Genomic DNA, 113,035 nt, shown 5'->3' with positions numbered 1-113,035 from the left:
CCGGCAGCCGTCCCCGCAGGCCTCGTTCGACCCGCCCGGACAGGGCCAGGGCGTACGCGCCGATGTCGGAGCGGCCGCCCGCCCTGTCGGCGTGCAGGAGCCCGATGAAGGCCGCGGACTCCGTGAGGTGCCAGGTCATCACGCCGAGAACACCGGCGAACGTCGTGTCCTCGGCCGCTGCCGCCTGCTCGACCTGCCGTACGTTCTCCTCCAGGACCGCGGTCGCCACCGCGACCCGGTCGGGGAAGTGCCGGTACAGAACCCCCTGCCCGACCCCGGCCCGACGCGCGATCGCGGAGAGCGGCGCGTCCAGGCCGTCCGTCGCGTAGATCTCCCGCGCGGCGCTGACCAGAGCCGCCCGATTACGTGCGGCAGCCTTCGGCCCGTCGTTCGCGGGCCGCCGCTCGTCCGGCAGGGAGTGCTGCTTCACCCCGGCAGCGTACCGGCCGGATCGGGTCCGCTCACGCCGAGGCGGGGGCGGACCCGGCGGCTTCGCGGTCGCGGTGTGCCGCAGCCCGTCCCACCCCCGCGCGGGAGGGTTTCAGCTGCCGCGCCGGGCGGTCCGGCGCAACTGGGCACGGTGGGTGAGCACGTCGAGGACGCGTTGCCATGCCGGTGACACCTCGGAGATGTTGGAGATCACCAGCTTCTGGTACTTCGGCGGGCTGCCGTCCCGTTCGTACGCGATCTCCCAGGCGTCCAGTTCGTCGATGAGCCGGTCCAGGCGTGGATCCTGCGGATCCCAGTCGACGGACCGGTCACAGGCGAGGATCAGACGCGTCGTCTCCGGGTCGTCGAGGGCGGCGTTCTTGTCCCGGATCCGCTGTGCCACGGCACCCGGTTCGAGCGCCCGCATCAGGATCCATGAGTCCCGCTCGAGTCGCACCCTCCGTTCGCTGATGCCGAGACCGCGCATCCGGTCCAGGATCGCGACCACACCCAGGGGCAGGACCAGCCTTTCGCCGCCCGTCAGTTCGGCGATCCGGCGGCGGTAGTCGCTCAACTGGTCGATCTTGCGCCGGAGTTCGGCGTCGATGTCGGTGACGGCCGAGGCGAACTCGGCGGGCTGTGCATGCAGCAGCGCGTCGATACGGGCCAGCGGGACACCCGCGTCGGCAAGCGTCCTGATCCGGATGAGGTCCACCGCCGCCTGCGCGCTGTAGCGGCGGTAGCCGGACGCGTCACGCTCGGGCTCGGGCAGCAGGCCGACGTGGTGGTAGTGGCGAACGGTGCGCACGGTCACGTCGGCGGTCGCCGCGAGTTGACTGATCGTGAGCACCGTCCCCCTCGGCTCCTCGTACATCGTGAACGGCCGATCCTAGGAGATCCTGGGGCGAGCGGCCCGGTCGACCACGTCGCGGACCGCTCGGACCACCGCATCGGGGCGGTCGAAGCAGAGCCTGTGGTGGAGGGTGTCGGTGAGGACGCGTTGCTCCCCGTACGAGACCGAGCCGGCCACCGCCGCGTCCATCCTCCTCCTGCCGTCACGCATCTCCCGCAACGTCCGCTCCGGCGTCCGCGCCTGCTGGGCGGAGTCGGTGCCGAGCACGGTGAGAGCGACCACCGGAACATCGGGAAGGTCCGGTCCGTCGCGCAGCTCGGCGGCGAGGGCGGCGAGCATGCCACGCTCGGCGATTCCGAAGTGGATCCACGCGTCGCTCTCATGGGCGTCGATCAGCGGTTTCCGCACGGACTCCGGATAGTGCGCGAGCAGTTCGTCGCGCATCGCGCGCAGGGCCGGGCGCCGCCGTTTCAGCTGTTCCGGGCCGGGGGCAGTCCTCTCGGTCACGGCCAGACCCGCCTCGGGAGGCATGAAGTCGTCCCAGTCGCGGTGGAGGGCGTCCAGCCAGACCAGTCCGGCCACGTCCTGCGGGTACAGCTGCGCGAACCGGTGCGCGTAGAGGCCGCCGAGGGAGTGCGGCGCGAGTACGTACGGGCCGTCGATGTCCTGGGCGCGCAGCAGCCCGCGCAGTTCCGTGGCGACCGCCGTGGCGGTACGCGGCAGTGGGAGGGGGTCGCTGTATCCCGTGCCGCCGCGGTCGTACACCACGACGGTGGTGAACTGCGAAACCCCTTGCTGGACACCGAAGTAGTCCAGGCCGACCGCGCCGGCACCCGACAGGAACACGACTGCGGGTCCGCCGCTGCCCGACCGGTGCGTGAAGACACGGCGGCCGTCGATCTCCTGGAACCCTCCGACCGGTGGAGCGGGTCGGGCCGGGGAAGTGATGTCGTCCGTCATGCGACAAGCCTCCAACCCTGACGCAGGGTCAAGGTCAACCCCATCCCGACCGCCGCCGCGACTCGGTGCTGCGGGCGACCCGACGCACCGGCTCGGTGCTGCGGGCGACCCGAGTCAATGCAGGCCGGCCGGCGTCCTGCCCGCCGGGGTCGTCCGCCCGCCTCCCCCGGTCTACGGGATGGCGTCGATCCCGGCGCGCAGGAAGGCCATGGCCGTGTCGATGTCTTCCTCACGCATGCCGTGGCAGACCTCGCTGACGACGGCCGCCGCCGCGACCGCCACCATGCGGGGGACGAATCCGTCCGGGGCCTCTCCCCGCTCCTCCGCGAGGATACGGGCGCCCTCCTGGATGGCCTCCGCGAGAGAGGCACTGGTGACTGCCCTGATCTGCGGGTTGAGGTCCAGCATCCGGTCGTAGAGGGCGTCCACGTCGCTGCGCTCGGCCACCTTGTCCCGCAGCCAGTGCTGCAGCGCGTCCAGGGTCGTCTGCCCCTGCGGCCTGTCGCGCAGCACCTCCCCCAGCCCGTTCGCGAACTCGTCGAAGCGGGACGTCGCCAGCTCCAGCTTCGACGGGAAGTACAGCGTGACCGTACGCGGCGACACGTCCGCGGCGGCCGCGATGTCGGCGATCGTCGTCGCCTCGAAGCCGCGGTCGGCGAACAGTTCGTACGCCGACCGGAGGATCGCCTCCCTTCGGCGGGCCTTGGAGCGTTCTCGCAGACCGTCACTCATCATGACCACCACTTTACCAGCGATGGCAAGTTTACAGCCCACTGCAAAAATGCCTTACGGTGTAACCAACTGGCCGTGACGGCCACGCACGGGCAGCGCGGCCCGCGCGAACGTCGCGGCCTGCTTGAACGCGGCAAGGAGAGGGAGACGGACATGGCGTCACGCCTGTACACCTGGGGGCGATGGGCGGTCCGCCGCCGTGGCCGGGTCATCGCTGTCTGGTTGGTACTGCTCGGAGTCGTCGGGGGGCTCGGGATCGCCCTCCACGGCAAGGTGACCACCGAGTTCTCGGTGCCGGGAATCGAATCGCAGCACGCGCAGGACCTGCTGAAGGAGAAGTTCCCGGCGGCTGCGGGCGGCACGGCGCGCATCGTCTTCGCGGCGCCCGAAGGCAGTACGCTCACCGAGCCCGACGTGAAGGAAGCGATCGAGGCCGGCCTGAAGAAGGCCGCACAGGTGCCTGGCGTCGTGAACGTCGCGGACCCGTTCACGAACAGAACAGTTTCCCCTGACGTGCGGATCGGCTACGCGGACGTCACCTTCGGCGAGCAGGCGGCCAGTGTGCCGCAGGAGTCCAAGGACGCCCTGTCCCGCGCCGTGACCCCGGTGGAGAAGGCGGGCCTCCAGGTCGAACTCGGCGGTTCGGTCATGCAGCCGCTGACCGAGGTCGGCGGGCCTGCCGAGATCATCGGCGTCGCACTGGCCTTCGTCATCCTCGCCCTCGCACTCGGCTCGCTGGTCGCGGCCGGCCTCCCATTGCTGACCGCCGCGGTCGGTGTGGCCATCGGCGTCCTGGGTGTCCAGTTCGTCTCCCGCTTCACCGAGATGACCAGCACCGCCACCGTGCTCGCCCTGATGATCGGCCTCGCGGTGGGCATCGACTACGCCCTGTTCATCATCGCCCGCCACCGCGAACAGCTCGCCGACCCGGACACGGACGTCGAGGACTCCATCGCCCGGGCCGTCGCGACCGCCGGCAGCGCCGTGGTCTTCGCCGGTGCCACCGTCGTCATCGCGCTCGCCGCCCTCGCAGTCACCGGCATCCCGTTCCTCACCGTGATGGGCCTCGCCGCCGCCGCGACCGTACTCGTCGCCGTACTCATCGCCGTCAGCCTCGTACCGGCCGCGCTCGGCCTGCTCGGCGAGCGGCTCCGCCCCCGCCGACGGTCCCCGCGCCCCGGGCGCAAGGAGCGCACCCCCGGCACGTGGGGCCTGGCCTGGGGCCGATTCGTCACCCGCAAGCCCCTGATCGTTCTCCTCGTGGGCGTCATCGGCCTGCTGGCCCTCGCACTGCCCGCCCGGGACCTGAGGCTGGGGCTGCCGAGCAACGCCTCGCAGCCCACCGAAAGCACCCAGCACAAGAGTTACCACCTGCTGACCGAGGGCTTCGGCCCCGGATTCAACGCCGCCCTCGTCGCCGTCGTAGACACCGGCGGCACCCCGGCCGCCGACCGTGCGGGCGTCGTCAGCGGCCTCCACTCGACCCTGGCCGACGACCCCGGCGTGGCAGCTGTCGCCGCACCGGCCACCAATGCCGACTCGACGCTCAGTGTCATCGCACTGGTGCCCACCACAGGACCCGACGACCAGGCCACCACCGACCTGGTCCACCGGCTGCGGGAACAGGCCCCGAGCATCGACGAGGCGGGCGGCACCCTCTACATCGCGGGGGCCACCGCCGCCGCCATCGACATCTCGGGCAAGCTCTCCGACGCGCTACCGCTGTTCATCGGTGTGATCGTCCTCCTGGCAATGATCCTGCTGACCGTCGCCTTCCGGTCCCTGCTCGTCCCGCTGAAGGCCGTCCTCGGATTCCTGCTCTCCATCGCCGCCGGCCTCGGCGTCACGGTATGGGTCTTCCAGAACGGCCACCTCAACGGCGTCCTCGGCATCCCGTCGGCGGGCCCGGTCACGGCGTTCCTGCCCGTCCTGCTGATCGGAGTCCTCTTCGGACTCGCCATGGACTACGAGGTCTTCCTCGTCAGCAGGATGCGCGAACACTTCGAGCACACCGGGAACGCGAGCGAGGCGATCACCCACGGCATGGCCCGCAGCGGGCGCGTCGTCAGCGCGGCGGCCCTGATCATGGTCGCGGTCTTCGGAGGCTTCGTCTTCAACCACGACCCCATCATCAAATCGATCGGCTTCGCCCTGTCCTTCGGCGTCCTCGTCGATGCCTTCGTCGTCCGCATGACGCTCGTCCCCGCGGCCATGGCTCTGCTCGGACGGCGCGCCTGGGGCCTGCCGGCATGGCTCGACCGCATCACCCCGGACGTCGACATCGAGGGGGCGAAGCTCCCGCCGCGTCCGGCGCCCGAGGCCGGGACCGCGCAGGAGACCGAGCACGAGGTGACCGTGCGCTGAGCCCGTACACGCCATGGACATCGGCTCCGTGCCGGAGGACTCCGTGCCGGAGGTCACCGTGCCGGAGGTCACCGAGATGCCCACCTGGGCCTCGGTGACCTCCGGCGCACGGCCGTCCGTCGCCCTGGCGGGGTCGCGGCGACCCGCGCGTCAGGCGGATCACGGCCCACACGCGCGGGTCGCGGCAACAGCGGCGACGACTACGCGCCCGCTACGGGACCCGCCCGGTCGCCCAGGTCATCCGTCGAGCCAGGCCGCGAGAGCCGTGAGCGCGTCGGGGGCGATGCCGTGGCCGACCGGGTCGAGACGCGCGTCGGTGGATGCCCCCGACTCGTCGGTCAGGTAGCGCCAGGTCCTGTCGAGCAGCTCACGGGGGATGACGCGGTCGTGTTCGCCGTGAGCGACGAAGACCGGCACCCCGGCCAGCCGCGCGGCGTCGGCCGGCACCCCGGCCTCGAACGGCAGGGTTCCGTAGAGGATGGCGGCGCCCGCGTACCGCGCGGGATCGTCGAGCAGCAGACCGCCGGCGAAGGCGGCTCCGCCACTGAATCCGACGAGGAACACCGGGCGGCCGGGCGGAGCCACCTCGTCCAGCCATCGCGTGAACCAGTCCATGGTGGCCCGGAGCGACTCCGGAACCGGACGCCCGATTCCCCGGTTGGCGAACCAGGCGAACCCGCCGTTCTCGGCGATCGGCGCCCGTACTGCCGCGTAGAAGAGCGAGCCGGGCAGGGCGTCCGCCAGCCCGATGATCTCGCCCTCGTTCGAACCGCGACCGTGCAGCAGCACGACCAGCGGACCTTCCGTGTCTCCACAGGTCGCCACGACGGGGGCTTCGAAGGTGCTCACGCGGCCCCTCCTGCGGTGAAGCCCGGGACGGATATCGGGAGGGTGCTGTTCATGGTTCCGCTTCTTTCAGGAGGTCGGGCCGAGCAGCGCCCAGCCCGTCTGCCAGGCCCAGCCGTTGCCGGCGTTGAGCGAGATGTTGAGGAAGGCCATCTCCTCCAGTGCCCTGGCCATGCGCAGGCCACCGGCATCGACCGGCTGGAAACCGAGGGACGCGAGGAGCTCGGCGACGACCTTCTTGGCCTCGGCGTCGTCACCCGCGTAGAAGCCGGTGAGAGGCCGGCCCCCTTCGACCGGGGTGCCGAGACGGCCGGCGAAGATCGTGTTGAAGGCCTTGACCACGGGTACGCCGGGGAGGCTGCGCTGCAGGCTCTGCACCGCGGCCGTCTCTTCGATGTCGAGGTCGGTGTAGGTGGTGTTCAGCGGGTTGGTGGCGTCGACGACGATCTTGCCGGCCAGCGTGGGCGCCAGCCCCTCCGCCAGGGCACCGACGACGCCGCCCGGTACCGCCAGGACCACGACCTTCGCGTCGGCGACGGCACCGGCGTTGTCCCGCGCCGCCTGCGCGCCGGTCGCCGCGGCGACTTCCGACGCCTTTTCGGGACTGGTCGCGCTGATGGACACGGTGTGCCCCGAGCGGACGGCGGCGGCACTCAGGGCGGATCCGACGTTTCCGGCTCCGATGATCGCGATGCGCATGACTTCCACCTCGACAGTTGACGTGTCAGATACTTCAACCGTACCAAAATTATCTGATCCATCAGACTTTTAGGTTTATCATGAGGTCATGCCCTCCTCCTCTCCCATCGACGACCCGCTGATAACGACGTTCGGCCGCCTCCTGGAGGCGGCCGGCAAGCTGGAGCGGCGGCTCGGCGCGGCCCTGCAGACCGAGACCGGGCTGCCGCACGTCTGGTTCGAGGTGCTGGTCCGCCTCGCCCGGTCCGAAGGGGGCCGGCTGACCATGGGCGCCCTGGCCGAGGACATCGCCCTCACCACCGGCGGCATCACCCGGCTGATCGACCGCATACGAGCCGCCGGCTACGTCGAGCGCCGCCCGTGCCCCACCGACCGGCGCGTGGCTCACGCGGTCATCACCGACCGGGGGCGGGAGATCCTGGACCGGGCGGTGGCCGTTCACACCGCCAACCTGCGCGAGGTGTTCGCCGGCTTCGACGAGCCGGCCCTGTCGTCCCTGGACGCGCTCCTCGACCGGCTGCGCGAGGCCGCCGTCCGGCCGGACTGAAGCGGAGGACACCCGCGGTCAGGAATCGGCATCGCCGAGAGTCCGCCACCCGCCAGCACCATCCGTCCGAAGGGCGCGGCGTGGCGCAGTCCCCAGGCGGTGACCACGTGACAGGCGCCCAGGGCGAGCAGGGCCGAGGTCATCACCCAGTACCCGGCGGCCCCGTCGGCGGCGAGGATGCGGAAGAACGCGGCGAACGCCTTGTCCAGGCGGCGCAGCGTGGCCTGCTGCGAGGAGAACGACCACCGGCCCTGACGCTCCGGGTCGAACGCCCGGATGTCCTTGAGCTGCGCTGACTGCACACCGTACTTCACGCTGGTTTTGGATCGCCTTGTCGAAGCTGATCAACTCGCTCAAGGGAGTCAGCTCGCGCTACCTGCGGGCGGAGTACACCGGCCGGATCAACCAGATCGGCATGGGCTCCGTCTTCTGGTCCCGCTCCTACTTCGCCGGATCCTGCGGCGGAGCGCCGCTCAGCACCATCCGGCAGTACATCGAGGGCCAGCAGCGTCCTGTCTGACCGTCAACACGGAGGCGCACAGAACTCCGGCGCTTCACGCCTCCGTGCCAAGGATGCGTTTCCCTCCCCGGCTGAAGCCGGGGATACCCACGCAAGATCAGGGATGGAACGACCGTACCGGGAAGGCCGGCTTCACCGACCGCGTAGCCGGTCATGTCCAGCGAGAGGGCGCCCTGCGGGAGACCCCACCGGCCCGATCGGCGGATCACCCGCTACGTTCAGGCCCTGGACGCCGTCCCCCGGCCCGCCAACGCCACCGCCATCGTCACCGCTCGCCCGCGAGGTCGACTTCCTCCCGCTGCACCGGTGCCGCGTCCGCCACCTCGGAGTGACGCCACGGGTGCGCGACGGGCTCCGACACAGCTCGCCACCAAGGCTCCGAGGGAACCTTCCCCGCCGGCTCGAACGGCTCACCCGGCCGGGGGAACGCCACCGGCTGCCCCACCTCCTCGGCGGCATCGTTCATCCACTCCCCCGGCTCCGACCACGCGTGCGGGGCAAGGTTGAAGGTGCCCCAGTGGATCGGCATCAGCACGCCGTGCGGCCGGTTCCCCTGCAGGTCGAGGTGCGCCCGGACGCCCTCGGCGGGCGTCATGTGGATGTCCGGCCAGTACTCCGAATAGGCGCCGACCTGGATCATGGTCGCGTCGAAGGGGCCGTGCTCGGCGCCGATGTCCTTGAAGCCGGAGAAATAGCCGGTGTCGCCGCTGTGGTAGATGCGGTGCTCGGGGCCCGAGACCACCCATGACGCCCAGAGCGTGTGCTGCTGGTTACGCAGGCCGCGACCGCAGAAATGCCGCGCGGGGGTGGCGGTGAGGCTGATCCCGGCGATCCGTACGCTCTCGTTCCAGTCGAGCTCATGGATCCGGTCGAGGGGCACCCCCCATCGCTCCAGATGGGCTCCGACCCCGAGCGGCACGGCGAAGACCGTGTCCGTCCCGGCCAGGGCCTTGATGGTCTGCAGGTCGAGGTGGTCGTAGTGGTCGTGCGAGATCACGATCACGTCGACGGCTCCGAGCGCGGCCAGGGGCAGCGGCACGGGGTGCAGCCGCTTGGGTCCGGCGAAGACGAAGGGCGAGCAGCGCTCGCCCCAGACGGGGTCGAAGAGCACCCGCCTGCCGTCGATCTCGGCGAGCACGCTGGAGTGGCCCATCCAGGTCAGCCGCAGGCCCGTCGCGGGCGGGCGGGAGAGGTCGGCCACGGTGGTGGCGTGGACGGGCACCGTACCGGTCGGCGACCTACGGGCCCGCTGCTCCTTGTGGAAGTACACCTTGGCGAATTCCAGCATGGAACCGGACGGCCTGGTCCGTGCCCCCTCCGGGTTCTGGAACACCCCGTCGGCGAAATTCGGCGAACGGCGGATGCGTTCCATACGTGCCCCGGCCGGATCCGCGCCGAAGGCGTCGGGGCGCAGCGAGCGGAGTCTCGTACGGAGGGAAGGCTGCTTGTCTGCGCCGGTCACAACATCTCCTGAGGGAGTCGGTGTCGTCTCATTATGGTCGGGAGGTACGAGGGGGCGAGAGCTCGGTGGTGAACGGAGCAACACCGACCGCTCCCCGCACCGGCCGGAACCGTGTCAGGCACGCGGCTGCCCGTACACGTGCCCGATCCGCAGGGTCAGGACGGCCCTGCGGTCCTCGACCATCGCCCGCCGGTAGTCGTCCCAGTCGGGGTGCTCGCCCTGGACGTCCCGATAGAGCGTGATCAGCTGCTCCACGGTCGCGTCGTCGCGCTCGGCGGCGGGCGGGGTCAGCTCGGCCGTGGCGTCGACGACGGTCCAGGCCCACCGGTCGTCGCTGGTCACGTGGTAGCTCGCCCGTGGGTCGCGGCGGAGATTACGCGTCTTGGCCCGGCCCTCGGTGACGGAGACCCTGATCACCCCTTCTTCGGGGTAGTACGCGTGGTTCACGTTGGACAGCTGGGGCCTGCCGTCGCGCTTGAGGGTGACGAGCACCCCGCCGTCGTGCTCGCCGAGGAGTCGGAGCAGTGCGTCGCGCCCGCGTTCGATGTCCGTCATGCCGAATCCAACGTCCGTACGCACCGCAGGATTCCGCATCCGGCACCCGTTGATGTCACATCCGGCGGGGTTCCGTACGTCGGCACGGATAAGGCCGCCGGGCCGCGGCGGCACCGAGGAGCGCTCCATGACCGTACGTGACACCTCGGATGCCCTGTCCTCCGACCACCCACCTGGCGGAAAGCCCTTTGACGGGCGTGCGACCCAGTCCTGATACTGACTGTCTGTTCAGTAGTACCGATCGAGGAGCCGCGTGATGACGCCCCCGCCCCCCGCCCCCCACATCTCCCTGACCTGGACGGACCACATCACCGGCACCCGCGGGTTCCTGGTCGTGGACCGGCTCGTGCGCGGCGTGTCCAGCGGCGGGCTGCGGATGCGACAGGGGTGCACGCTCGACGAGGTGGCGGGCCTGGCTCGTGGCATGACCATGAAGGAGGCCCTGCATTTCGACGCGGAGGACTCCGGGGCGCGCTACATCCCGCTGGGCGGCGCGAAGGGCGGCATCGACTTCGATCCGCGCGCCCCCGGGGCGTACGGGGTGCTGGTCCGCTACCTGCGGGCGATGCGTCCGTACGTCGAGAGCGTCTGGACGACCGGCGAGGATCTCGGGCTGACCCAGGACCTCGTCGACCGGGCGGCCGCCGAGGCGGGGCTGGTCTCCACGATCCAGGCGGTCTATCCGCTGCTGGACGACGAGGCGGCGGCCCGACGACGGCTCGCGGACGCTTTCGCCGTCACGGTGGACGGGATCGGGCTGGACGAGCTGGTCGGGGGGTGCGGGGTCGCGGAATCCGCGCTCGCCGCGCTGGACCGTGCGGGATTCGCGTACGGCGACGCCCGGGTGTCCGTGCAGGGACTGGGCACCATGGGAGGCGCGACGGCGCGCTTCCTGTCCCGGGCCGGCCTCACGGTCGTCGCGGTCGCCGACGTCAAGGGGACGATCGCCAACCCGGCGGGCCTGGACGTCGAGGCTCTGCTCGCCGCACGCGACGCGTACGGGACGGTGGACCGCGGCGCGCTGCGGGACGGGGACCGCGAGCTGCCCGCCGGCGCCTGGCTGGCGGCGGACGCGGAGGTGCTCGTCCCGGCGGCCGTCTCATACGCCATCGATGCGGTGAACCAGGCCTCGGTCAGGGCACGTTGGGTGGTCGAGGCGGCGAACATGCCGGTGCTGCAGGAGGCGGAGGCGCTGCTCCGGGAGCGCGGGATCACGGTGCTGCCCGACGTGGTCGTCAACTCCGGTACGAACGCCTGGTGGTGGTGGACCCTGTTCGGGGACATCGGAGCGGACGCGGAGGAGGCTTTCGCCCACACCCGCCACGCGATGCGCGCGCTGATCGACCGGATGCTGGCCCGGGCGGAGGCGGACGGTTGCACGCCGCGGGCGGCCGCGCACGCGATCGTCGCGGACCGGCTGCCGGTCATGGCCGAACGGTTCGGCTGGTACCGGTAGGCCGGGGGTGCGGGCGGCCCGGCGCCGGTTCGGGGCATTGGTTAGGGTGATTGCGTGGCAAGGGTGCGGCTGAGTGTGGCGGAGCGGCGTGAGGAGCTCCTCCGCGCTGCGGTCGAACAGATCGAGGTCCGGGGCGTCTCCGCGGTACGGATCGCCGACGTCGCCTCCGTCCTCGGCGTGAGCAACGCACTGGTGCTCTACCACTTCTCCACCAAGGAGAAACTGGTGGCGGCCGCTTTCGCGTACGCGGCGGAAGCCGATCTGGCCCATCTGCGCAGGCTGTTGACCCGCCGCACCAGCGCGGTGCGACGACTGCGGGCGGCCGTCCGCTGGTACGCGCCGACGGGCCAGGCCAAGGGCTGGCGCCTGTGGATCGAGGGCTGGGCCGCCTCCCTGCGCGACCCCGCGCTGCGCGAGGTGGCCGGCGATCTCGACCAGCAGTGGAAGGCGGAGCTGGCCGAGGTGATCGAGGAGGGTGCCGCCGCCGGTGAGTTCCACTGCGACGACCCGATGTCCGTGGCCTGGCGGCTGACCGCGCTCCTGGACGGCCTGGCCGTCCAGATGACGTCGTACGCGGGTCCGCTCTCCCGGGCCACGATGCTGCAGTGGACCGAGGAGGCGCTCGCCCGCGAACTCGGCATCGAGCACGCGGTACTGACGGCCTGACCGGTTCAGCCGTAGCCGGTCAGCCGCAGAAGCCGCGAAGCCTTGGGAACGGTTGCGGGCCGCCGCAGCAGCCCGCTCAGGTCTGGCGCACCGGGGCGTAGGCCGCCCCTTCGAGGCCGAAGGTCCAGGCGACCCCCTCCTTGGCCGTCCTGGTCCGGGGCGGCACCCGCAGCCAGTACGTGCGGCTGGTCCCGTCCGGCTCCGGGGTCGAGTTGACGACTTCGACCATCACGACGTCCTCGTCGCCGTCCATCGCGATCCGCCAGAGGATGCCGGTCTCGTCGCGGTGCACGGGCTCGGCGCCCGACTCGGTGAGATAGCGGTCGTATCCGTAGTACTCCAGCATCACGCGGCGCAGCTCCGCGTTCTCCTCGGCCCGTATCCGGCCGGGGGTCAGGGTCGCCAGCCCGTCGAGGAATTCGGCGGGCACGGGCATGCCGCGCCAGGCGTACAGCGCGAAGCCGTCACGGTAGGCGAGCGCGGGCCCGTCGCCCCGGTCGAGCCGTCCCGCCTCGTCGCGGTGGAGTGCCACAGGCCGTTCACTGATCACGACGGCCCGCTCGTAGGGCCACCACCAGGCGGCGTTCCTGGCGACCTCGGCCAGCCCTGTCAGCCGGTCGCCCCGGCCGTCGAAGGCCGCGAGCCAGGCCGCGTCGTGCTGACCGAGGACGGCGTCGAGCAGGAGCAGGCGCACGGCGGACTCGTCCTCGGGCCGCGGGGCGAGCTCCGCGACGACCCCCGTGCGTATCCGCTCGGCCAGCGCGGCCGTGGTCTCCCACAGCTGTGCCCCGGTGGCGGACCACAGGGCGGACCAGCCCGCCGGGCCCAACTCGTCGTACATCCGCCGGCGTTCCTCCGCCCAGGGGCGGGTGCGGACCTCCTCACGCACCGAGCGCCCCGCGTCCGTGAGCTTCTCCACCGCCTCGACCGCCGCCCGTGGCGAGTCCGCCCAGATGATGCGCTCCGGCTCGGCGAGCCCCGCGCTGCGGTAGGCGAGCCGCACCCCGTCCTCGGCGGCGCCCCGGTCCGCCTCGCCCGTCGCCGCCGCCACGGCCCGCCATGCGTTCACGTACTGCATCGGATTTCCCGTCCCCTGTCCTGGTCTGCCTGTCGGCCGCGCATCACCGCGTCCATCACGTCGATCTCGTTCACCGCGGCGATCCCGCTCACCGCACCCGTCACGCCGTCACACCTGGCGCGCCGTCACATCAGCCACCCCGTCACATCCGGCGCCGCGAAGGTCAGTCGGCGACCATGCGGACGGCGCCCGGCGCGTACTCCCGCTGGCGCACCACGCGGAACCAGCCCTTGGGCAGGGCTATCGTCGCGTGCTCCTCGTGCACCACCCGTCCGCCGTCGGGGAGATGGAGCAGCATCGGGCCGAACGGTCCGGCCTCCCGCATCAGCCTGCCCGGCCCCTGGACCGCGTGGGCGTGTCCGGTGACCTCCCCCAGGGCGAGCACCAGCCGCCCCCGCCCGTCCCGCAGTTCACCCGATGCGTCGAGGAAGTGCGCGGGCACCTCCGACTCGTCCAGCGCCACGATCAGTACATCGCCCTGCCGGTACACAGACGTCTCCCCTCGGTAGCGGCACCCGCTGTGCCGGCCACGAACGAAACGCTACGGCGGGGGTCTGACAACGGGCCGCGGGACGGGCCCGGTCCGACCGTTGTCAGTGGGGCTTGATACACCTTGCGGAAACAACAATCGTCCTCAGTATCAGGAGCTCAGTGCCATGTCCGGTGTGGACCACCTGCACGAGTTGCTCGGCCTTCCGGCCGTCGATTTCCAGCCCGAGACCGGTGGGGCCGCCCGTCCGGCGGCCGATGCCGTGGCCTGGCGCGTCAGCGTCGATCCGTTCGACCCGGACACGGAGGACCGGACGTGGGAGCAGGAGTTCACGTCGTTCCTCGAAGCCGTCGACCCGGCCGGCGTCCAGGCTCTGATCATCGGGCAGTGGGGAGAGACGTACGAGGAGACGTCGTCGTACCCCATCGGTCTCGTCATCGCCGCGGCCGACAGACTGACGTCGCTGCGCGCGGTCTTCGTCGGGGACCTGGAGATGGAGGAGGCCGAGATCTCCTGGATCCAGCAGTCCGACGTCACGGCACTCCTGACCGCGTTCCCCGACCTTGAGGGTCTCGGTGTGCGCGGCGGCAGCGAGCTGGTGTTTCCGCCGGTCAAGCACGATTCCCTGCGGGCGCTCACCATCGAGACGGGCGGCCTGCCCGCCGAGGTGGTGCGCGGTGTGCTGGACAGTGAGCTGCCCGCGCTGGAGGTCCTCGATCTCTGGCTGGGCGTCTCGGCGTACGGCGGCGACACGGGTCTCCCGGCCCTCGCGCCGCTGCTCTCCGGCACCCGGTTCCCGCGGCTGCACCACCTGGGCCTGCGCAACAGCGAGATCGAGAACGAGATCGCGGCCGCGGTCGCCTCGGCCCCCGTGGTCGCCCGGCTCCGCACGCTTGACCTGTCCTGCGGCACTCTCGGGGACGAGGGGGCGGCCGCACTGCTCGAAGGCCAGCCGCTCACCCATCTCACCACGCTCGATCTGCATCATCACTTCCTCACCGAGCCGATGGAACGCAGGATCACCGAGGCCCTGGAGCCGCACGGTGTGCGGGTCGACCTGTCCGAGCGGTGCGAGCCGTGGGGCGACCGCGGCGCCGCCGGCCGCTACACCACGGTTGCGGAGTGACGGCACGATGACGATCGAACACCCCGACGCCTTCCACGGCCTGACGGTCCTCACGCTGCCCGTGCCCGGCGAGGATCCGGTGCCGGGAGGCCTGCCCGCGGCGGACTCCGTGGCCTGGCGGCTGGAGTGCGGCTGGAAGGAACTGACGTTCCCGGAGCTCTGGCAGCACTTCCTCGGCTCGGTCGACCCCACCCGGGTCCGGGCCCTGATGATCGGCCCCTGGTGGCAGGAGGACTACACCCCGTTCGCCCCCGTGGTGGAGCGGATCGTCGCGGACGCCCACCGGTTCCCGGCCCTCCGCGCGCTGTTCCTCGCCGATGTGGTGGGCGAGGAGTGCGAGGTGTCCTGGCTGGAGATGTGCGACATCACTCCGCTGATCGACGCCTTCCCCCTCCTGGAGGAGCTGACGGTGCGTGGCTGCGGCGACTCCGGCTCCGAGGAGGAGAAGCTGCGGTTGCGGCCGGTGCGGCATGGGAGCCTGAAGTCGCTGCGCTTCGAGTCCGGCGGCCTGCCGGGCCATGTCGTGCGTGCGGTCGGCGCGTCCGAGCTGCCCGCCCTGGAGCGGCTGGAGCTCTGGCTGGGTGTCGACTGGTACGGCGGCGACACCACGGTCGACGACATGCGTCCGGTGCTGTCGGGCGCCGCGTTCCCCCGGCTGCGCCACCTGGGCCTGCAGAACAGCGATATCCAGGACGAGATCGCGACGGCTGTCGCCTCCGCCCCGGTCGTCGCCCAGCTGGAGTCGCTCTCGCTCGCGATGGGCACCCTCGGTGACGAAGGGGCGCAGGCCCTCCTCGACGGTCAGCCGCTCACCCATCTGACCTCGCTGGATCTGCACCACCACTACCTCACCGGCCCGCTGGTCTCGCGTATCCAGGATCTGTGCGACCGTGCCGGCGTCAAGGTCGGTCTGGAGGAGGCCGACGACTGGGATCCTACGGACGACGAGCCCCGTTATGTCGCGGTCAGCGAATAGCGTGCTGCCACGCCTCGCGGTCGTCGGTAATCCCGGCAACCGCAGGGTGGCCCTCTTCCAGGACGCCGTGCGCGCCGCCGGGCTGCCGGACGCGCGCGTGGTGTCCTGGCTGGAGGTGCTGAGGGGCGAGGCGGCCTTCCTGCCGGGCGAGCGGGTGCGCATCGACTCGCCGGGCGAGGACGCCGAGGTCGAACGGCTGCTGCGCGGGGTCGACGACCCGACCAGGGTGGAGGGTTCGGCCCGCTGGTACGCCCGCTTCACCTCGGCGGTACGGGACGTGGCGCGGGCGGCGAAGGCGGCCGGGGCGGTGCTGCTGAACGATCCGGACGACATCGCCGTCCTGTTCGACAAGCGGCTCTGCCACGGTGTGCTGGACGCCGCCGGCGTGCCCGTGCCGGACTCGCCCACGTCGGGGCCCTCGGCTGCCCCGGTGCGGGGGTGGGCGGACGTGCGGGAGCTGATGGCCGGCCACCGCATGCCGCGGGTGTTCGTGAAGCCCGCGCACGGTTCGTCCGCCGCCGGGGTGCTGGCCGTGGAGACGGCCGGCCCCGGCCGGGTGCGGGCGACCACGTCCGTCGAGCGGGACGGGGCTGGGCGGCTCTTCAACTCCCTCCGGGTCCGCCGCTGCACGACGGAGCAGGAGGTGGCGGCGGTCGTGGACGCGCTCGCGCCGGACGGGCTGCACATCGAGCGGTGGCTGCCCAAGGCGTCGCAGCGGGGACGGGTGGCCGACCTCCGGGTCGTCGTGGTCGCCGGCCGGGCGACGCACGCCGTCGTGCGGACCAGCCGGTCCCCCATGACCAATCTGCATCTGGGCGGGGCCCGCGGCGACCTGGACGAGGTGCGGTCGGCCGTCGAGGCGGCGGGCGGCAGCTGGGACGCGGCCCTGGCCGTGTGCGAGCGGGCCGCGGCCTGCTTCCCGGACACGCTGTGCGTGGGTGTCGACCTGCTGCCCGCCACCGGCTGGCGGCGCTTCGCCGTCGGGGAGGTCAATGCCTTCGGTGACCTCCTGCCGCGGCTCACGGGGCTGCCGGAGAGCGGTGCGGAAGGTCTGGACACGTATGCGGCCCAGGTGGCCGCCGTGCTGAGGAACAACGAGGAACGGCCGAGGAACGAACGTGCAAGGAACGACAGTGCCAGGAACGACCGTGCCGTCACAGCCCCCTGACTTCCCGTCCGGCGTCGCGGACACCACGGACACCCGGAAACCCGACATGAACAAGGTCGTGGGCAGTCACGACCTGCTGCTCGTCACCCTGGACACACTGCGGTACGACGTCGCCGTGGAGCTGGCGGATGCCGGGCGCCTGCCGAATCTGGCCCGGCATCTGCCGGGCGGTGCCTGGGAGAAGAGACATGCGCCGGGCAGCTTCACCTACGCCTCCCACCAGGCGATCTTCGCCGGATTCCTGCCGACGCCCGCAGCGCCCGGCCCGCACCCGCGACTGTTCGCGGCACGCTTCGCGGGCAGTGAGTCCACCGCGGACGGCACTTTCGTCCATGACACCCCCGATCTGCTCTCCGGCCTCGCCGGGGTGGGCTATCGCACGGTGTGTGTCGGCGGCGTCGGCTTCTTCAACCGCCGCCCCCCGCTCGGCTCGGTGCTGCCCGGAATGTTCCAGGAGAGCCACTGGGAGCCGGAATTCGGCGTCGCCTCGCCGACGTCCTTCGAGGCACAGGTGACCCGCGCCGAACAGGTCGTCGCGGAACTGCCCGGGGACCAGCGGCTGTTCCTCTTCGTCAACGTGTCGGCCCTGCACCAGCCCAACTGGTTCCACCTGCCCGGCGCCACAGCGGAGGCGGGCGACTCCCGGGAGACCCACGCCGCCGCCCTGGAGTACGTGGACCGGCACATCGGGCGTCTCTTCGCCGCGGCGAGCAGCCGGCGCAGGTGTTTCGCCATCGTCTGCTCCGACCACGGCACGGCCTACGGCGACGACGGGTACACCGGCCACCGGCTCGGCCACGAAGCGGTCTGGACCGTGCCGTACGCCCACTTCTTCCTCGATCAGGGGGCATCTCGATGACCGGCACCACCAGGCCCTACCAGAGCTATGTCTACGCCTACCCGCACAAGACGGCGTACCGCCCGCTCGACGGCCGCACCACCGGCCGGCCCCTGCTGGGCGACCTGTGGGCCGGGGAGCGCAAGGACGCGCTCTCCCTCTACCTCCACATACCGTTCTGCGAGGTCCGCTGCGGATTCTGCAACCTGTTCACCCGGATCGGCGCACCCGACGAGCTGACCACGCGCTATCTCGACGCGCTGGACCGGCAGGCGTCCGCCGTGCGGGACGCGCTGGGTGACGACGGGCCGGTGCGGTTCGCGGCCGCCGCCTTCGGTGGCGGCACCCCCACGTTCCTGACCGCCGGTGAGCTGGAGCGGCTCTGCGACATCGCGGAGAAGCGGATGGGTGCCGATCTGCGGTCCGTACCCCTGTCGGTGGAGACCTCCCCGTCGACCGCGACGGCGGACCGGCTGGCCGTGCTCGCCGACCGGGGCACCACCCGGATCAGCATCGGTGTGCAGAGTTTCGTCGACGCCGAGGCCCGGGCGGCTGTCCGCCCGCAGCACCGGTCCGAGGTCGAGGCGGCCCTCGGCCGGATCCGTGACGCCCGCATCCCGGTCCTCAACATCGACCTGATCTACGGCATCGACGGTCAGACGGAGGAGACCTGGCGCACCTCCCTGGACGCTGCCCTGTCCTGGCGTCCGGAGGAGCTGTACCTCTACCCGCTGTACGTGCGCCCGCTGACCGGCCTCGGCCGCCAGGGCACCTCGACCGGCTCGGCCCGTCAACAGGACGCGGCCTGGGACGAACAGCGGCTGCGCCTCTACCGCGCGGGCCGGGACCATCTGCTGGACCAGGGGTACGAGCAGGTGTCGATGCGGATGTTCCGCCGCGCCGGCGCCCCGCACGCGGGTCCCGACGACTACGCCTGCCAGACCGACGGCATGATCGGGCTCGGCTGCGGCGCGCGCTCGTACACCTCCTCGCTGCACTACTCCTTCGACTACGCGGTGGAGATGCGGGAGATCAGGGGCATCATCGACGGGTTCATGGCCACCGAGGACTTCTCGCGCGCCGAGGTCGGCAGGTACGTCGACGGCGACGAGGCGCGCAGGCGCCATCTGCTGCAGTCGCTGCTCCAGGCCGAGGGCCTGCGGCCCGAGGACTACCGCGAGCGGTTCGGGTCGGATCCCCGGGCCGACTTCGCCTCGGAGCTGGACCTCTTCGCCGGGCGCGGCTGGCTGGACGTGTCCGCGGCCCCCGGACTGCTCCGGCTCTCGCCCGAGGGCCTGGCGCACTCCGACGCGCTGGGCCCGGAGCTCTTCTCCCCAGGTGTACGGGCCGCGATGGCCGCGTACGAGCTGAAGTGAGCCGCCCGATGAGCACGTCCGTCCTGACCGTGGACCCGACCGACAGGGGCCGATGAGCGTGGATCTGACGATCCTCTACCGGGGCCCGCTGGCCTCGTGCGACTACGACTGCCCCTACTGCCCCTTCGCCAAACGGCGCGACAGCGGCGAGCAGCTGCGCACGGACCGGGCGGCGCTGGAGCGGTTCACGGACTGGGCCGCCACGCAGACCGACGACCGGCTTTCGGTGCTGTTCACCCCGTGGGGCGAGGGGCTCGTCCGGTCCTGGTACCGGCGGGCGATCGTGGAACTGTCGAGGCTGCCGCACGTCGGGCGGGTCGCCATCCAGACCAATCTGAGTGCCCGTACCGGCTGGCTGACCGGCGCCGAGCGCGACAAGGTCGCCCTGTGGTGCACGTATCACCCGGGCCAGACACCGTACGACCGGTTCCTCGGCAGGTGCCGGGAGCTGTCGGACCTCGGGGTGCGGTACAGCGTGGGCGTCGTGGGGCTGGACGACCATCTGGCGGAGGCCCGACGGCTGCGGGCCGCGCTGCCCGACGAGGTGTACCTCTGGATCAACGCCGCCGAGGGGCACACCTACACGGACGAGGAGGCCGACCGGTGGACGGCCCTGGACCCGCTGTTCCCGTACAGCAGGCACCCGCACCGTTCGGCGGGGCTGCCGTGCCGGACGGGCGAGTCGGTCATCTCGGTGGACGGCGAGGGGACGGTGCGGCGCTGCCACTTCGTCCGGGCCGAACTGGGCAACCTCTACGACGGCAGCTACCGGCGCTCCCTCGGGCCACGCGGCTGCCCGGCCGAGGTGTGCGACTGCCACATCGGCTACGTGCACCTGGAGACACTGCCCCTGTACGACATCTTCGCGGGCGGTGTCCTGGAGCGGATACCTGCCCGCCCGCAGACCGTACCCGCCCGCGGGCAGGCCCTCACGCTGTCACCGGTCAGGCTCGCGGAGGGGCGCCCGGACCTGCCGGACGTCGCACCATGAAGACGTCGACCGGGTCCTGGGCCTCCACGACGAATCCGTGACGCTCGTAGATCCGGCGGGCGGCGCTGCCGCGCAGGACGTTCAGCCGCACGGTCACACCCTCCCGGTCGGTGTCCGCGAGCACCGTGCGCAGCACGGCTGATCCGAGCCCCCGGCCCTGGTGGTGCGGGGCCAGGTAGAAGTGCTCCAGCAGCTTCCCGTCGTCGTCGGGCCGGACGGTGACGCATCCCGCGAACTCACCGCCGGCCAGGACGAGGGAGGTGTGGCGGGTGGAGAACGAGTCCCGCAGCCGCTGCCGCACCCGGTGCTCGTCGTAGCGGCCGAGGCGTTCCAGGTCCGCGCGCATGACGACGGCCCGCAGCTCCGCGACCGCCTCGACGTCCGTGGCCCGCGCGGCGCGCAGCACCCACTCCGCGCCGGGCAGGGGCGACGGGCCGGTCCGTACGGAGGCCGCCGGGACCGCACCGTCCGTCAGGGGGCTCACAACGGGAGCAGGTCGGGGCGCTTGGCCTCGACGTGGTCGCCGGAGGACTCGCCGCGCAGACGTCGTCCGATCCACGGCACGAGATACTCACGCGCCCAGTGGATGTCGTCGCGCCGCACCTCGAGTGTCCCGCGCTGTGCCTGTGGCGGCCACGTCTGGTCGGGGTCGGCCGGTACCTCGAGTCCCAGGACCTGGGCGGCGCGCAGCGCGACCCTGGTGTGGCCCTCGGGCGACAGGTGCAGCCGGTCGTCGTCCCAGGCGCGGCGGTCCTGCACGGAGCGCAGCGACCACAGGTCCAGGACCGGGCAGTCGTAGCGGTCGGCGATGGACCGGACATGGGCGGTGTACGTGGCGATCTTGCCGCGCAGGTGCCGGAGTACGGGGACGTGACGGGTGTCGAAGCCGGTGGTGACCATGACGGTGCCGACCGCCTGCGTCAGTTCGGCGACCGCGCGCTCGAAGCGTTCCGCCACGTCGTCAGGGTCGGAGCCGGGCCGGATGATGTCGTTGCCGCCCGCGCAGAAGCTCACCAGATCCGGTGCCAGCTCCTTGGCGCGGGGGACCTGCTCCTCGACTACCTGGTCGAGGAGGCGTCCGCGTACGGCGAGATTGGCGTACCGGAAGTTCCCGTGCGGGCCGTCCGTGGGACCTGCCGCCGCTCCGGGGACCGGGAGCTGGTCCGCGAGGAGGACCGCGAACCGGTCCGCCCAGCCGAGGAGCCTCCCGTCGGGGCCGGGGTCCCCGACGCCTTCGGTGAAGCTGTCGCCGATCGCTGCGTACGACCCGATGATGCCTCGTTGTGTGTTTCTCGAATCGTCTGCCACAAGGGCATATCCTGCACCTTCGAATGTGACCTACGCGACCGTAATAAGGGGTTGACGGGTGGTGAGAAAGACCACCCGGTCAGGTTTTGGTAAAGCCGGAATAAGAAGAGGGGCGGTGCACCGCCGCGCACCGCACCGCCCCTCTTCTTCGCGTCATTCGGGGACGCTCACCTGAAGTCGCTCACCCGAAGGTGTCGGACGGAGCCGCTCAGATGGAGACGCCGTGCGAGCGCAGGTACGCGATCGGGTCGACGTCGGAGCCGTAGCTCGGGCCGGTGCGGACCTCGAAGTGGAGGTGCGGGCCGGTGGAGTTGCCGGTGGAGCCGGAGAGGCCGATCTGCTGGCCGCCGGTGACGGTCTGGCCGGCGGAGACACCGAGCGAGGACAGGTGGGCGTACTGGGAGTACATGCCGTCGCTGTGCTGGATGACGACCTCGTTGCCGTACGAACCGCTCCACCCGGCGGAGACCACGGTGCCGGGGCCGATGGACCGGACGCCGGTGCCGGAGGCGGCCTGGAAGTCGGAGCCCGTGTGGTAGCCGCTGGACCAGCTGGCGCCGGAGGCACGGTACTGGGTGGTGACGTTGGCGTCGGCGACCGGGGCGGCCCAGCCGGAGCTGTTGCCCTCGGAAGCGGCGGCGGAGTCGGAGGTGTCGGCGGTGTCGGTCGCCGTCGCGGCCTTCTCGACCGGGGCGGCGGCCTTGGGCGCCGACTCGGCCTTCGAGGAGGTCGCCTCGGACGGCGCGGCCTTGGGCGCGGACTGCGCGGCCGAACCGGACGCCTTGGCACCGAGGGTCAGCTTCATGCCCGGGAAGATCAGGCTCGGGTTGTCGCCGACGACGTCGCGGTTGTCCTTGTACAGCTTCTCCCAGCCGCCCTTGAGCTTCTGGTCGGCCGCTATCTTCGACAGGTAGTCGCCGGAGACCACGGAATAGGTCTTCGGGGCGCTCTTCTTCTTCGCCACGGAGGCGGCGGGCGCGCCGTGGGCGGCGCTCGCGGCGGACTTGGCGGCAGGCGCGGCCTGCTCCGCAGCATGGGCGCCGGTGGCGCCGATCAGCGGAAGGGCGAGAACGGCGCCGCCGGTCCCGGCGGCGAGGACGCCTCGGGTGATCGGGCCGGTCTTCGTACGACGGTGCTTACCCTTTGCGGGCATGGGGAATTCCTCTCCGGCGCCTACGAGGTGAGCTGTCGGGTGCGGACTGGAGATGCCCGGCCGCGCTGGACGCGGCTTGACCCCGAGCCGTTCCGGATCCCTCCGGTCGGCGGCTTACCTGGTTCCCCCGCTCCTGCCACACGTTGGTCGGTGCGGATTCCGGGCGGCGGCAGGATTAGGCGTTCCGTCCGGATTGACCGTGACCGTAAGCGAGCCAGGACGCCGGGAACAAGCCGTCGGTTGCGAACCGGAATCCGCTCTTCATTTCCCGCCGAGAATTACGGTCACACTCCGTGGATTACGGATCTTGCCTTTCCGCGCGGCGTCCGGAATACCCGTCCACGGTTCCGCCACACACCGTCACGGATATGATCCCGCTCACCTACCAAGCCCCATCTCCCATACAAGCGGGGCATGTTCTGCTAAATGCACCAATACGGACATTGCTCGATTTCATCCTCTTCCGCGCCGCCTCGAAAACAGGACGGCGACCGAGACGGTTGCCCGATGAACGCATGTCGTATCGTCGCGAGCGTGGCCTCGTCGGCGAGCCGCGCCGACGCCAGACACTCCAGGAGTCCTTGTGACGCAGCTGCCAGAGGTTCCGTCGACCGACACCGAGCTGACCGGTGTCCGTAATTTCCGCGATGTGGGCGGACTCCCGACCGCGGACGGCGGGAAGGTCCGGCACGGGCGCCTCTACCGCAGCGGACACCTGGCGCACGCCACCGAGGCGGACGCGGCCTTCCTCACCGGCCTCGGCCTGCACACGGTCTTCGACTTCCGCAACGCGGCGGACCACAAGCTCGACGGTCATGACGTGGAACTGCCCGGCGTCCGGAATGTCAGCATTCCACTCTCCGACCCGGCCGACGGCGCCGAGTTCTGGCGGCTCGTGCGTGACGGGAACATCCAGCAGCTGCGATCGATCCTCGCCGACGGCAGGGGGACGGACCGCATGATCGCCTCGTACCGGTCGATCATCAGGGACCGCACGGCCGAGCACAGCCGGGTGCTGCACGCACTGGCCGAGGACAGCGTGCCCGCGCTGATGCACTGCGCCGCGGGCAAGGACCGGGCCGGCCTGTCGATCGCGATCTCACTGCTGGCCGTCGGTGTCGAGAAGGAGGCCATCGAGGCCGACTACCTGAAGTCCAACGACGCGCACCGCCGCTACAAGGTGCGGCGCAGCGACACCTCTTCGGCGGGGATGTCGGACGAGGTGATGGAACTGCTCAATCCGCTGTTCGGCGCGCACTCCGACTACCTCGACGCCGCGTTCACGGCGATCGAGGAGACCTGGGGCAACACGGACCGCTACCTCACGGAGGGCCTGAAGCTGACCCCCGCGACCCGCGAGAAGCTGCGCGAGCGCCTGGTCGAGGGCGCATAGGACCGACCCGGGGGCGGCCGGCCCCATGCGGACCGACCCGGGGGCGGCCGGCCCCATGCGGACCGGCCCGGGGGCGGCCGGCCCTCGCCCGTCGCGCCGGATGGGTCAGCCTTTACCCGCCACGGTGAACAGGATGAAGAGGAAGGCCGCGACGACGTGTCCGGCCACCAGGTAGGCGAAGAGCCGGATGACCACGCCGCGGGGCATCTTCCGCTCCTGCGTGTCCTTACCCTCGGGCCTGCGCGGAGTGAGCGGGTCATAGTTGGATGAATCAGACATGACGGTCCTCTCTTTCGACCGCTCGGGCCGAGGGAACGAAGGGTCTACGGGGCGGGGCGGGGTTCACCCGCGGTGGACCTCGCCGCCCAGGCACAGCTCGGCGGCAGGGCTCTGCAACAGCGTGTGGACGAAGAGCAGCCGCACACCCCCGCGGTCGAGCGCGGCGATCCGGTGCGGGGTGAGCGAGTCGAAGTGCGCACTGTCACCGGGGTCGAGGTCGTGCACGGTCTCCCCCAGGGCCACCCGCAGCCGTCCGTCGAGGACGTACAGCCATTCCTCGCCGGGATGGACGCGTACGAGATCGCTCTGGGCTCCGTACGGGACGCTCACCCGCAGCGCCTGCATGGCACGGCCCGAGGCTCCGGCCTGGTGGTACAGCCAGCCGTCGGCCTCCGCGCCACCACCGCCTGCGGGACCACCTGACGCACCACCGGAAGAACCCCGGGAGATACCCGCGGGAGAGGCTCCACCGGAAGCCCCTCCGAAGGGGATCCCTCCGAACGGTCCTCGCGTCGACCCGCCGACGGCACCGCCACGGACGATCGCGTCACGCTCGGGCGGCATCTCACCGAGGAGCTCGGAGACCGTCGTACCATAGATGCGGGCAAGTCCGAGCAGCATGGGCAGCGAGGGCTGCCTGCGGCCCGTTTCGAGCCGGGAGAGATGGGCCGGGGAGAGCCCGGCCCGCCCGGCGGCGGTCTCCAGGGTGAGACCCCGGTTGCGGCGCAGGTCACGCAGACGCGGCGCGACCCCCGGCAGCTCGTCGGCCACCCCTCCTTCGGGAGCATTCATGTTTCCATTGAGCCAGGATCTTTCCTCTCAGGCAAACTTCTTGCCTGAGAGGTAAAAAGCGGTAGGACCCCGTGGAGCGGCCCGGCGGAGCAGCCGTGCTCACCGGTTGGCGACCGCCTGTTTCACCAGGGTCCTGCCGAAGTCCCACATCAGCCCGCCCCCGCTGTGCGCGTCGTCCATGACGGCCGTGAAGGCGGTCACGAAGCGGTCCACCTCCCGCTCCCCGATGACCAGCGGCGGAATCAGCTTGATCACTTCCAGATGGTCGCCGGAGACCTGCGTGAGGATGCGGTGCTTCTGCAGCAGCGGCACCACCACCATCTGCGCGAAGAGACCCTTCCGGGCGGCCTGGAGCATGGTCCAGCGGCTGCGGAGCTTCAGCGAGGAGGGCCGGCCGAACTCGATGCCGATCATCAGGCCCCGCCCGCGGACCTCGTGCAGCAGCTCGTAGCGGCCGACGAGTGCCGCGAGCCGCTCCCGCAGCAGGTCACCGGTGCGGCGGGCGTTCGCGACCGTCTCCTCGTCCTCCATCACGGCGAGCACCGCGAGCCCGGCCGCCATGGCCTGGGCGTTCGATCCGAAGCTCGCGGAGTGGACGAGGACCCGGTCCATGGAAGAGTAGACGCGCTTGAAGATCCAGTCCTTGCCGAGCGTCGCCCCGACCGGCACGTAGCCGCCGGACAGCGCCTTGGCCACACAGACCAGATCGGGTTCGACGCCCTCCTCGTGCTGGTAGGCGTAGAAGTCGCCGGTCCTGCCGAGCCCGGTCTGCACCTCGTCGACGATGAGCACCGCCTTGTGCCGGTGCAGCAGCTCCTGCGCGGCCCTCAGGAAGCCGGGCGGTGAGGCGTGGACGCCCTTGCCCTGGATCGGCTCGACGACCAGGCCCGCCACGTCGCCGCACTTCAGCTCGCGCCGCAGGGCGTCCAGGTCGCCGAGCCCGATCGCCGTGTCGGGGAGCAGTGGCGCGAAGCCGTCCCGGAATCCGGACTCCCCGTTGACGGAGAGCGAACCGGTGGTCAGCCCGTGGAAGGCGCGGGTGCAGTAGAGGACGCGCGGCTTCCCGGTCGCGTACCGGGCGAACTTCAGGGCGGTCTCGACCGCCTCGGTCCCGCTGTTCCCGAAGAAGACCCGGTCCAGGTGCGGGCTGTGCGCCAGCAGCCGCTCGGCCAGCAGTCCGGGCAGCGGCTGGCAGTCGAAGCGGGTGAGGTCGGCGAGCGAGGCGTCGAGGACGTCGTGCAGTGCCTTGCGTACGACGGGGTGGTGCCTGCCGAGCCCCATCACGCCGAATCCGGCGAGCATGTCGAGGTAGTCGTCGCCGTCCGCGTCCCAGAAGTACGCGCCCTCGGCCCGCTCGTAGACCTTGTCGAAGCCGAGGGTTCGGAGCATGCGCGGCAGCTGGTGGTTGAGGTGGCGGGTGTGCAGCTCGTAGCGTTCGGCGCCGCGTTCCGCGAGGAGCCGTGCCAGATCGAAGCCCTCGGGCCCGTCGTTCTTCATTGCCCGTTCTCCTTCACCACGTTCGCGTCCGCCGCCCTCACCCGGGCCAGTGCCTCGCCGATCCCTCCGGCGAGGGCCGTGGGGGTCAGCCCGATCTCCGCAAGCACCTCGCCGCGCCCGGCGTGCGCGAGGAACCGCTCGGGGATGCCGTACGTCCGCAGCGGTATGTCGACGCCGGCGTCCCGCAGCGCCTGCTCGACGGCCGAACCGACGCCGCCCGCACGGCTGTTGTCCTCGACGACCGCCACCAGCCGGTGCTGTCCGGCGAGCGCGGGCAGCTCCTCGTCGACCGGCTTGACCCAGCGCGGATCGACGACCGTGCAGCGGATACCGGCCTCCGCGAGCAGATCGGCGGTCCGCAGGCACACCGGGGCGAGCACCCCGATCGCCACCAGGAGTACGTCGGGGACCGCGGCCCGCTGCAGCACGTCCATCCCGCCGATCCGGGCGACGGCCTCGACGGGCTCGCCCACCGACTCCTTCGGGAACCGGATCACGGTGGGCGCGTCGTCGACGTCGACGGCCTCGCGCAGTTCCTCGCGCAGCCGGTCGGCGTCCCGTGGGGCGGCGATCCGCAGCCCGGGGACGACCTGGAGCACGGACATGTCCCACATGCCGTTGTGCGAGGGCCCGTCGACGCCGGTGACTCCGGCCCGGTCCAGGACGAAGGTCACCCCGCACCGGTGCAGGGCGACATCCATGAGCAGTTGGTCGAAGGCCCGGTTGAGGAACGTCGCGTAGACCGCGACGACCGGGTGCAGGCCGCCGGTGGCGAGACCCGCGGCGGAGACCGCCGCATGCTGCTCGGCGATCCCGACGTCCCAGATCCGGTCGGGGAACCGCTCGGCGAACCGGGTCAGTCCGACGGGGTGCAGCATCGCCGCGGTGATCGCGACGACGTCCGGGCGTTCGGCGCCGATCCGTGCGATCTCGTCGCCGAACACCGAGGTCCAGGACGGTGCGGCGGGCACCATGAGCGGCTCGCAGGTCAGCGGGTCCATCGCGCCGACCGTGTGGAAGCGGTCGGCGTCGTCGGCCAGCGCGGGCGGGTAGCCGCGGCCCTTCTCGGTGATGCAGTGCACCAGCACCGGACCGTGGAAGCGCCTGGCCCGGTTGAGGGCGGACTCGACCGCCGCGGTGTCGTGTCCGTCCACCGGGCCCAGGTATTTGAGCCCCAGGTCCTCGAACATGCCCTGCGGGGCGAAGGTGTCCTTGAACCCCTTCTTCGCGCCGTGCAGCGACCCGTAGAGCGGCTGCCCGATGACCGGTGTCTGCTGGAGCACGCCCTTGCCCCAGGACAGGAAGCGCTCGTAGCCGTCGGTGGTGCGCAGGGTGGCGAGGTGGTTGGCGAGGCCGCCGATGGTCGGGGCGTACGAGCGTTCGTTGTCGTTCACCACGATGATGAGGGGCCGGTCCCCGGCGGCGATGTTGTTGAGCGCCTCCCAGGCCATGCCACCGGTGAGGGCCCCGTCGCCGATGACGGCGACGACGTGGTCGTCGCGCCCGAGCACCTCGTTGGCCTTGGCCAGTCCGTCGGCCCAGCCCAGGACGGTGGAGGCGTGGGAGTTCTCGATGACGTCGTGCTCGGACTCCTCGCGGGAGGGGTAGCCGGAGAGGCCGCCCTTGCGCCGCAGTCCGGAGAAGTCCTGCCGCCCGGTCAGGAGCTTGTGCACGTAACTCTGGTGTCCCGTGTCCCACAGGATGCGGTCCGCGGGCGAGTCGAAGGCCCGGTGCAGGGCGATGGAGAGTTCCACCACCCCCAGGTTGGGGCCGAGGTGGCCGCCCGTTCTCGTGACCGCCCGGACGAGGAACGTCCTGATCTCGTCCGCCAGTCCGCCGAGCTCCGACGGGCTCAGTGCCTTGAGATCCTGCGGCCCCTTGATGGTTTCCAGCATCGTCACGCTCGGGCCCTCTCTGGTCCTGTTTCAGCTCACGGTCACGGCCGGGGCCCCGGGGCGGGCGGATACCCGTCCCCGCAGCGGCGCGTACCGACCCCGGCGGCCACCGGCCCGCCCCGGACGCGCCGCGAGGGGCGGCGCGCCGCGGGCGGCCGGGCCGGCGGCACCCGGGAGAGCCGGTGCGACCGGCTCTCCCGTGGTCATGACGTCACCGGTTGCCGCCGATGGTCTCCCGTGCCGCGCGCAGGGATTCCTTCAGCGACCCCATGGTGGCGAGGACCGCGGTCGGCTCGTAGCCGCAGTGCGCCATGCAGTTGGCGCACCGCGGGTCCTTGCCGCGACCGTACTTCTCCCAGTCGGTTTCCTCGATGAGCTGCCGGTACGTCGGGACGTACCCGTCGTTCATCAGGTAGCAGGGCCGCTGCCAGCCGAAGAGCGAGTAGTTGGGAATGGCCCAGGCCGTGCACGGGAAGTCCGCCTTGCCCTCCAGGAAGTCGAGGAAGAGCGGCGAGTGGTTCAGCCTCCAGCGGGCCCGGTTGCCGCCGGCGAAGGACTTCTTGAAGAGCTGGCGGGTCTGCTCGACGCCCAGGAAGTGCTCCTGGTCGGGCGCCTTCTCATAGGCGTAGGCGGGCGAGATCATCATCTCGTCGACCTTCAGCTCGTCGTTGAGGTAGTTGAGGACCTCGATGACGGTCTGCGGGGTGTCGGTGTTGAAGAAGGTGGAGTTGGTGGTGACCCGGAAGCCAAGTCGCTTGGCCTCCTTCATCGCCTCCACCGCCTCGTCGAACACGCCTTCCTTGGCGACCGACTCGTCGTGCCGCTCACGCAGTCCGTCGATGTGCACGGCGAAGGCGAAGTACGGCGACGGCGTGAACTTCTCGAGCTTCTTGCGCATCAGCATGGCGTTGGTGCAGAGGAAGACGTACTTCTTCTTCGCAACCAACTGGCGCACGATCTCGTCGATCTGAGGGTGCATCAGCGGCTCGCCACCGGCGATGGACACCATCGGGGCACCTGATTCGAGCACTGCCCCGACCGCCTGGGCGACGGGCATGCGCTGCTTGAGGACTCCGGCCGGGTGCTGGATCTTCCCACAGCCCTCGCACGCCAGATTGCAGGCGAACAAGGGTTCCAGCTCGACGATCAGCGGGAATTTGTCCCGCCTGCGGAGCTTCTGTTCGATGAGATACGTCGCAACCTTGATGGACTGACGGAGCGGCATGGCCATCTGGGCTCACCTCCTGGGGAGCAGCAAAGATCGGTGCCATTCATGGAAAGCCGGAAGGACAGCACGAAGAACGCGGAATGCCGATATTCCACCGCGGACCGTGCCGATGCGGACGAGCTCATGCTCAGGAGCGTCCACGACCACCCGTACGGCGGCAACGGGGCGTGCCCCGGTCCGTACGGCGGTGCGGAGCGTGGCGGCGGACTCCATGTCCACCGCGATGGCGCCGGTGGCCCGGAGTCCGGCGCGTTCGGGTCCCCGGACGACATGGCCGGAGCCGGTCAGTGGTCCGGTGTGGACTGTGCGGCCGGGCACCGCCCTGGTCAGGGCGTCGACGAGCAGGCCCGTTCCGACGCAGGGCGTCGTGCCGTTGTCGTCGCGGGTCTCCTCGGCCACCACGAGGTCACCGGGGTGCATGCCGGGGGCCAGCCCGGCGCAGAAACCCGAGGCGATGACCGCGGCACCTCGGACGCCGTCCCGCCCCAGCGCGCGCCGGACGGCGTTCTCGGCGGCCTTGGGGCCCATCCCGGTCCTGATGACGGACACCGGACCGGGAGCGCCGTTGCCGCGGCCCGTGCGCAGGGCGAAGTGCTCGATGCCGAGCGCACAGGCGATGAGGAGCGGCGTGGCGGGGGCGGTTGGTCTCCGGTCGTCCCCCATCCGGTCACGCCCCCTTACCGGTACCGGTGGCGAACGGGTCGCCGTAGACGTACCGGCCCAGTGCGGTGAGGGGGAACACCTGCCGGTAGAGGTGGTAGTTGATGGAGAAGTCCCACGGGAAGCCGGTCCCGGTGAAGTACGGCTCGTCCCAGGAACCGTCCGCCAGCTGGGTTCCAGCCAGCCAGCCGATGCCCCGCTCGACGGCCCTGCTGTCGCGCCTCCCGGCGGAGAGGAGCGCGAGGAGTGCCCAGGCGGTCTGGGAGGCGGTCGACGCGCCGTGACCGATCCACTTCTCCTCCTGGTAGGAGCGCAGGTCCTCGCCCCAGCCTCCGTCGTCGTTCTGCACGGATTCGAGCCAGCCGACGGCCCGCCGGACCGACGGGTGCGCCGCGGGCAGACCGGCCGCGATGAGTGCGGGCACCACGGACCCGGTGCCGTAGATGTAGTTGACGCCCCACCGGCCGAACCACGCGCCGCTCGCCTCCTGTTCGGCGAGCAGCCACTCGATTCCCCTGCGGGTACGGGGGTGGCTCGACCGGCCCTCGACGGCGAGCATCTCCACCACGTGCCCGGTGACGTCGGCGGACGGCGGGTCGATGACCTCGCCGAAGTCGCAGAACGGCAGCCGGTTCGGGAAGGGGCTGGTGTTGTCCGCGTCGAAGGCGCCCCAGGCCCCGTTGCGCGACTGCATGCCGAGGTTCCAGCGCACCCCGCGCTCGATCGCGGCCTCGACCCTGTCGGGGTCCGGGTGGCGGACCCGGCGCAGCGCGAGGACGACCTCGGCGGTGTCGTCGATGTCCGGGTAGTTGTCGTTGTGGAACTCGAACGCCCAGCCACCGGGGGCCAGTTGAGGCTTGCGTACCGACCAGTCGCCCGGCCGTACGATCTCCTCGCCGAGCATCCAGTCGGCAGCCTTCACGAGGGCCGGGTGGTCGGGGCTCAGTCCGGCGTCGGCGAGCGCGATGGTGGCGAGGCAGGTGTCCCAGACCGGCGACTGGCAGGCCTCGATCATGCGGGCGCCGTCCTCGCGTCGGACGGTGAACCGGTCGAGCGAGGCGAGCCCGGCCTTCATCACCGGGTGGTCGAGGTCGTAGCCCATCAGGTGCAGGGCGATGATCGAGTAGACGGCGGGCGGCTGGATGCCGCCCCAGCAGCCGTCGCTCTCCTGGCGTTCGATGATCCAGCGGGCCGCGGCGTTCATGGCGACGCGGCGCAGTCGGCGCGGGGCGACCTTGTGGTACGCGTGCAGCGCCTTGTCGAGCCGCTGGAAGACGCCGTCCCAGCTGGCCACCGGAGCCGTGCGCCCCGGTGGGTTCGGGTTCGCCGGGTCGGTGTGCAGCTCGTCGAGGGTGAACGGGGCGGGGCGGACGGGCCGCTTCGCGGAGACGACGGTGAGCGGGACGATGGTCTGGCGGGCCCAGCAGCCGAAGTCGTAGATGTTGAGCGGGACCCACTTCGGGAAGAACATCAGCTCGGGCGGGAGCTCCGGCAGGTCGTCCCACTTCCACCAGCCGAAGAGCGCGAGCCAGATCCGGGTGAAGACCCGGGCTGCCGCGATGCCTCCCCGGTCCCTGACGAAGCGGGCCGCGCGGATCATGTGCGGGTCGTCCGGCCGGTCTCCGGCCAGCCGGAGGGCGACGTACCCCTCGATGGTGGCGGAGAGGTCGCCGGGCCCGCCGTGGAAGGTGGCCCAGGTGCCGTCACCGAGCTGCTCGCCACGGATGAAGCGGGCTGCCGCCTGCACCGTGGCGGGGTCCTGGATGCCCAGGAACTGACGGAGCAGCAGGTCCTCGGCGTCCATCGTGACGTTGGTGGCGAGGTCCCCCTTCCACCAGCCCTGCTCGTCCTGCCTGCCGAGGAGGTGCTCCACCGAGCGTTCCGCGGCCCGCCGCGCGACGGCGAGTACGTCGTCCACGGCGATGGTTGATTCGGTCGGATCGCTTACCGGGGCTGCGCGGAGGTTCGCGGCCCCGGTGCTTCCGTCGGTCGTCGCTGTCATGGCTTCCCCTTCGTGCAGTTGGTCCGCTGCTGTGCTGGGGTCTCCGTCGGCGGGCGCCCGTCAAGGGCGCCCGCCGGCGACTGCGAGTCATATACGAATGGTGATCATCTCTTTCGTACGACAACGAAGTCGGCGAGCGCGGTGAGCTGCTCCCGTACCTGTTCCGGCATGTCGACGCCGTGCAGCGCCTCGATGGCTACCGCGTGCTGACGGCGGGCTTCCTGGGCGGTCCACTCGCGGCCGCCCGCCTCCTCGATGAGTGCCGCGCGTGCGGCGAACTCCTCTTCGGAGAAGCTGGCGAAGTCGCTGCTCTTGACGTCGGCGGCCAGCAGCTCGCCCAATCGGGCGGAGGCCGGTCCGCCCGCGGCGAGCGCGGCGACGACGGGCAGGGACTTCTTGCGCTGGCGCAGGTCGCTCCAGGTCTGCTTGCCCGTGGACTCGGGGTCGCCCCAGATCCCGAGCAGGTCGTCGACGGCCTGGAAGGCGAGGCCGAGGTGGTAGCCGTACGCCTCCAGGGTGTCGGCCGTGCGGTCGTCGGCGCCGCCGAGCACGGCTCCGATGGACACGGCACAGGCGAGCAGCGCGCCCGTCTTGTTGCCCTCCATCTCCAGGCACTCCTCGACGGTGACCCGCTCGCGGTGCTCGTAGGAGATGTCCTGGGCCTGCCCGTCGATGAGCTTGCGGGTGGCGGTGGTCAGCCGGCGGGCCGCCCGGCCGGCCTCGACGGTGCCGAGCTCCAGCAGGATCTCGTTGGCCAGCGCGAAGAGCGCGTCGCCGACGAGGATGGCCTGGGCCGGTCCGTGCACCTTCCACACGGTGTCGCGGTGGCGGCGCTGCTCGTCGCCGTCCATCAGGTCGTCGTGCAGCAACGAGAAGTTGTGCACGAGTTCGACGGCGACCGCGCCGGGGATCCCGGCCTCGGCCGGAGCGCCCGCCACCTCGGCGGACAGCACGGCGAGCGCGGGGCGCACGGCCTTGCCGCCGTCGCCGTCGGCGGGCCGGCCCTGGGCGTCGATCCAGCCGAAGTGGTAGGCCGCGACGGTGTCCATGGGCGGCGCCAGCCGGTCCACGGCAGCGCGCAGCACCGGCGCTGACAGGGCCCTTCCACGCTCCAGAAGCGCGGTGACGTCCGTGGTGTCCGCCACGGTGTCGGAAGCCGGATTCGCCGGGGTCACAGACTCTCCTCTTGTTCCGGTGGTACTGCTCATGCCGCCTCCTGCAGCGGATGTTCGTGGGGCCGGCCGAGGGCGTGGAGCGCGGCGTCCGCGGCGCTGAAACCACTGCGGACGGCACCCTCCATCGTGGCGGGCCAGCCGGTGGCAGTCCATGCGCCTGCCAGGTGGAGTCCGGGGGCACGGGTGTGCGCACCCGGCCTCAGCCGTCCCACTCCCGGGGCGGGCGCGAAGGTCGCGGTGCGTTCCCGGGTGACGAAGAAGTCGCGGACGCCCGCGCCGCGCGTGGCCGGCAGGAGCTTCTCCAGCTCGGGAAGGTAGCGCCTGCGCAGCTCGGCGACGGGCAGGTCGATCTCGTCCTGGGCCGCGGACTGGGACAGTGCGAGGTACTGTCCGCCGCCCTGGAGCCCTGAGGTCGCCGTGCGGTCGAAGACCCATTGCACGGGTGAGCCGAGTGCGGCGAAGAACGGCCGGCGGAGCACCTTGCGGTCGTAGACGACGTGCACGTTGAGGATCGGTGAGTCGGTGAGGTCCAGGAGCCGGCCGGGGTTGTCGATCGCCCCGTCCGGCAGCAGTCCGTGGGCCTCGCCCTGGGGTACGGCCAGGACGACGGTGTCGGCCTCGAACCGCTCCCCGTCCGTCCCGACGGCCCACCGGCCGTCCTCGGTCCGGGTGAGGGAGGCGACCCGGGTGCGTGTGCGGAGCCGTACGCCCGCCGATTCGAGCGACTTGCGGGCGAGGGTGTCGTGGAGTTCACCGAGCGGCACGGCGGCCCAGCCGATGTCGGCGGCGCCGGGATCGGAGAGCAGGCCGGTCTTGAAGACCATGGCGGCCAGCGCCATGGAGGCGTTCGGCGCGGTCGCGTTGAGCGTGGCGACACCGACGAGGTCCCAGAGGGCTTCGACGGTGCGCTGCGACTGCCCGTGGCGGCGCAGCCAGGTCGCGAAGGCGACGCCGTCGAGCGCGGGGTCGGCCGGGTCGAGGCGGCCCAGCGCGAGTGCCGCGCGGGCGACACCCGCCTTCTCGGCGAGCGAGAGGTGCGGGTAGGCGGCGAGTCCGCCGGCGAGGTGCAGCGGCACGGGCAGCCCGGTGCGGCGCAGTCGCCCGAGCCGCGGTCCCCGGGCCCGCCCGACGTCGAGCACGGGCACGTCGAGACGTTCCTGCAGCGGGGCGAGGTGGGTTCCTCCGACGCGGTCCAGGAACCAGCGGTAGCCGGTGCAGCAGCGCAGGAAGACGTGCTGGCCGTTGTCGACGGACAGCTCGCCGCGGCGGAAGGAGAAGGCGAGGCCGCCGAGCCGGGGGCGGCCTTCGAGCAGGGTCACGTCGAGCCCCGCGTCGGCGAGACGGAGGGCGGTCGTCACTCCGGCGAGACCGCCGCCGACGACCACCGCGCGCGAGGAGCGCGGCTTCCGGCCGGTCATGCGTGCTCCTTCCGTCGTGCCGTCGCAGTCAGGGACGCGTGGGGTGGGTGCGGGGTTGCGCGCCCGGTGCCGTCCGCGGGGCGCATCAGGTCCGCCCCCTGGTGGTACGGCGCGAGATGTAGCGGGCGTCGAGGCCCGACAGTCCGCGTACGGCGACGTAGGCCTTCTCGTGGCCGGGCAGCGAGACCCTGCCGCGCAGGACGGCCTCGGGGTCGCGCTCGATCCGGTCGAGGAGCCGGCGGTAGATCCCGGCCATGGCGGCCACGCAGGCGCCGCTGCGCCGGTCCAGCATCGGCAGCAGCCGGTAGCCCTCGGCGAACAGCGCGCGGGCGCGCCGGACCTCGAAGTGGACGAGGCCGGCGAAGTCGGAGCCGGGGGGCGGCGTGGCCCGGTGGAAGCCGGCGGAGCAGCCGAACTTGGCGAGGTCGTCGGCGGGCAGGTAGGTGCGCCCGTTGCCCGCGTCCTCGCGGACGTCGCGCAGGATGTTGGTGAGCTGGAGTGCGAGGCCGAGGGTGTCGGCGTACTCCGCCGCCCGGTCGGCGCCGGGTGCGCCCGGTTCCGTACCGAAGACGCCGAGGCTGAGCCGTCCGATCGCACCGGCGACACAGCGGCAGTACGTCCTGAGGTCGTCCCAGGTCTCGTAGCTCTCGCCGCGCACGTCCATCAGGACGCCGTCGATGAGCTCGTCGAGGCCGCCGAGCGGCAGCGGGAACCGGCGCGCGGAGTCGGCGAGCGCGACGGCGACCGGGTCGGTGTCGTCCTCGTCGACCGCGCCGTCCCGGATCCGGCCGAGCAGCGTCCGGGTGTCCTCCAGCCGGGTCCGCTTGGTCTCCGGGGCCAGCTCGCCGTCGCCGATGTCGTCGACGCGACGGGAGAAGGCGTACAGCGCCGACATGGCCTGCCGCTTCTCGTACGGCAGCAGTCTGATGCCGTAGGCGAAGTTACGGGCCTGCTGTCCGGTGACGGCCTCGCAGTAGCTGTACGCGGCCTGTACCGGTGCCGACATGTACGTCGTCTGTCCCTCCACGGTCCGGCTCACCCCTCTCTGTGCGCTTTTCGCAGGACTACTCCCACTTCACGCAGCAGCAGCGGCGCGGTGGGCTTGGGCGGTCCGGGCAGTACGTCGAAACCGGCGGCGGAGACCGCGGCGAGGGCGGCTCGCCCTCCGCCGACGAATCCGGCGAGCAGGAGTTTGAGTCTGCCCCGGACACTGCCCACCAGGGGGATGCCCTCGTCCAGCAGGTCATGGGCACGCTGCGCCTCGAAGGCGATCAGGGCGCGCAGCGACGCGCTCCCCGACGGTACGGCCAGGTCGGATTCGATGACGTGGAAGCGGGCCATGTCGTCCGCGGGCAGGTAGATCCGGTCCCGGGCGAGGTCCTCGGCGACGTCCTGGAGGTGCTCGGCGATCTGCAGGGCGGTGCAGACGGCGTCGGAGCGGCGGATCCGTTCGGGGCTCGCGGTGCCGGTGATCTGCAGGACGAGGCGGCCGACGGGGTTGGCCGAGAGCTCGCAGTAGGCGAGGAGCTCCTCGTACGTCCCGTAGCGGCGGACCTTCTGGTCCTGCCGGTTGGCCTCGATGAGCCCGAGGAAGGGGTCGGGGGTGAGCGCGCAGCGCCGCACGGTGGGGCGCAGTGTGCGCATCAGGGGGTGCAGCGGGCCGTCCGCGGCGTCCGCGAAGGTGCGGTGGAGGTCGGCCTCCAGGGCGTCGAGCAGGGCGAGCCGGTCCTCGGCGGCCCCGGGGTCGACGCCGAGGTGGCGGGCGTCGGCGCCGCCGGGCGCGAGATCGCCGTCACCGATGTCGTCGACGAGGCGGGCGAAGCCGTAGACGGCCATCAGGTCCTCGCGCCAGGCGCGGGGCAGGAAGAAGGGGGCCACGGGGAAGTTCTCGTCCGCGGCCTTGTCGAGGGTGGGGGTGGCGTCGGTACGCGCCTGTCGCGTACGGGTCACTGCGTACCACCCGACGTGGAGACGGCGAAACCACGTCGGAGCTGGAGATTTCCCATCATTGCCGTCATATCTCCCGTTCTACACTGCCGACCCAAAACATCCCTTTTCGGACACGCCGCTCGCTGCCCCGAGTGCGACAGGCTCACAACGGGCGATGTGCCGGGGGGCGTATCACCCCACATTGCCGCGAATCAGCTCCGGTACAGCTTACGTTGTACAGCTCACAGGGCCGCGCCGGGGTGCGACGCGTCCCTCTGCAACACTTCGATCTCCGTCAACCTTCCCCGGATTCCGGTTGATTGACGTCATCCGGCGGGAGGAGATACCCGGGTGCTCCCTCCGCCCCACGCACCGCAGTGGCCCCCGCCGCTGTCTGCGGCAGGGGCCACGGGAACGGAGCGGCCTACTTGCCGGTCTCCCGCTCGTACGCCTTGAGCACCTCTTCGGTGGGGCCGTCCATCAGGAGTTCGCCCCGCTCCAGCCACAGCACCCGGTCGCAGGTGTCCCGGATCGTCTTGTTGTTGTGGCTGACGAGGAAGACGGTTCCGGCCTCCTTGCGCAGCTCGCGGATCCGCTCCTCGGAGCGGACCCGGAACTTGCGGTCACCGGTGGCCAGCGCCTCGTCGATCATGAGGACGTCGTGGTTCTTGGCCGCGGCGATCGAGAAGCGCAGCCGCGCCGCCATGCCGGAGGAGTAGGTCCGCATGGGCAGCGTGATGAAGTCGCCCTTCTCGTTGATCCCCGAGAAGTCCACGATGTCCTGGTAGCGCGCGCGGATCTCCTCGCGGCTCATGCCCATCGCGAGACCGCCGAGCACGACGTTGCGCTCCCCGGTCAGGTCGCTCATCAGCGCGGCGTTGACGCCCAGCAGCGACGGCTGGCCGTCGGTGTAGACCTTGCCGTGCTCGGTCGGGAGCAGTCCGGCGATGGCCCGGAGCAGGGTGGACTTGCCCGAGCCGTTGGTGCCGATGAGTCCGATCGCCTGGCCGCGGTAGGCGGTGAAGGAGACCCCCCGCACCGCGTGCACCTTGCGTACGCCGCGCGGCTCGCCCTTGCCGCGGCGCATGATCCGGCTGAGCGCCGCGGTGGCGCTTCCCTTGCCGCCCCCCGTCCCGTTGACCCGGTACACGATGTGTACGTCGTCGGCGATCACGGTGGGGATGTGTCCCTGGGACGATTCCTCAGCCACGGCCGTACCGTTCCTCTGCCTTCCAGAAGTACACGAAGCCCAGGACACCCACGACGAGCGCCCAGGCGAGCCCGACGGCCCAGACGTGCTGCGGCAGGTTCTCGGAGCCGTAGCCGTCGATCAGCGCGAAGCGGACCAGGTCCATGTAGATGGCCGCCGGGTTGTACTGCAGCACGTCCGCGATCCACTGCGGCTTGTCGGCCAGCATCACCGGGATGGAGAACATGACGCCCGAGGCGTACATCCAGGTCCGCATGACGAACGGCATCAGCTGCGCGAGGTCCGGGGTCTTGCTGCCCAGCCGGGCCATGACCAGGGCCAGACCGGTGTTGAACACGAACTGCAGGGCCAGCGCCGGGATGATCAGCAGCCAGGAGAGCCTGGGATAGCTGCCGAAGCCCATGGCCACGGCGAGCAGCACGATCATCGAGTACAGCAGCTGCTGGAGCTGCTGCAGCGAGAACGAGACGGGCAGCGAGGCCCGGGGGAAGTGCAGGGCCCGGACCAGGCCGAGGTTGCCGGCGATGGACCGCACCCCCGCCATGACCGAGCTCTGGGTGAAGGTGAAGACGAAGACGCCCGTGACCAGGAACGGGACGAAGACCTCCTGGCTCATCCCCCTGCTGGTGCCCAGGATGAGCCCGAAGATCAGGAAGTAGACCAGGGCGTTCAGCAGCGGGGTGGCGACCTGCCACAGCTGGCCGAGCTTGGCCTGGCTGTACTGCGAGGTCAGCTTGGCCCTGGAGAACGCCAGGATGAAGTGCCGGCGGCCCCAGAGCTGCCGGACGTACGCGAACAGCCCGGGCCTGGCACCGCTCACCGTCAGACCGTACTTGGCGGCCAGCCGGGAGGCGCTCAGCCCCTCGTCGGCGGACGGCGGGCTGCTCAGCGCAAGCCCGCCGTCGTGGGTCGTATCACTCACAGGTAAGAACTCTCGTCTTCACAATGCGCAGCCGGACGCGGGTGCGGCCAAGGCGGACAGGTCCCCGTACACAACGAACAGGGCTCATGGTCTCAGAGGCGAGCCTCTCAGATCACAGGCGGTCGGCCCAGTCTGGTGAGGCGCCACACCGTACGCCACCTCATGGGGCGCCGGGGCCCGCAGGGTTTCGTCCAGCCTTCCCGGAAACCTCCGAACCACGCCTTGAGCGCGGGCCGGGAGGGCCTGCGGACCAGCGTGAGCAGCAGCCAGACCCCGACGTACACGGGGACCAGCGGTGCGGGCAGGTTCCGGCGGGCCAGCCAGACCCGGTTGCGGGCCACCATGCGGTGGTAGACCGCGTGCCGCGAGGGGGCGGTGGTGGGGTGGTTGAGCACCATGTCCGCGCGGTAGTCGATCATCCAGCCGGCGTCCAGGGCCCGCCAGGCGAGGTCGGTCTCCTCGTGCGCGTAGAAGAAGTCGTCGGGGAGCGGGCCGACCTCGGCGATCACCCGGGTACGCACGGCGTTCGCCCCGCCGAGGAACGTCGTCACCCGGGACGAGCGCATCGGGTCGGCCGCACGCAGCCGCGGCACGTGCCGGCGCTGGGTGGCCCCGGTGTCCGGATCGGCGATGCGGAAGGTGATGATGCCGAGCTCCGGGTCGGCGTCGAAGGCCTGCCGGCACAGCTCGGCGGTGTCCTTCTTCGGCAGCAGTCCGTCGTCGTCGAGGAACAGCAGCGCGTCCACGTCGGTGCCGGCGGCGCCGAACGCCTCGATGCCGACGTTGCGTCCGCCGGGGATGCCCAGGTTCTCGGGCAGCTCCACGGTCCGCACGCCCGCGGGCACGTCGGGGACCGGGGCGCCGTTGCCGACGACGACCACCTCGATTCGGTCGCCGTCCTGGACGGCGACCGAATCGAGCAGGGCACGCAGTTCGTCCGGGCGGTTGCCCATGGTGATGATGACCGCGCCGAGTTTCATGGGGGAGCTCACTTCAGCCTGCTGGACGCCAGGATCGACACCAGGTGCAGGACGGTCTGGAGAAGGGCGATGCCGGCCAGGACGGCGACCGCGAGGCGGCTGAAGAAGAGGTCGTCCCTGACCGTGTCGAGGACGGCGGCCACCAGGATGACGAACGACGCCTCGATGCCGAGGATCAGCCGGTGGAACTTGAGCGCGCCGGCGGCCCGTCGGGCGAACGCCATGCCGGAGGAGCGCGGCTCGGACGCGGCCTCCTTGACGGGCGGCAGCCCGCCCTGGTGACGGGCGACCCCGACGAGGTCCGTCTCGGCCTTGATCAGGATGGCGCCGAGCGCGGCGAGCGTGCCCAGGAAGGCCCACAGCCAGTCGATGCGTCCGGGGCCCCACAGGTCGGCGGCACGCAGGCCGAAGCCGACCAGCACCGCCGCGTCGCACAGATAGGCGGCCACCCGGTCCAGATAGACCCCGCCCAGCGAGAACTGCTTCTTCCAGCGGGCCACTTCACCGTCGACGCAGTCGAACAGCAGGTAGAGCTGAACCGCGAGCACACCGAGCAGGGCCCCGGGGATGCCCGGGATCAGCAGGGCGGGCGCCGCGAGCACACCGGCGACGGTCATCACGTAGGTCAGCTGGTTGGGCGTGATCCTGGTGGTCACCAGGCGCCGGGTGATGCGCAGGGAGATCTCGCGCATGTAGAGCCGACCTGCCCAGTGCTCGCCACTGCGCCGGTCCTTCACGCCCGGAGGGTGCACGACCGGGCGGAGTTCAGCTATGGATGGCTTTTGCATAGTCGGCGTACGCGTCCCTGATCTGGTCGGTGGACAGGTTGAGGTGTTCCAGGATCGTGAAGCGTCCCGGGCGCGTCTGCGGGGCGTACTCGACGGCCCGCACGAACTCTTCGGCGGTGAAGCCGATCTCGCCGGGCAGCACCGGCAGGCCGTGGCGCCGCAGCACGGACGCCATGTGCAGCGACTCCTCGCGGGCGCCCCGCAGGTGCATGGCGAAGCAGGCGCCGAGGCCGACCTGCTCGCCGTGGCTGGCCGCGCGCTTCGGGTACAGCAGGTCGAAGGCGTGGTTGATCTCGTGGCAGCCGCCCGAGGCGGGCCGGGAGTCCCCGGCGACCGACATCGAGATGCCGGTCAGGACGAGCCCTTCGGCCAGCACCTTGAGGAACGCGTCGTCGCCGACCCCTCCGGGGTGGCGCAGGACGGCTTCGCCCGCCTGCCGGGCCATGGCCGCCGCGAGTCCGTCGATCTCCTCGCCCTGGATCTCGTGGGCGAGCTCCCAGTCGGCGACGCAGGAGATGTTGGAGACCGCGTCCCCGATGCCCGAGCGCACGAAGCGTGCGGGGGCCTCGCGGATCACGTCGAGGTCGATCACGACGGCGATCGGGGTGGGGACCCCGTAGGAGCCGCGCCCGTTGTCGTTGTCCAGGGTCGCGACCGGGGAGCAGAGCCCGTCGTGGGACAGGTTCGTCGCGACGGCGACCATGGGCATGCCGACCCGCGCCGCGGCGTACTTCGCCACGTCGATGATCTTCCCGCCGCCGAGGCCGACGACGGCGTCGTAGCGGTTGCCCTTGATTCCGTCGGCGAGCCGGACCGCGGAGTCGATCGTGCCGTCGGTGACCGGGTACCAGTCGGCTCCCGGCAGCAGCGGGGCGAGCCTCTCGCGCAGGGCGCGCCCCGATCCTTCGCTGATCGCGATGGCGAGCTTGCCCGACGCGGAGATCCGCTGGTCGGCGAGGAGACCGGCCAGATCGTCCATGGCGCCGCGCCGGATGTCGACGACGACCGGGGACGGGATGAGGCGGGTCAGTACAGGCACGCGATCTCCCTGCCGCGGGCGAGGTCGTCGTGGTTGTCGATCTCGACCCAGGTGACCTCGCCGATGGGTGCCACGTCGACGGTGAAGCCGCGGTTCACGAGCTCCTGGTAGCCGTCCTCGTAGTAGAGGTCGGGGTCGCGCTCGAACGTGGCCTTCAGCGCGTCGGCGAGCTCCTCGGCGGCCTCGGGCTCGATCAGCGTGACGCCGATGTACTCGCCGGTCGCGGTGGCCGGGTCCATCAGCTTGGTGATCCGGCGTACGCCCTTCTCGCCGTCGGTGATGACCTTCATCTCCTCGTCGGCGAGGTTCTTCACCGTGTCGAGGGCGAGGATGATCTTCCGGCCCTCACCGCGGGCGTCCAGCAGGGTCCGCTCGACGGAGACCGGGTGCACGGTGTCGCCGTTGGCGAGGATGACGCCCTGCTTCAGGACCTCACGGGCGCACCAGAGGGAGTAGGCGTTGTTCCACTCCTCGGCCTTGTCGTTGTCGATGAGCGTCAGCTTCACGCCGTACGTCGCCTCGAACTCGGCCTTGCGGGCGTAGACGGCTTCCTTGCGGTAGCCGACGACGACCGCCACCTCGGTGAGTCCGACCTCGGCGAAGTTGGCCAGGGTCAGGTCGAGGACCGTCTTCTCGCCGTCCACGGGCACCAGGGCCTTGGGCAGGGTGTCCGTGTAGGGACGCAGACGGCGTCCGGCACCGGCAGCCAGTACGAGGCCGATCATGCGAGTTCTCCTTCGTCGTGTACGGCGGGGGCCGAGGAGGACACCCAGAAGCGGATGGACTCCACGAGCACCACCAGAGCCACGGCCGCCGCGAGCGCGGTCAGAGCCGTGGTGAAAGCTGAGGCTCCGGTCAGTACGGCGGCGAGTACGGCCACGACCAGGGTCCGGCCCTCGTGCCCGCCGATGGTGCGCACCAGCCACTGGGGCGGGGCGCCGGTACCGCCTCGGATGCGGTAGACCGTGTCGTAGTGATGGTAGGCGACGGCGGAAACCAGGCCGAATGCCGCGGGAACGGCGTGCGGCACATCGCTGCGGGCCGCCAGGACGAGGACCGTGCAGTATTCCGCGGCCCGGAAGACCGGGGGCACCAGCCAGTCGAGCGCGCCCTTGAGCGGCCGCGAGACCGCGAGGCCCGAGGAGACCGCGTACACCACTGCGGCGCCGACGGTCGGCCAGCCGCCGTAGGGCGTGAACAGGGCCGCGGCGACCAGCACCAGGGCTCCGGCGAATGCCAGCAGCGGGGCGGTGAAGCCGCCGCCCGGGCGGCGGACCACTGCGGCGACGGCCTGCGCGAGCGGTCCCGAGTCGGCGAGGTCGGCCAGCGCCCCCGCCGCCCGGTCGGTGCGCCGCGCCTTGCGGGTCAGCGAGCGGAGCAGCCGGCCGGCCGTGGTGTAGCAGGCGGCCAGGGAGCAGCCGACGAGGAGGGCGTAGAAGACGATCCGGGGCGTGCTGACCGCGGTCAGCACGGCGATCATGGCCCAGCGTTCACCGATGGGCAGCACTATCATCCTGCGCAGCCAGACCGTCCAGCCGACGCTGTCGAGCTTGTCGGAGAGCGCGGCGGTGGGGCTCGTGTTGGAGACCGCGTCGTGGTTGGCCTCGTTGAACGAGAAGTCGACGACATGGCGGCAGGCCTGGAGCACCATCGCGCCGAGTGCGAGGACCCACACATCGTCGCCGCCCCGGGCGGCACCGAGGGCGAGGCCCGCGTAGTACGCGTACTCCTTGGCCCGGTCGAAGGTGGCGTCCAGCCAGGCGCCCATCGTCGAGTACTGCAGCGAGTAGCGGGCGAGCTGCCCGTCGGTGCAGTCCAGGACGAACGAGAGGAGCAGGAGCACGCCGGCCGCGACGTAGCCGCCGCGGGTGCCGGTCGCCGCGCTGCCGGCCGCGATCAGGGCGGTGATCAGCGAGGCGGTGGTGACCTGGTTCGGGGTGAGGCCCCGGCGGGCGCACCAGCGGGCGATGTAGCGGGAGTACGGGCTGATGAAGTACGTGGTGAAGAACCCGTCGTGGGCCTTCACGGCGCTGCGCAGCCGTACGGCCTCGTCGTCCACGGCGGCGACGGCGGCCTGTGCGGCGCCCCGGTCCTCGGGGCCGGTGGGCACCGCGGCGGTGAGCGAGCCCAGCTCGGGCCGCTGCACCGGAGTGCCCTCGGCGTCCAGGGCCACCGCGAGGCGGCCGGGCACCGTGCGGTCCTCGGCGACGGGTTCGGCGACGGAGGGAGCCACGGGGCTGCCGGCGCCGACCGCGGCCACGACCCTGCGCAGGGCGCGGAGCAGCGCGGCCCGTGCCTCGGGCTGCGCGGTGAGCGCTCCGGGGACGGTGGCGGCGGCGAAGCGGGGGTCGGTGAGTCCGAGCCTGAGGGCGTGGACATGGCCGACGAAGCGGGGGTCGACGAGGGCGACGCGCCGGTTCGCGGGGACCGCTGCGAGCAGCTCGGCGGCCTCGGTCGCGTCGGTGGCGGCCCTTACGTCGAAGCCGAGTGACCGCAGATCGTCCTCGAGCGACGATCCGGGTACCGGCGCACCGGTGAGGATGGCGGTCGACAGACGAACTCACTCCTTGGTGCTGACGGGAACGGCGCGCGACAGTGCGGCCCGGAGGTGGGCCGGCGGCGCATCGGCTGAGGCTATCGGATGAACGGAAGGCCGAGTTCACCGGCCGTTTGTGCTCCGTTCGGGCGAATCGGCCATGATGCGGCGCCGTTCGCGATCATCATCGTCGATCAGTGCCTCGCCCCACAAACCGCGCTCGGCCCGCGACCTGCGGGCCGAGCGGGGGAGGGCCGCGCCGGGCCGGACTCCGGTCGGCCTAAGCTGACGCGTATGACGTGGTTGATCACAGGCGGGGCCGGTTACATCGGGGCACATGTGGCGAGGGCCATGACGGGGGCCGGGGAGAAGGTCGTCGTGCTCGACGACATCTCGACGGGCATCGCCGGGCGGCTGCCCGCGGAAGTCGAGCTGGTGCGCGGCTCGGCACACGACCGCGGGCTGCTCGACCGGGTGCTGGCCGAGCACGCGATCACGGGTGTGGTGCATCTCGCGGCGAAGAAGCAGGTCGGCGAGTCCGTCGAGAAGCCGCTGCTCTACTACCGGGAGAACGTGGCCGGCCTCACCGTGCTCCTGGAGGCCGTGGTCGCGGCCGGTGTGCGGCGGTTCCTGCTCTCCTCGTCCGCGGCGGTGTACGGCGTCCCGGACACCGACCTCATCACCGAGGAGACCCCGTGCGCGCCCATCAACCCCTACGGCGAGACCAAGCTCGTCGGTGAGTGGATGGTGCGGGCGACGGGGCGGGCGCACGGGCTCTCCACCGCCTGTCTGCGGTACTTCAACGTGGCGGGCGCCGCCGGGCCCGAGCTGTCCGACACGGGTGTCTTCAACGTCGTGCCGATGTTCTTCGAACGGCTGACGCGCGGTGAGGCACCGCGGATCTTCGGCGACGACTACCCGACACCGGACGGCACCTGTGTCCGTGACTACATCCACGTCGCCGATCTGGCGGACGCGCACCTCGCCGTGGCCGGGAAGCTGGCCGGCCAGGCTCCGGGCGAGGATCTGACCGTGAACATCGGCCGCGGCGAGGGCGTCTCGGTGCGGCAGCTCGCCGACCTGGTGGGCGAGGTCACCGGCCGGCCCGTGGAGCCCGTGGTCGAGGCGCGCAGGCCGGGTGACGCGGCCCGTGCCGTCGCGTCGGCCGCCCGGATGACCGAGGAGCTGGGCTGGACGGCCCGGCGCGGGGTGCGCGAGATGGTCGAGTCGGCCTGGGAGGGCTGGTGCCTGCGTCATCCAAAGGCCCGCGCCGAATGACCCGGGGCGCCGCGCCGACGCTCTGACCTGCGAACGTTTCCGCAGGTCAGAGCACATGACAACGGTGTTCAGTCCCGTGTTGCCCGATACCCCCCGCCCGTAGTTCACTGGCCGTATCGGGCGGTCGGCGCCCGAGTGCACGACGCGTTCCGGAGGCGTTCCATGGGGGCTGGCCACGATCACGGGCATACGCACGGAGGGCCGCCGCCGACGGGCACGGCCGCCGCCGCGTACAAGGGCCGCCTCAGGGTCGCGCTGGGCATCACGCTCGGCGTCATGGTCATGGAGATCGTCGGCGGGCTGCTCTCCGACTCTCTCGCCCTGATCGCGGACGCGGCCCATATGGCGACCGACGCGCTCGGCCTGGGCATGGCCCTGCTCGCGATCCACTTCGCCAACCGGCCGGCCGGACCCAACCGCACCTTCGGCTTCGCCCGCGCCGAGATCCTCGCGGCGCTGGCCAACTGCCTGCTGCTCCTGGGAGTCGGCGGCTATCTGGTCTTCGAGGCCGTGGACCGCTTCATCACCCCGGCCGAGACACGCGGCGGACTGGCCATCGTGTTCGCCGCCGTGGGCCTGGTCGCCAACGTCGTCTCCCTGTCCCTGCTGATGCGCGGGCAGAAGGACAGCCTGAACGTGCGGGGCGCCTATCTGGAGGTGGTCGCGGACACCCTCGGCTCGGTCACGGTGCTGGTCTCGGCGGGCATCATCATGGCCACCGGCTGGCAGGCCGCCGACCCGATCGCCTCGCTGCTGATCGGCCTCATGATCGTCCCGCGGACGGTGAAGCTGCTGCGCGAGACGCTCAACGTGCTGCTGGAGTCGGCACCCAAGGGCGTCGACATGGAAGAGGTACGCGCCCACATCACGGCCCTGCCCGGGGTGCTGGACGTCCACGACCTGCACGCCTGGACGATCACCTCGGGCATGCCTGTCCTGTCCGCGCACGTGGTCGTGCACCAGGAGATGCTGGACTCGATCGGGCACGAGAAGCTCCTGCACGATCTGCAGGGCTGCCTGGGCCATCACTTCGACGTCGAGCACTGCACCTTCCAGCTGGAGCCGAGCGGGCACGCTGAGCACGAGGCGAGGCTCTGCCACTGAGCGGGACCGGCCCGGGTGTTAGGGTCTCCGGCGTACGTTCGAGTGCGGAGCCCGTGAGAGAGAAGGAGCTGAGGTTGATGACTGTCGCGACGACGGCTGCCCGGCGCAGCAATCGGTCCTTCCTCATCTCCCGGGTTCGCGGCTAGCTCCGCGGCTGTTCCACGCCGCCGCGTCGGCCGGAGCCCTCTCACCCAAGGGTTTCCCACGTTGACCGACCACACGTACGACGCTTTCTTCGCACTGCACCACCGACTGCCCCGGCAGAGCCCGGGTTCTGACGCCACCACGCGTCGGCTGCTCGCCCTCGCCGGTCCGCAGCCCGTCCGCCCGCGCGTCCTCGACCTGGGCTGCGGTCCCGGCCGGGCCGCCCTGCTGCTCGCCGCCGAGGCGGGTGCCGAGGTGACGGCGGTCGATCTGCACCAGCCGTTCCTCGACGAGTTGCGCGAGGCCGCCGACGCCCGCGGGCTCGGCGACCGGATCCGTACCGTCCGGGCCGACATGGCGGACCTCACCGGCCCCGATTTCGCCGACGGTTCCTTCGACCTGGTCTGGGCCGAGGGCTCGGCGTACTGCATCGGGTTCGACACCGCGGTGCGTGACTGGCAGCGGCTGCTCGTCCCGGGTGGCTCGATGGTGGTCACCGAGTGCGTCTGGACCACCGCATCCCCGTCCGCCGGGGCCCGCGCCTTCTGGGAGGAGGAGCAGCACACCTCGCTGCGCACGGCCGGGGCCACCACGGCCGCTGCCGTCGAGGCGGGCTGCCATGTGCTCGGGGTGCTGACGCAGCCCGAGAGCGACTGGGACGAGTACTACGTCCCGCTGGCCGGGAGGGTGGCTGCGGCCGACCCGTCGCTTCCCGGCATGGAGGCAGCACTCGCGGCCACCCGTGGGGAGCTGGCCGCGCGGCGCGCGTACGGCGGCGAGTACGGCTACGCCGGTTATGTGCTGCGCCCCTTCGATCCTCGCTGGCGCACCCGTCCGGAGGAGCCCGCCGACCGCGAGGCGGTGCACGGCGTCGTCTCGGCGGCGTTCCGCACCCGGGCCGAGGCGGCGCTGGTCGACGCGTTGCGCACCGACGTCGACGCCTGGCTGCCCGGTCTGTCGTACGTGGCCGAGGCACCGGACGGTTCCGTGGCGGCACACGCCCTGCTGACCCGGTGCCGGGTCGGGGACGCGCCGGTACTCGCGCTGGCCCCGGTGGCGACCGCCCCCGGTCATCAGCACCGGGGAGCGGGCAGGGCGGTCGTGCGGGCGGCTCTGGACGCGGCGCGGCTGCGGGGCGAGTCACTCGTCCTGGTGCTCGGTCATCCCGGCTGCTACCCGGCGTTCGGCTTCGTACCGGCGTCGCGGTTCGGGATCCGGGCCGGCTTCGACGTTACCGACGGGGCGATGATGGCGCTGGTCCTGGACGCGTCCGTGCCGGTACCGGCGGGCACGATCCGCTGTCCGGCCGCCTTCGGGGTCTGACGCTGCGTCCGCCCCGGCGTGCCCGTCGGGGTACGGCGGGGCGGACATGCCAGCACCCGAAGTGAGGACAAGCGGCTTTTGTACGGCAGACTTGTCCGACCAGAGGGCCCGGCGCACCAGGCCGGGTGCCAAAGCGAAGGATGGGTATGCCGACCACACCAGCCACCGCGGCGCACAGCTCGTCGAACGGCACCGCAGACGCGATCATGCTCGAACTGGTCGACGAGAGCGGCACCACCATCGGCACCGCGGAGAAGCTCGCCGCCCACCAGGCTCCCGGTCAGCTGCACCGGGCCTTCTCCGTCTTCCTCTTCGATGAGCAAGGACGGCTGCTGCTGCAGCGCCGCGCGCTCGGCAAGTACCACTCCCCCGGCGTGTGGTCGAACACCTGCTGCGGTCATCCGTACCCGGGCGAGGCGCCCTTCGCGGCAGCCGCCCGGCGTACGTACGAGGAGCTCGGGATCTCACCCTCGCTGCTCGCCGCCGCGGGCACGGTGCGCTACAACCACCCGGACCCGGTGTCGGGGCTGGTGGAGCAGGAGTTCAACCACCTGTTCGTCGGCATGGTCCAGGAGCAGCTGCGGCCGGACGCGGAGGAGGTCGGCGAGACGGCGTACGTGACCGCGGGTGAGCTCGCGGAGCGGCACGCGGCCGCCCCGTTCTCCGCCTGGTTCATGACGGTGCTGGATGCCGCGCGCCCCGCCATCCGGGAGCTGACGGGTCCCTCCGCGGGCTGGTGACGTCGCGCGGCGGACGTGGGCGGCGACGGGACGGCGGCCGCGACGTCGCGCGGCGGACGTGGGGCGGTCAGAGCTGCGTCTTCAGGGGCAGCGCCGCCCAGATGACCTTGCCGCCTCCCGCCGTGTGCTCCACGTCGCAGGTGCCGCCCGCCTCGGCGGTGACCTCACGGACCAACAGGAGCCCCCGCCCGCCGGTCTGCCCGTAGTCGGTGACCAGGGCGGTGGGGCGGTAGGGGTGGTTGTCCTCGACGGACACCCTGATCCATTCGGCTCCGACGGCCACCTCGACGGCGAGCTCGGGCGAGAGCAGCGCCGCGTGCCTGACCGCGTTGGTGACCAGTTCCGAGACGATCAGCAGCAGGCCGTGCAGGACGTCGTCGTCGACGGGTACGCCCTGCCGGTCGAGCAGGTCCCTCACTGCGTGCCGGGCCTGCGGCACCGAGGCGTCGACGGCGGGGGCGGTGAAGCGCCACACCCCTTCGTACGACACGGGATGGGCCGGAACACTCCCGCGGCTCTCCATGGACCGGCACCCGCTCTCGACTCGCACCTCACTGACTGTCGAGTGATGAGTGTCGGGAAGAGCCTGGTCCGTACCGAGCCACTGACCATAAGTGGTCAGTTATGGAAGCAATTTGACTGAGTGGGTATGACGGCGTCAGATGAAAGGCACTACTTCTCGTCCGCTTCGGGCGTCATCTGGTCGGTGACCAGGCTGACCATGCGTCTGCCGCCGACCCCGATCGCGATCAGCCCGAGGCCGTCGAAGAGCAGGGCCAGCGAGAAGAAGCAGCCGAGCACGTAGAGGCTGCTGTGCGGCCAGTCGAAGAGCACCAGCAGTCCCAGCAGCAGCCCGAACGCCCCTTGCAGCAGCGTCCAGCCGAACTGCGGGCCGCGCACGACCACACTGCCGACCAGCCGGAACACTCCCCCGGCGAGGAAGAGCAGCGCGGCGAACATGGTCAGCGCCTCGGCCGTGCCCGCCGGGTGGCGCAGGACGACGACCCCGGCCGCGATGTTCAGCGCGGCGACGACCACGCCCAGCCAGAAGTACGGGGTGCCCCGGGCCTGGATCGCGTGGAGCAGGCCGACGAGGCCTCCGATGAGCAGCAGCCAGCCGAAGAGGAACATCGAGGTGAGGGTGGCGACAGCGGTGTGGACGAGGCCGACGAGCCCCGCGATCACCAGTAGGACGCCGAGCAGTGCGAGCCCGCCGAAACTGCGGTTGAGCTTCTTGCCCTCGGTCGTGGGTCCGGCCATCGACAGCTCCTCAGGGTGCGTGCCCGCTTCGCGACCCCTTCTTGATCATAGGTACGGAGCGTACGGATAGCATCCGGCGCATGGATCCCAGGGAGCAGGCGCGGCTGGAGCACACCGTCTCGGACGGCGTCGCCCGCGTCGTCATCAGCAACCCCGCCAAGCGGAACGCGATGACCACGGACATGTGGCGGTCGCTGCCCGGCCTGCTGGAGCGGCTGGCCGCCGACCCGGCGGTCCGGGTGCTGGTGCTCACCGGCGCCGGGGACACCTTCTGCGCCGGCGCGGACATCGGCTCGCTCCGGGAGCCGGGCAGCCGGGCGCAGGAGCTCGCCGTGCGGGCGGAGGAGGCCCTGGCGGCGTTCCCCCGCCCGACGCTGGCCGCGGTGCGCGGGTACTGCGTGGGCGGCGGCGGTCAGCTCGCGGCGGCCTGCGATCTGCGGTTCGCCGAGGAGGGCGCGTCGTTCGGTGTCACCCCGGCCAAGCTCGGGATCGTCTACCCCTCCTCGTCGACCCGTCGGCTGGTCGCACTGGTCGGCCCGGCCACGGCGAAGTTCCTGCTCTTCTCGGGCGAACTGATCGGAACGGAGCGGGCCCTGCGCGCGGGTCTGGTGGACGAGGTGCTGCCGGCGGGCGGACTGGAGGCGCGGGTGCGGTCGTTCGCGCGGGTCCTGGCGTCGCGTTCGCAGCTGACCCAGGCCGCGGCGAAGGAGTTCGCCGACGGCCGTGCGGACCGGGACGCGTACTGGTCGGAGCAGGCACGCGGAAGCGGCGACACCGCGGAGGGGGTCGCCGCCTTCCTGGAGCGCCGTGCGCCCCGCTTCACCTGGACCACGCAGTCGGCGGGGACCGCCGCTGGCGCAGGATGAACCGGCGGCCGTCCCGGAACTTCTCGACCAGGGCGGCCGGGGCCTTCGCGGGGGACCCGGCGTCGTAGGGCGGCTGGGGGGTCGTACTCGGTGAGGAGCTGGACTGCCTGGGCGTGCTCGTCCCCGGCGATCCGGCCGAGCAGGGTGAGACCCATGTCGATGCCGGAGGACACTCCGGCGGCCGTGACGTACTTGCCGTCGAACACGACGCGCTCGCCGGTCGGCTCCGCCCCGTAGGTCCTGAGGACGTCGAGGGCCAGCCAGTGCGAGGTGGCGCGGCGGCCGTCGAGCAGTCCGGCCGCCGCGAGCAGCGGCGACCCGGTGCACACCGACGTCGTCCAGGTGCTGGTGGCGTCGGCCGTGCGCAGCCAGCCGAGCAGGGTGTCGTTCTCCATCTGGGCGCTCTGCCCGGGACCGCCGGGCACGATGACCAGGTCGGGGGCGGGAACGTCGGCGAGCGTACGGTCGGCGACGAGCGAGAGGCTGCCGCTGTCGTTGCGCACCGGCCCGGTCCGCTCGGCGACGAACACGGTCTCGGCGCCGGGGGTGCGACTGAGGGTCTCGTAGGGGCCCACGGCGTCGAGGGCGGTGAAGCGGTCGAAGAGCACGATGGCGATCTGCACAGGATTCCTCGGGGTCGGTGTCAGGACCGCACGGGCTGTGGGTGGAATCGCCGCCGGTATTCGGCCGGCGCCGTTCCGAGTGCCTTGACGAAGGCGCGGCGCATCGCCTCCGGGGTGCCGTAGCCGCTGGCGCGGGAGATTCCGGCGACGCCGCCGGTGGTGTCCTCCAGGAGGCGGCGGGCCTGTTCGAGGCGGACCCGCTCGACGTAGCGGCCCGGGGTCAGGCCGGTCTCGGCCCGGAAGGCGCGGGCGAAGTGGCGGGGTGAGAGCCGGGCACGGGCAGCGAGGGCCTCGACGGACAGATCGGCGTCCGGGTGTTCGGTGATCCAGTGCTGTACGTCCCGCAGCGGCTCGCGGACGGCGGTCTGGGCGGTCAGCTGGGCGCTGAACTGGGCCTGGTTCCCGGGGCGCCGCAGGAAGACGACGAGGTGGCGGGCCACGGTGAGTGCCACGTCGCGGCCGTGTTCCTCCTCGACCAGGGCGAGGGCGAGGTCGATGCCGGCGGTGACGCCCGCGGAGGTGGCCAGCCGTCCGTCGCGTACGAAGATCGGGTCGGGGTCCACCTCGACCGCCGGGTGGTCACGGGCGAGCGTCTCGCAGACGGCCCAGTGGGTGGTCACGCGGTGGCCGTCGAGCTGCCCGGCCGCGGCGAGCAGCAGGCCCCGGAACAGACGGAGACCAACTGCCCGGCGTGTGGGGCGTTCTCACGCAGCCAGTCGATGAGTGCCGGATCGGGGGTGCGGGTCCCGGACCCGCCGGCGACGAGGAGCATGTCGGGCACGTCCGCGTCGGCGAGAGCGCCGTCGGGGACCAGGGTGAGGCCGTTGGAGCAGCGGACCGGCGCACCGGTCAGGGAGGCGGTGCGCAGCTCGTAGGAGATCCCCGGGATGCGGGATGCCCCGGCGAAGACCTCCATCGGGCCGCTCACGTCGAGGCTCAGCACGTCCTCGAAGAGGACGACGAGCACGGATCGCTGCTTCATGCCTGCCATCCTGGGCGGCCCGGCCCGATGGCTGCAATGACGAGTCCCCCACCTTTCCTGCCATCCTGGGGTCATGCGCGGGATGCGGTCCATGTCACCTGGGCCCCGGGGGTTACATGACATACCGACCAGTCGGTAACGTGCTGGTATGAGCACTCTTCCGCCGCGCGCCGGGCGCCGCTGCCACAACTCGGTCAACCCCCTGCACTCCTGTGTCTACTTCTCCCCCGACCTGGGCAAGGAGTTCGCCGAGCTCGGCGTCGACGACCCGAGCGCCGCCTACTTCGCCGCCCGCGGCGCGGCGCTGGGCGCCGTCGGGGCCGGAGCGGTCACGGCCACCTTCTACAACTTCAACCCCGAGCTGGTGGCCCGCCATCTGCCCGCCGTGTGGTCCGTCGTCCCGCCCCGGGCAGCACTCGACGCGCGGCTGCGCGCCGCCGACTCGACGCTGCGCCGGGTACTCGGCGAGGGCGCCGTCACCTCCCCCGGGATGGCGGAGGCCGCCGGGCTGGCTCTGCGCGCCGCGGAGGCCTGCACGCGCCACGCCCGGCCGCTGTACGCCGCCCACGCCGATCTGCCGGTGCCGGACGAGCCGCACCTGGCGTTCTGGCACGCGGCGACGCTGCTGCGCGAGCACCGGGGCGACGCCCACCTCGCCGCCCTGCTCGCGGCCGGACTCGACCCCGTCGAGGCCATGGTCAGCCACACCGCGACCGGCAAGGGCATGACGCCCCGCTGGGTCCTCGCCACCCGTGGCTGGCGGCGTACCGACTGGGACGCGGCGGTGGAGCGGCTGCGTGCGCGCGGCCTGCTGGACGACGCGGGCGAGCTGACGGACGCGGGCACGGCCCTCAGGGCGGACCTGGAGGGGGCGACGGACCGGATGGACGCCGCGCCGTACGAGCACCTGGGCGCGGAGGGAGTGGAGCGGCTGACCGAGCTGGCGCGCGGATACCTGTTCGCCGCGGCGGCCGCCGGGGCGTTCCCGGGCGGCCTCGTCGGAAAGGGCTGAGTCCCGGGCCGGCCGGGACGGATGTTTACCGGCCGCGGTCGGGGTCAGGCGCACGGACACGACAGTCCCCGACGAAGGAGAACATCATGCGCACGATCGCGGACGTCTTCCGCACCATCGGCTCCGCCGTGGGGACCGTGGTGACGCTCCCCTTCCGCCTGGTGGCCAAGCTCTTCGGCGGTGCGTCGCGCGGCGGCCGGACCCGGCGCGCCTGAGCGAGGTCCTCGGCGCCGCGTCCGACGAGGTCACGCGACACGGCACCCCGCCACCCGGCACAATGCAGGCGAAGGGGACCACCCCGGATGTGGACCATTCCGTGGCACACAGCCAGCACAGCCAGTACGAGAAGGCGAGTCGGGAAAACCGTGACGACGTCCATCGAAGGCAGGATCGCCGAGGAGCTCGGCGTACGCGAGCGTCAGGTGAAGGCCGCCGTCGAGCTGCTCGACGGCGGCTCGACCGTGCCGTTCATCGCGCGCTACCGCAAGGAAGCGACCGAGATGCTCGACGACGCGCAGCTGCGCACGCTCGAGGAACGGCTGCGGTATCTGCGGGAGCTGGAGGACCGTCGTACGGCGGTCCTCGAGTCCGTACGCGAGCAGGGCAAGCTCGACGCGGCGCTGGAGGCACAGATCCGGGCGGCCGACACCAAGGCGCGTCTGGAGGACATCTATCTGCCGTTCAAGCCGAAGCGCCGCACGAAGGCGCAGATCGCGCGCGAGGCGGGGCTGGAGCCGCTGGCGGACAGACTGCTCGGCGACCCGTCGGCGGACCCGGCAGCCGCCGCGGCCACGTTCGTCGACGCGGACAAGGGTGTGGCGGACCCGGCGGCAGCCCTGGAGGGTGCCCGCTCCATCCTGGCCGAGCGTTTCTCGGAGGACGCCGACCTGACCGGTGAGCTGCGTGAACGCATGTGGTCGCGCGGGCGGGTCGTGGCGAAGGTGCGCGACGGCAAGGAGGAGGCGGGCGCGAAGTTCGCCGACTACTTCGATTTCGCCGAGCCGTTCACCGCGCTGCCCTCGCACCGGGTCCTGGCCATGCTCCGGGGCGAGAAGGAGGACGTGCTCGACCTGGTCCTGGAGCCCGAGGAGCCCCGGGACCAGGTCGAGCAGCCGGGCCCGTCCACGTACGAGAACATGATCGCCCGCCGGTTCGGCGTCGCCGACCGTGGCAGGCCGGGTGACAAGTGGCTGGGCGACACGGTGCGCTGGGCCTGGCGGACGCGGATCCTGGTGCACCTCGGGATCGACATGCGGCTGCGGCTGCGCACGGCTGCGGAGGACGAGGCGGTGCGCGTCTTCGCGTCGAACCTGCGTGATCTGCTGCTCGCCGCACCGGCCGGCACCCGCGCGACGCTGGGGCTCGACCCCGGCTTCCGTACCGGGGTGAAGGTCGCCGTGGTGGACGCCACCGGCAAGGTCGTCGCGACGGAGGTCATCCATCCGCACGTGCCGGCGAACAAGTGGGACCAGTCGCTGGCCACGCTGGCGCGGCTGGCGAAGGAGCACCAGGTCGACCTGATCGCGATCGGCAACGGCACGGCGTCCCGCGAGACCGACAAGCTCGCCGGTGAACTGTGCGACAAGCACCCGGAGTTGAAGCTCACCAAGGTGATGGTGTCGGAGGCGGGCGCGTCCGTGTACTCGGCGTCGGCCTTCGCCTCGCAGGAACTCCCCGACATGGACGTGTCGTTGCGCGGCGCCGTGTCGATCGCCAGGCGGCTGCAGGACCCGCTGGCCGAGCTGGTGAAGATCGACCCGAAGTCGATCGGCGTCGGCCAGTACCAGCACGACCTGTCCGAGGTGAAGCTGTCGCGTTCGCTGGACGCGGTCGTGGAGGACTGTGTGAACGGTGTCGGTGTCGACGTCAACACCGCCTCGGCACCGCTGCTCTCCCGGGTGTCGGGCATCGGTTCCGGTCTCGCCGAGAACATCGTGGCGCACCGGGACACCAACGGTCCGTTCCGGTCCCGCCGGGCACTGAAGGACGTGGCACGGCTGGGACCGAAGGCGTACGAGCAGTGCGCGGGCTTCCTCCGGATCCGGGGCGACGACCCGCTGGACGCGTCGAGTGTGCACCCGGAGGCCTACCCGGTGGTGCGGACGATGGCGAAGACGACGGGCGGGGACGTCGCCTCGCTCATCGGCAACACGGGTGTCCTGCGGTCGCTGCGGGCCGACGACTTCGTGGACGAGAAGTTCGGACTGCCGACGGTCTCGGACATCCTCAAGGAGCTGGAGAAGCCGGGCCGTGACCCGCGCCCGGCCTTCAGGACGGCCACGTTCAAGGAGGGCGTCGAGAAGATCGGCGACCTGGCCTCAGGCATGGTGCTCGAGGGTGTCGTCACGAACGTCGCGGCCTTCGGCGCGTTCGTGGACATCGGCGTCCACCAGGACGGTCTGGTGCACGTGTCGGCGATGTCGCGGACGTTCGTCAAGGACCCGAGGGACGTCGTCAAGCCGGGCGACATCGTGAGGGTGAAGGTCATGGACGTCGACATCCCGCGCAAGCGGATCTCACTGACGCTGCGACTGGACGACGAGGCCTCGGCCGCGCAGGGCGGCGGCCAGGGGCAGGGCCAGCGGCGTGAGCGGAACGGCCAGGGCGACGGCGAGCGCCCGCCGCGCCAGCGGCAGGGCGGTCAGGGGCAGGGCGGTCAGGGGCAGCGGCAGGCGGCGCAGGGCGACGGCGGTCGTCAGGGCGGCGGTCAGGGGCAGCGACAGCCGCAGGGCGGCGGCCAGGGGCGTGGGCGCGACGGCGGCCAGGGCGCCGCTGCCCGTCCGGCCGCCGCACCGGCCAACAGTGCGATGGCCGACGCGTTGCGGCGCGCAGGACTGACGGGTTCCGACCGCGGCGGCCGTAAGCGCTGAGGCGACGGAGCGGGCGGGCGGGAGCTCCTCCTGTCCGCCCGCTCCGTGCGTTCCGGGCCCCGGGGCGCCGGGCTCGGGGGCACAAGGCCGTTACGTGGAACGGGCGTTGCCCGAAGCATTGACATGTCCAGGACCCGCCGCCACCCTGATGCCAGTCACCGAAGAAAGCGCTTGCACAATGAGCGGCACGAGTCGGCACACCGCACGAACCGCGCACCGCACATCCGCGTGGACGACACCGTCACCGGCCGAACCATCCCCGGTCGGCCATCGCCACCCTGGTCGTCCGGGCTTCACGACCACCCCGGCACATCGCGCCGACTGATCGTCCGTACCAACTTCTTGACCGTTCGGAGTGGGTGACGTACCGTCACCGCTGTTCATATACGCGAACCTGGTTCATTGATCAGAATTCGTTCGGGAATCAGGAACGCCCTTCACCATCGCGCCCATCCACTGACAGGTGCCTGCGGAGGACACTGCAGGCGGTGAAAGGAATTTCCAGTGCGTACCAGGAATCAGCACGTCAGAAGGCGTGGCGGCCGTGCGGCCGCCTCACTTGTCGCCACGGTCTCGGTGATCGCCGCGGGCCTCACCGCACTGTTCGCGACCGGCTCGGCGACAGCCGCACCCGCCGCAGGCTCGTACAGCCTGAAGAACGCGGCCAGCGGACTGTGTCTGGGAGTACCGGGGGCGAGCTCCGCCGCGGGCACCCAGCTCGACCAGAGCGCCTGCGACGGTGCGGCCGACCAGACGTGGAAGCTCGCCGCCTCCGGCAGCGGCTACACCCTGGCCGCCGCGCACAGCTCCCGGTGCGCCGGGGTGAAGGACGCCTCCACCAGCGCGGGCAAGGCCGTCGAGCAGCAGAACTGCGGCGGTACGGCGACCCAGGTGTGGACGCTGACGGCGGTCAGCGGCAACACCTACCGGGTGGTCAACAGCAACGGCGGCAAGTGCCTCAACGTCAAGGACAGTTCGACGGCCTCGGGCGCCCTGGTCCAGCAGAACTCCTGTGACTCGGTGACCAGCAAGAACTGGACGTTCACCGCGTCGGGCACGACCCCCACGGACCCGCCCACCGATCCGACCGACCCGCCGACCGACCCGACCGATCCGCCGACCGACCCGGACTCCCCGCCGTCCTGGCCGACGGCCAACGGCAGCCAGGCCGTTTCCGCGACCATCGAGGTCTCGGGCACGTACGACGGTGGCCTGAAGCGCCTGTACGGCACCGGTGACCTGGGCAGTGGCGGCCAGGACGAGGACCAGCCTCCGATGATCAAGCTGGCTGACGGCGCCACCCTGCAGAACGTCATCCTCGGCGCTCCGGCCGCGGACGGTGTGCACTGCGCGGGCACCTGCACCCTCAAGAACGTCTGGTGGGAGGACGTGGGCGAGGACGCGGCCACCTTCCGCGGCGGCTCCTCCTCGACGGTCCGTACGATCGACGGCGGTGGCGCGAAGCTGGCGGAGGACAAGGTCTTCCAGCACAACGGCGTCGGCACCCTGGTCGTGAAGAACTTCCAGGTGGACGACTTCGGCAAGCTGGTCCGCTCCTGCGGCAACTGCTCCACGCAGAACGCCCGGCACATCCAGCTGCAGAACATCTGGGCGACGGCCCCCGGCACGAGCCTGGTCGGTATCAACACCAACTACGGCGACACGGCACGGATCTCGGGTGTCACGATCTACGAGGACGGCGACCGTGACATGAAGATCTGCACCAAGTACAGGGGAACGACCAGCGGCGAGCCGAGCGAGATCGGTTCGGGAGCGGACGGCACGAACTGCATCTACTCCGCGTCCGACATCAGCTACGTCGACTGACGTCGTCCCCCGAGCGCCACGCTCCCCGCACCACGCGCTCCGGACCCGCCCTTCCCGCACTTCGGGGAGGGCGGGTTCCCGCGTCAGTCGGTCTCGACGACCTTGCCGTCGACGACCTCGACCCGGCGGGTCGTGTGGACGGCGTCCAGCATCCGCCGGTCGTGCGTGACCAGCAGCAGGGTGCCGGTGTACGCGTCGAGCGCCGCTTCCAGCTGCTCGATCGCCGGCAGGTCCAGGTGGTTCGTCGGCTCATCCAGGACCAGCAGGTTGACGCCCTTGCCCTGGAGCAGTGCGAGGCCGGCGCGGGTGCGTTCGCCCGGGGAAAGTGTCGTGGCCGGACGCAGCACATGACCGGCGCGCAGACCGAACTTGGCGAGCAGGGTGCGGACCTCGGCCGGTTCGGTGTCGGGGACGGCGGCGCAGAAGGCGTCCAGCAGGCTCTCCGTGCCGTGGAAGAGTCTGCGGGCCTGGTCGACCTCACCGACGACGACGCCCGAGCCGAGCGAGGCGTGCCCGGAGTCCAGCGGCAGCCGGCCCAGCAGTGCGGCGAGCAGTGTGGACTTGCCCGCGCCGTTGGCACCGGTGATGGCGACGCGGTCGGCCCAGTCGATCTGCAGGGTGGCCGGGCCGAAGGCGAAGTCGCCGCGGGCCACGGCGGCGTCCCGGAGGGTGGCGACGACGGATCCGGAGCGCGGGGCGGAGGCGATCTCCATCCGCAGATCCCACTCCTTGCGGGGCTCCTCGACGACGTCGAGACGCTCGATCATGCGCTGCGTCTGCTTGGCCTTCGCGGCCTGCTTCTCACTGGCCTCGCTGCGGAACTTGCGGCCGATCTTGTCGTTGTCGGTCGCCTTGCGGCGGGCGTTCTTGACGCCCTTGTCCATCCAGCCGCGCTGCATCTGCGCGCGGCCCTCCAGCGCGGAGCGCTTGTCCGCGTACTCCTCGAACTCCTCGCGGGCGTGCGAGCGGGCGCGCTCGCGCTCCTCCAGATAGGAGGCGTAGCCGCCGCCGTAGAGGTTGACCTGCTGCTGGGCGAGGTCCAGTTCCAGCACCTTGGTGACCGTACGCATGAGGAACTCGCGGTCGTGACTGACGACGACGGTGCCGGCCCGCAGCCCGGACACGAAGCGTTCGAGGCGCTCCAGGCCGTCGAGGTCCAGGTCGTTGGTGGGCTCGTCGAGCAGGAACACGTCGTAGCGCGACAGCAGCAGCGACGCCAGTCCGGCGCGGGCCGCCTGGCCGCCGGAGAGCGCGGTCATGGGGAGGTCGAGGCCGACGGTCAGGCCGAGCTCGGCGGCCACCTCCTCGGCGCGTTCGTCGAGGTCGGCGCCACCGAGGGCGAGCCAGCGCTCCAGGGTCTCGGAGTACGCGTCGTCCGCGCCGGGCGCTCCGTCGACGAGCGCCTGGGTCGCGGTGTCCATCGCGGTCTGGGCGTCGGCGACACCGGTGCGGCGGGCGAGGAATTCCCGTACGGACTCGCCCGCGCGACGCTCGGGCTCCTGCGGGAGGTGTCCGACGGTGGCACCGGGCGGGGAGAGCCGCAGCTCGCCCTCCTCGGGCCGGTCGAGCCCGGCGAGCAGTCGCAGCAGCGACGATTTACCTGCGCCGTTGGCTCCGACGAGACCGATCACGTCGCCGGGTGCGACGACGAGGTCGAGTCCGGCGAAGAGCGTGCGGTCGCCGTGCCCGGCGGCGAGTTCCTTGGCGACGAGAGTGGCAGTCATCAGGGTGCCGATCCTAACGAACCCGCGCGGGCGTGTTCCCCGTGGACGACCTCGGTGGGACGACGACCGCGGTGGGAGGCGACGACCGCGGTGACCGACCCGCTCCCCCTTCGCGTGTTCCGCGTCTCGCGTTCAGCGGGTGCCCGGGTGACGATGGCGGCCCGGCCGGTGGGCCGGGCCGCGGTCCCCGGTCAGGCGGACGGGTCTTCCTTGTGCCGCCGGTCGGTGGTGATCTCCGCGGTGCCCGGACCGATCCGGATCTCGAAGTCCCCGTCGTACTTGGCGTGGCCTTCGATGACCGCGGATTCGACGGCTTCCACACCGAACTCCCTGCGGACGATCATCGGGTCCTGCCGCAGGTCCCGCATCAGCGAGACGCACATCCCGATCATCACGAGGGTGAAGGGGGCGGCGACCAGGATGGTGAGGTTCTGCAGCCCGGCCAGCGCGTCGCCCTTGCCGTTGCCGATGAGCAGCATGACCGCCGCGACGGCGCCCGTGACGACGCCCCAGAAGACGACGACCCACTTGGCGGGTTCGAGCACGCCCTTCTGGGAGAGGGTGCCCATCACGATCGAGGCGGCGTCCGCGCCCGAGACGAAGAAGATGCCCACCAGGACCATGACCAGGATGCTCATCACCGTGGCGGCGGGGAACTCCTGGAGCACGCCGAAGAGCTGGGCCTCCGGGGTGTCGCCGACGTCGCTGAGCCGGCCGGCCTCCTGCAGCTCGATCGCGGAGCCACCCATCACGGCGAACCAGACCAGGCTGACGGTGCTGGGCACCAGGATCACGCCGCCCACGAACTGCCGGATCGTCCGGCCCCGGCTGATCCTGGCGATGAACATGCCGACGAAGGGCGTCCAGGAGATCCACCAGGCCCAGTAGAAGACCGTCCAGCTGCCCAGCCAGTCGGCCACCTCGCCCTCGCCGGTCGCCTCGGTGCGCCCGGCGAGCTGGGCGAGGTCACCGAAGTACGCGGCGATCGAGGTGGGCAGCAGGTCGAGGATGATGATGGTGGGCCCGGCGATGAAGACGAAGATCACCAGGATCAGCGCGAGCACCATGTTGATGTTCGAGAGCCACTGGATGCCCTTCTCCACGCCGGACACCGCGGAGGCGACGAAGGCGACGGTCAGGACGGCGATGATCGCCACGAGGAGACCGGTGCCGGTCTTCTCCATCCAGTTGAGCTCCTGGAACCCGCTGCCGATCTGGAGCGCTCCGAGCCCCAGGGAGGCCGCGGATCCGAAGAGGGTGGCGAAGATGGCGAGGATGTCGATGATCCGGCCGCCGGTCCCGTGGGCGTGCCGGGTGCCGATGAGCGGTTCGAAGACGGCGCTGATCGTCTGCCGCCTGCGCCGCCGGTAGGTGCTGTACGCGATGGCGAGCCCGACGACCGCGTAGATCGCCCAGGGGTGCAGCGTCCAGTGGAAGAGCGTGGTCGCCATCGCCGTCTGCATCGCCTCGGCGGCGTCGACGGGGCGGGTGCCGGGGGGCGGATTGACGAAGTGGGCGAGCGGTTCGCTCACCCCGTAGAACATCAGGCCGATTCCCATGCCGGCGCTGAACATCATGGCGACCCAGGAGATCGTCCGGAATTCGGGCTCCTCACCCTCCTGGCCGAGCGAGATCGTCCCGTAGCGGCTGATCGCGAGCCAGAGTGCGAAGACGACGAACCCGGAGGCGGCCAGCATGAAGGCCCAACCACCGTTGTGGATCAGCCCGTTGAGCAACCGGGTGGAGACGCTTTCCAGCGAGTCCGTGGCCGTGGAGCCCCAGACCACGAAGGCGACGGTGAGCCCCGCCGTGACGCCGAAGACGACCCGGTCGGTCGTGGGGCGCCGGCCGTGGTGCGGGACCTCGGGCAGATCGGCCGTGACCGGCAGGTACTCACCCCGCCCGCCCGTTCCCTGCTCGTCGTGTGACACAAATGGCACCTTTCACGCAGTGCGAAATTTCGCTCTCCGTAGGCAGTACCACACACGGTGTGCATCTCGCGGGATCAACAAGCTGTAACGGCTTGACCGTTTGTGAGCCGATATGTTGCCCTTTCGTCCAACAGGAGCGGAATCAGCCGTCGGGCCGGCTGCCGCAGAGGTATGTACGCTCCGCCGTCGTCGGGACGTGAAGTGACACCGTGCAGGGCCAGTTCGTCGGCGACGTCCGCGTACTGCTCGGTGTCGAGCGGTAGCCGCAGGGTGGGTCCGGGAGGGTCTCGTCCGGTTCGGCGGAATCGTTGTCGGCGCTGCCGAGGTGGACCGGTCCTCGGTCGGCGAAGCCCGCGATGCGGGCCGCGGCGGTGGCGGCGGCGATCCGCCGTGCCGCTCCCGGACGAGGGAGAACAGCCCGTCGAGTGCGGCCTGCTGGGAGTCGGCCCTGCGGCGCCTGTCGAGTGCGGGATCGGCCCGCTCGGCGGCCGTGAGGGCGTTCGTCCGTGACTCGACGAGCAGGCTCACGGCGTGCTTGATGCCCGCGGTGTTGCGCAGGATCCGCTCCTGGCCGTCGCCCGCCGTCTGCTTGACGGGCTGCCCGTGGCGGGGCCGGTCCAGATCCCGTAGTGGCCGCCGCTGTATCCGGCCGCTGCCGCCGCGGGCCCCGCGTAGCGGTCGGCGAGGGTCCGCGAGGCGTCGTGCACCGGGCCCGCGGTGTTGAGGTTGCGTGGCCACAGGACGAAGAGGTCCTTGTCGTAGTACGGCGGGGTGGCACCGTATTCGTGCAGGTCGTGGACGATGTCGGGCCGTTGGTCACGGACGGCCCGGGCGATCGCCCGGGCTTCGGCCGTCCGCAGCGCGATGTGGTCGCGGTTGATGTCGACTCCGTCGGCGTTGCCACGGGTGTCCGCGGCCCGGCCCTCGGGGTTGGCGGCGGGCAGCACCAGGACCCGCGTACGGGACAGCAGCCTGCGGGTCTCCCGGTCCTCGGCACGGGAGAGGTCACGGACGGCGGACAGGCACGTCTCGCGGCCCGCCGGTTCGTCGCCGTGCCGGCTGCAGACAGGCAGGACCGTGACGGCCGCCGGGGTACGGGCACCGATGTGGCCGAGCCGGAGGGGGCGGCCCTGCCGCGTCGTACCGATCCGCTCGACCGACACGCGGTCGCTCGCCCGGTCGACGGCGGCGAGGCAGGACCGCTCCTTGGCCTCCCCGGTCCACCGCGCGCCCTCGCTGATCTCGAATCCGGTGCGGGGCACCAGGTGCGCGGCCTCGGCCCGCACCGTAGCGAAGGGCACGGCGAGCGCGACCGCCACGGCGACCGCCGCCAGGTCCCGCAGCACCCGTCGCCGACGGAGCGGGCCTGTACGCGTGAGGAGCGGGCCTGAACGCGAAGGGGGAGGGCACCAGCGACCGGTGGAGCATCAGCGACCACGACCGACCCTCCCCTGACGACGGTCCGTCAGGACGTCGAGGGAATGGGGCGGTTGATGGTCCGGCTGCTGATGGGACGGCTGAACGGCGACACGGGCGAGTGGCCCGCGTCCGTGATCACCCCGACCGAACTGATCCGCCGCGCCTCGGCCTGAGACCCGGTTCGCACGCCCCCGCGGCCCCTCGGCCCTTCCGCTCCGCGTGCCAGGCGGCCCGGGCGGACCGGGCGAGCGGCAGATAGCGCAGCCGCTCGGGGAGCGCCGGCACCACCAGCCGGATCACCGCGCACAGCCACCGGAGCCTGCGCTCCTGGGCCGGGGCCCATGCGAGCCCGATCGCCGCACGGGCAGCCGGCGGCATCAGGCCCACGGTGATGAAGGCGCGGAACCGGGAGAGCGCGGGAAGCAGGAGCGGCCACACCGCCCTGACCAGCGGACGTACGGCCGACGGGCCCAGGTCCGGCGGGGGTACTGGGCTGTCGGCGGCGACCAGCTCCCGGACGACCACGGTCGCCTCCACCTCCTCGGCCAGCATCTTCCGGTAGTAGGGCCAGAACTCCTCGACGGTCTGCGGCATGTCCCGGTCGTGGATGCCGAGGATCCGCCCCACCTGGAGCCATTCGCGGTACAGCGCCCGCTCCTGCGCGTCGGTGAGGGGGCGGACCAGATAGCGCGCCGCGTGCTGGTACACCGGGAATCCGGTGGCGTGCACCCAGGCGTAGGTCGCGGGCGTGAGCGCGTGGTAGCGGCGCCCACGGGTGTCGGTGCCCTGGATGGTGCGGTGGAGCTTGCGGAGCCTGCGCCCCTCCTCGGCGGCGGCCTCGCCCCCGTACACCCAGAGCTGGAGCGAGCGCAGCGAGCGTTCGCCGCGGCCCCACGGGTCCGTGCGGAAGACCGAGTGCTCGTCGACGCCCGCGCCGACCGCCGGGTGGGCGACCTGGAGCGTGAGGGCCGCGGGCAGCATCAGCAGGCCTCGGACGTCGCCGGCGAGGCTCCACAGCACGCCGCCCGGCGGGGGCGGGGCGGGGTCTCCTGCGCTGGTCATGCGGGGGCTCCCAGGGGTCGGCGGGTGCTCGGACCGGTACCCGGGCCGTGTGTCTTCCAGTATGCGATCGCGGGCGCGCCGGTGAGGCGCAGGGGTGGCGGGACCGGGCCGCGCGCACCCCTTCCTGGAATCTGTGGCAGCAGTGTTGACGCACCCCGTGAAACAAGTCAATAGTATTTGTATCTTTGACTCTCAGGGCTGGGGGAACGGTCAAATGTTTGGCGTAGTACGTGAGTTGAGCCAGGAAGCCCGCACGCGCCGGAAGGGTGAGCGCCTACTGAGCCCGCTCCGGCTCCCGATCCCGGCCCCTCGGAGCCCGCGAGCACCGCGCCTTCCCGGTCCGGGACACCCGAACCGCCCCAGCCGAACCGCCCCGCACCTGAACCGCCCGTAGCCGAACCGGCTCCACCCGCATCTGAACCGGCTCCATCACCGAGGAGGTTGCCCGCCATGGGCCGTTACAGCCGACTGAGCGAGATCCGCCGGATGGATCCCGCCCGCGACTGCGCCGAGATACTCCGGCTGATGTCGCAGTACGAATTCCCCTGGGACTATCGGCAGGGCATCAGCGTCGCTTTCCTGCGCGACTACGGCGTCCCGCGGATCTCCGTACTGCTCGACCGCACCCAGGAGTTCGAGCGCAACGGTCAGAAGCGCTACGACGACACCGTCCTGTTCGGGTACGAGATGGCCGCCGACGGCTTCGATTCCGAGCGGGCGCACGCCGCCGCACGGCATCTCAACCGCATCCACGCCAAGTACCGCATCCCGAACGAGGACTACCTCTATGTGCTGGCCACGACCGTCGTCGGCCCCAAACGCTGGATCGACCGCTTCGGGTGGCGGCCCCTGTGCGCGCAGGAGGCCTCGGCGCTGGCGGAGGTGGGGCGGCGGATGGCCCTCATGATGGGCATCGAGGGCGCCCCCGTCACCTACGAGGGGTTCGAGGAACTGCTCGACTCCTACGAGGACCGGATGTTCGCGTACGACCCGGCGAACCGCCGGGTCGCCAACGCCACCTTCCGGGTCATGGCGGCCTGGTACCCGGCCCCGCTGCGCCCGCTGGTGGCCAGACTCTCGCTCGCGCTGCTGGACGAGCCGCTGCTGCGTGCGCTGGGCTTCCCTGCGCAGCCACCGTGGATGCGGGCGACGGCCACGCGGATGGTGCGTGCCCGGTCGCACGGCGTACGGCTGCTGCCCGCCAGGCCGCGCTGGCTTCCTTCCCGGCCCCGGCCGCGCAGCTACCCCTTCGGATACCGGCTCGACGACCTCGGTCCGCACTGGGCCCAGGGCCGTCCGCTGCAACCTCTGCCTATGGAGAAGTCATGACGACCGGGACGGACCGTGCCGTGCACGGCATCGAGGACATCCGCGCCGCGGTGGCAACGGCCAAGGACGCCGGCCGGAGCTGGGCCGCACTCGGGGCGCGGGAACGGCGCGCGGCCCTGCTCCGGTGGAAGCGCGCGATGGCCGGACGGGCCGACGAGTTCGCCGAGGTGATCGCGGCCGAGACCGGGAAGCCGCCGCACGACGCCCGCGCCGAGGTGCTGCTGGCGGTGGTCCATCTGGACTGGGCCGCACGCAACGCCCGCCGGGTGCTGGGCCGGCGCCGGGTGTCCTCCGGTCTGCTGTCGGTCCATCAGCGGGCGCTGCTGGTCTACCGGCCGCTCGGGGTGATCGGGGTGATCGGGCCGTGGAACTACCCGCTCTACACACCGATGGGTTCGATCGGCTACGCCATCGCCGCGGGCAACGCCGTGGTCTTCAAGCCGTCCGAACTCACCCCCGGGGTCGGGGTCCTGCTCGCCCGGAGCTTCGCAGAGGCCGTCCCGGACCACGCGGATCTGCTGCGGACGGTCACCGGCCCGGCTTCCACCGGTGCCGCCCTGGCCGGGGCGGACGGCCCGACCGGCGTGGACAAGATCGCCTTCACGGGCTCGCCCGGCACCGCCCGTAAGGTCGCGGCGGCCTGCGCGGCCACGCTCACACCGCTGCTCGCCGAGTGCGGGGGCAAGGACGCTGTGCTGGTGGCGGCGGACGCGGATCTGGACGCGGCGGCGGACGCGATCGTGTGGGGGGCGATGGGGAACGCCGGTCAGACCTGCGCCGGTGTGGAGCGGGTGTACGCGGTGGCGTCCGTGCACGAGGAGCTGTGTGCGCGCATCGTGCTCAGGGCGCGGGCGCTCGCTCCCGGCGACGCGTACGGGCCGCTCACCCTGCCCTCCCAGCTCGACGTGGTGCGCCGCCACGTGGAGCAGGCCCTGGCGGACGGCGGCCGGGCCGTGCTCGGCGGCCCCGACACCTCGCAGACCCGGACGGTGGGACCGGTGGTGCTGACCGGCGTACCCGAGGACTCGCCGGCCGTCACGGAGGAGACCTTCGGTCCGGTCGTCGTGGTGAATCCGGTACGTGACATGGACGAGGCCGTCGAGCGGGCCGACGCGTCGGCGTACTCGTTGGGCGCCGCGGTCTTCACCCGGTCCCGGGCGGCCGGGCTCGCGGTGGCCGAACGCCTCGGCTCCGGTGCGGTGTCGGTGAATTCGGTGCTCGGATTCGCCGCGATCCCCTCGCTCCCGTTCGGCGGGGCGGGCGAGTCGGGGTACGGGCGGATCCATGGCGAGGAGGGGCTGCGGGCCTTCGGGGCGCCGCACTCCGTCACCGTGCGGCGGTTCGCACCGGCGGTGGACCTGACGTCGTTCGCGACACCTCGGGCCAGGGCCGCCCGGGCGGTCGAGCTCGGCAGGAAGCTGCACGCCCGGTTCTGAACGCGTTCACCCGGTGCTGATCAGGGGCACCAGATAGCGGCGTGCGAAGGCACGCACCTGCTCGTCGTCGTCGAGTTCGAAACAGCTCACCGGATTGAGGAGGAAGGAGACGGTGATCCGCACCATGAGCTCGGCGACCGGTGTCGGATCCGTCTCCGGCCGGCCCTCCGCGCGCTGGGCGTGGCGCAGCCGGTCGGCCAGGTATTCCCGCATCGCGAGGAAGGCCGGGCCGCTCTCCAGGGTGAGGAAGGGGAGCATGATCTCCGGCTCCAGCTTCAGCAGTCCGCCCACCAAGGGGTGCTCACGGATGTGCTGGAGGACGGCGACGAAGCCGGCGACGAGCCGGTCCTCCATGGTGGGCAGGGCGGCCACGGCGCCGTCGACGTCCATGACGAAGCGGCGGTACTCGCGCAGGAGGCAGGCCGAGACCAGGCTGTCCTTGTTGCCGATCCTCCGGTACACCGTCACCCGCGAGACCTTGGCCCGCTTGGCCACGTCGTCGACGGTCGAGCGGCGCAGCCCGAAGGTCATGAACTGCTCGCGTGCCGCGTCGAGGATCTGCTCACTCAGCGCGTCCGAGGGCGGCGACTCGGCCAGCGCGCCGGCCAGCAGTGCCTCGTTGGTGCTCCGTGCCGGCATGAGCCCTCCCCGTTCCACCGTGACCACTCAACCATAACGACCACGGAACACAGATACCCAGTCCGTCACTTTGTAACTTTCTCCCTTTCAGGAGGCACGTCTTGTCCGTCACCCATGACCTCCCCCGCTCGCTCTCCGCCGAACAGCGGGCGTTCGTCGCGGCCCTGCGCGATTTCGCCCGGCGCGAGTGCGGTGCGCGCGAGCAGCGCGACGCGCTGGCCGCGGAGACGGGCGGCCCGCACGCACCGTCGCTCTACGCCCGGCTGGCGGAGCTCGGCTGGCTCGGGGTGTGCCTGCCCGAGGCGTACGGGGGTGCGGGCGGCGGGATGACCGATGCCTGTCTCTTCCTCCGGGAGACGGCGCGGGGGCTCGTACCGGCGGGCGGCTTCATCACGTCGGTGATCACGGCGAAGGCGTACGAGCGTTTCGGCAGCGAGGCCCAGTGCCGGGCGGCGGTCGGTGGTGCGGTGGCCGGCCAGGTGCTGTCCATCGCGATGTCGGAGCCGGAGGCCGGGTCCGACGTGGGCGCGCTGCGGTGCAGGGCCGGGCGCACACCGGACGGCGGCTGGCTGGTCAACGGCCACAAGACGTGGATCTCCAACGCGCATCTGGCCGAGCACATCCTGCTGGTGGCCAGGACGGACGCGAGCGGAGCGAAGCACGACGGGCTGACCATGTTCCATGTCCCGGCCGGGACGCCGGGTATCCGGATACGGCCGATCGAGACGATGGGCGGCCGTGAGGTCAACGACGTCTACTTCACGGATGTCCGGCTGCCGGCCGACGCCGTGGTCGGCACGGCGGACCGTGCCTGGACCCAGCTGATGGCGGGGCTCGACGCGGAACGCCTCTTCCTCGCGGCGAACATGCTGGGTCTGGCGGAGCGGATCCTGGAGGACACCGTCACCTATGTGCGGGGGCGCGAGCAGTTCGGCCGCCCGGTCGGTTCCTTCCAGGCGCTGCGGCACCGGCTGGCCGACCTGGCGACCGAGATCGAGTGCGCGCGGCTGCTGGTCTTCGACGTGGCGGCGGCCTGCGACGCCGAGCCGGAGCGGCTGTTCCCGCGTGAGGCGTCCATGGCGAAGCTCAAGGCAACCGAGACGGCGAAGCTCGCCGCGCTGGAGGGCATGCAGATGATGGGCGGCTACGGCTACGCGACCGAGTACGACATGGAGCGCCATCTCCGGGCCGCGGTCGTGTCGACGGTGTACGGCGGGACCAGCGAGATCCAGCGGGACATCATCGGCAGGAGCTACGGGCTGTAGCCCCTGCCACACCCCGTGCTCGCACCTGTCCGTGGTCGTACACCGTCACCGCGATGCCTCGGTCCACCAGCCGCCCGGCTATGAGGGGTTCGACCCTGGACCAGGTGCCGTCGGCCAGCCCGCAGCCGATGCGCGGCATATGGACCGACGCCTCCAGCTCGGCGGCCCGCACGGCGACCTTCTCCAGCCCCGCGTCGATCGCCTCGTAGCGCACCGGCACGCCCTTGCTGCCGGTGCGCGTCCCACGCTGCCCGACCGGATTGGCCACCCATACGCAGGGCCCGGCCCGGACGAACTGGACGGCGCCCAGGCCGAAGTCGTTGCCCGCGCACTCCCGGTGCCGGCGGCGGTACGCGGCCTCCGGCTCGGGCCAACGGCGGGAGAGGGCCAGGACGAAGCCCTTGCCCCAGCCGCCCAGATCGTTGCAGCAGTGCACGATCAGCTTGACGCCCTTGCCCTGCGGCGCGGTGGCGTCCCCCCGTACATAGGTGATCCCCGACATGCCCTCACCGTACGGGCCACCACTGACAGTCCACCGCAAGCGCTTCGGTTCCGGCCGGGCCGTTCATGGCCCGAACCGGGGGTGGGCTGTGCTTCGATGGTGCCGCACACTCACTTTCACAACACTGGTGAGACAGCAATACTGTTGCACTTGATCGATGCATGGGCACAGCAGGACCGAGCAGTCGGCGACAAGGAGCAGTCATGGCCACCGGGACCGAGGAACCGACGCTCACCGTCGACGAACTGGCTGCGCGCGCGGGAGTCACCGTGCGCACCGTCCGTTTCTACAGCACCAGGGGTCTGCTGCCGCCCCCGGTGATCGGGCCGCGCCGCGTCGGGCACTACGGTCCGGCCCATCTCTCGCGCCTCGCCCTGATCGAGGAACTCCAGCATCAGGGCATGACGCTCGCGGCGATCGAGCGGTATCTGGAGCAGCTGCCGCCGGACCTGAGCGCGCACGATCTGGCGATCCACCGGGCCCTGGTGGCGTCCTGGGCGCCGGACTCCGCCGAGGACATGACGCGGGCGGAGCTGGAGCGGCGTGCCGGCCGGGCCCTCACGGCCTCGGACGTGGACCGGCTCGCGGCGATGGGGGTGCTGGAGCGCCCCGGCGCCGACGACGACGTCTGCCGGGTCGATGCCGGGCTGCTGCGGCTCGGGGTGGAACTGCTGGACGTTCCGATCGCCCACGAGACGATCCTCGCGGCGCGCACGGTCCTGCTGGAGCACACACGTTCGGCCGCCCACGAGCTGACGCGGCTGTTCCGGGACGAGGTGTGGAGTCCGTACCGGGAACGGGAGTCGGACCCGGAACACGTGAAAGCGATGAAGTCGCTGTCCGCCCATATGCAGCCGATGGTGCTCCAGGCCCTGCTGACGGCCTTCCAGCGGTCCTTGAAGGAGGAGCTGCGGGCCGCGTTCACCAAGGAGTGAACGCGGCCCGCGGGGGCGTGCCGGGTCAGTCGTGGAAGGTCTCGCCCTTCTCCGCCTTCTCCAGGAGCAGCGCGGGCGGCAGGAAGCGGTCGCCGTAGCGCTCGGCGAGCTGCCGGGCACGCGCCACGAAGCCGGGCAGGCCGCCCTCGTACCCGTTGATGTACTGGAGTACGCCGCCGGTCCAGGCCGGGAAGCCGATGCCCATGATGGAGCCGATGTTGGCGTCGGCGACGGTCATGAGGACGTTCTCCTCCAGGCAGCGGACGCTGTCCAGGGCCTCGGAGAAGAGCATCCGCTCCTGCATGTCCTCGAAGGGCACGTCGGTGCCGGGCTTCGTGAAGTGCTCACGCAGCCCGGGCCACAGCGCACCCCGCTTGCCGTCCTCGCCGTACTCGTAGAAGCCCGCTCCCCCGCTGCGGCCGGGGCGCCCGAACCCGTCGACCATCCGGTCGATGACCTCGTCCGCGGGGTGCGTGGTCCAGGTGCCGCCGGCCTCCTCGACGGCCCGCCGGGTCTCGTTGCGGATCTTGCGGGGCAGGGTGAGCGTGAGCTCGTCCATCAGCGAGAGGACCTTGGCCGGGTATCCGGCCTGCGCCGCCGCCTGCTCGACCGACGCGGGCTCGACGCCCTCGCCGACCATCGCGACGCCCTCGTTGATGAAGTGGCCGATGACGCGCGAGGTGAAGAAGCCGCGGGAGTCGTTGACGACGATCGGGGTCTTCTTGATCCGGCGCACCAGGTCGAAGGCGCGGGCCAGTGCCTCGTCGCCGGTCTTCTCGCCCTTGATGATCTCGACGAGCGGCATCTTGTCGACGGGTGAGAAGAAGTGCAGCCCGATGAAGTCGACGGGGCGCGTGACCCCTTCGGCGAGGGTGGTGATGGGCAGCGTCGAGGTGTTGGAACAGAGCAGGGCGTCGGGGTCGACGACGTCCTGGATCTCCTGGAACACCTTGTGCTTGAGCGCGGTGTCCTCGAAGACCGCCTCGATCACGGCGTCGCAGCCCGCGAGGTCGGCCGGGTCGCCGGTCGGGGTGATACGGGCCAGCAGCTCGTCGCGCTGTGCCTCGGTCGTACGGCCGCGGGAGAGTGCCTTGGCGAGCAGCTTCTCGCTGTAGGCCTTGCCCTTGGCGGCGGCCTCGGTGGAGACGTCCTTGAGGACGACGTCGATGCCGGCGCGGGCGCAGGAGTACGCGATGCCCGCGCCCATCATCCCGGCGCCGAGGACGGCGACCTTGCGGACCTGACGCGGTTCGACGCCCTTGGGGCGGCTGGCACCGGAGTTGACGGCCTGGAGGTCGAAGAAGAACGCCTGGATCATGTTCTTCGAGACCTGGCCGGTGACCAGCTCGGTGAAGTAGCGCGCCTCGATGGTCAGCGCGGTCTCGAAGTCGACCTGCGAGCCCTCGACGGCGGCGGCCAGGATGTTGCGGGGCGCGGGCATGGGGGCGCCCGCGAGCTGCTTCTTCAGGTTGGCCGGGAAGGCGGGCAGGTTGGCGGCGAACTTCGGGTTGGACGGGGTGCCGCCGGGGATCCGGTAGCCCTTGACGTCCCAGGGCTGCTGCGACTCCGGGTGGGCGTCGATGAAGGCGCGGGCCTTGTCGAGCATCTCCTCGGGGGTGGCGGCGACCTCGTGGACCAGGCCGTTCTCCAGGGCACGCCGCGGGGTGTACTGGGTGCCCTGGAGGAGGACCTTGAGCAGCGCGTCGGCGATGCCCATCAGCCGTACGGTACGGGTGACGCCGCCGCCCGCGGGCAGCAGGCCGAGGGTGACCTCGGGCAGGCCGATCCGGGAGCCGGGGGCGTCCAGGGCGATGCGGTGGTGGGCGGAGAGGGCGATCTCGTAACCGCCGCCGAGCGCGGCACCGTTGATCGCGGCGACGACCGGCTTGCCGAGGGTCTCGATGCGGCGCAGCGACCGCTTGATCGCGGTGCCGGCGTCGAACGCGGCCTGCGCGTTCCCGGGGCCGATCCTGATCATGTCCTTGAGGTCGCCGCCCGCGAAGAAGGTCTTCTTCGCGGAGGCGTAGATGATGCCCCGGATGGAGTCCTTCTCGGCCTCGGCCCGGTCGGCGACGGCCTCGATGGAGTCCCGGAAGGCCTGGTTCATCGTGTTGGCGGACTGGTTGGGGTCGTCGAGTACGAGGGTGACGACGCCGGTCTCGTCCTGTTCCCAGCGGATGGTCGTGCTCTCGGTCATGGTTGTTCTTCTCCGTAAGCAGTGGTGGCCGGGGACGGGTCAGAGACGCTCGACGACGGTGGCGACGCCCATGCCGCCGCCGACGCAGAGGGTGACGAGGCCGTAGCGCTTGTCGCGGCGCTCCAGTTCGTCGACGAGCGTGCCGAGGATCATCGCGCCGGTGGCGCCGAGCGGGTGGCCCAGCGCGATGGCACCGCCGTTGACGTTGACCTTGTCGAGGGAGAGCCCCATGTCCTTGACGAAGCGCAGGACGACGCCGGCGAAGGCCTCGTTGATCTCGACGAGGTCGATGTCGTCGATGGTGAGCCCGGCCTTGGCCAGCGCCTTGCGGGTGGCCGGTGCGGGGCCGGTCAGCATGATGGTGGGCTCGGAGCCGGAGACGGCCGCGGAGACGATCCGGGCGCGCGGGGTGAGGCCGTAGCGCTCGCCGACCTCCTTCGAGCCGATGGCGACGAGGGCGGCGCCGTCCACGATGCCGGAGGAGTTGCCCGCGTGGTGGACGTGATCGATCTTCTCGACCCAGTGGTACTTCTGCAGGGCGACGGCGTCGAAGCCGCCCATCTCGCCGACCGCCGCGAAGGACGGCTTGAGGGAGGCGAGGGAGTCCGCGGTGGTGCCGGGCCGCATGTGCTCGTCGTGGTCGAGGACGAGCAGGCCGTTGCGGTCCCTGACGGGCACGACGGAGCGGGCGAAGCGCTCGTCCTTCCAGGCCGCGGCGGCGCGCTCCTGGGACAGGGCGGCGTACTCGTCGACGTCGCGGCGGGAGAAGCCCTCGATGGTGGCGATGAGGTCGGCGCCGATGCCCTGCGGGGCGAAGCCGGTCTCGAAGCTGGTCATCGGGTCCATGGCCCAGGCTCCGCCGTCGGAGCCCATCGGCACCCGGGACATCGACTCGACACCACCGGCCAGGACGAGGTCCTCCCAGCCCGAACGGACCTTCGCGGCGGCGAGGTTGACCGCTTCCAGGCCCGAGGCACAGAAGCGGTTCTCCTGCACGCCGGCGACGGAGTCCGGGAGTCCGGCCGCGATCGCGGCGATCCGGGCGATGTCGGAGCCCTGGTCGCCGAGCGGGCTGACGACGCCGAGGACGATGTCGTCGATGGCGGCCGGGTCGAGGTCCGGGAAGCGGGCCTGGATCTCGTGGATGAGGCCGACGACGAGGTCGATCGGCTTGGTTCCGTGCAGGGCGCCATTGGCCTTGCCGCGACCGCGCGGGGTGCGGATCGCGTCGTAGACGAACGCTTCGGTACTCAAGACAGCAGCCTTTCGAGGGTGGTTGCGCAACAGGGGTGGCGGGGCCGGGTCAGCCGAGCAGCGAGCGGCCGATGATCTCCTTCATGATCTCGGTCGTGCCGCCGTAGATGGTCTGGATGCGGCCGTCGGTGAATGCCTTCGCGACCCGGTACTCGGCCATGTAGCCGTATCCGCCGTGCAGTTGGAGGCAGCGGTCGGCGACGCGTTTCTGCAGTTCGGTGGCCCACCACTTGGCCATCGAGGCGTGTACGGCGTCGAGCGTCCCGTCCGAGTGGTCGACGATGCACCGGTCGAGGAAGGCCCGGGTGACGGCGCATTCGGTGGCCATCTCGGCGATCTCGAACCTGATGTGCTGGAGCTTGGAGAGCGGGCGCCCGAACGCTTCGCGCTCCTTGACGTACGTGGTGGTGATCTCCAGGAGGTATTCGGCGGCGGCGATTCCGGCGACCGCTATGCCCATCCGTTCCTGGGCCAGGTTGGTCATGAGGTGGATGAAGGCGCCGTCGGGCTCGCCGAGGAGGTTGTCCTTGGGGACGCGCACGTCGTTGAAGAACAGCTCTGCGGTGTCCTGGGACTTCTGGCCGATCTTGTCGAGGTTGCGGCCGCGCTCGAAGCCCTCGGCGCCGCGTTCGACGACGAGCAGCGAGAGGCCCTTCGCGCCGCCCTGCGGTGAGGTCCTGGCGACGACGATCACCAGGTCGGCGAGGATGCCGTTGGAGATGAAGGTCTTGGAGCCGTTGAGCAGCCAGTGGTCGCCCTTGTCCTCGGCGGCCGTGCGGATGCCCTGGAGGTCGGAGCCCGCGCCGGGTTCGGTCATGGCGATGGCGGTGATGGTCTCGCCGCTGCAGAAGCCTGGCAGCCAGCGCCGCTTCTGCTCCTCGGTGCCGAGTCCGGTGAGGTAGGGGCCGATGATGTCGTTGTGGAGGCCGATTGCGAGCCCGGCGACCCCGGCCCGGGTGAACTCCTCGGCGAGGACTGCGCTGTAGCGGAAGTCGGCGTTGCCACCGCCGCCGTACTCCTCGGGTACGGCGAGGCCGAGCAGCCCCTGCCGGCCGGCCGCGAGCCAGGCCTCGCGCGAGACGATGCCGTCCTTCTCCCACTGCTCGTAGTGCGGGAGGACCTCCTTCGAAAGGAAGGTGCGGACGGTCTCACGGAACGCTTCGTGTTCTTCGGAGAAGATCTGCCGCTGCACTCAGGCCCCCTGGAGCATGGTTTTGACGGTGGAGATCAGGCGGGCCGGCTCGGGGCCGACGGGCGTGACGTTGAGCATGGTGACGCCTGCCTCGCGGAAGGCGTCGATGCGGTCGCGTACGTACCCCTCGGGTCCGCAGAGCGACATGAGTTCGCAGAATTCGTCCGGGACTGCGGCCTCGGCCTCCTTCTTCCTCCCCGAGAGGTAGAGCTCCTGGATCGTGGCTGCTTCCTTCTCGTACCCGTAGGCGACGGCGAGGTCGTTGTAGAAGTTCTTGCCGGGCGCGCCCATGCCGCCGACGTACAGCGCGATCTGCGGGCGGGCGAGGTCCCTGAGGGCCGCGGCGTCGTCGCCGATGGCGAGCGGGCCGCCCGCGACGGTCTGCAGCGGGCCGAGCGCCGGGTCGCGCTTCGCCGCGCCTTCGGCCAGGGCCGCGCCCCAGACCTGCTGGGCCTTCTCCGGGATGTAGAGGGTGGGCAGCCAGCCGTCGGCGATCTCGGCGGTCAGCGCCACGTTGGCGGGGCCGAGCGAGGCGATGTACAGGGGGATGGTGTCGCGCACCGGCCGGGTGAGGATCTTCAGCGGCTTGCCGAGCCGGCCGCCCTTCTCCTTCGGCAGCGGCATGTCGGTGATGCCGTGGTGGTCGATGACCTCGCGGCGCCAGATCCGCCGGCAGAGCTCGACGGTCTCGCGGGTCCGGCCGAGCGGTTTGTCGTACGGCTTGCCGTGCCAGCCCTCCACGACCTGCGGGCCGGAGGCGCCGAGGCCGAGCAGGGCCCGGCCGCCGGAGATCGCGTCGAGCCCCGCACCGGTCTGGGCGATGAGGGCGGGGGTGCGGGAGTACACGTTGAGGATCGCCGCGCCGATCTTCATGCGTTCGGTGCGTGCGGCCAGGTAGCCCATGAGGGTGGGCGAGTCGAAGCCGTAGGCCTCGGCGACCCAGACGGCGTCGAGTCCGGCGGACTCCAGCGCGGCGACCTGGTCGCAGGCGGCGCGCGGGTCGCCCGCGTAGTTCAGCGGCAGGGAGAGTTCCATCAGCCGGTGGTTTCCTTCCCGGTGGTCGACAGGCCCGGTACGTCCCAGTCCGCCGCGACGTCCTGCGTGTCCGCCCCGGGCAGGGCAGGCCCGCCGCGCACGGAGACGGGCGTCACGGAGAAGCGGGGTGCGGGTGCGGGCTGGGTGAGGCCGCCGTGCTCCACGAAGGTGGAGCGGGCGGCGAGGTGCGGGTGGTGGGGTGCCTCACGGAGCGAGAGGACGGGGGCCACGCAGGCGTCCGTCCCCTCGAAGACCTCGGTCCACTCGGCGCGCGTACGGGTCCGGAAGCGGCCGGCGACGACGGTGCGCAGCTCCTCCCAGCGGCTGAGGTCGTTGCGGTCGGGGACCTCGTCCGCGATGCCGAGCAGCGTCACGAACTGCTCGTAGAACCGCTGTTCGAGCGGGCCGACCGCCATGTGCAGGCCGTCGGACGTCTCGTAGGTGCCGTAGAAGGGGCAGCCGCCGTCGAGGAGGTTCGAGCCGCGCCGGTCCTGCCAGCTGCCCGCCGCCAGCATCCCGTGGATCATCGTGGCGAGATGGGCGGCACCGTCGACGATGGCCGCGTCCACGACCTGTCCGGTGCCGCCGGGCGTACGGGCGTGCTGGAGCGCGGCGAGCACGCCGACGACGAGGTAGAGCGAGCCGCCCGCGTAGTCGCCGACCAGGTTGGCGGGGACCGTGGGCGGCTCGCCGGGCCTGCCGATCATGGAGAGGGTGCCGGTGAGGGCGATGTAGGCGATGTCGTGTCCGGCCCGCTCGGCCAGCGGACCGTCCTGGCCCCAGCCGGTCATCCGCCCGTAGACGAGCCGCGGGTTGCGCTTCAGGCAGGCGTCCGGCCCCACGCCGAGGCGTTCGGCGACACCCGGCCGGTAGCCCTCGATCAGCACGTCGGCGCGCTCGACGAGGTCCAGCACCGTGTCCGCCCCGCCGTCGGCCTTGAGGTCGACGAGGACCGAGCGCTTGTTGCGGTTGGTGAGGTCGTACGCGGGGTCGATGCCGAGCCCCGCCCCGCCGGGCCGGTCCACGCGCACCACGTCGGCGCCGAGGTCGGCCAGGAGCATCGCGGCGAACGGCCCGGGGCCGATGCCCGCCAGTTCGACGACGCGCACCCCGGCCAACGGGCCCTGCGAGCCGAGTCCTGTCGTTGCCATCAAGCCCCCAGAGGTATGACACAACTGCTGTAACATCAATGATGCTAAGAACTGACCGCGCTCCGCACAACCCTTTTGGCCGAGCAAGCGCTTAGTCCTTCTCCCGCGATCCTCTCGCAACTGAGCCCGCCCGGCCGCACGACGCCACGAACCCCTCCGCTAGCCTCTGCCTGCCACATCGGCGCCGGCCCCTGCGGAGGTAACGCATGAACAGGCAGAACGGGGCAGAACGCCCCTATGACGTCGTCCTTTTCGGTGCCACCGGCTTCGTGGGGGAACTCACCGCCGCGTATCTGGCCGCCCACGCACCGGACGGCTTCCGCTGGGCCCTGGCGGGCCGCAGCCGGACCAGGCTGGAGAAGCTGCGCGAACGCCTCACCGCGATCGATCCCCGCGCCGCGGACCTCCCGCTGCTGACGGCCGACGCGGACGACACCGACGCGCTGCGCGGGCTCGCCGAGTCCGCGCACGTGGTCGCGTCCACGGTCGGACCGTACGTCTGGTACGGCGAGAAGCTGGTCGCCGCCTGCGCCGAGGCGGGCACGGACTACGCCGATCTCACCGGCGAGGCGGAGTTCGTCGACCGGATGTTCCTGGCGCACGACACCCGGGCCCGCGAGACGGGGGCCCGGATCGTGCACGCCTGCGGCTTCGACTCCGTACCCCATGACCTCGGCGTCTACTTCACGGTGCGGCAGCTCCCCGAGGACGTGCCGCTGACCGTCGACGGCTTCGTCCGCAGCAACGCGGTCTTCTCCGGCGGTACGTTCGCCTCGGTGCTCACCGCGATGGGCCGTGGCCCGCAGATGGTGCGGGCCGCGAAGGAACGCCGGCTGCACGAGCCCCGCCTGGTGGGCCGCCGGGCCCGCGCCCCGCAGGGCTCGCCCCACTTCAGCCGGGAGACCGGTACCTGGGCCCTGCCGCTGCCCACCCTGGACCCGCGCGTCGTGGAGCGCTCGGCGCGGGCGCTGGAACGTTACGGCCCCGACTTCCGCTACCGGCACTTCGCCTCGGTGAAGCACCTGCCGGTGGCGATCGGGGGGACGGCGGCCATGGGCGCGCTGGCGGGAGCCGCGCAGATCCCGGCCGTGCGCGGCTGGCTGATGGAGCGCTACGAGCCGGGCGCGGGCCCCGACGAGCAGCGCAGGAAGCGCAGCTGGTTCACGGTGCGCTTCATCGGGGACGGCGGTGGCCGACGGGTCTTCACCGAGGTGTCGGGCGGCGACCCGGGCTACGACGAGACGGCGAAGATGCTCGCCGAGTCGGCACTCTCGCTCGCGCTGGACGAGCTGCCCGCGACGTCGGGTCAGGTCACGACGGCTGTGGCGATGGGCGACGCGCTGCTGGAACGGCTGACCGCGGCGGGAATGGGCTTCCGGGTCGTGGCGGTGCGCTGAGCCGGGGGCTCCGGGGACGGGCGTTCCAGGGGCAAGGGCTCCGGAGGCGGGGGCTCCAGGGACAGGCGCTCCAGGGGCGAGCGCTCCAGGGGCAAGGGCTCCGGAGGCGGGCGCTCCGGAGGTCAGAGCATCCAGGCGGCCAGCGTGACGACCATGGACACGGTCCAGGCCACTCCCGCGACCACGCCCAGCGTCATGCCCACGGCGACGCCGCGCTGCGAGAGGTGTACGGTCCCGGTGCTCATCTGGGGTGCGCGCTGTTCGATCATGAGTACCAGCCTGCCCTCGATGTTCGACGAGCAGCATCCGTACATGTACTCAGTCGGCAACAATTCCGGCCGGCGGATGCGACGGCGGGACCACCGCGGTCAGGCGACCGCGTCGCGCAGGGCCGCCCGGCACAGCGCGTCGGCCCTGCGCGTGGTCTCCGGCTGCCGGAAGCCACGGGCCAGGGCGAGGGTGTGGGCGCAGGCGTCGTCCAGGCCGGTGCGGTGGCCGACGGAGACGAAGACGGGCTTGGTGCCGTCCTGGGTACGCAGCGCCCGGCCCACCTCCTCGTCGCCGTCCAGGAGTGGGGTGAAGTCGCCGCGCAGGGGGCCCGGTTGCTCGTACCGGAAGGTGAACGGGTTCTTCGCGACGCCGATGACCGGCAGGCCGGTGAGGACACCGAGATGGCTGGCGAGCCCGAACCTGCGCGGATGCGCCCGCCCGTAGCCGTCGCAGACGACGAGCCCCGGGTCGACGGGCAGTGCCTCCAGCGCGGCAAGCACCGTCGGGATCTCCCGGAAGGCGAGCAGCCCGGGGACGTAGGGGAAGGTCACCCGGCCCCGGGCGGTGGACTCGGCGACCACGTCGAGTGTCGCCGCGTCCAGGACGACGGCCGCCGCGACGACGACGTCCCGTTCGTCGTCGTAGGCGACGTCGACCCCCGTCACCCGGCCGGTACCGGGCGGCGGCCCGGACTCGTCGAGCACCACCCGGGGACGCAACGCGTCCTGGACGGCGCGGGCTTCGGCCTCGTCGGCGGGCATCCGGAAAGTCGTCATGATGCGGTGAGTCTAGGCAGTCCGGCCCGGATCACGGAGGCGGAGGGCCTCGCCCTCCGCAGGGGCAGCGGTCCTGGTGGGACGGACCTCCTGGTCGTTCTGGTGGGAACAGGGTCCGCCGGCCCGGGACGGCTTCGGCGCCAGGAACGGTGAGGGCCCGGTGGGAGGTCGCCGTCCCGTAGCCTGGCGGTCATGTTCGTACTCGAATTGACCTACACCGCACCGGTCGAGCGCGTGGACGCGCTGATGGCGGATCATGTCGCCTGGCTGGACGGGCAGTACGCGGCAGGGGTGTTCATCGCCTCGGGGCGGAAGAACCCGCGCGACGGCGGTGTGATCATCGCCGTCGGGGACGACCGCGCGCGGATCGAGGAGATCGCGGCGGACGACCCCTTCGCCGTGCACGGGGTGTGCGCCTACCGGATCACGGAGTTCCTCGCGACGAAGACGTCCGAGGCACTGGCCCCGTACCGGCAGCAGTTGCCCGGCTAGGCCGGCTACCGCAGCCGCGCGACCCTCCCCTTCTCCCCCGCCGCCCAGCAGCCGCCGTCCGCCGTGCAGTCCACCGTGTCGTACGAGCCGGTGTCCACGGTGCTCCAGGTGCGCCCGCCGTCCCGGGTGAGATCGGTGCCCGTGGGGCCGACCGCCAGTGCCGCCGACCTGCTGTGCGGGAGCCACGCGACGCCGGAACGGTAGGCCGGGGGCGGGGTGGTGGAGCGGTGCCAGCTGCCGCCGGCGTCGCCGGTGACGGCCGCCGCGTCGGGCGATGCCTGGCCGGCGCGGTAGTCGCCGCCGACCGCGATGCCGTGCCCACGGTCGCGGAAGGCCAGGCCGAAGACTCCGCGCGCCGGGTCCCCCGCCGGGATGCCCGACGCCGCCTCGGTCCAGTTCAGGCCGCGGTCGCGGGAGTGCAGCACACGGGCGGTGGCCGCGCCGCCGGTGGCCAGCCAGACGTCCTTGGCGCCCGCGGCGACCAGGCACTGGCCGCTCGCCGCGAAGCCGGCCTCGCCGGGCTGGGCGGCGGGCATCCCGGCGTCCGGCAGCACCCGCCAGTTCCGGCCGCCGTCCGAGGTCGACAGGATGCGGAACCTGCCGTCGACCGGGTCACTCATCGCCAGTCCGTGGCGGTGGTCGAAGAAGGTCAGGCAGTCGTAGAACGCCCGGGCGTCGGTGTTGCGGAAGGACTCGGTCCAGGTCCTGCCGCCGTCCCCGGTGCGCAGCACCCGGGACGCCTCGCCCTCACCGATGGCCAGGGCCACCGCCCGCCGTCGGTCGAAGGCCTCGATGTCACGGAACTCCAGGTCCCCCGCACCGGCCGGCGAGACGTCACGCCAGTGCCGTCCCCCGTCACCCGTGCGCAGCACCGTGCCCCCGGACCCGGCGACCCAGGCGGTGTCACGGCTGACGGCGGCGAGGCCGCGGAAGCGCGCGTCGGTGCCCGTGTCGGTGAGTGCCCAGCCCGGATTCCGCCGTTCGTCCGGCGCGGCCTGTGCCGACGGTGCGGCCAGCGCGGCGGTCACAGCCGCACCGCACAGCCCCAGTGCCATCAGTCGTCTCGTCTTCCCCATGGCCTTCATGGCGCTGGAAGCTAGCCGACGGGTGGTCACGCGTCCAGGGTGCGACGGGTGAAACGGGGCAGTCGATCAGGGGGAGGACGAGCGGTGACGCAGCTCACGCCACCCGCCGGTGCACGGATCGAGTCGTTCCGTCGTCTACTCCAATGCCGGGAACCGTTCATCCGACGCGAGAGGGAGCAGGTCTTGTCCAGCGTTATCGAGCAGTCCGTGCAGGCCCGCATGGTCGCATCCGCTCCGCGGATGGAAACCCTGCCCGCCACCCTGCACTACGACCGCGGGGACCCGTTCGCCGTCCGCATGGCCTTCCCGGCACCGGCGACCCTGGAAGGCACCGAGGTGTCCTGGGAGTTCTCCCGTGAACTGCTCACGACCGGGATCGACGAACCCGCCGGGGTCGGTGACGTCCGCGTGCGGCCCTTCGGGTACGACCGCACGGTGCTGGAGTTCCACGCGGTCGAGGGCATCGCCATGGTGCACGTCCGGACGGCCGAGCTGCGCCGCTTCCTGAAGCGGGCCCACGAGCTCGTGCCGGTGGGCGACGAGCACCGTTTCCTGGACCTGGACCGCGATCTCACCGATCTGCTGGGCGGGTCCGGCTGACGGGGCACGACCGGAATTCGGTTGCGGGCCGCGAGGCCCTCCTCGTAACGTGACCGGTGTCCTGTTGTCGTCGGATCGGAGAAGGACGTTGCTCCACATCTGAGGTGTCCGCACACCACGCCGCGTGGCTTTCCGCGCGCCTGTGCGACCCCCCGATGTCCGAGCCGTTCCCCGAGATTCACCGACGCTGCCGGGAGACACCTGTGCCTGCCACCACCACACACATCACCTGTTCCTCCCTGTCGTTCGCCTGGCCGGACGGCAGTGAGGTCTTCGACGGATTCCACCTGGCCGTGGGGCCGGGCAGGACCGGTCTCATCGGTCTCAACGGGTGTGGGAAGTCCACCCTCTTGCGCCTGATCGCCGGTGAACTCACCCCGTCGGGCGGACGGGTCACCACGGTCGGCGACATCGGTCACCTCCCGCAGAACGCCGTCCTGGACACCGGACTGCGGGTCGACGCGGTGCTGGGCATATCCGGGACGCGGGACGCGCTGAACGCCATCGAGGCGGGCGACGTCCGCCAGGAGCACTTCGCGACGGTCGGGGACGACTGGGACGTCGAGGAGCGCGCCCGCGCCACGCTGGACCGGCTGGGCCTGACCGGTGTCGCCCTGGACCGCACCGTCGGCGAGATGTCGGGCGGCGAGTGCGTGCTGCTGCGGCTGGCCGCGCTCCTGCTGGCCGGCCCCTCGGTCCTGCTGCTGGACGAGCCGACCAACAACCTCGACCTGTACGCCCGCAGGCGGCTGTACGACGCCGTGGACGCCTGGACCGGCGTGCTGGTCGTCGTCAGCCACGACCGGGAACTGCTGGACCGGGTGGACCGTATCGCCGATCTCAGGCAGGGCGAGGTCACCTGGTACGGCGGCAGCCTCTCGGCGTACGAGGAGGCGCTCGCCGTGGAGCAGCAGGCCGCGGAGCGCATGGTCCGGGTCGCGGAGGCAGATGTGCGGCGCCAGAAGCGCGAACTCGCCGACGCACAGGTCAAGCTGGCCCGCCGCCGGCGGTACGGGCAGAAGATGTGGGACACCAAGCGCGAGCCGAAGGCCGTCATGGGCCAGCGCAAGCGGTCCGCCCAGGAGTCGGCGGGCAAGCACCGCATCATGCACACCGAGCGGCTGGCGGACGCAAAGGAGCGGCTCGACGACGCGGCCGACGCCGTGCGGGACGACGACGAGATCCGCATCGAACTGCCGCACACCCAGGTGTACCCGGGCAGCGGTGTGCTGGTCCTGCGCGACCTCGAACCGGTCCACGGGCCGTCACTGCGGGGCGAGTGGGACCTGCGGGGCCCGGAGCGGATCGCGCTGGTCGGCCGCAACGGCTCGGGGAAGACGACGCTGCTGCGCACGATCGCCGGCGAGCTGGCGCCGGTCTCCGGCGAGGCGGCCCTCCAGGTGCCGGCCGGCTTCCTGCCGCAGCGCCTGGACGTGCTGGACGACGGGCTGTCCCTGGTGGACAACGTGGCCCGGTTCGCGCCGGACGCCACCGCCAACCGGATCCGGGCGAAGCTGGCGCACTTCCTGTTCAAGGGGGCGAAGGCGGACCAGCTCGCCGGGACGCTCTCGGGCGGGGAGCGCTTTCGGGCCACGCTGGCGGCACTGCTGCTCGCCGATCCCGCCCCGCGGCTGCTGATGCTGGACGAGCCGACGAACAGCCTCGACCTGTCCGGTGTGCACCGGCTGACCGAGGCGCTGGAGGCGTTCGAGGGGGCGCTGGTCGTGGCGAGCCACGACGTGCCGTTCCTGGAGTCGCTGGGCATCACCCGATGGCTGCTGCTGGACGCCGACGGGCTCCACGACATCGCCCCCGGAGACCTGCCGGAACAACCGGAGCCTGCTGCCCCACCGACGGAGCGCCGGACAGAGGAGGCCTGACCTGTCCGGACCGAGGGAGCCCGAATTGTCCTGCCTCGCACAGCCCCGACCTGCGCACATAGCGGTACGTAATCGGGCACTGCGAGGACCGGGCTTGGCTATGCCCTTACCGCCGCCTTAACCTACGGTCACGTAACCTACGAAGCCGTAGGTAATTCTCCCGTCCCCAGGAGCCCCCGTGACGATCACCTCTCCCCACCTCGGCAGTTCGAAGGCGTGGACCGACGCCCAGCTGCTGTACGCGCTGGAAGAGGTGGTGGAGAAGGAACTCAACCGCCATCTCAAGGTCGCCAAGGACTGGATGCCCCACGAGTACGTTCCGTTCACCGACGGCCGGAATTTCCCCGGCATCTTCGAGGACGGCGAAGCGTGGGAGACCAGCCAGTCCAAGGTCACCGACATCGGCCGGATCGCGCTCGTCGTGAACCTGCTGACCGAGGACAACCTCCCCAGCTACCACCACGAGATCGCCTCCCTCTTCGGCCGCGACGGCGCCTGGGGCACCTGGGTGCACCGGTGGACCGCCGAGGAGGGCCGGCACGGCATCGTGATGCGCGACTACCTGCTCACCTCGCGCGCCGTGGACCCGGACAAGCTCGAGCAGTTCCGCATGGCTCACATGGCGGAGGGCTTCGAGTCCGACAACCGCCACTCCATGCTGCACTCCGTGGCGTACGTCGCCTTCCAGGAGCTGGCGACCCGCGTCTCGCACCGCAACACCGGCCACCAGTCGGGCGACCCGGTCTGCGACCGCATGCTGGCCCGGATCGCGACCGACGAGAACCTGCACATGATCTTCTACCGCAACCTGCTCGGTGCCGCCTTCGAGCTCGCCCCGGACCTCACGATGCAGTCCGTGCGCGACGTCGTCGTCAACTTCCGGATGCCCGGCCACGGCATGCCCGGCTTCGAGCGCGCCGCCGCACAGATGGCGATCGGCGAGATCTACAACATGCGCATCCACCACGACGACGTGATCCAGCCCGTGCTGCGCTACCTCAAGGTCCTCGACATCGACGGCCTCGGCCCGGAGGGTCTGAAGGCGCAGGAGGAGATCGGCCTGTACATGAACGGGCTCGACACCGAGGCGTCGAAGTTCGACGAGAAGCTCGCCGCCCGCAAGGCCCGTATGGCGGCCCGCGCCAACGCCTGACCCGTCCGGAGGTGGTGGCGCGCGCTCCATCGCGCGCCACCACCTCCGCGCATTCCGCCCCGGAACGGGCGAACTCCTCGAACTCCTCCCACGGGTTCACGGAACGTACTCTGTGCCGGGTGAAACCTGTGACGCGTCTTGTTCTTTTCGGTGCGCCGATCGCCATCGTCGTATCGGTCCTGTTCAGCAGCAGGGGCGACTCCGGGCCGCCCGAGCTCGTCCCTCAGCCGGCCGGGTCCACCGGGGCGGGCTCGGCCCGCCCCGGGGCCGCGGCGGAGGACGACGGGACCGCGGAGAAGATCGACGCCCTGCCGCCCGGGCTGGCCGCCCCGGAGCTGAAGGAGATCGCCTCCCGGCTGCTGGCCAGCGCGGACGCATCCACACTGGACTGGCGCAGCCGGTACGGGGCGATCGAGGACCTCGGCGACGGCAACGGTTACACGGCCGGGATCGTCGGTTTCTGCTCCGGCACGAACGACATGCTGCAGCTCGTCGAGGCCTACACCGAGGACCGTCCGGACAATCCGCTCGCCCCGTTCCTCCCGGCGCTGCGCGCGGTGGACGGTACCGACTCGCACGAGGGCCTGGGCGCCGCCTTCACCGCCGCGTGGCAGGAGGCAGCCGAGGACCCTGCGTTCCGGACGGCCCAGGACCGGACCCGCGACAGGCTGTACTTCGAGCCCGCGGTCCGGCTGGCGAAGCTGGACGGTCTCGGCACCCTGGGGCAGTTCGTCTACTACGACGCGATGGTCCTGCACGGGCCCGGGGTCGAGGCGAACGGCTTCTACGGCATCCGCGACGCCGCGATGGCGTCGGCGGACACCGCGGCGGAGGGTGGCGACGAGACGGCGTACCTCGGCGCGTTCCTGGACGAGAGCCGGGCGGCGATCAGGGCCCGCACGGTCCAGCGCGACACGACCCGGATCGACACGGCCCAGCGGGTGTTCCTGCGCGACGGAAATCTGGAGCTGAGCACGCCGCTGGAGTGGGAGGTGTACGGCGAGACGTTCCGCATCCCGTGAGCGGACGGCTCCCCTGGACACGGCCGTTCAGCCCTCGCGGCGGCCTCTGCGCAGCCGGTCGCGCTCCTTCTCGGAGAGCCCGCCCCAGACGCCGAAGCGCTCGTCGTGGGCGAGGGCGTACTCCAGGCACGCCACCCGGCCCTCGCAGGCGTTGCACAGCCGCTTGGCCTCGCGGGTGGAACTGCCCGGTGCCGGGAAGAAGAACTCCGGACCGGTCTGCGCACACAAGGCTGTCTCCTGCCAGGCGAGCGCGTCGTCGGTCATCGTGTTGGTCTGCATGGCCACACGGTGCCCGGTCGCGATAAACACCTGATCAACGATTCATCAACCCGGCCCTCCCCGTCCCGCGCAGGCGGCCGGGCGGGACGCTCACCGTCCCGGCCGGCGCCGTCGAAACCGGCGCTACGGCATCGGCGCGGGCTTGATCACCGCGAAGTCCGCACCGGCCGGATCGGCGAACGTGGCGATCCTGCCGACTTCCGGCACGTCCATGGCGGCCATGGTCACCTTGCCGCCCAGCCGCTCCACCGCGGACACCGTTGCATCGCAGTCGTCCACGGCGAAGTACGGCAGCCAGTGCGGGCCCACCGCGGACTGGGTGGGTACGTCGTCGATGGGCACGAGCCCGCCGAACGAGGAGTCGGTGCCGCTGTCCCCCGCGGGGCGGACCATCGTGTACGTACCGCCGGGGAACGTCATGTCCTCGGTCTGCCACCCGAAGACCGTGTGGAAGAAGGCGGCGGCCGCCGGGACGTCCGGGGTGTACAGCTCGGACCAGATCAGCGAGCCCGGCTCCAGGATCATGCCGAGGCCGGTGTTCGTCCCGGGTTGCCACACCCCGAAGTACGCCCCGCCGTTGTCCGTGAAGCCGCCCATGCGCCCGTAGTCCAGGACGTCCATCGGGGGGAACGCGGCGGTGCCGCCGGCCTGCTCCACCGTCCGCGCGGTGGCGTCCGCGTCGGGGGTCTGGAAGTAGACCGACCAGGCGGGCTTCCCCTCGCCCTCGGGCACGGTCATGACGCCGGCGACGGACTTGCCCCTCAGCTGGTACATCCCGTACCCACCGGTCTCGGGTCCGCCCGGCACCAGCTCCCAGCCGAAAAGGCCCTGGTAGAAGGCCGTGGCCGTGTCGATATCGGGGGTGCCGAGGTCGGTCCAGTTGGGGGCACCGGTGACGAAACTGGGGTCGAGCATGGTGTGCTCCTCGGGCGAGTCGCGTGTCTCGCTCGCTCATCGTGCGGGCAATTCCCTGACCCTCCGAGTCTTGCACCGGGCACCGACAACCGCAGCCCGCACGGTCCGGCCGGGCACCGGGGCCGTGCGCCGGCCGGACCGGTCACGGACCGTGCGACCGCCGTACGCCGTCCCGCCGGACCCACCCGCGCGTGTCGTCAGCGTGTGACGCCGAGGGCCGGGAGCACCGTCTCCGCCACCCGGTAGGCCTCCTCCAGCAGCGGGTTCCCGGACAGGATGAAGGTGTCGACGCCCAGGTCCTCGAACTCCTTGAGGCGTTCGACGACCTGCGCCGTCGAGCCGACGACCGCCGTGCCGGGGCCCGGCCGGAACAGGCTCATGCCCGGCCACATGTTGGGGTGCGTCTCCAGCTCCCGTGCCCGGGCCGGGACCTTGCCCCCGTGCTGGCGGAACTGCCGCTGCCAGCCCACCCCGTCCTCCCCCGCACGGTCGCCGAGCTGTCGGGCGTACGTCGCCTCGCTCGTGACGTCCAGCAGCCGGTCGGCCGCCGCCCATGCCTCGTCCTCAGTGTCGCGGACGATCAGGTGGAGACGCAGCCCGATGCGGAGGGTACGGCCGTACGCGGCAGCCCGCGCCCGGACCCGCTCCAGCTTCTCCTTCAGCAGGTGCGGCGGCTCGCCCCAGGTGAGGAAGACGTCGACGTGCTCGGCCGCCATCTCGATGCCGGGGGCGGACGAGCCGCCGAACCAGAGCGGGATGTGCGGGTCCTGGACGGGCTTGAGCTCACGGAAGGAGGCGCCCGCGTTCTTCAGGTCGTAGAAGCGGCCCTTGTGGTCGAAGACCTCTCCGGCCGTCAGCCGCTTCACGATGGACCAGTACTCGGCGCTGAGCTCGTACCGTTCGTCGTGCTCGACGTGGAGTCCGTACTCCTGGAGCGACTTCGTGGAGCCGTTGACGACGTTGAAGCGCAGCCGGCCGCCGAAGAGCTGGTCGAAGCTGAGCGCCATCTTGGCCAGCAGGGTGGGTGAGATGAGTCCGGGGTGGACGGCGAGCAGGGGTTTGAAGCGGGTGCTGGTGGAGGCGGCGAGGGCACTTCCGAGCGGCCAGACGTCGTACAGGTCGGTGGCGAGCAGGGCGCCGCTGTATCCGAGCTGCTCCACGGTCCCGGCGAGCCGGCTGAGGTAGCCGAGGTCGGCGGTGCGGCGGCCTTCCGGTTCCCAGGGGTAGGCGCCTTCGCGCGGGATGATGTACCAGAGGACTTCGGTCGCCATGCCGGTCAGACCGCCTTCGAGGCAGAGGCGGCGGCGGAGGCAGGGGTTCCCGCGTGCGCCCGGGCGGCGGCCACGGTGACCGGCCGGTCGATGAATCCGGTGCGGTGGAAGATGTCGGCGGCTTCCTGCTGTTCGGCGATGAACGCGTCGCTCACGGCCTCGATCTTCCACGGCAGGGCACGCAGGGCGGTCTCCCAGTCGTCGGCGCCGCCGCCCAGGTCGGCGGCGGCGATCTCGGCCGCGGCACGGGGGTTGGCGGCCGCCCAGTCGTCGGCGCGCCGGAGTGCGCGGGTGAGTGCGTCGATGACCTCCGGCCGGTTCTCGGCGAGTTCGCGCCGGGTGAAGAAGACGGACCGGTCGGTGATCACGTCGCCGGTGGCGATGAGCGTGCGCAGTCCGCCGGTCCTGCGCGCGGCCGCCAGCTGGGGGCCCTGGGCGACCCAGGCGGCGATGTCCCCGGAGCGCAGCAGCTGTTCACTGGCGTCGGTGCTGCGGACCGCGGTGATGTCGTCGGCGTACGAGAGTCCGGCGTCGTCCAGGGCCTTGGCGACCAGGTGGGTCTGCCAGGACCCGATGGCGAGGTGGACGGTGGTGCCCTTGAGGTCGGCGACCGTGCGGACGGGGCTGTCCACGGGGACGAGGAGCGCGCCGTGGTCGGGGCGCGGGGCGGACACGGCGGTGTAGACGAGGTCGTGGCCCGCCGCCTGGGCGGTGACCGGCGGGGTGGATCCGGTGCCGCCGAAGTCGATGACGCCCTGGGTGAGGAGTTCGCCGGTGCGGACCCCGTTGGTGTACGGGTGGAAGGTGACCGTCTCGCCGAGTGCGGCCAGCTCCTCCTGGGCGATGCCGAGGCGGGTGAGGTGGTAGAGGTGGAAGAGGGACGGGTTGCTGCTGTGGACACCGATGGTGATGGTCATTCAGATCACTCCGACTTCAGTAGGGACGGGGGAGGTTGACGGCGAAGGGGCGAGCGGCGCGGGGGCGTCGACCCCGAGGTCGTTCAGCAGTCGGCGGCGCAGTGCCGCGAAGGCGGGATCGCCGGGATCCCTCGGCCGGTCGACGTCGACGGTCTCGTCGGTGACGAGCCGCCCGTCGCGCAGCACGGCGACGCGGTCGGCGAGCCGTACCGCCTCGTCGACATCGTGGGTGACCAGGAGGACGGCGGGGCGGTGCTTGCGGCACAGCTCCCCCACCAGGTCCTGCATCTTCAGCCGGGTCAGTGCGTCCAGCGCCGCGAACGGCTCGTCCAGGAGGAGCAGTTCGGGCTCCCGCACCAGTGCCCGCGCCAGTGCCACACGCTGGGCCTCGCCACCCGAGAGCGTGCCGGGCCAGGAGTCGGCGTGCCGTTCCAGCCCGACTTCGGCCAGGGCCCTGAGCCCGTTCGCGGAGCGGCTGCGGGGCAGGGCGACGGTCACGTTGGCGAGAACCTTCTTGGACGGTACGAGGCGGGGCTCCTGGAAGACGATGGTGCGGGCCTCGGGGACGAGCACCTCTCCCCCGTCGGCGCCGTCCAGTGCGCCCAGGATGCGGAGCAGGGTGGTCTTGCCGCTGCCGCTGGCACCCAGCAGGGCGACGAACTCGCCCCGCGCGATGTCGAGCCGGAGGTCGTCGAGCACGGCCCGGGTACCGAAGACCCGGCGCAGTCCGCGTACCCGTACGGCGGGCCGTTGTGTTCCGTCGGTCATCGTGTCCCTCCTTGCGGGGACCGCCAGGGCATCAGGACGCGTTCCAGCAGCCGTACGAGGATGTCGGCGGCCAGGCCCAGGAGGCCGTAGATCAGGATGCAGACGGCGAGGATGTCGGTGCGTGCGTAGCTCTGCGCCTGCGACATCAGATAGCCGATGCCCGCGGTGGCGTTGATCTCCTCGGCTGCGATGAGGGCGATCACGCTGAGCGTCATGGACAGCCGCAGCCCGGCGAGGAGGGACGGCAGGGCTCCGGGCAGGACGACCTCCCGCACGATGGCGAGCCGGCTCATCCCGAAGCTGCGCATGGCCTCGACGAGTTTGGGATCGGTGTTGCGTACGCCGCTCGACGTGGACACGTACATCGGGAAGGTGGTGGCGACGGCGATGAGCAGGATCTTGGCGGTCTCATTGATCCCGAACCAGACCATGAACAGCGGGACGAGCGCGAGGAAGGGGATGGTGCGCAGGGTCTGGAGCGAGGAGTCGAGGAGCTCGTCGCCGAGCCGGGTGAATCCGGTGGTGATACCGAGGACCAGCCCGGCGGCGAGCCCGAAGAGCAGGCCGATTCCGGACCGGGTCAGCGAGGTGGTGAGCGCGTCGGGCAGCTGCCCGTTCCCCCACAGCTCCCCTACGGCGCGCAGTACTTCAGCGGGCGACGCCAGCACGTCGGGGGTGAGCAGCCCGGTGGCCGAGGCCACCCACCACAGGACGAGCAGGGCCACCGGTCCCAGCGCGCGGACGGTCAGGGCGAAGGAACGGCTGCGCGCTGTACGGAGTTGGGGCCGGGGGGTGACCAGGTGCTCGGTGGCGGCCGCTTCGGAGACCGCGCTCATGTCAGCTTCTCGACGTCGAGGAGGTGCGCCGCGACGTCGACCTGTCCCTTGGTGACCTTCTGCTCGGCGTAGAAGGCGGCGACGGCCTCGAAGCGTTCGATGTCCTCGGGGCCGATCGCGTCGACCGTGCCGCCCTTGGCGATGATCGCGGTCTGCACCTCTTGGGCCTTGCCGGTGACGGCGGTGGGGCCGACGTCGGTGAAGACGTTCAGATAGGCGGCGGGATTCTTCTTCTGGCGGGCGCTGGCGTCGTGAAGGTACGCGTAGAGGGCCTTGACGATCTCGGGGTGCTTCTCGGCGAAGCCCGTACGCACCGCGTTCAGACTGTAGTTGTCGGAGCCGATGGCGGCGCCGTCGGCGAGGAAGTGTGCCTTGCCGCTGCCGATCTCGGCCACGGCGTAGGTGGCCCAGACGGCCCAGGCGTCGACCTTGCCCGCGTTGAAGACGGCGGCGGTCTGGTCGGGGCGCAGATAGACCCGCTCGACCTTGTCCGCCGGGATGCCGGCCTTGGCGAGCGCCTTGAGCAGCAGGTACTCCCCGGTGCCGCCCTGGTTGACGGCGACCTTCTTCCCCACGAGACCGGCGACGGAGTCGATGCCCGAACCGTTTTGGACCAGGATTCCCTCGCCCGTCGCGTCGGGGTCGACGGCGGTGAAGAACTTGAAGCCTGGGCGCTGGGCGAGCGAGGTGACGCCCGAGGTGATGGAGCCGGTGGCGAAGTCGAGCTGGTCGGCGTTCATGGCCTGGGCAGCGGGTGCGAAGGGGCCCGCGCTGCCGGTCCACTCCACCTTGGCGCCGGCTTTGCCGAGGGCCTTGTCGAGGCTGCCGTCCTTCTTGCCGACGGCGAGGACTCCGGAGTTACCGGGATCGGGGATGCGCACGGTGACGGTGCTCGCGGCGCCGGATCCGCTGTCGGCCTCGGACGCAGCGCAGGCGCTGAGGGCCAGGAGCGCGGTGACCGTGAGGAGTGCGGGGGCAAGGGCCGTGCGGCCCGGAAGGTGCGGGTTCATGGTGACTGTGGTCCTCGGGGTTCGGGGATGGACGTGGGGACGGGGTGGAGCCGGGCGAGGGCCGCGGCCCGGCGAAGCGGCTCGGGGTCGGCCCACGCCGCGATGTCCACGGGCTCCGGGAGGAAGCCGTGGGCGCGCAGCGCGGTCTCCTGCTCGGCGAGCAGGCCGAGCCGCTCGGCCGACAGGTCGGGGTGCAGGGTGAGGTGGGTGCCGGGGCGGTAGGCGCCCGCGACTCCCTCGGCCCCTGCTCCGGTCTCGGCGCCGAGGATGCGGTCGACCTCGGCGGGTTGTCCGGTGGCCCAGTCGGCCGCACGGAGCAGGACGGCGAGGAAGCGGTCGACGAGTCCGGGGTGGTCGTCGAGCAGCTGCTGGTGGACGGTGATGGGGCGGGGCGTTCCGTTGTTGACGCGGAACCGGCGGTCGGGCAGCTCGTCGAGTTCCACGGCGATCTCGGCCCCGGCCCGGCGGGCCGCCTCGACGGCGAGCGCGCCCTTGACGTACACCGCGTCCACGTCGCCGCGCCGCAGTGCGTCGAGTTCGGCGGCCCACTGTCCGTCGTACGCACCGGCGGGCACGTCGACGAGTACGGCGTCGTCCAGGGTCAGTCCGGCGGAGCCGAGAGCGCCCTCGAATCCGCGCAGCGCCATGGCCCGCCAGAAGTCGATGGCGAGGGGGTGCGAGGGCACGGCGAGCCGCTGTCCGCGCAGGGCTTCGGCACCCCGGGTCCCGGATCCGGGCGCGACCAGCACGGCCTGGCGTTCCTCGATCCAGGTCAGACCGATCAGCCGGGTCCGCTCGCCCCGCGAACGGGCCCACAGGGCGGGTACGTTGCCGCCCTCGCGGAACAGCCCCGGCAGGGCGTGGGTGAAGTGGGCGCCACGGTCGGCGCCGGGGTCGGCGTCCTGGAGGGAGCGCACGGCGATGCCGTCGGAGGCGAACTCGTCGCTGAGCCAGTGCCGGTCCGCGGCGATGCCGGTCGCGGTGGGTACGGGACAGCGGGTGTACCAGAGGGTCCTGGGCAGGACGGCGGAACGGGTCATGGATTCTTCCCGGGGATCGGCGAAGCGGGGGGGCGGCCAGGCACGGAGTCGGCCAGGCACAGGGTCGGCCAGGCACGGGGCGGCCGGACAGGAGGTTCGGCGGGGCAGGAGGTTCGGCGGGGCAGGAGGACGCGGCGCGCGGGCACCGCGTCCGGTACCGGCACGGTCACCGCGCGCCGCGGGGAACGCTCAAGAAGGAGCGGCGGGGCGGGTGAACGGGCCGGCCCCGGTCGGCGGGTACGTCGGCGAAGAGAAGGCTGCGGAGCTTCGGGAGCTCAGCGACAGGTGGCGCTGGAGACGCGCGCCAGGTCGATGTGACGGCGCAGCGTGAGGGCGAGCGGGACCGGGGCGGTGGTGCCCGGGGTCGTGGTGCGGGGGCCTGCCATGGCACTGCTCCTTCCCGTTCGCCGGTGGTGAGGGCTGCAGCCTGCCACGGGGGCGCCCTCGCTCACAACTGCCTTCCCATGATGTGGGATCGACTGTGAACAGAGTGTTTCACGCGTGCGTTCGACGCCCTTTCAGCTCCCGTAATGTGGCAACCATGGGAGCCTCTTCCCCCTCACGAGCGGAAAGCGGGTCACCATGACGGAGGCCGCGGCGGTGCGCGCACCCGGCGGAGCCCAGGCCGTGCTGCGCGCGCTGGACGTCCTGCACTGCTTCCACGACAACGGCCCCGATCTGAGCGCCTCCGACCTCGCCCGTCGGCTGGAGCTCTCGGTCTCCACGGCCCACCGGCTGGCCCGCACCCTCCTCGGTGCGGGCTTCCTGGAACAGGACGCGCGCACCTCGCGCTACCGGCTCGGGCCCGCGGTGACGGAGCTGGGCCGGCTCTCGTACCACCAGCGCGGACTCCATCTGGCGGCCCCGGAGCTGACGGACCTGGCCGAGCGCACGGGGGCGACGGCCGACCTGGCGCTGCGCAGCGGCCCGCACGCGGTGATCGTCGCGGGCGGCTCGGTCACCCCGCGCACGGGGCTGCGCCGACCGCTGCACTCGACGGCGCTGGGCAAGGTCCTGCTGGCCTGGGCCCGGCCGGGCGATGGCGGACCGGCCGCGCTCCCGCCCCTGCACGCCTTCACCGACCGTACGATCGTCGAACCGGCCCTGTTGCAGGCCGAGTTGGCACGGGTGCGGGCCGCGGCGTACGCGCTCAACGACGGTGAGTCGGCGCTCGGGGTGCGCACCTTGGCCGTCCCCGTGCTGGACGGTGCAGGCCACGCACGCTTCGCGCTCGCCGTGCGCGCCACCCCGTCCGTGATCACCGACGAACGGACGGACTGGTTCCTCGACGAGGCCCGGTCCTGTGCGCGTGCCCTGGAGGTACTGCTGCTGACCCCGGCCGAGCGCAGGCCGCCCGCCCGGTGAGGGACGGCCACCCCTCGCGCCCGTGGCACGATGGGACGCGCCCGGGAAGGCGGCGGGCGGGCGGTCACGGAGGGGCCGCGGGACAGAAGGACGTACATGGCGAAGGCAGGACCCACGGGCCCGGACGTGCCCTCGGGAAGAGCCGCCCGTGAGCTGCTCCAGGACGCGGACCGGCTCGTCGGCACGGCCCGTGCGGTGCTGGACGATCACGCGGGGGCGGTCGGCGCCGCGCGCACCGCGCTGGCGCCCCTCCTCGACGACCTGGTGGACCGGGAGCTGGCCGGTATCCCCCTCGCCCGGCTCGGGGACGTCACGGAGGGCCGGCTGCGGCTCGGCGCACTGGAACAGGCCGGATACCTGACGGTGGGCCGGGTGCACGGCACCGGGCGGTACGAGCTGCGCCAGATCCCCGGTGTCGGGGCGCAGACCGCGGACCGGGCGCTGGCAGCCGCCCGGCAGATCGCGCACGCGGTACGGGACACCGTCGCCGTGCGGATAGACGCGCAGACGCCGGACGCGGCCACGACCGCGCTGGTCATCGCCCTGCACCGGCTGGTCGACGCGGGCCCCGACGCACCCAGGGCCGCCACCGCCGCCCGGCGTCTCCTCACCGGGCTGGAGCCCGGGATCGCGGCGGCCGCGCCCGCCCGGAGACGGCTGCGGATGCTGTTCACGGGGCGGGGTGCCCGTGCGGAGGCGCTGGCCGCGGTCGTCTCCGTACGGACGGCGGTGGCGGAGGCCGCCACCCGCGAACTGCCCCTGCTGTTCGGGCAGGTGTCGGTGGATCTGCTGCGCGGGCCGGCGTCGGAGGCCGAGGCGTGGGTCGACTTCGAGCTGCGGTCCGCCGAGTACTACAGCCTGCTCGCCGAGCTGTCCGGTGCCGGTCCGGACCGGGACGCCGCCGAGGGGTTCCTGCCCGCCGGGATCGCGGACCGGGTGCGCGGGCTGCGGCTCGACGACACGCATCTGCGGGTGTCGTTGCGCGGGTACCAGTCCTTCGGCGCGCGCTTCGCGCTCGCCCAGAAGCGGGTGATCCTCGGGGACGAGATGGGGCTCGGCAAGACGGTGCAGGCCATCGCCGCGCTGGCCCACCTGGCCGCGCGGGGGGAGACGCACTTCCTGGTGGTGTGCCCGGCGAGCGTACTGATCAACTGGGGGCGGGAGATCCGCGCCCGCTCCACCCTGCCGGCCGTGCCGGTGCACGGACCGGAGCGCGACGACGCCTTCGCGGAGTGGCGGGCGAAGGGCGGGGTCGCGGTGACCACCTTCGACGCGCTGGCCACCCTGCCGGAGGGACCGGCCTGCGGGACACGGCCCGGCATGGTCGTCGTGGACGAGGCCCACTTCGTGAAGAACCCCGCCACCCGTCGCTCCCGCGCGGTGACCGGCTGGACGCGGCACACCGACCGGGTACTGTTCCTGACCGGCACCCCGATGGAGAACCGGGTGGAGGAATTCCGCAGCCTGGTACGCCAGTTGCGCCCCGAGCTGGTTCCGTCCGTCACCGCCACGCACGGTGTCGCGGGATCGCACGCCTTCCGCAGGGCGGTCGCCCCCGCCTATCTGCGGCGCAACCAGGACGATGTCCTGGCGGAACTCCCCGCACTCGTCCAGGCCGACGAGTGGGAGGAGTTCTCCGCCGCCGACCTGGCGGCGTACCGCGAGGCGGTGGACGCCGGGCACTTCATGCGGATGCGCCGCGCCGCGTACGCCCACCCCGAGACGTCGGCGAAGCTGAACCGGCTGCGCGAGCTGGTGACGGAGGCCGAGGAGAACGGGCTCAAGGTCGTCGTGTTCTCGTACTTCCGCGAGGTGCTCCGCACGGTCCGCGAGGCCCTGGGCGACGGGGTGTTCGGGCCGGTCTCGGGGAGCGTGCCGGCCGCACGCCGGCAGGAGCTGGTCGACGCGTTCGGCGCGGCGGACGGGCACGCGGTGCTGCTGTGCCAGATCCAGGCCGGCGGTGTCGGGCTCAACATCCAGGCGGCCTCGGTGGTGATCCTGTGCGAGCCGCAGATCAAGCCCACGATGGAGCACCAGGCGGTGGCCCGTACGCACCGCATGGGGCAGATACGGACGGTCCGGGTGCACCGGCTGCTCGCGGCCGACAGCGTCGACCAGCGGATGCTGGACATCCTGGCGCGCAAGGACCGGCTCTTCGACGCGTACGCCCGGCGCAGCGATGTCGCCGAGGCGACGCCCGACGCCGTCGACGTGTCGGACGGGGCGCTCGCCCGGCTCGTCGTCGAGGAGGAGCAGCGGCGGATGGCGGCCGGGGGCTGACTCAGTGCTCGTGGGCCCCGGCCGCATCGTCCGCCGCGGCGGCGTGGTGCGGCGGGTCGTAGCCGGGGACCGTGCCGTCCGGTTTGGCGACCAGCAGCAGCCCGGCCATCCCCATGTCGGAGTGGCTCTGGACGTGGCAGTGGTACATCCAGGCGCCCGCGCCCACGTGTTCACCCGCGATGATCTGGAAGCCGAACGAGTCGGCGGGCCCGCAGATCTTCGTGTCGACGACCCGGCTGGGGTCGTCGGGGCCGGTGAGCAGCCCGGTCCTGTTGTCCGCCCAGCGGTGCCCGTGGATGTGGAACGTGTGGTAGTACTCGCCGTGTGTGATCATCACGACCTCGACCCGGTCGCCCACCGTGGCCTCGAAGTCGGGGCTCTCGTGGGCGGCCTTGTTGTTGATCGTCATGTCGTTGAAGACGATCGTGAGCGTCTTGTCGGGCAGGACGTCTCCCTTGCGCCGGACGACGAGGGGCCCGTAGAGCCCCTTGCGGATGCCGCCCGTTCCGTGGTCCGTGCCGACGACGTGGTCGTGGTAGTGCCAGTAGCCCGCGCTGCCCGCCTGCCAGGTGCCGTCCTTCCGGCGGCCAGGGGTGTGGGTGCGCCAGGTGTACGTGCGGGTGCCGCCGGGTTCGACATGACTCCGGTTCATCCGGGTGCCGTCGCTCGCGATGTCGTAGTCGACGCCGTGGACGTGGAGGCTGGCGTCGACGTCCGTGGTGTTCTCGAACTCGATGTGCAGGGTGTCGCCCTCGGTGATCTCGATGAGGGGCCCGGGGACCGACGCCTTGCCCTTCTCGAAGCCGTACCCCAGCTGACCGCCCGCCAGCTTCTCCGCGTACAGCTTGAGGTGCTTGACGGTGCCTCCCGCCGGGGCGGTCTTCGCCGGGTTCTCCGCCGAGGTCGCCTGGACCGCACCAAGTGACATCGATGTCACCCCGGTCGCCGCCGCCACACCGCCACCCACCAGCATCCGCCGGTTGAAGGTCCTTCGGTCCATGTCGAACTCCCCACTGCGTTACGGAAACTGACGGGCCTCTCCCTCGGAACGGCCACACCGTAGCCGGGGGATCCGCGTTTATCCACACTCAGGACAAAGTTCGTTTGATTACTGCCATACCTATTGGCGAGTCGCGAAAAGAGGTCTAGCTTCATGCGCTGTCGCAGTGACCACGCAGGTGCAGTGACCAGAGAAGTGACCAGAGAGAGGTGGGTGACCAGATGCAGCGCACACCACATCACAGGTCCAGATCGCGACGGGGCCTCGCGGCGACGGTGGCAGTCGGCGCACTGACCGCGTCCCTGCTGGGCGGTAACGCCGCCAGTGCCAGTCCCTACCCGGATCCGGGGCTGGAGGAACGGATCGCGACAACGTTGTCCCTTCCTTCTCCGCCCGGCGGGGTGAACGTCAGGGTCCTGGTCTTCCACGCCTCGGCGGGCGAGGAGTCCCCGACCGTGGACGCGGGGATCGCCGCCATCGAGAAGATCGGGCTCAGCGGTCCGGAGGCCGGGCGCTTCAAGACCGTCGCCACCGACGACGCGGGGGTCTTCACCAACGGCAAGCAGCTCGGCAGGTACAACGCCGTGGTCTTCCTGACCGGCGGCGGCGACGTCCTCGACCCGGAGCAGGAGGCGGGCCTGGAGGCGTACATGGAGGCGGGGGGCGGATTCCTCGGCATCCATGACGCGGCGCGCACCGAGCCGTACTCCGACTGGTTCACCGGTCTGGTCGGTGCCCGTCCGGCGGCCGGCGGCCCGGCGGACGTCCAGCGCGCCACGGTGGAGATCGGCGACCGGCAGCACCCGGCGACGAAGAACCTCCCGCTGGAGTGGAAGCGCCCCGACAAGTGGCTGAACTGGAAGGACAATCCTTCCGGGGACGTACACACGGTGGCCCGTGTCCGGGAGATCACGTACGCGCCCGGCACGAGCGCCGACGGCTGGGACCACCCCGTCTCCTGGTGCCGCGACTACGACGGCGGACGGTCCTTCTACACCGGCATGGGCGGTACGGTGAGCAGCTTCGCCGAGACCGACTTCCGGGACCATCTGCGCGGCGCGCTGGCCTGGACGACCCGGCTCTCGCAGGCCGACTGCAAGGCCACCATCGACTCCAACTACACCGCGGAGCGTCTCACCCGGCCCAACCAGCCGGGGCAGAACGACCAGATCGGCGAGCCGCACGGCCTGGTCACGGCGAAGGACGGCCGGGTCTTCTACATCGGGCGCGGTGGCGCCGACGGTGACCAGCCGGTCGTCACGGACTGGAACAACCCGGACATCGGCAAGGGCAACGGCGAGATCCACGTCTACGACCCGGCGACCGAGAAGGTCACCCTCGCGGGCAGACTGAGCGTCTTCGGCAACAAGGGCGGCGGCGACGAGCTGGTCAAGGTGGAGGAGGGCCTGCTCGGCATCGAGCTGGACCCGGACTTCGCGTCCAACGGCTGGGTGTACCTGCACTACACGCCGCACGCGAAGATCGACCGCGACAGGCGGATGGCGACCCGTCAGGTCTCCCGTTTCAGCTTCGACAGCGCCACGGACAAGCTGGACCTGGCGTCCGAGAAGGTGCTGCTGAGCTGGCCGGTCCAGATCCACAGCTGCTGCCACGCGGGCGGCGGGCTGGCCTGGGACTCGAAGGACAACCTCTACATCGCCACCGGTGACAACAACTCCTCCGGTTTCAGCGACGGTTACTCCGGCAACAACCCCCAGCCGAACTACAAGGGCGTCTCGTTCGCCGATGCCCGCCGCACCGCGGGCAACACCAACAACCTCAACGGGAAGATCCTGCGGATCCACCCCGAGGACGACGGCACGTACACGCTGCCGGCGGGCAACCTCTTCACCGGTGAGGAGCCGGACGAGGGCGGCGGCAAGACCCGTGGCGAGATCTATGTGATGGGCGTGCGCAACCCGGCCCGGATCTCCGTCGACACGGCGACCGACACCCTGTACGCGGGCTGGGTCGGCCCGGACGCCGGGGCCCCCAGCACCACCTGGGGCCCCGCCAAGTACGACACGTTCGCCGCGATCACGCAGGCCGGCAACCACGGCTGGCCGTACTGCATGGGCAACAAGCAGCCCTACCGCGACCGCAATCTGCCGGATCCCACCAAGCCGCTGGGCTGGTACGACTGCGACGCCCCCAGGAACGAGTCGCCGAACAACGACGGCCTCGTGAAGCTGCCGCCGATCACGTCCAACACCATCTGGTACTCGCCCCAGGGCGGCGGCGTGGACTACCCGCGCGACGCCGACGGCGTCCCGAGCTACAAGGTGGAGGACCAGAAACAGCTCCTGCCCTGGCTCAAGGGCGGCGGCCAGGCCACCATGAACGGCCCGGTCTACCGCTACGACGCGTCGAGCACGAGCGAGGCCAGGTGGCCCTCGTACTGGGACGGCAAGTGGTTCGTCGGCGACTTCTACGACGACACCCAGCCCCGCCACGCGGTGATCACCGACCCGAAGACCGTCGGCAGGGGCGGTCTGCCCACGCACGCCGAGTCCCTGAAGAAGATCATCCCGGTCGGTGCGGACGGAATCCGCAACCTGATGGACTGGAAGTTCGCCCCGGACGGTTCGCTCTACGTCCTGGACTACGGGCGCGGTTTCTTCACCTCCGACTCCAAGTCCGCGCTGTGGCGCGTGACGTACAAGGGCGGCGGTCCGACCCCGGCCGCCGCGGACCTGGCCAGGAAGGCGGCAGCGCAGTGAGACACCGTTCACTCCTCGCGCGACAGCGGTACGGACCCGCACGGCTGTGGCTCGCCCTGCTCGGCTCGTTCCTGATGGTCCTCGGGCTCACCTCGACTGCCGCGTACGGCCGGGACGACAACCGTCCGGCGGCCGCGGCCGACCAGGTCCTCACCTGGACCGCGGGCGACCCCATCGACCACTACCTGTCGGCTCCCAAGACCGCGGTCGCGGGCCCGGCGACGATCGTCTTCGAGAACAGCACGGCCACCGGCAACACCACGGGCATGCCGCACACGCTGACCTTCAGCGTCTCGGACGTGGAGTTCAACAACGACGTCCCGCTGAACATCCTGGCCAGCCCCAGTGACAGCGGGGGCGGCAAGCACAGCGTCGAGGTCACCCTCACGCCCGGCCGGTACTTCTACCACTGCACCATTCCCGGCCACGGGTCCATGCAGGGCATCCTCACCGTGACCGAGGGAGGCGGCGGCGAGGACACGACCGCCCCCGAGACCTCGGCGACGGTGGACGGCGACAGGAACACCGACGGCGCGTACATCGGCCAGGCCACCGTCACCGTGGCGGCGACCGACGCGGATTCGGGCGTGGACACCGTCGAGTACGCGGTCGGGGCCGACGGCGCCTGGCAGCCGTACACCACCCCCGTCGTGGTGAACGAGGTCGGCGCGCACACCGTGCGCTACCGCGCCACCGACAAGTCGGGCAACGCCGCGGCGGAGAAGTCGGTCGGCTTCGCGGTCGCGGCACCGCCCTCGGACGACGGGACACCGCCGGAGACCTCGGCGACCGTCTCGGGCGAGAAGGACGGGGCCGGCGCCTACCTGGGCATGGCCACGGTCACCGTGACCGCGTCCGACACCGGCTCCGGGGTCAACACCATCGAGTACGCGATCGGGGCCGACGGCGCCTGGCAGGCGTACACCGCCCCCGTGATGGTGCACGAGGTAGGCACCCACACCGTGCGCTACCGCGCCACCGACAGGTCCGGCAACGTCGCGGCGGAGAAGTCCGTCGGCTTCACCGTCGTCGAGCCGCCCTCGCAGGACAAGACGCCGCCGGAGACCTCCGTGGCCGTGACGGGCGACAAGAACTCGGACGGCGCGTTCATCACGAGCGCCAGGGCAACGGTGACCGCCACCGACGCCGACTCGGGCGTGGAGAAGACCGAGTACTCCCTGGACGGGGGCCCGTATCTCGCGTACACCGCCCCCGTCATCGTGGACCGCGTCGGCCACCACACGTTCGCCCACCGGGCGACGGACAAGGCAGGCAACACCTCCGAGGCGAAGCAGGTGTCGTTCACCGTCGCGGAGAGCGGCGGGGTCCCGGCGCCCAACTGCCCGGAGTTCGACGAGCGGCTCACCGTCATCGTCGGCACGGTCGACACGGGTGTCCCCAACCGGATCACCGGCAACCGCTGCACGATCAACGAGCTGATCGAGGACGAGAAGGACTGGTCCTCGCACGCGCTGTTCCTCAAGCACGTCGACAAGATCCTCGACAAGCTGCTCACCGCCGGGGTGATCGACGCCCGGGAGCACAGGAAGATCTACCGGGCCGCCAAGCAGTCCGGCATCGGCAAGCCGGGGCAGGACGAGGGCTACCGCAAGCTCTTCGACGGCACGGCGGAGTCCCTCACCAAGTGGCAGCAGGTCGGCGGCGGGCAGTTCGGACTGAACGCCGAGGAAGGGTCGATCACCAGCTCCACCACCGTGGACGGCATGGGCATGCTGTGGTTCCCCGGCAGGCAGTACGGGGACTTCTCGCTGAAGCTCCAGTGGCGAGACGACGCCCCGGGCACGGGCAACGCAAACGCGGGAGTGTTCGTCCGCTTCCCGGAGGTCCACGACCACCCGGAGGAGTCCCGTCCGGAGTGGGTCGCCGTCAAGTACGGCCATGAGATCCAGATCAACGACCGCCCCGACGGCGACATGTACAAGACGGGGTCCGTCTACGGCTTCGACCGGGTGGGTCTCGGCGGCGCCGGGGTCACGCCCAAGGGCACCTGGAACGACTACGAGATCCGGGTCGTGGACCAGCACTACTCGGTCTACCGCAACGGTGTCCTGCTGAACGAGTTCGACAACAACGGTGGTCAGGCCTTCGAGCCGCCGCGCGGTGACGACCCGGGCACCGACGGCCGGCGGTTCGCCTCCGGTTACGTCGGCCTCCAGGTCCACGGCACCACGGACGTGGTCTCGTACCGCGACATCCGTATCAAGGAGCTGTGACCGGCAGGACCTGTCAGGTGGCCGCGGCCGCATGCTCCGGCATGTGGTCGCGGCCTCCCGGGTGCCGGTGGCGCCACACCCGGAAGACCGTGCAGGAGACCAGCGACCAGACCCCCAGCACCAGGTACGGGAAGGCGTACTGGTGGCCCTGGTAGTAGACCGCCGTGTGCTGGGCGTTGACCGAGGCGCCCGGCGGCAGCCAGCGGCCGAGGTGCCCGAGCACCGAGGGCAGCAGCGGCCAGGACACCGCCCCGCCGGACGACGGATTACCGAGCAGCACCATGACGCCCCAGGTGGGGATCATCGCCCAGCGCCCCATCAGGGTGTTGAACATGGTGAAGACCATGCCCGACGTGAACATGGTGAACGCCAGGATCAGCCAGGACTCGACGAACGGCAGGTCCACCGCACCGAGCAGCCAGTCCACGACGGCCGCGATGGCGAAGCCGCCGAGGAGGGCGTAGCCGGCGGTGAAGACGATCCTCTCCAGCGGGTTCAGGTCCTTGGCGTTCACGCTGAGCTGGATCGATCCGACGAAGCCGATGATGACGGCGGCGAGCGAGATGTAGAACAGGGCGAGGCCGCGCGGGTCGCCCTTCTGCTGCGGCTTGACGTCCGTGACCACGAGCGGGACGTCGACGCGCCGCGCGACCTCGACACCGGACTCGGCCAGCAGCTGGGCGACGGTGGCGCCGGACGCCGCCGCGACGTCCAGGGCCACCCCTCGCCGCCCGACGGGCCGCACGATCGCGAAGACCTTCTGCGCCTCCAGCGCCTCGCCGGCCTCGGCCCGGGTGGTGTACCGGTGGAGTTCGAGGGAGGCGTCGAGCGCCTCCTCCATCCCGTCGACGAACCGGTCGACGCCGGGAGCGGCGGGGCCTCCGGTGACCAGGGCGGCCGGGATGCGGTGCGGGGTCGGATTGGCCAGGGCGTAGGTGTACGAGCCGGCGAAGAGCCCGGCCGCCGCCGCGATGATGAGGGTGAGCACCACCGCCGGGAAGTACGGCGACCGCTTGTACTGCTGCCACTTCTCACGCCGGGTCAGGGGCCTTCCGTGCGCTCCGTGCCCTCCGTGCTCCGCGGACCTGTCCGGGCCGCTGGGGCTGTCGGGACCGCTGTGGCTCACTCCTTACCGTCCTCGTCGTGCCGGGCGCGGCTGGGCTGGACCCGTTTCGGTTCGCCGGGCATCTTCGGGTACTCCGGCGGGTAGGGCAGGTCGCCGAGCTTGTGCTCGTGCTCGTCCCGGTGCGCGAGCTCCAGCAGCCGGTCGAGCCGGAAGGCGTGGTCGTCCATGTCCGCGTGCAGGTCGCCCACCTCCGCGTACCGCACGGGCATGGTCCGGATGTCGAAGTCGCGGGGTTCGGCGTCGTCGATCTCCTCCCAGCGCAGCGGTGCGGAGACCGGGGCGTGCGGGAACGGGCGTACGGAGTAGGCGGAGGCGATGGTGCGGTCACGGGCCGTCTGGTTGTAGTCGACGAAGATCCGTTCGCCGCGCTCCTCCTTCCACCACGCGGTGGTCACCCGGTCCGGCATGCGGCGTTCGAGCTCCCGGCCCACCGCGATGGCGGAACGCCGGACCTGGGTGAAGGTCCACTCGGGCACGATGGGTACGAAGACGTGGATGCCGCGCCCGCCGGAGGTCTTGGGCCAGCCGCGCAGCCCGTGGTCCTCCAGGACGGACCGCAGCTCGTGGGCGGCCCTCACCGCGTCGGAGTAGTCGGTGCCGGGCTGAGGGTCGAGGTCGATGCGCAGCTCGTCGGGGTGGTCGGTGTCGGTCCTGCGCACCGGCCAGGGGTGGAAGGTGAGGGTGCCGAGGTTGGCCGCCCAGAGGACTGCGCCGAGTTCGGTGGGGCACATCTCGTCGGCGTGCCGGCCGCTGGGGAATTCGATCCGGGCGGTGGGCGTCCAGTCGGGGAGGTTCTTCGGGGCGCGCTTCTGGTAGAAGAAGTCGCCCTCGACGCCGTCCACGAAGCGCTGGAGGGTGGTCGGCCGCTCGCGCAGGGCGCGGAGGATCCCCGGCCCCACGGCCAGGAAGTACTCGGCCACGTCCCTCTTCGTGTAGCCCTTCCCGGGGAAGTACACCTTGTCCGGGCTGGACAGCCGTACGGGCCGTCCGTCCGCGTCCAGCTCCACCGCTGCTCCCGCTGCTCCCATGTCGGCCACCGTAGGCCGGGCCCACATATGCCGCATATCGGGAGACGTGCTCTCCGGGACGGTCCAGAATCGGGCCATGGACCTGCCGGTGATGCCTCCCGTGAAACCCATGCTCGCCAAGTCCGTGTCCGCGATTCCGCCGGGCATGCAGTACGAGGCGAAGTGGGACGGCTTCCGGGTGATCGTGCACCGGGACGGCGACGAGGTGGTCCTCGGCAGCCGGACCGGGAAGCCGCTCACCCGCTACTTCCCCGAGGTGGTCACGGCGGTGCGGGAGAATCTGCCGCCGCGCTGCGTGATCGACGGGGAGATCGTGGTCGCCCACGAGGGGCGGCTGGACTTCGACCGGCTGAGCGAGCGCATCCACCCGGCCGACTCGCGGGTGCGGCTGCTGGCCGAGCGGACGCCTGCCGGTCTGGTGGCCTTCGACATCCTCGCGCTGGACGACGAGTCCCTGCTCGACGCCCCGCTGACCGAACGGCGGGCGGTGCTGGAGCGGGCCCTGTCCGCCGCGTCGGCGCCCGTCCATCTCGCCCCGGCCACCACGGACTCCGCTCTCGCCCAGGAGTGGTTCGAGCGGTACGAGGGGGCGGGGCTCGACGGGGTCGTCGCCAAACCGCTGGATCTGCCCTACCGGCCGGACGTACGCGCGATGTACAAGATCAAGCACGAGCGGACCGCGGACTGCGTGGTGGCGGGCTACCGGTTCCACAAGAGCGGACCGGTGGTCGGGTCGCTGCTGCTCGGCCTGTACGACGCCGAGGGCACGCTCCAGCACGTCGGGGTGTGCGCGGCCTTCACCATGAAGCGGCGCGCCGAGCTGGTCGAGGAGCTGGACCCGCTGCGGATCGAGCCCGCCGCACACCCGTGGGCGGCGTGGGCCGACGCGGCGGCACACGAGGGTGCGCGGCTGCCGGGCGCGCCGAGCCGCTGGTCGGGCAAGAAGGACCTGTCCTGGGTGGCGCTCGGCCCCGAGCGGGTCTGCGAGGTGGCGTACGACCACATGGAGGGTGACCGCTTCCGCCACACCACCCGGTTCCGGCGGTGGCGGCCGGACCGCACCCCCACCGGCTGCACCTACGCGCAGCTGGAGGAAGTGGTGCGGTACGACCTGTCCGAGGTGCTGCGTACGGGATGACCGTCAGGCGGGCGGGGCGCAGGGGTCCTCCGTCGCCGCGTCCGTGGGGGACGGGTCGGGGTCCGGCGAGCCGGTGGGGCAGCCGGGGTCGGAGGTGCTGGGCTCCGGGTCGGGCGTCGTGGTCGGGTCCGGCGAGGTGGTGGGGTCGGGGGTCGTCGTCGGGTCCGGGGAGCCGGTGTCGGTCGGGTCGGGGCCCGGGTCCGTCGGGCTCGGGGATCCGGTGGGGTCCGGGCTGCCGGAATCCGTGGGCGACGGCGTCGGTGTGGCGGTGGGCGAGGTGGAGGGGCGGGGCGTGGTGCTGGGCTGCGGACCGACGACGATGCCGCCGCCGTTGCCCTTGCCCGGGCTTCCGGGGCCGCCGACCGGGGCCTTCGGCTCGGTGGGGCCGCCCGCGCCGGGGCTCTGCGGGATCACACCCTTGCCGTCGGTGACGGGGTGGACCCCCTTGCGGTAGAACTCCAGCCAGGACAGCACCGTACGCAGATAGGTGTCCGAGTGGTTGTAGCTGAGGATCGCCCGGTCGAGGTCGCCGCGCACGGACAGGTCGCGGGTCCCGGCGCAGAGGTAGTGGCCCGCCGCGAGGGCCGCGTCGACGATGTTGTCGGGGTCCTTGCGTCCGTCGCCGTTGCCGTCCTGCCCCCAGTGCGCCCAGGTGGAGGGGATGAACTGCATGGGGCCGACGGCCCGGTCGTAGCGCGTGTCCCCGTCGTACACCCCGCCGTCGGTGTCCGGGATGTCGGCGAATCCGGCGCCGTTGAGGACCGGGCCGAGGATCGGGGTGAGGGTGGTGCCCGCCGCGTTGACGCGTCCCCCGCCCGCGTGGCCCGACTCCACCTTGCCGATGGCCGCGAGTAACTGCCACGGCAGACGGCAGCCCGGGTCGGTGCGCCCGAGGGCCGTCTGTGCCTTCCGGTAGGCGGCGAGGACGGTGGTGGGGATGCCGGCCTCGGCCCAGGACTGTGTGACGGCCGCGCCGGGCTTCGTCACGTCCTTCTTCGGCGGCTCGGGCGACTTCAGCGGTGGCAGCTCCGTGTGGTAGCTGTCGTCGTTGGGCACCTCGGTCCAGACGACGTCGTCGGCCGCGACGTTCTTCATGTCGTCCGAGGCACCGGCGTCGGTGAGCCCGGGGGCCTGGGACGCGGTGAGCGCCGCCATGGCGGCGACCGCGGTGGCCGTGCCGCTGAGTCCGCGGCGCATGGTCCCGTTGAACCTCATGTGTCTCCCTCTCCCCGGGTCATCGGGTGAACGTATCGATGGCCGCGATCCGCCAGGTGTCTCCTCGCTGGACGGCGTCCACAGCGAACATCGCCGCCGCGTAGGTGGTCTCCTCCCCTTTGCCCGTACGGGTGTTGCTCTGGTCGGCGTAGATCAGCAGCCGGGCACGGTCGCCGTCGAGGAGCTCGACGGCGCTCTCGGTGACGGTCGTGGTGAGCACGAGTTTCTGCTTCGGCGCCTGTGCGCGGACCTCGGCGAGCATGTCCTTGTGCTGCTGCACCGCGGCGCCGACCAGATAGCGTTCGGCCGCCCGGTCGGACTTCTCGGGCGAGGCGTAGGTGTACGAGAACACGGCGCCCACGGCCTCGGTGATCTGGCCCTTCACCTCGCTGGTCCGGCTGATGTCGGTGAGCGCGGTGTTCTGCCGGACGGGGTCGTCGCGCAGAGTCGCGGCGGAGGTGACCGACCAGGCGGCGAAGGCGCCGAGGAGCACGGTCGCGGCGCAGAGGGCGGCGGGCAGCCCGACGCGGGGGCGGGGCAGTCGCCTGCGTGGCGGCCCGGGTTGCCCGTCCGCGGTCTCCTCTGTCCTCCCCCCTTCCTCGGTCTCCTCTGTCCTCCCCCCTTCCTCAGTCTCCTCGACAGCGGCTGCTTCGTCGGCGGGTGTGTCCTCCTGGGCGGTGGCCCGCGGGGCGGGTTCCTCGGCGGTGCGGGTGCGTTCCGGGGCGGTCGTCGCGGCGACGGTGGCCAGCCGGCGGCGGCGGTTCACGAGGTGTCGGGTGGTCGACATGGCGGAGGTCCTCTCGGAAGGGGGTGAGGGCGGCGGGTCAGCCGGCGGCGTTGCCGACGGGTGCCTGGCCCAGGGCGCTGAGCTTCCACCCTTCGGAGGTGCGGGTGAGCTGCCCGAGCATCCGGCTCTCCTTCACCGCGGGCTTCCCCTCCGGCGCGGTCACGGTGACCCGCAGCGCCACCATCACCCCGGCCCGGCCCGCCCGGTCGTCCAGCTCGGTCACCGCTCCCGACAGGACCTCGGCCGTGCTGACCGTCCTGGCCGCCTCGATCTGCTCGACGAACGCGTCGCGCCCGTCGACGAGTTGCTTGTGCAGATCACCGGTGGTCGAGTCCTCCCAGCTGTCGAGTCCGTCGTCGAGCTCCTTGTGGTCGAGCGTGTTCATGTTCTGCACGGCCTGCTCCCCCGCGGCCAGCGCGTCGTCGCGGGCCTGCGCGTAGGCCGCCGAGTCGTCGTGCGCGGCGTCGTAGCGGGACCAGCCGCCCCAGCCCGCCGCGCCGGCCGCCGCGACCGTCAGCACGATCGCTGCCGCCACCAGCGGATTCCTCGTCGTCCGTACCCGTGCCATCGGTGCCTCTTCCCTACCTGGAGGTGATGTCGACGATCTGCCAGCGTCCGTCCCGCAGCCGGGCGGTGACGGACAGCTGGGCCGCCGCCGTGGTGGCGGCCTTCCCCTCGCGCTCGTACACCTGGTCGAGGAAGACGAGCAGGTGGGCGTTGTCGCCGCTGAGCCGGGTGACCCCGGCGCGTACGACGTGGGTGGTGAGCGTCAGCTTCTGGTCCGCGGCCTGCTTCTCGACCTGGCCGAACAGGGCCGCGTACTGCTGGAGTGCCTTGCCCGCCAGGAGTTGCTTCGCCGATTCCTTGGTGACGGCGGTGGCCTGCGGGCTGTACGAGAAGACCTTGCCCAGCGCGTTGCTGACATCGCCCGCGACGCGGGTGGTCGCCTCGCTGTCGGTCAGCGCGCGGTTGGATGTGGCGGGGGTGTCGCGGAGCTGCCGGCCCTCGACGAAGAGGGCGCCGCCGGTGACCAGCAGGGCCACGGCCAGGACGGCGGCGACGCTGCGGGACCACCGCCCGCGGCCGGGCGCCGGCCCCTCGGCGACCTCGTCCGGCGTCTCCGTGTCCGTCTCCTGGACGGGTCCGATGCTGGTGCTGGTGCCGGTGCTCACGGTCGTGGTTCCTCCGCTCTCCTTCATGTGCCGCTCCCGACCGGTATCGCGTCAAGTGCCTTGACCTTCCAGCCCTCCCCGGTCCGCACGAGGGTCGCCTCGAAGCGCTTGCGCTCGGTACCGGCCCTGCCGGTGCGCGGAGAGACGGCGACGTCGACGGTCGCGATCAGCGCCGCCGTCCCGGCCCGGTCGTCGAGTGCGGTGAGCGCCGCGTCGGTGACCTTGCCGTGCGCCGTCGCGCCCGCCTCGACCAGCTCGCCCGCGTCCTGCTTCCGGGTGCTGCGCAGCCGGTCCCGCAGGGGCCCGGTCGAGGCGGCCAGCCAGGCCTCCAGTCCCGCCTCGACACTCGTGGCGTTCTTGCCGTCCATGGTGGTGAGCCGGGCCAGGTGCCGCTTCCCGTCGGCGAGTGCGGCGTCGCGGCTCTTGGCGTACGCCAGGGTCTCGTCGCCCCGCGCCTCGGTGTACGACCAGCCGCCGAGTGCGCAGATCAGCACGGCGGCGAGCAGGGCGGCCCAGCCGCTGAGACTCCTCGTACGGGCCGTCATGCGCCGTCTCCCAGGCCCAGCAGCCCGGCGAGACCGTCGGCCGGCCGGCCGGTGTCGCCCGTGGTGCCGAGCGCGCCCGGGAGTGCGGATCCGCCGTTGCCCAGGAGCAGCGAGCCGGGCTTGGCCGGTTCGGGCACGGGGCCGCCCCTGGGTGCGTTCGCGCTGCCCCGGACGTTGATCCCGGTGCCGGGCGACGAGGTGCAGCGGGCCTTGCTGTTGACGGCGGGGGCGGGTGAGAGGTCGGTGCCGGGGCGGTAGGTGGTGGAGCCGTATCCGGCGGTGCAGGGCAGGGGTTCGAAGAAGGTGACCGACAGTCCGAACCGGGCCCCGTCCTCGTCGACGACACTGGCACCGGCCGCCGCGACCGCGGGTATCTTCACCAGGAGTTCCTCCAGTCCGCGCTGCCGGGTGACGGCGATCTCGGACGTGGTGAGGAGGTTGGCGACGACGACTCCGAAGCTGGGGTCGAGGTCGCGGAGCAGGCCGCTGATCTGTTCGGTGGCGTCGGGGGCGGCGGCGATCAGCTTGCGCAGGTCGGTGTCGGATCCCTTGAGCTCGGCGGCGAGTTCCTTGGCCCCGGAGGCGAATCCCTTGAGCGCGTCGCCCTGTTCGGCCTGGGTGCGCAGCACGGTCTCGCCGTCGGCCATCAGCTTGGTGGTGGTCGGCAGGGACTCGTCGGCAGCCTGGACGAATTCGCTGCTGGTGTCCAGCAGGACCTGAAGGTCGTCGCCACGCCCGTCGAACGCGGCCCCGAATTCGTCGACGACGGTGCGCAGGGCTTCCGCGTCGACGGAGGCGGTCAGGTCGTTGACGCTGGTGAGGACGTCGGTGACGGGTGCGGGGATGGTGGTGTCGGCCTGGTCGATGACCGAGCCGTTCTCCAGGAAGGGGCCGTCCGGGCGGGTGGGCCGCAGGTCGATGTACTGCTCGCCGACCGCGGAGAGGTTGGCGACGACGGCCCGCAGGCTGTCCGGGATGCGTGGTGCGTCGTTCTCGATGCGCAGCTCTGCCTCGACGCCGTCGTCGGTGAGCTCGATCGGTCCGACCGTGCCGACGGACACGCCCCGGTAGGTGACGTCGGAGTGGGTGTAGAGGCCGCCGGTCTGCGGCAGTTGGACCTTGACGGAGTAGTAGCTGCGCAGGCCGGCGTAGTGGCCGAGGTCGGCGTACCGCACGCCGAGGTAGCCGAGCACGAGCACGGCGATGACGAGGAAGGCCACGTTCTTGAGGCGGATGCCTGGTGTGATCATCAGCGGGTGCCCTCCGGTTCCGGAGCGGTGGCGGACGTGTCGCCCGGTGTGGCTCCGGGCGTCGCCGGGGTCGTCGCGCCGCCGGGCGTCGCGCTCGGTGTCGTACCGGATGTGGTGACCGGGGGCAGGGGCAGCGGGAGGGCCGAGGTCCTGCCGTCGAGCGTTGCCGGAGGGGCGTCGGGGTCGAGGGCGGGGATGAGCTGGGTGCCCGGCATGGCCGTCACGTCCAGGTAGACGTTGAGGTAGTCGCCCTTCACCCCGCGCAGCACCTCGTCCGTGAACGGGTAGGTGAGCAGCACCTGGAGGGAGTCCGGCAGGTCGTCGCCGGAGTCGGCGAGCGCCCGGAGGGTGGGGGCGAGGGCCTTGAGGTCGGCGATCATGTCGGCCTTGCTCCGGTTGATCGTGTCGACGGCGACGGTGGAGAGCGTGTCGAGCGCGCGCAGCATGGTCAGGAGCGAACCGCGCTGCTTCTCCAGGACCTTCAGGCCGGGGCTGAGCCCGGTGAGGACCGTGCCGACGTCCTGTTTGCGGGTGGCGAGGGTGGCGGCGAGGCGGTTGACGCCGTCGAGTGCGTCGGTGATGTCCTCCTTGTGGTCGTCCAGATCGGTGACCAGCGTGTCGACCCGGCTCAGCATCGAGCGGATCTGGGGCTCCTGTCCCGCGAGTGCCTTGTTGAGTTCGGTGGTGATGGTCTTCAGCTGGGCGACGCCGCCGCCGTTGAGGAGCATCGACAGGGCGCCGAAGACCTCTTCGACCTCGGGGTTGCGGTTGGTGCGGGCGAGCGGGATCCGGTCGCCGTCCGCGAGGGCGCCGCGGGCGGTGCCGGCCGTGGGTGGCGAGAGCTGGACGTACTTCTCGCCGAGGAGGCTGGACTGTTCGAGGTGGGCGTAGGCGTTGGCGGGCATCTTGATGTTCCCGTTGACACGCATGGTGACCTTGGCGGTCCAGCTGCCGGGGGTGAGGGAGATCCGGGTGACCCGTCCGACGGCGACGTCGTTGACCTTCACGGAGGACTGCGGGGCGAGGCTGAGGACGTCCCCGAATTCGGCGGTGATCTCGTACGGATGGTCGCCGAGGTCCGCGCCGCCGGGCAGCGGCACCTGGTCGATGCCGGTGAACGTCGGCATGTCGACACTGCTGACGACGAGTGCGCAGCCGACGCCGACGGCGAGCAGGGCGGCGAGGCCCGTGGTCGCGCGGGGTCCTGGTCTGCGCAGGGCGCGGCTCATCGGTTCGCCCCTCTCTCCTTCGCTGCGGTCTTCTCCGGGGTGCCGTAGACGGTGCCGACTGCGGGGAGCGGAAGTGCGGGCAGCGACTTCTGCCGGGTGGCGTCGACCGGTGACAGCCCGTTCAGGCCGGGGGCCTCGGCCTCGGTGAGCGGCCCTCCCATGGACAGCTCGTTGAGGTTCGTACGTCCGTTGAGCGTGCGGTTCACCGGGTCGTAGGCGTTGAGCACGTTGCCTGCCGCGAGCGGCAGCGTGTCGAGGGACTCGGCGAGCGAGGCGCGCTGGTCGACGAGTGTCTGGGTGAGGGGCACCAGGAGGTCCACGTTCTCCTTGAGGGCGCCGCGGTTCTTCTGGATGAAGCCCTTGACCTTCCCGAGGGCGGTGCCGAGTTCCTTCAGGGCGGCACTGAGGTTCTCCTTGTCGTCGGCGAGGAAGCCGGTGACGGAGTTGAGCTGCTGCTCGGCGGCGCGTACGTCGCCGTCGTTCTCCTTCAGCATCGTGGTGAAGGTCTGCAGGTAGGCCAGCGTGTCGAAGAGGTTGCCGCTGCTCTTGTCGAGGGTCTTCGTCGCCTTGCCGAACTGCTCGATGGAGTCACCGATGGCCTTTCCGTTCCCGTCGAGGTTCTTCGCCCCGGTGTCGAGGAGTTTCGCCAGTGCCCCGTCCGCGTTGGCCCCGTCCGGGCCGAGTGCCGTGGAGAGTTCGGTGATCGAGGCGTACAGCTGGTCGACCTCGACGGGTGTGGCGTTCCGAGCGGCGGGCAGGACCGCGTCGTCCTGGATCAGTGCTCCGCCGGTGTAGGCGG

The 113,035-nt window shown here is 71.5% G+C and carries 101 protein-coding genes, 7 pseudogenes and 1 riboswitch (2 of these 109 running past the window's edge); of the genes and pseudogenes, 38 read left to right on the top strand and 70 right to left on the bottom strand.

What is annotated here, in order from left to right; genetic code table 11:
* The 4 genes from OG524_RS32835 to OG524_RS32820 all read right to left on the bottom strand — a co-directional run.
* A protein-coding gene (locus tag OG524_RS32835) for a TetR/AcrR family transcriptional regulator (protein ID WP_405812206.1) crosses the window boundary here: on the bottom strand, positions 1-430 show its 5' portion. It extends 161 nt beyond the left edge of the window; 430 of the gene's 591 nt are visible here — the first part of the coding sequence; the start codon lies at positions 428-430; its stop codon lies off the left edge, out of view.
* A 111-nt stretch (positions 431-541) separates the two neighbouring features.
* Positions 542-1,279 carry a MerR family transcriptional regulator gene (locus tag OG524_RS32830; RefSeq protein ID WP_405386815.1) on the bottom strand — a complete coding sequence of 246 codons (738 nt, stop codon included), beginning with the start codon at positions 1,277-1,279 and terminating at the stop codon, positions 542-544.
* Between the two features lie 39 nt (positions 1,280-1,318).
* Complete coding sequence (locus OG524_RS32825; protein WP_405812205.1) at positions 1,319-2,242, bottom strand: alpha/beta fold hydrolase; 924 nt, start codon at positions 2,240-2,242, stop codon at positions 1,319-1,321.
* A gap of 171 nt (positions 2,243-2,413) precedes the next feature.
* The gene (locus OG524_RS32820; RefSeq protein ID WP_405812204.1) at positions 2,414-2,977 is read right to left on the bottom strand and encodes a TetR/AcrR family transcriptional regulator; all 564 of its coding nucleotides are present in this window, start codon (positions 2,975-2,977) and stop codon (positions 2,414-2,416) included.
* A gap of 150 nt (positions 2,978-3,127) precedes the next feature.
* Here OG524_RS32820 and OG524_RS32815 point away from each other — a divergent pair, with 150 nt between their 5' ends.
* On the top strand, positions 3,128-5,338 hold the full coding sequence (locus tag OG524_RS32815; protein ID WP_405812203.1) for an MMPL family transporter: 2,211 nt from the start codon (positions 3,128-3,130) through the stop codon (positions 5,336-5,338).
* Between the two features lie 237 nt (positions 5,339-5,575).
* Here the strand turns inward: OG524_RS32815 and OG524_RS32810 are convergent, their stop codons facing one another.
* Complete coding sequence (locus tag OG524_RS32810) at positions 5,576-6,187, bottom strand: alpha/beta hydrolase (protein WP_405812202.1); 612 nt, start codon at positions 6,185-6,187, stop codon at positions 5,576-5,578.
* Between the two features lie 66 nt (positions 6,188-6,253).
* Complete coding sequence (locus OG524_RS32805; protein WP_405812201.1) at positions 6,254-6,892, bottom strand: NADPH-dependent F420 reductase; 639 nt, start codon at positions 6,890-6,892, stop codon at positions 6,254-6,256.
* 79 nt (positions 6,893-6,971) lie between these two features.
* On the opposite strand from OG524_RS32805, the gene OG524_RS32800 reads away from it, so the two are divergent.
* On the top strand, positions 6,972-7,430 hold the full coding sequence (locus tag OG524_RS32800) for a MarR family winged helix-turn-helix transcriptional regulator (RefSeq protein ID WP_405386826.1): 459 nt from the start codon (positions 6,972-6,974) through the stop codon (positions 7,428-7,430).
* A 149-nt stretch (positions 7,431-7,579) separates the two neighbouring features.
* Here the strand turns inward: OG524_RS32800 and OG524_RS32795 are convergent.
* Positions 7,580-7,756: pseudogene (locus OG524_RS32795) on the bottom strand (RNA-guided endonuclease TnpB family protein); the annotation flags it as partial.
* Between OG524_RS32795 and OG524_RS32790 the strand changes: the two are divergent.
* Positions 7,756-7,950, top strand: a pseudogene (locus OG524_RS32790) (transposase); the annotation flags it as partial. The pseudogenes OG524_RS32795 and OG524_RS32790 overlap by 1 nt on opposite strands.
* A gap of 265 nt (positions 7,951-8,215) precedes the next feature.
* Here OG524_RS32790 and OG524_RS32785 read toward each other — a convergent pair.
* The gene (locus tag OG524_RS32785; RefSeq protein WP_405812200.1) at positions 8,216-9,412 is read right to left on the bottom strand and encodes an MBL fold metallo-hydrolase; all 1,197 of its coding nucleotides are present in this window, start codon (positions 9,410-9,412) and stop codon (positions 8,216-8,218) included.
* A 114-nt stretch (positions 9,413-9,526) separates the two neighbouring features.
* Complete coding sequence (locus tag OG524_RS32780; protein WP_405386830.1) at positions 9,527-9,967, bottom strand: PPOX class F420-dependent oxidoreductase; 441 nt, start codon at positions 9,965-9,967, stop codon at positions 9,527-9,529.
* A 256-nt stretch (positions 9,968-10,223) separates the two neighbouring features.
* Between OG524_RS32780 and OG524_RS32775 the strand changes: the two genes are divergently transcribed.
* Together OG524_RS32775 and OG524_RS32770 are read left to right on the top strand one after the other, a co-directional pair.
* Positions 10,224-11,423: a Glu/Leu/Phe/Val dehydrogenase dimerization domain-containing protein gene (locus OG524_RS32775; RefSeq protein WP_405386832.1), complete on the top strand. Its 1,200-nt coding sequence runs from the start codon at positions 10,224-10,226 to the stop codon at positions 11,421-11,423.
* 54 nt (positions 11,424-11,477) lie between these two features.
* A complete protein-coding gene (locus OG524_RS32770; RefSeq protein WP_405386834.1) occupies positions 11,478-12,089 on the top strand; it encodes a TetR/AcrR family transcriptional regulator in 612 nt (203 codons plus the stop codon).
* A 76-nt stretch (positions 12,090-12,165) separates the two neighbouring features.
* Here OG524_RS32770 and OG524_RS32765 read toward each other — a convergent pair whose 3' ends face one another.
* On the bottom strand, positions 12,166-13,167 hold the full coding sequence (locus OG524_RS32765; protein WP_405812199.1) for a DUF6745 domain-containing protein: 1,002 nt from the start codon (positions 13,165-13,167) through the stop codon (positions 12,166-12,168).
* 163 nt (positions 13,168-13,330) lie between these two features.
* Entirely contained in the window at positions 13,331-13,657 is a 327-nt protein-coding gene (locus tag OG524_RS32760) for a hypothetical protein (RefSeq protein WP_405386837.1), read from the bottom strand.
* A gap of 166 nt (positions 13,658-13,823) precedes the next feature.
* Between OG524_RS32760 and OG524_RS32755 the strand changes: the two genes are divergently transcribed.
* Genes OG524_RS32755 through OG524_RS32730 form a run of 6 tightly spaced genes read left to right on the top strand, consistent with a single transcriptional unit; the run spans position 13,824 to position 20,132 of the window.
* A complete protein-coding gene (locus OG524_RS32755; protein WP_405386838.1) occupies positions 13,824-14,783 on the top strand; it encodes an STM4015 family protein in 960 nt (319 codons plus the stop codon).
* 7 nt (positions 14,784-14,790) lie between these two features.
* Entirely contained in the window at positions 14,791-15,759 is a 969-nt protein-coding gene (locus OG524_RS32750) for an STM4015 family protein (protein WP_405812198.1), read from the top strand.
* Entirely contained in the window at positions 15,740-16,927 is a 1,188-nt protein-coding gene (locus tag OG524_RS32745; protein WP_405812197.1) for an STM4014 family protein, read from the top strand. The genes OG524_RS32750 and OG524_RS32745 overlap by 20 nt, the downstream gene beginning before the upstream one ends.
* Positions 16,928-16,973: 46 nt before the next feature.
* Positions 16,974-17,786: an STM4013/SEN3800 family hydrolase gene (locus OG524_RS32740; protein WP_405393024.1), complete on the top strand. Its 813-nt coding sequence runs from the start codon at positions 16,974-16,976 to the stop codon at positions 17,784-17,786.
* On the top strand, positions 17,783-19,141 hold the full coding sequence (locus tag OG524_RS32735; protein WP_405812196.1) for an STM4012 family radical SAM protein: 1,359 nt from the start codon (positions 17,783-17,785) through the stop codon (positions 19,139-19,141). The genes OG524_RS32740 and OG524_RS32735 overlap by 4 nt, the downstream gene beginning before the upstream one ends.
* A 58-nt stretch (positions 19,142-19,199) precedes the next feature.
* The gene (locus tag OG524_RS32730; RefSeq protein ID WP_405812531.1) at positions 19,200-20,132 is read left to right on the top strand and encodes an STM4011 family radical SAM protein; all 933 of its coding nucleotides are present in this window, start codon (positions 19,200-19,202) and stop codon (positions 20,130-20,132) included.
* Here the strand turns inward: OG524_RS32730 and OG524_RS32725 are convergent.
* From OG524_RS32725 to OG524_RS32715, 3 genes are all read right to left on the bottom strand, one after another.
* A complete protein-coding gene (locus tag OG524_RS32725) occupies positions 20,086-20,556 on the bottom strand; it encodes a GNAT family N-acetyltransferase (protein ID WP_405812530.1) in 471 nt (156 codons plus the stop codon). The genes OG524_RS32730 and OG524_RS32725 overlap by 47 nt on opposite strands.
* A 56-nt stretch (positions 20,557-20,612) precedes the next feature.
* Positions 20,613-21,440, bottom strand: a complete 828-nt coding sequence (locus OG524_RS32720) for an SGNH/GDSL hydrolase family protein (protein WP_405386844.1) — start codon at positions 21,438-21,440, stop codon at positions 20,613-20,615.
* A gap of 208 nt (positions 21,441-21,648) precedes the next feature.
* The gene (locus OG524_RS32715; protein ID WP_405812195.1) at positions 21,649-22,593 is read right to left on the bottom strand and encodes a peptidoglycan DD-metalloendopeptidase family protein; all 945 of its coding nucleotides are present in this window, start codon (positions 22,591-22,593) and stop codon (positions 21,649-21,651) included.
* Between the two features lie 4 nt (positions 22,594-22,597).
* A riboswitch (cyclic di-AMP (ydaO/yuaA leader) is annotated at positions 22,598-22,769 on the bottom strand.
* Positions 22,770-23,176: 407 nt separating this feature from the next.
* On the opposite strand from OG524_RS32715, the gene OG524_RS32710 reads away from it, so the two are divergent.
* Entirely contained in the window at positions 23,177-23,986 is an 810-nt protein-coding gene (locus OG524_RS32710; protein WP_405812194.1) for a tyrosine-protein phosphatase, read from the top strand.
* A 105-nt stretch (positions 23,987-24,091) separates the two neighbouring features.
* On the opposite strand, the gene OG524_RS32705 is transcribed toward OG524_RS32710, so the two are convergent.
* The 18 genes from OG524_RS32705 to OG524_RS32620 all read right to left on the bottom strand — a co-directional run bounded on the left by OG524_RS32705 (position 24,092) and on the right by OG524_RS32620 (position 44,297).
* Entirely contained in the window at positions 24,092-24,265 is a 174-nt protein-coding gene (locus OG524_RS32705) for a DUF6126 family protein (RefSeq protein ID WP_384501647.1), read from the bottom strand.
* Between the two features lie 63 nt (positions 24,266-24,328).
* Positions 24,329-25,057, bottom strand: a complete 729-nt coding sequence (locus OG524_RS32700) for a helix-turn-helix domain-containing protein (protein ID WP_405386851.1) — start codon at positions 25,055-25,057, stop codon at positions 24,329-24,331.
* Between the two features lie 99 nt (positions 25,058-25,156).
* Positions 25,157-26,554 carry an aspartate aminotransferase family protein gene (locus tag OG524_RS32695; RefSeq protein ID WP_405812193.1) on the bottom strand — a complete coding sequence of 466 codons (1,398 nt, stop codon included), beginning with the start codon at positions 26,552-26,554 and terminating at the stop codon, positions 25,157-25,159.
* The gene (gene dxs, locus OG524_RS32690; RefSeq protein ID WP_405812192.1) at positions 26,551-28,455 is read right to left on the bottom strand and encodes a 1-deoxy-D-xylulose-5-phosphate synthase; all 1,905 of its coding nucleotides are present in this window, start codon (positions 28,453-28,455) and stop codon (positions 26,551-26,553) included. The genes OG524_RS32695 and dxs overlap by 4 nt, the downstream gene beginning before the upstream one ends.
* Before the next feature lie 205 nt (positions 28,456-28,660).
* The gene (gene hpnH, locus OG524_RS32685) at positions 28,661-29,680 is read right to left on the bottom strand and encodes an adenosyl-hopene transferase HpnH (RefSeq protein WP_405386854.1); all 1,020 of its coding nucleotides are present in this window, start codon (positions 29,678-29,680) and stop codon (positions 28,661-28,663) included.
* 6 nt (positions 29,681-29,686) lie between these two features.
* Positions 29,687-30,340: a 1-hydroxy-2-methyl-2-butenyl 4-diphosphate reductase gene (locus OG524_RS32680; RefSeq protein WP_405386856.1), complete on the bottom strand. Its 654-nt coding sequence runs from the start codon at positions 30,338-30,340 to the stop codon at positions 29,687-29,689.
* A 4-nt stretch (positions 30,341-30,344) separates the two neighbouring features.
* Positions 30,345-32,339, bottom strand: coding sequence for a squalene--hopene cyclase (shc, locus tag OG524_RS32675; RefSeq protein ID WP_405386858.1), 1,995 nt, complete (start codon positions 32,337-32,339; stop codon positions 30,345-30,347).
* Between the two features lie 104 nt (positions 32,340-32,443).
* The gene (locus OG524_RS32670; protein ID WP_405386859.1) at positions 32,444-33,547 is read right to left on the bottom strand and encodes a polyprenyl synthetase family protein; all 1,104 of its coding nucleotides are present in this window, start codon (positions 33,545-33,547) and stop codon (positions 32,444-32,446) included.
* Positions 33,544-34,932, bottom strand: a complete 1,389-nt coding sequence (gene hpnE / locus OG524_RS32665; protein WP_405812191.1) for a hydroxysqualene dehydroxylase HpnE — start codon at positions 34,930-34,932, stop codon at positions 33,544-33,546. The genes OG524_RS32670 and hpnE overlap by 4 nt, the downstream gene beginning before the upstream one ends.
* Before the next feature lie 85 nt (positions 34,933-35,017).
* The gene (gene hpnD, locus OG524_RS32660; protein WP_405386862.1) at positions 35,018-35,938 is read right to left on the bottom strand and encodes a presqualene diphosphate synthase HpnD; all 921 of its coding nucleotides are present in this window, start codon (positions 35,936-35,938) and stop codon (positions 35,018-35,020) included.
* Between the two features lie 29 nt (positions 35,939-35,967).
* Complete coding sequence (gene hpnC / locus OG524_RS32655; RefSeq protein WP_405386864.1) at positions 35,968-36,882, bottom strand: squalene synthase HpnC; 915 nt, start codon at positions 36,880-36,882, stop codon at positions 35,968-35,970.
* A 403-nt stretch (positions 36,883-37,285) separates the two neighbouring features.
* On the bottom strand, positions 37,286-38,071 hold the full coding sequence (locus OG524_RS32650; protein ID WP_405386865.1) for an ABC transporter ATP-binding protein: 786 nt from the start codon (positions 38,069-38,071) through the stop codon (positions 37,286-37,288).
* Positions 38,064-38,993 carry an ABC transporter permease gene (locus OG524_RS32645; protein ID WP_405386867.1) on the bottom strand — a complete coding sequence of 310 codons (930 nt, stop codon included), beginning with the start codon at positions 38,991-38,993 and terminating at the stop codon, positions 38,064-38,066. The genes OG524_RS32650 and OG524_RS32645 overlap by 8 nt, the downstream gene beginning before the upstream one ends.
* A 107-nt stretch (positions 38,994-39,100) precedes the next feature.
* The gene (locus tag OG524_RS32640; protein ID WP_405393027.1) at positions 39,101-39,973 is read right to left on the bottom strand and encodes a glycosyltransferase family 2 protein; all 873 of its coding nucleotides are present in this window, start codon (positions 39,971-39,973) and stop codon (positions 39,101-39,103) included.
* Between the two features lie 8 nt (positions 39,974-39,981).
* Complete coding sequence (locus OG524_RS32635; RefSeq protein ID WP_405386869.1) at positions 39,982-40,761, bottom strand: CDP-alcohol phosphatidyltransferase family protein; 780 nt, start codon at positions 40,759-40,761, stop codon at positions 39,982-39,984.
* On the bottom strand, positions 40,739-41,800 hold the full coding sequence (locus OG524_RS32630; RefSeq protein WP_405386871.1) for an iron-containing alcohol dehydrogenase family protein: 1,062 nt from the start codon (positions 41,798-41,800) through the stop codon (positions 40,739-40,741). Before OG524_RS32630 ends, OG524_RS32635 begins: the two co-directional genes overlap by 23 nt.
* The gene (locus tag OG524_RS32625) at positions 41,788-42,525 is read right to left on the bottom strand and encodes a sugar phosphate nucleotidyltransferase (RefSeq protein WP_405386873.1); all 738 of its coding nucleotides are present in this window, start codon (positions 42,523-42,525) and stop codon (positions 41,788-41,790) included. Before OG524_RS32625 ends, OG524_RS32630 begins: the two co-directional genes overlap by 13 nt.
* The gene (locus tag OG524_RS32620) at positions 42,522-44,297 is read right to left on the bottom strand and encodes a DUF5941 domain-containing protein (RefSeq protein ID WP_405393028.1); all 1,776 of its coding nucleotides are present in this window, start codon (positions 44,295-44,297) and stop codon (positions 42,522-42,524) included. Before OG524_RS32620 ends, OG524_RS32625 begins: the two co-directional genes overlap by 4 nt.
* 333 nt (positions 44,298-44,630) lie before the next feature.
* Here OG524_RS32620 and galE point away from each other — a divergent pair, with 333 nt between their 5' ends.
* The 4 genes from galE to idi all read left to right on the top strand — a co-directional run bounded on the left by galE (position 44,631) and on the right by idi (position 48,925).
* Entirely contained in the window at positions 44,631-45,614 is a 984-nt protein-coding gene (gene galE / locus OG524_RS32615) for a UDP-glucose 4-epimerase GalE (protein ID WP_405386875.1), read from the top strand.
* 162 nt (positions 45,615-45,776) lie between these two features.
* Positions 45,777-46,718, top strand: a complete 942-nt coding sequence (locus OG524_RS32610) for a cation diffusion facilitator family transporter (protein ID WP_405386877.1) — start codon at positions 45,777-45,779, stop codon at positions 46,716-46,718.
* Positions 46,719-46,925: 207 nt separating this feature from the next.
* Positions 46,926-48,185: a GNAT family N-acetyltransferase gene (locus OG524_RS32605; RefSeq protein ID WP_405386879.1), complete on the top strand. Its 1,260-nt coding sequence runs from the start codon at positions 46,926-46,928 to the stop codon at positions 48,183-48,185.
* A gap of 146 nt (positions 48,186-48,331) precedes the next feature.
* On the top strand, positions 48,332-48,925 hold the full coding sequence (gene idi, locus OG524_RS32600; RefSeq protein WP_405812190.1) for an isopentenyl-diphosphate Delta-isomerase: 594 nt from the start codon (positions 48,332-48,334) through the stop codon (positions 48,923-48,925).
* Positions 48,926-48,992: 67 nt separating this feature from the next.
* On the opposite strand, the gene OG524_RS32595 is transcribed toward idi, so the two are convergent.
* Together OG524_RS32595 and OG524_RS32590 are read right to left on the bottom strand one after the other, a co-directional pair.
* Positions 48,993-49,448: an ATP-binding protein gene (locus OG524_RS32595; RefSeq protein WP_405386882.1), complete on the bottom strand. Its 456-nt coding sequence runs from the start codon at positions 49,446-49,448 to the stop codon at positions 48,993-48,995.
* Between the two features lie 149 nt (positions 49,449-49,597).
* A complete protein-coding gene (locus OG524_RS32590) occupies positions 49,598-50,185 on the bottom strand; it encodes an HdeD family acid-resistance protein (protein ID WP_405386884.1) in 588 nt (195 codons plus the stop codon).
* A gap of 80 nt (positions 50,186-50,265) precedes the next feature.
* On the opposite strand from OG524_RS32590, the gene OG524_RS32585 reads away from it, so the two are divergent.
* On the top strand, positions 50,266-51,051 hold the full coding sequence (locus tag OG524_RS32585) for an enoyl-CoA hydratase/isomerase family protein (protein WP_405386886.1): 786 nt from the start codon (positions 50,266-50,268) through the stop codon (positions 51,049-51,051).
* Here the strand turns inward: OG524_RS32585 and OG524_RS32580 are convergent.
* Positions 51,005-51,674, bottom strand: a pseudogene (locus OG524_RS32580) (DJ-1/PfpI family protein). The gene OG524_RS32585 and the pseudogene OG524_RS32580 overlap by 47 nt on opposite strands.
* Positions 51,675-51,694: 20 nt before the next feature.
* Positions 51,695-52,656: pseudogene (locus OG524_RS32575) on the bottom strand (GlxA family transcriptional regulator).
* A 148-nt stretch (positions 52,657-52,804) separates the two neighbouring features.
* Between OG524_RS32575 and OG524_RS32570 the strand changes: the two are divergent.
* The 5 genes and pseudogenes from OG524_RS32570 (at position 52,805) to OG524_RS32550 (ending at position 58,365) form a co-directional block, all read left to right on the top strand.
* Positions 52,805-53,668 (top strand): SCO6745 family protein, encoded by an 864-nt coding sequence (locus OG524_RS32570; RefSeq protein ID WP_405812189.1) that lies wholly within the window; start codon positions 52,805-52,807, stop codon positions 53,666-53,668.
* Between the two features lie 83 nt (positions 53,669-53,751).
* A complete protein-coding gene (locus OG524_RS32565; protein WP_405393029.1) occupies positions 53,752-53,883 on the top strand; it encodes an LPFR motif small protein in 132 nt (43 codons plus the stop codon).
* 150 nt (positions 53,884-54,033) lie between these two features.
* Positions 54,034-56,538: a Tex family protein gene (locus OG524_RS32560; RefSeq protein ID WP_405812188.1), complete on the top strand. Its 2,505-nt coding sequence runs from the start codon at positions 54,034-54,036 to the stop codon at positions 56,536-56,538.
* Between the two features lie 504 nt (positions 56,539-57,042).
* Positions 57,043-57,585: pseudogene (locus tag OG524_RS32555) on the top strand (RICIN domain-containing protein); the annotation flags it as partial.
* 135 nt (positions 57,586-57,720) lie between these two features.
* Positions 57,721-58,365 carry a pectate lyase gene (locus OG524_RS32550; protein WP_405393030.1) on the top strand — a complete coding sequence of 215 codons (645 nt, stop codon included), beginning with the start codon at positions 57,721-57,723 and terminating at the stop codon, positions 58,363-58,365.
* Between the two features lie 83 nt (positions 58,366-58,448).
* On the opposite strand, the gene OG524_RS32545 is transcribed toward OG524_RS32550, so the two are convergent.
* From OG524_RS32545 to OG524_RS32535, 3 genes and pseudogenes are all read right to left on the bottom strand, one after another.
* Entirely contained in the window at positions 58,449-60,089 is a 1,641-nt protein-coding gene (locus tag OG524_RS32545) for an ABC-F family ATP-binding cassette domain-containing protein (RefSeq protein WP_405386892.1), read from the bottom strand.
* Positions 60,090-60,280: 191 nt separating this feature from the next.
* Positions 60,281-62,020, bottom strand: coding sequence for a BCCT family transporter (locus OG524_RS32540; RefSeq protein WP_405812187.1), 1,740 nt, complete (start codon positions 62,018-62,020; stop codon positions 60,281-60,283).
* Between the two features lie 74 nt (positions 62,021-62,094).
* Positions 62,095-63,366: pseudogene (locus OG524_RS32535) on the bottom strand (M14 family zinc carboxypeptidase).
* Between the two features lie 84 nt (positions 63,367-63,450).
* Between OG524_RS32535 and OG524_RS32530 the strand changes: the two are divergent.
* Positions 63,451-63,612: pseudogene (locus OG524_RS32530) on the top strand (substrate-binding domain-containing protein); the annotation flags it as partial.
* Here OG524_RS32530 and OG524_RS32525 read toward each other — a convergent pair.
* On the bottom strand, positions 63,575-64,501 hold the full coding sequence (locus OG524_RS32525) for an oxygenase MpaB family protein (RefSeq protein ID WP_405812186.1): 927 nt from the start codon (positions 64,499-64,501) through the stop codon (positions 63,575-63,577). The pseudogene OG524_RS32530 and the gene OG524_RS32525 overlap by 38 nt on opposite strands.
* A 450-nt stretch (positions 64,502-64,951) precedes the next feature.
* On the opposite strand from OG524_RS32525, the gene OG524_RS32520 reads away from it, so the two are divergent.
* Positions 64,952-65,830 (top strand): oxygenase MpaB family protein, encoded by an 879-nt coding sequence (locus tag OG524_RS32520; RefSeq protein ID WP_405386897.1) that lies wholly within the window; start codon positions 64,952-64,954, stop codon positions 65,828-65,830.
* Entirely contained in the window at positions 65,827-67,266 is a 1,440-nt protein-coding gene (locus OG524_RS32515) for an aldehyde dehydrogenase family protein (protein WP_405812185.1), read from the top strand. The genes OG524_RS32520 and OG524_RS32515 overlap by 4 nt, the downstream gene beginning before the upstream one ends.
* 6 nt (positions 67,267-67,272) lie before the next feature.
* Here the strand turns inward: OG524_RS32515 and OG524_RS32510 are convergent, their stop codons facing one another.
* Positions 67,273-67,905 (bottom strand): TetR/AcrR family transcriptional regulator, encoded by a 633-nt coding sequence (locus tag OG524_RS32510; protein ID WP_405386902.1) that lies wholly within the window; start codon positions 67,903-67,905, stop codon positions 67,273-67,275.
* 101 nt (positions 67,906-68,006) lie between these two features.
* Here OG524_RS32510 and OG524_RS32505 point away from each other — a divergent pair, with 101 nt between their 5' ends.
* Entirely contained in the window at positions 68,007-69,170 is a 1,164-nt protein-coding gene (locus OG524_RS32505) for an acyl-CoA dehydrogenase family protein (protein ID WP_405386904.1), read from the top strand.
* On the opposite strand, the gene OG524_RS32500 is transcribed toward OG524_RS32505, so the two are convergent.
* Entirely contained in the window at positions 69,145-69,672 is a 528-nt protein-coding gene (locus OG524_RS32500) for a macro domain-containing protein (RefSeq protein ID WP_405386906.1), read from the bottom strand. The two genes, OG524_RS32505 and OG524_RS32500, sit on opposite strands and share 26 nt — an antisense overlap.
* 203 nt (positions 69,673-69,875) lie before the next feature.
* Between OG524_RS32500 and OG524_RS32495 the strand changes: the two genes are divergently transcribed.
* A complete protein-coding gene (locus tag OG524_RS32495) occupies positions 69,876-70,607 on the top strand; it encodes a MerR family transcriptional regulator (protein ID WP_405386908.1) in 732 nt (243 codons plus the stop codon).
* Between the two features lie 25 nt (positions 70,608-70,632).
* Here OG524_RS32495 and OG524_RS32490 read toward each other — a convergent pair whose 3' ends face one another.
* Genes OG524_RS32490 through OG524_RS32470 form a run of 5 tightly spaced genes read right to left on the bottom strand, consistent with a single transcriptional unit; the run spans position 70,633 to position 77,436 of the window.
* A complete protein-coding gene (locus OG524_RS32490; RefSeq protein ID WP_405386910.1) occupies positions 70,633-72,804 on the bottom strand; it encodes a 3-hydroxyacyl-CoA dehydrogenase NAD-binding domain-containing protein in 2,172 nt (723 codons plus the stop codon).
* Between the two features lie 39 nt (positions 72,805-72,843).
* Positions 72,844-74,058, bottom strand: a complete 1,215-nt coding sequence (locus OG524_RS32485; protein WP_405386911.1) for an acetyl-CoA C-acetyltransferase — start codon at positions 74,056-74,058, stop codon at positions 72,844-72,846.
* 49 nt (positions 74,059-74,107) lie between these two features.
* Positions 74,108-75,250, bottom strand: a complete 1,143-nt coding sequence (locus tag OG524_RS32480) for an acyl-CoA dehydrogenase family protein (RefSeq protein ID WP_405386912.1) — start codon at positions 75,248-75,250, stop codon at positions 74,108-74,110.
* Positions 75,251-76,285, bottom strand: coding sequence for an LLM class F420-dependent oxidoreductase (locus OG524_RS32475; RefSeq protein WP_405812184.1), 1,035 nt, complete (start codon positions 76,283-76,285; stop codon positions 75,251-75,253).
* Positions 76,285-77,436, bottom strand: coding sequence for a CaiB/BaiF CoA transferase family protein (locus OG524_RS32470; protein WP_405812183.1), 1,152 nt, complete (start codon positions 77,434-77,436; stop codon positions 76,285-76,287). The genes OG524_RS32475 and OG524_RS32470 overlap by 1 nt, the downstream gene beginning before the upstream one ends.
* Positions 77,437-77,642: 206 nt before the next feature.
* On the opposite strand from OG524_RS32470, the gene OG524_RS32465 reads away from it, so the two are divergent.
* Positions 77,643-78,833, top strand: a complete 1,191-nt coding sequence (locus OG524_RS32465; RefSeq protein ID WP_405812182.1) for a saccharopine dehydrogenase family protein — start codon at positions 77,643-77,645, stop codon at positions 78,831-78,833.
* Positions 78,834-78,955: 122 nt separating this feature from the next.
* On the opposite strand, the gene mmpA is transcribed toward OG524_RS32465, so the two are convergent.
* Together mmpA and OG524_RS32455 are read right to left on the bottom strand one after the other, a co-directional pair.
* Positions 78,956-79,102 (bottom strand): morphogenic membrane protein MmpA, encoded by a 147-nt coding sequence (gene mmpA / locus OG524_RS32460; protein ID WP_405386920.1) that lies wholly within the window; start codon positions 79,100-79,102, stop codon positions 78,956-78,958.
* 99 nt (positions 79,103-79,201) lie between these two features.
* Positions 79,202-79,879, bottom strand: a complete 678-nt coding sequence (locus tag OG524_RS32455; protein WP_405812181.1) for an endonuclease V — start codon at positions 79,877-79,879, stop codon at positions 79,202-79,204.
* Positions 79,880-80,071: 192 nt separating this feature from the next.
* Between OG524_RS32455 and OG524_RS32450 the strand changes: the two genes are divergently transcribed.
* A complete protein-coding gene (locus OG524_RS32450; protein ID WP_405386924.1) occupies positions 80,072-80,371 on the top strand; it encodes a YciI family protein in 300 nt (99 codons plus the stop codon).
* 5 nt (positions 80,372-80,376) lie between these two features.
* Here OG524_RS32450 and OG524_RS32445 read toward each other — a convergent pair whose 3' ends face one another.
* Positions 80,377-81,456 (bottom strand): WD40/YVTN/BNR-like repeat-containing protein, encoded by a 1,080-nt coding sequence (locus OG524_RS32445; protein WP_405812180.1) that lies wholly within the window; start codon positions 81,454-81,456, stop codon positions 80,377-80,379.
* A 183-nt stretch (positions 81,457-81,639) separates the two neighbouring features.
* On the opposite strand from OG524_RS32445, the gene OG524_RS32440 reads away from it, so the two are divergent.
* From OG524_RS32440 to OG524_RS32425, 4 genes are all read left to right on the top strand, one after another.
* On the top strand, positions 81,640-82,056 hold the full coding sequence (locus OG524_RS32440; protein WP_405386926.1) for an SsgA family sporulation/cell division regulator: 417 nt from the start codon (positions 81,640-81,642) through the stop codon (positions 82,054-82,056).
* A 203-nt stretch (positions 82,057-82,259) separates the two neighbouring features.
* The gene (locus OG524_RS32435; RefSeq protein WP_405386928.1) at positions 82,260-83,936 is read left to right on the top strand and encodes an ABC-F family ATP-binding cassette domain-containing protein; all 1,677 of its coding nucleotides are present in this window, start codon (positions 82,260-82,262) and stop codon (positions 83,934-83,936) included.
* Positions 83,937-84,114: 178 nt separating this feature from the next.
* The gene (locus OG524_RS32430; RefSeq protein ID WP_405386930.1) at positions 84,115-85,089 is read left to right on the top strand and encodes an acyl-ACP desaturase; all 975 of its coding nucleotides are present in this window, start codon (positions 84,115-84,117) and stop codon (positions 85,087-85,089) included.
* A gap of 128 nt (positions 85,090-85,217) precedes the next feature.
* Positions 85,218-86,111 (top strand): chitosanase, encoded by an 894-nt coding sequence (locus OG524_RS32425; protein WP_405812529.1) that lies wholly within the window; start codon positions 85,218-85,220, stop codon positions 86,109-86,111.
* Positions 86,112-86,138: 27 nt separating this feature from the next.
* On the opposite strand, the gene OG524_RS32420 is transcribed toward OG524_RS32425, so the two are convergent.
* The 9 genes from OG524_RS32420 to OG524_RS32380 form a co-directional block, all read right to left on the bottom strand.
* Positions 86,139-86,390, bottom strand: a complete 252-nt coding sequence (locus OG524_RS32420) for a WhiB family transcriptional regulator (RefSeq protein WP_405386932.1) — start codon at positions 86,388-86,390, stop codon at positions 86,139-86,141.
* A 123-nt stretch (positions 86,391-86,513) separates the two neighbouring features.
* Entirely contained in the window at positions 86,514-87,305 is a 792-nt protein-coding gene (locus OG524_RS32415; protein WP_405386933.1) for a VOC family protein, read from the bottom strand.
* Positions 87,306-87,502: 197 nt separating this feature from the next.
* Positions 87,503-88,576, bottom strand: a complete 1,074-nt coding sequence (locus OG524_RS32410) for an LLM class flavin-dependent oxidoreductase (RefSeq protein ID WP_383800231.1) — start codon at positions 88,574-88,576, stop codon at positions 87,503-87,505.
* A gap of 5 nt (positions 88,577-88,581) precedes the next feature.
* Positions 88,582-89,493 carry an ABC transporter substrate-binding protein gene (locus OG524_RS32405; protein ID WP_405812179.1) on the bottom strand — a complete coding sequence of 304 codons (912 nt, stop codon included), beginning with the start codon at positions 89,491-89,493 and terminating at the stop codon, positions 88,582-88,584.
* Positions 89,494-90,261 carry an ABC transporter ATP-binding protein gene (locus tag OG524_RS32400; RefSeq protein WP_405386937.1) on the bottom strand — a complete coding sequence of 256 codons (768 nt, stop codon included), beginning with the start codon at positions 90,259-90,261 and terminating at the stop codon, positions 89,494-89,496.
* Positions 90,258-91,097: an ABC transporter permease gene (locus tag OG524_RS32395; RefSeq protein WP_405386939.1), complete on the bottom strand. Its 840-nt coding sequence runs from the start codon at positions 91,095-91,097 to the stop codon at positions 90,258-90,260. Before OG524_RS32395 ends, OG524_RS32400 begins: the two co-directional genes overlap by 4 nt.
* Entirely contained in the window at positions 91,094-92,107 is a 1,014-nt protein-coding gene (locus tag OG524_RS32390) for an NrtA/SsuA/CpmA family ABC transporter substrate-binding protein (protein ID WP_405386941.1), read from the bottom strand. The genes OG524_RS32395 and OG524_RS32390 overlap by 4 nt, the downstream gene beginning before the upstream one ends.
* Positions 92,104-93,147: an ABC transporter substrate-binding protein gene (locus tag OG524_RS32385; RefSeq protein ID WP_405812178.1), complete on the bottom strand. Its 1,044-nt coding sequence runs from the start codon at positions 93,145-93,147 to the stop codon at positions 92,104-92,106. The genes OG524_RS32390 and OG524_RS32385 overlap by 4 nt, the downstream gene beginning before the upstream one ends.
* Before the next feature lie 275 nt (positions 93,148-93,422).
* On the bottom strand, positions 93,423-93,533 hold the full coding sequence (locus OG524_RS32380; protein WP_405386944.1) for a putative leader peptide: 111 nt from the start codon (positions 93,531-93,533) through the stop codon (positions 93,423-93,425).
* A gap of 196 nt (positions 93,534-93,729) precedes the next feature.
* On the opposite strand from OG524_RS32380, the gene OG524_RS32375 reads away from it, so the two are divergent.
* Together OG524_RS32375 and OG524_RS32370 are read left to right on the top strand one after the other, a co-directional pair.
* Complete coding sequence (locus OG524_RS32375) at positions 93,730-94,512, top strand: IclR family transcriptional regulator (protein WP_405386945.1); 783 nt, start codon at positions 93,730-93,732, stop codon at positions 94,510-94,512.
* Between the two features lie 96 nt (positions 94,513-94,608).
* On the top strand, positions 94,609-96,792 hold the full coding sequence (locus OG524_RS32370) for a DEAD/DEAH box helicase (protein WP_405812177.1): 2,184 nt from the start codon (positions 94,609-94,611) through the stop codon (positions 96,790-96,792).
* 1 nt (position 96,793) lies between these two features.
* Here the strand turns inward: OG524_RS32370 and OG524_RS32365 are convergent, their stop codons facing one another.
* On the bottom strand, positions 96,794-97,792 hold the full coding sequence (locus OG524_RS32365) for a multicopper oxidase domain-containing protein (protein WP_405386949.1): 999 nt from the start codon (positions 97,790-97,792) through the stop codon (positions 96,794-96,796).
* Positions 97,793-98,013: 221 nt separating this feature from the next.
* On the opposite strand from OG524_RS32365, the gene OG524_RS32360 reads away from it, so the two are divergent.
* Together OG524_RS32360 and OG524_RS32355 are read left to right on the top strand one after the other, a co-directional pair.
* Entirely contained in the window at positions 98,014-100,512 is a 2,499-nt protein-coding gene (locus OG524_RS32360) for a ThuA domain-containing protein (protein WP_405386951.1), read from the top strand.
* On the top strand, positions 100,509-102,746 hold the full coding sequence (locus OG524_RS32355) for an OmpL47-type beta-barrel domain-containing protein (protein ID WP_405812176.1): 2,238 nt from the start codon (positions 100,509-100,511) through the stop codon (positions 102,744-102,746). The genes OG524_RS32360 and OG524_RS32355 overlap by 4 nt, the downstream gene beginning before the upstream one ends.
* A gap of 13 nt (positions 102,747-102,759) precedes the next feature.
* Here the strand turns inward: OG524_RS32355 and OG524_RS32350 are convergent, their stop codons facing one another.
* Positions 102,760-103,872, bottom strand: a complete 1,113-nt coding sequence (locus OG524_RS32350) for an ABC transporter permease (protein ID WP_405812175.1) — start codon at positions 103,870-103,872, stop codon at positions 102,760-102,762.
* The gene (gene ligD, locus OG524_RS32345) at positions 103,869-104,879 is read right to left on the bottom strand and encodes a non-homologous end-joining DNA ligase (RefSeq protein ID WP_405393033.1); all 1,011 of its coding nucleotides are present in this window, start codon (positions 104,877-104,879) and stop codon (positions 103,869-103,871) included. Before ligD ends, OG524_RS32350 begins: the two co-directional genes overlap by 4 nt.
* Positions 104,880-104,976: 97 nt before the next feature.
* Between ligD and OG524_RS32340 the strand changes: the two genes are divergently transcribed.
* On the top strand, positions 104,977-106,038 hold the full coding sequence (locus OG524_RS32340; RefSeq protein ID WP_405812528.1) for an ATP-dependent DNA ligase: 1,062 nt from the start codon (positions 104,977-104,979) through the stop codon (positions 106,036-106,038).
* Positions 106,039-106,041: 3 nt separating this feature from the next.
* On the opposite strand, the gene OG524_RS32335 is transcribed toward OG524_RS32340, so the two are convergent.
* The 8 genes in view from OG524_RS32335 to OG524_RS32300 are tightly spaced (at most 37 nt apart) and all read right to left on the bottom strand, a layout consistent with a single transcriptional unit that may run on beyond the window.
* Positions 106,042-107,253 (bottom strand): lytic transglycosylase domain-containing protein, encoded by a 1,212-nt coding sequence (locus OG524_RS32335; RefSeq protein ID WP_405812174.1) that lies wholly within the window; start codon positions 107,251-107,253, stop codon positions 106,042-106,044.
* Positions 107,254-107,272: 19 nt separating this feature from the next.
* Complete coding sequence (locus tag OG524_RS32330; RefSeq protein ID WP_405812173.1) at positions 107,273-108,040, bottom strand: hypothetical protein; 768 nt, start codon at positions 108,038-108,040, stop codon at positions 107,273-107,275.
* 37 nt (positions 108,041-108,077) lie between these two features.
* Complete coding sequence (locus tag OG524_RS32325; protein WP_405812172.1) at positions 108,078-108,608, bottom strand: nuclear transport factor 2 family protein; 531 nt, start codon at positions 108,606-108,608, stop codon at positions 108,078-108,080.
* Positions 108,609-108,621: 13 nt separating this feature from the next.
* Positions 108,622-109,239: a hypothetical protein gene (locus OG524_RS32320; protein ID WP_405386964.1), complete on the bottom strand. Its 618-nt coding sequence runs from the start codon at positions 109,237-109,239 to the stop codon at positions 108,622-108,624.
* On the bottom strand, positions 109,236-109,757 hold the full coding sequence (locus tag OG524_RS32315) for a hypothetical protein (RefSeq protein WP_405812171.1): 522 nt from the start codon (positions 109,755-109,757) through the stop codon (positions 109,236-109,238). Before OG524_RS32315 ends, OG524_RS32320 begins: the two co-directional genes overlap by 4 nt.
* Positions 109,754-111,007, bottom strand: coding sequence for an MCE family protein (locus tag OG524_RS32310; protein ID WP_405812170.1), 1,254 nt, complete (start codon positions 111,005-111,007; stop codon positions 109,754-109,756). The genes OG524_RS32315 and OG524_RS32310 overlap by 4 nt, the downstream gene beginning before the upstream one ends.
* Positions 111,007-112,236, bottom strand: coding sequence for an MCE family protein (locus OG524_RS32305; protein WP_405386969.1), 1,230 nt, complete (start codon positions 112,234-112,236; stop codon positions 111,007-111,009). Before OG524_RS32305 ends, OG524_RS32310 begins: the two co-directional genes overlap by 1 nt.
* Positions 112,233-113,035, bottom strand: partial view of an MCE family protein gene (locus tag OG524_RS32300; protein WP_405812169.1) — the 3' portion only. Its footprint extends 316 nt past the window's final position; the window shows 803 of its 1,119 coding nt (coding positions 317-1,119); its start codon lies beyond the right edge, outside the window; the stop codon is at positions 112,233-112,235. The genes OG524_RS32305 and OG524_RS32300 overlap by 4 nt, the downstream gene beginning before the upstream one ends.

The organism is Streptomyces sp. NBC_01520, from assembly GCF_045040375.1.
In the GTDB taxonomy this organism is placed as follows: Bacteria; Actinomycetota; Actinomycetes; order Streptomycetales; family Streptomycetaceae; genus Streptomyces.
The sequence above is the reverse complement of the archived record's forward strand: the minus strand, read 5'-3'. Positions and strand labels throughout refer to the sequence as shown.

Excerpts from the sequence above, each read along its gene's own strand:
- OG524_RS32520 (WP_405386897.1), top strand. The coding sequence starts at position 64,952 with ATGGGCCGTTACAGCCGACTGAGCGAGATCCGCCGGATGGATCCCGCC.
- OG524_RS32750 (WP_405812198.1), top strand. The coding sequence starts at position 14,791 with ATGACGATCGAACACCCCGACGCCTTCCACGGCCTGACGGTCCTCACG.
- OG524_RS32500 (WP_405386906.1), bottom strand. The coding sequence starts at position 69,672 with ATGTCGGGGATCACCTATGTACGGGGGGACGCCACCGCGCCGCAGGGC.
- OG524_RS32815 (WP_405812203.1), top strand. The coding sequence starts at position 3,128 with ATGGCGTCACGCCTGTACACCTGGGGGCGATGGGCGGTCCGCCGCCGT.
- OG524_RS32410 (WP_383800231.1), bottom strand. The coding sequence starts at position 88,576 with ATGGCGACCGAAGTCCTCTGGTACATCATCCCGCGCGAAGGCGCCTAC.
- mmpA (WP_405386920.1), bottom strand. The coding sequence starts at position 79,102 with ATGATCGAACAGCGCGCACCCCAGATGAGCACCGGGACCGTACACCTC.
- OG524_RS32775 (WP_405386832.1), top strand. The coding sequence starts at position 10,224 with ATGACGCCCCCGCCCCCCGCCCCCCACATCTCCCTGACCTGGACGGAC.
- OG524_RS32700 (WP_405386851.1), bottom strand. The coding sequence starts at position 25,057 with ATGAATGCTCCCGAAGGAGGGGTGGCCGACGAGCTGCCGGGGGTCGCG.
- OG524_RS32335 (WP_405812174.1), bottom strand. The coding sequence starts at position 107,253 with ATGAGGTTCAACGGGACCATGCGCCGCGGACTCAGCGGCACGGCCACC.
- OG524_RS32380 (WP_405386944.1), bottom strand. The coding sequence starts at position 93,533 with ATGGCAGGCCCCCGCACCACGACCCCGGGCACCACCGCCCCGGTCCCG.
- OG524_RS32545 (WP_405386892.1), bottom strand. The coding sequence starts at position 60,089 with ATGACTGCCACTCTCGTCGCCAAGGAACTCGCCGCCGGGCACGGCGAC.
- OG524_RS32585 (WP_405386886.1), top strand. The coding sequence starts at position 50,266 with ATGGATCCCAGGGAGCAGGCGCGGCTGGAGCACACCGTCTCGGACGGC.
- OG524_RS32780 (WP_405386830.1), bottom strand. The coding sequence starts at position 9,967 with ATGACGGACATCGAACGCGGGCGCGACGCACTGCTCCGACTCCTCGGC.
- OG524_RS32670 (WP_405386859.1), bottom strand. The coding sequence starts at position 33,547 with ATGAGCAGTACCACCGGAACAAGAGGAGAGTCTGTGACCCCGGCGAAT.
- OG524_RS32305 (WP_405386969.1), bottom strand. The coding sequence starts at position 112,236 with ATGAGCCGCGCCCTGCGCAGACCAGGACCCCGCGCGACCACGGGCCTC.
- OG524_RS32365 (WP_405386949.1), bottom strand. The coding sequence starts at position 97,792 with ATGGACCGAAGGACCTTCAACCGGCGGATGCTGGTGGGTGGCGGTGTG.
- OG524_RS32360 (WP_405386951.1), top strand. The coding sequence starts at position 98,014 with ATGCAGCGCACACCACATCACAGGTCCAGATCGCGACGGGGCCTCGCG.
- OG524_RS32405 (WP_405812179.1), bottom strand. The coding sequence starts at position 89,493 with ATGACCATCACCATCGGTGTCCACAGCAGCAACCCGTCCCTCTTCCAC.
- OG524_RS32320 (WP_405386964.1), bottom strand. The coding sequence starts at position 109,239 with ATGAAGGAGAGCGGAGGAACCACGACCGTGAGCACCGGCACCAGCACC.
- galE (WP_405386875.1), top strand. The coding sequence starts at position 44,631 with ATGACGTGGTTGATCACAGGCGGGGCCGGTTACATCGGGGCACATGTG.
- OG524_RS32765 (WP_405812199.1), bottom strand. The coding sequence starts at position 13,167 with ATGCAGTACGTGAACGCATGGCGGGCCGTGGCGGCGGCGACGGGCGAG.
- OG524_RS32490 (WP_405386910.1), bottom strand. The coding sequence starts at position 72,804 with ATGACCGAGAGCACGACCATCCGCTGGGAACAGGACGAGACCGGCGTC.
- OG524_RS32395 (WP_405386939.1), bottom strand. The coding sequence starts at position 91,097 with ATGAGCGCGGTCTCCGAAGCGGCCGCCACCGAGCACCTGGTCACCCCC.
- idi (WP_405812190.1), top strand. The coding sequence starts at position 48,332 with ATGCCGACCACACCAGCCACCGCGGCGCACAGCTCGTCGAACGGCACC.
- OG524_RS32390 (WP_405386941.1), bottom strand. The coding sequence starts at position 92,107 with ATGAACCCGCACCTTCCGGGCCGCACGGCCCTTGCCCCCGCACTCCTC.
- OG524_RS32385 (WP_405812178.1), bottom strand. The coding sequence starts at position 93,147 with ATGACCCGTTCCGCCGTCCTGCCCAGGACCCTCTGGTACACCCGCTGT.
- hpnH (WP_405386854.1), bottom strand. The coding sequence starts at position 29,680 with ATGGCCATGCCGCTCCGTCAGTCCATCAAGGTTGCGACGTATCTCATC.
- OG524_RS32595 (WP_405386882.1), bottom strand. The coding sequence starts at position 49,448 with ATGGAGAGCCGCGGGAGTGTTCCGGCCCATCCCGTGTCGTACGAAGGG.
- hpnE (WP_405812191.1), bottom strand. The coding sequence starts at position 34,932 with ATGACCGGCCGGAAGCCGCGCTCCTCGCGCGCGGTGGTCGTCGGCGGC.
- OG524_RS32735 (WP_405812196.1), top strand. The coding sequence starts at position 17,783 with ATGACCGGCACCACCAGGCCCTACCAGAGCTATGTCTACGCCTACCCG.
- OG524_RS32755 (WP_405386838.1), top strand. The coding sequence starts at position 13,824 with ATGTCCGGTGTGGACCACCTGCACGAGTTGCTCGGCCTTCCGGCCGTC.
- OG524_RS32420 (WP_405386932.1), bottom strand. The coding sequence starts at position 86,390 with ATGCAGACCAACACGATGACCGACGACGCGCTCGCCTGGCAGGAGACA.
- OG524_RS32525 (WP_405812186.1), bottom strand. The coding sequence starts at position 64,501 with ATGACCAGCGCAGGAGACCCCGCCCCGCCCCCGCCGGGCGGCGTGCTG.
- shc (WP_405386858.1), bottom strand. The coding sequence starts at position 32,339 with ATGACAGCGACGACCGACGGAAGCACCGGGGCCGCGAACCTCCGCGCA.
- OG524_RS32740 (WP_405393024.1), top strand. The coding sequence starts at position 16,974 with ATGAACAAGGTCGTGGGCAGTCACGACCTGCTGCTCGTCACCCTGGAC.
- OG524_RS32825 (WP_405812205.1), bottom strand. The coding sequence starts at position 2,242 with ATGACGGACGACATCACTTCCCCGGCCCGACCCGCTCCACCGGTCGGA.
- OG524_RS32570 (WP_405812189.1), top strand. The coding sequence starts at position 52,805 with ATGAGCACTCTTCCGCCGCGCGCCGGGCGCCGCTGCCACAACTCGGTC.
- OG524_RS32470 (WP_405812183.1), bottom strand. The coding sequence starts at position 77,436 with ATGGCAACGACAGGACTCGGCTCGCAGGGCCCGTTGGCCGGGGTGCGC.
- OG524_RS32610 (WP_405386877.1), top strand. The coding sequence starts at position 45,777 with ATGGGGGCTGGCCACGATCACGGGCATACGCACGGAGGGCCGCCGCCG.
- OG524_RS32400 (WP_405386937.1), bottom strand. The coding sequence starts at position 90,261 with ATGACCGACGGAACACAACGGCCCGCCGTACGGGTACGCGGACTGCGC.
- OG524_RS32330 (WP_405812173.1), bottom strand. The coding sequence starts at position 108,040 with ATGTCGACCACCCGACACCTCGTGAACCGCCGCCGCCGGCTGGCCACC.
- OG524_RS32375 (WP_405386945.1), top strand. The coding sequence starts at position 93,730 with ATGACGGAGGCCGCGGCGGTGCGCGCACCCGGCGGAGCCCAGGCCGTG.
- OG524_RS32450 (WP_405386924.1), top strand. The coding sequence starts at position 80,072 with ATGTTCGTACTCGAATTGACCTACACCGCACCGGTCGAGCGCGTGGAC.
- OG524_RS32745 (WP_405812197.1), top strand. The coding sequence starts at position 15,740 with ATGTCGCGGTCAGCGAATAGCGTGCTGCCACGCCTCGCGGTCGTCGGT.
- OG524_RS32475 (WP_405812184.1), bottom strand. The coding sequence starts at position 76,285 with ATGGAACTCTCCCTGCCGCTGAACTACGCGGGCGACCCGCGCGCCGCC.
- OG524_RS32325 (WP_405812172.1), bottom strand. The coding sequence starts at position 108,608 with ATGGCACGGGTACGGACGACGAGGAATCCGCTGGTGGCGGCAGCGATC.
- OG524_RS32455 (WP_405812181.1), bottom strand. The coding sequence starts at position 79,879 with ATGACGACTTTCCGGATGCCCGCCGACGAGGCCGAAGCCCGCGCCGTC.
- OG524_RS32680 (WP_405386856.1), bottom strand. The coding sequence starts at position 30,340 with ATGGGGGACGACCGGAGACCAACCGCCCCCGCCACGCCGCTCCTCATC.
- OG524_RS32715 (WP_405812195.1), bottom strand. The coding sequence starts at position 22,593 with ATGCCCGCAAAGGGTAAGCACCGTCGTACGAAGACCGGCCCGATCACC.
- OG524_RS32625 (WP_405386873.1), bottom strand. The coding sequence starts at position 42,525 with ATGATCGGCCTCGTACTGGCTGCCGGTGCCGGACGCCGTCTGCGTCCC.
- OG524_RS32310 (WP_405812170.1), bottom strand. The coding sequence starts at position 111,007 with ATGATCACACCAGGCATCCGCCTCAAGAACGTGGCCTTCCTCGTCATC.
- OG524_RS32640 (WP_405393027.1), bottom strand. The coding sequence starts at position 39,973 with ATGAAACTCGGCGCGGTCATCATCACCATGGGCAACCGCCCGGACGAA.
- OG524_RS32315 (WP_405812171.1), bottom strand. The coding sequence starts at position 109,757 with ATGACGGCCCGTACGAGGAGTCTCAGCGGCTGGGCCGCCCTGCTCGCC.
- OG524_RS32415 (WP_405386933.1), bottom strand. The coding sequence starts at position 87,305 with ATGCTCGACCCCAGTTTCGTCACCGGTGCCCCCAACTGGACCGACCTC.
- OG524_RS32465 (WP_405812182.1), top strand. The coding sequence starts at position 77,643 with ATGAACAGGCAGAACGGGGCAGAACGCCCCTATGACGTCGTCCTTTTC.
- OG524_RS32800 (WP_405386826.1), top strand. The coding sequence starts at position 6,972 with ATGCCCTCCTCCTCTCCCATCGACGACCCGCTGATAACGACGTTCGGC.
- OG524_RS32705 (WP_384501647.1), bottom strand. The coding sequence starts at position 24,265 with ATGTCTGATTCATCCAACTATGACCCGCTCACTCCGCGCAGGCCCGAG.
- hpnD (WP_405386862.1), bottom strand. The coding sequence starts at position 35,938 with ATGTCGGCACCGGTACAGGCCGCGTACAGCTACTGCGAGGCCGTCACC.
- OG524_RS32515 (WP_405812185.1), top strand. The coding sequence starts at position 65,827 with ATGACGACCGGGACGGACCGTGCCGTGCACGGCATCGAGGACATCCGC.
- OG524_RS32445 (WP_405812180.1), bottom strand. The coding sequence starts at position 81,456 with ATGAAGGCCATGGGGAAGACGAGACGACTGATGGCACTGGGGCTGTGC.
- OG524_RS32635 (WP_405386869.1), bottom strand. The coding sequence starts at position 40,761 with ATGCAAAAGCCATCCATAGCTGAACTCCGCCCGGTCGTGCACCCTCCG.
- OG524_RS32370 (WP_405812177.1), top strand. The coding sequence starts at position 94,609 with ATGGCGAAGGCAGGACCCACGGGCCCGGACGTGCCCTCGGGAAGAGCC.
- OG524_RS32510 (WP_405386902.1), bottom strand. The coding sequence starts at position 67,905 with ATGCCGGCACGGAGCACCAACGAGGCACTGCTGGCCGGCGCGCTGGCC.
- OG524_RS32495 (WP_405386908.1), top strand. The coding sequence starts at position 69,876 with ATGGCCACCGGGACCGAGGAACCGACGCTCACCGTCGACGAACTGGCT.
- OG524_RS32695 (WP_405812193.1), bottom strand. The coding sequence starts at position 26,554 with ATGAAGAACGACGGGCCCGAGGGCTTCGATCTGGCACGGCTCCTCGCG.
- OG524_RS32590 (WP_405386884.1), bottom strand. The coding sequence starts at position 50,185 with ATGGCCGGACCCACGACCGAGGGCAAGAAGCTCAACCGCAGTTTCGGC.
- OG524_RS32340 (WP_405812528.1), top strand. The coding sequence starts at position 104,977 with ATGGACCTGCCGGTGATGCCTCCCGTGAAACCCATGCTCGCCAAGTCC.
- OG524_RS32820 (WP_405812204.1), bottom strand. The coding sequence starts at position 2,977 with ATGATGAGTGACGGTCTGCGAGAACGCTCCAAGGCCCGCCGAAGGGAG.